This window comes from Rhodoblastus acidophilus (assembly GCF_009720655.1).
Lineage (GTDB): Bacteria > Pseudomonadota > Alphaproteobacteria > Rhizobiales > Beijerinckiaceae > Rhodoblastus > Rhodoblastus acidophilus_A.
This window is the reverse complement of the sequence record NZ_WNKS01000011.1, coordinates 1-115,343: the sequence shown is the minus strand read 5'-3', so window position 1 is coordinate 115,343 and position 115,343 is coordinate 1. Positions and strand designations below refer to the sequence as shown.

Genomic DNA, 115,343 nt, shown 5'->3' with positions numbered 1-115,343 from the left:
GCGCTACGCGTTCGCCATAGAGGCGGTCAAATGACCGCCTCGAACTTCTTGCCATAGCCCCCCTCATGGTGAGGAGGCCGCGAAAGCGGTCGTCTCGAACCATGGCCACCGAAACGGGACTTTGTCATCAAACTGGGGGCGGTCGAATGACCGCCTCGTGAGACTCGGATGTCATACGATTTCCGAAGGATCCGTTCGGAAATCGTATTCCGCACGCGCGGAAATCCGCCCTTCGCCTGAAGGATTTCCGTGCGATTTCGTTTTCGCGGATCGCGAAGCGATCTTGCGGAAACCTTATCAGCGGTCAGGACTTGCCGCCTTCGGTCTCCTCCCCCTCGATGAACCGCTTGAGCTCCTCGATGCTGCCGAAGCGATAGACCCCGTGCTGCGTCTCGGCCTCGATCGAGCCGTCCGCATACAGGGTGTAATGGGCGCCATGGGCCTCGTAATTGCCGATGACCTCCAGCTTGGAGGCCGGAGCGGGCTCGGACGCCTTCGGCGCTTCATCGTCGCGCAGGCCGAATTCCCGCATGATCACCTGCTGCACCTCGCGCACGGGCGAGGCCTCCGGTTCGTCCTGGGGCTTCTCGTCTTCCGTCCCGGGGCGCTTGGCGTTGTCGGCCTCCGCGGTGATCGCCTTGTCGAGCCAATCGTCCTCTTCCGCCTTGGCGGCCGGCTTTTCGGCGGGATTGGGCTTGAGCATCCAGGAGAAAGCCGAGGACGACTCCAGAGACTTGGCGGCCGGCTCCGGTCGCGGCGCGAGCGCCGGCGGCAGAGAGGGGCGGCGCAGCTTTTCAGCGGCGGGCGGCGCGGGCGGCTCGGCTTCCGCGGCCTTGGCCGGCGGCGGCTCCGGCTCGCTGGCGAGGGGCGCGGCGGCGGGCGGTTCGAACGGCGAGAGCGGCGGCAAAGGCTTGGCGGCGGCGGGCGGTTCGGCCGCGATCCCGTTCCGGGCCTTGGCGAGCAGCAAGGCGGCCTTGGACGCGTCGGCGGAAATCTTTTGCAGCTCGCGCAAGATGAAACCCAGCGCGGCGAGGGTAAGGCCGATTCCGAGGAGCAGCGTCCCCGAGACCATCAAGGGCGGCCCCCGATCGACATTTACGTAAACATAGCCGTTGACGGCGACCACGATCCCTGTGACGGCCAAAACCAGCCCCAGGGCGACCAACGTGCGTTCCACTTTCACCGGCGCGACGCCTCTCTTGATGCCTCAAACACCACGTATTGAGCACAAAGCCGCAAATTTGTTAAGCTCGGCGCGCCATGAGGCCCCTTCTTTCGGCGCCCGCATTCTTGCCTCAATCGCACCCGCTCCCTACCTTGAGACGTCCGCTTTCTCGTTCAGGAGCAATACATGTCCTTCGCGCTCGATCCCCTTCCCTACGCCTACGACGCGCTGGCGCCGTACATGTCCTCGGAAACACTGGAGTTTCACCACGACAAGCACCATGCCGCCTATGTGACCAACGCCAACAACCTCATCAAGGGGACGGAATGGGAAGGGAAGTCCATCGAGGAGGTGATCAAGGGGTCGCACGGCAAGAGCGCGCCGGTGTTCAACAATGTCGCGCAAATCTACAACCACGCCGAATTCTGGAAATATCTGAAGCCCGCGGGCGGCGGCAAGGTCCCGGGCAAGGTGGAAAAGGCGCTGGTGGAAGCGTTCGGCTCGGTCGAAAAGGCGCTCGAGGATCTCGCGCAGGCCGGCGTGACGCAATTCGGCTCGGGCTGGGCCTGGCTTGAGGTCAAGGACGGCAAAGTCGCGGTTTCGAAAACCCCCAACGCCGAAAACCCGCTGATCCACGGCGCGAGCCCGATTCTTACCGTCGACGTCTGGGAACACGCCTATTACATCGACTACCGCAACCGCCGCCCCGACTTCATCAAGACCGTGCTCGGCAATCTCGTGAACTGGGAATACGTGGAAGCTCAGTACGAAAAGGCCATGGGCTAGGCTTTAACGACACGGGCCGCCCCAAAAGGGCGGCCCCAAATTTTGGTCTGCAAAAGTCAAATCTTCGCCGACGCCTGCGGGCGGGGCGTCGCGGCGACGACGGGCGGCTCGTTGATCGCCGGATCGGCGCTGCGGGCCTTGAAGGCCGAGGCCTGTTTCTTCGCCGAGGCCAGCTCGTCGGCCGACAGCCGCCCCCCGACCTCGTCGCGCTTTTTCGCCGCATCGGAATCGCCCTGGTTCGCCGCCGCCGCGAACCAGACATAGGATTGCGTCATGTTCTGCGTCAGCCCCATGCCCCGCGCATAGAGAATGGCGAGGTTGAACTGGCTATCGCGAACCCCGTATTCGGCGGCGCGGCGGAACCATTGCGCCGCTGCGCCATAATTGGGCTTGCCGTCCACCCCTTCCGCTTCGATCACCGCGAGATTGTGCATGGCGCGCACATGGCCCTGGGTCGCGGCCTTTTCATAGTAGTCGCGCGCCTTTTTCGCGTCACGGGCGACCCCGATCGCCTTTTCGTAGATCACGCCCAGGCGGTATTCGGCCTGGGCCTGGCCCTGCGCGGCGGCCTTTTCGAACCACTGGATCGCGGCGGCGGGGTCGCGATCGAGCCCCCGGCCATCGGCATAGCGGGCGCCGAGATCGAACTGCGCGGCGACGTCGCCCTTCTCGGCCTGCTCCTGAAGGCTGGCGGCCTGGGCGCCGGCCTGGATCGCCCCCATGTTGGCGCGCGGCCCGATCGAGCCGACCGCGAGGGGATCCGGCAGGCTGGTGCGGGCCCCCGGCGCCGGCTTGCCCGTGGCGGGAGCCAAGGGCGCGACCGTCGCCGGCGCCGCCGGGGCGGCGGGCGCGGTGATCGGCGCGGCCGCCGAGGACGGATCGACAGCCGGCGCGGCAACGGCGGCGGGCGCCGAGGCCGGCGCCGCTTCGACCGCCGCAGGGGTCGCCGGCGCCAGGGCGTCGGACGGCGACAGAGCGATGCGGTAAAGCTGGACCGCGCCAAGGGCGAGCACGGAAGCGCCGGCCGCGAGCAGCATGCCGGTGCGCGCCCCGGCGCGTTTCTCGCCGGAGAGGAGCGGACGCGCGAATTTTTCCTTGGCGCGTTCGGCGGCGGCGCCGACGCCGCGGGGCGCGCGCTGGGCCTCGGCCCGCGCCTGGGCGTCGGCGGCGGCGCGGGCCGCGAGCGCGCGACGCGCCACTTCGATGTAATTGGCGCCGCGCGGCGCGTCGGAAGACAGGGCTTCCTCGTCCTCGCGCGACAGTCTTAGCATCGCCGCTTCGGCCGCGCCGCGGCCCGCCGGGGAGGCCATGGGACGTCCGGCGCCGGGCTCGACCAGCAGGGAATCGGGATCGTCGAGGTCGTAGGCGTTGACACGCGGCGCCGAATCGACGTCTCGCGAACCCTGCGGCGTGCCATTTTCGGCTTCCGCCCTGGCGGCGGGAACGGCCGCGCGCGTTTCCTGAACATCCTCCTCCAGCATGGCGAGCCGGTCGACGACTTTTTCCAGGGTCTCGTGCACAGCCGAAAGCGTCTGCTGGGCGCGCCGGTCGGAATGTTCGTGCTTTTCGCGCAATTCGGCGATTTCGCGCGCGGCCTGCTCGCCGAGGCCATCGGCGCCCGGCAGATGGGCCAGCGCCTCGCGCAGGGTTTCGCGCGCCACTTCGCGAGCGACCTCGCGGTCGCTCTCGCGCCCCTGCTCCAGCCGCGCCGCCAGATCCGCCAGCGCCTGCTGCAACTGCATGTTTCCGCGCGCGGCGCCGCGCTCGAGGCGTTCGGTGACCTCCGCCATCTGGCGCTCCAAAGCCTCGATGGCGCGCCCGTCCGCCTGCGGCGCCATGGCGGTTTCCAGCCGGTCGGCGAGCGCGCGCAGCAGCGGCTCCAGCCCCGGCTGCCCCTGCGGGGCGCCGCCGGAGGCGCCGTCGATGCGCTCGGCGAGCGCCTGATGCATGAAGTCCAGCCGGCGCGAGATTTCATCGAAGCGGCGCTCCTCGCCCGGATGCGCGTCGTGGCGCTGGTCGGCGGCGCGGTCGATGCGGATGGCGAGATCGTCGAGGCGCGAGCCGATCTCGCGCCAATTGGCTTCGTTGCGCGCCAGCCCGCTTTCCTGGGCGCTGCGCGCCTCGTTCGACTGGCGCGAGAGGAGTTCGAGGCGATCGGTCAGGCTGGCGACCTGCCGCTCCATGCGCTCCAGCGGCTCCATGCGCTCCAGCGCGGCGGCGATGCTGGCGCGCAGCGCGTCCGACTGATCGCAGGCGTTGAGGAATTCGCCGCGCTCGGCGCCATTCTGGCGGAGCCCCTCGATCTTTTCCTCCAGGGCATGGATCTGCCGGCCGACCGCGTCCAGATTGGCGGAGGCGCCGATGTCGGCGACCGCGCGCCGCATGTCGGCGGCCAGCGTCTCGATGGGCGCGAGCACGGCGTCGCGCAGGCCCTCGTCGCGCGAACGCTCGAGCCGGGCGCCCAGTTCGCGCACGGCCAGTTCAAGCGCGGCGATCTGGCTGCGCGGCGCGACATCGTTCAGCGCGCGGCTCATCGCCGAAACCTGCTGCCCGAGCGCCTCGATTTCGGCGGCGCTGGCGCCGGCGGGGGCGCGCTCGATGAAGGCGCGGGTGGAATCGAAGCGCACGCTCAGGTCGCGCATGGCGTCTTCAAGCCCGGCGACGGCGCCGCGCGGCGCGACCTCGCTCAAGCCGCTGGCGATTTCGGCCAGCCGCCGGTTCAGCGCGTCGAAATCGGGCGCGGCGTCGAGATGGCGTTCGCTGGCGAGCGCCATGATCTCGCGGGCGGTGTCGATGCGAACGCCCAGATCGCGCACCGCCTCCTCAAGGGCGGCGACGGCGCCGCGCGGCGCGACCTCGCTCAAGCCGCCGCCGATTTCGGCCAGCCGCCGATTCAGCGCATCGAAAGCCGGCGCGAAGTCGGGCTGCCGTTCGCTGGCGCGCGCCATGAGTTCGCGCGCAGCCTCGATTCGGCTGGAAAGATCGCGCAAGGCGTCTTCGACGCCGGCCACGGCGCCGCGCGGGGCGACGTCGTGCAAGCCCTTTGTGATTTCCGCAAGCTGGCGGCCGAGTTCCTCCGTCTCGGGCCCGCCCCGGGTCTGCGCGACGCGCTCGACGGTGGAGCGGGTGTTTTCGACGCGATTCGCCAGCTCGCGCATGGCGCTTTCCAGCGAGGCCACCGCGCCGCGCGGGGCGAGATCGCCCAGCGAGCGGGAGAGGCCCGACAATTCGCCGCGCAAGCCCGCGACATCCTTGATCGCGCTCGGCGCGGCCGCGACCGTCGCCAGCGTCTCGATCCGCGCGGACAGGTCGCGCAGAGCCTTTTCGACCGGCGGCGAAACCTGGTCGCGCGCGCCGCCGCTGAGCGCCGAGAATTCGCCGCGCATGTCCTCAATGCGCTTGGACAGGCCCTCGATGCCGCTCTGCAGCCGGTCGATGCGGCGATCCTCGTGCGGCGCGGCGCCGAGCTGGACGATGCGTTCGAGTTTTTGCGCGAGAACGTCGAAGCGCTCGTCGAAAACGTTGGTTTTTTCGGGCGCTGGCTGCGGGCGCGCCGCCGGGCGCGGCGCGGCGTCCAGCGCGCGCTGGTGCGCCGAAATCTCGGCGATGGCCTGCTCGACGTCGGGCCGCCTGCCGCTTGCGCGCGCAGACTCCGCGCGAACTGGCGCGGGCCGGTCGAGACGCGCGAGCAGCGCGTCGAACCTTTTTTCGAGCCGGGCGAAATGTTCGTCACGCTCGGTGGCGGGGGCGGTTTCGGCGCGTTCGACGCGGGAAATGAGATTGGACAATTTACGATCCAGTTTGCGCAGGGTTTCGTCGTCGCGCGGCTCGGGCTCGCGGCGCGCCAGCTCCTCGATGCGGGTTTCGAGACGGCCGAGGGCGCCGCGCAGCGGCTCCACATCCGGCTTCTTGCGAAGGTGCGTCTCCAGCTCGGCGAGGCGGTTGTCGACCTGCGCCAGCATTTCGACGCGCTCGGTCTCGGCGCTGTCGATGCGCTCGGCGACCTGCGCCAGGGCGCGGGCCGCGCGGGCCTCGGCGCGCTCAGTGCGGCTCTCGAAGGCGGCGACGGCCTTTTCCAGCAGCGCCTCGGCGTCGACGGTTTCACGCGCGCCGCCGCGGGGCTCCCGCGGCTCCTGCCGCTGCGGCGCTTTTTCGCGCGCCGGGCGCTTGCGCGGTTCGAGCTCCCCACCGAACGGGTCGTCCCATTCGTCGGACGCGCGCTGAGGGGGCGCTGGACGCTCTTTGGCTTGTTCGTCGCGGCTCTCGCGGCCCTTGCCTCGCCCGCGCGCGCCCGTCTCGGCTTCCAGGCTCAGGCGCGCGAGCTGCGCCGCCACCGCCTCCAGCCGCTCGTCGGCGTCGAAATCCTGACCGTCGGCTCCGGTCTCGGCGGCGCGTTCCGCAATGGCGCGATTCATCCATTGGCCGAGCGAGAGCCCGTCGCGGCGGGCCGCCTCCTTCGCCGCTTCGCGGGCGTCGAAATCGACGCCCTTTATGCTCCAGGGTAACGCTCTGCTCATCGCCAAAAACTCAGGTTTTCCGGACTGAATCCGGCGCGCCGCTTGAGGACTCGCGCGGGCCTGCGCGCTTTACCCAGCGGCGCCGGTCCACGAGCCTTCAGCGCAACTTTCTCCGTTTACGGTAAACAAGCCGTTAACCCAGGTTTTCCCGGCTCCTTGCGAAAATGCTTACCAAAGGGGATTGCAACCGGAATTTACGTGCGATACAACCTTTACGTGTAGCGCGTATCGATTCGACAACCATGAGGATCACGTCAATGAACGCCAGCGCCCTGCTTCACAGCCCGACATTCGAGGCTGACGCCAACAGTCCGGAAATGCTCACGATTGGCGAAGTTTCCCGCCTTTACGGCGTCACGCTTCGCGCCCTGCGCTTTTACGAGCAGCGGGGCCTGCTGAAGCCGATTCGTCGCGGCGGCGCGCGCTTCTATGACGGCGCGCAGAAAGTGCGTCTTCAGATGATTCTGAAGGGCAAGCATCTCGGCTTCACCCTCACCGAGATCGCCGACCTGCTCGAAGCCGAACAGGAACGCGGACCCAAGGCCGGCGATTTCGCCCTGGACGAAAAAATGGTGCTTTCGCAGCTGCGTCATCTGGAAGAACGCCGCGCCGATCTCGACCAGGCCATCGCCGAACTGCGGGCCGTCCATCAGAAACTGGTGACCAACGCCGCTTGAGAGCGATTGGAATGCGCGCGCAATGCGCCCGCCCGAGGCCGTAGCCCTCCGGCGGGCTTTTTCTTGCTCCGGTCCATGGCGTAAAGTGATAGAGTGACGTCCCTCAAGGGGGTGTTGCAATGGGACGCCGTCTGACCGTCTATTTCTCGCTGCTGTCGCCCTGGGCCTATATCGGCCACGCCGAACTGCTGCGGCTGGCGGCCAAACACGCGCTCGCGCTCGACTACCGCCCCGTGAACCTCATGGACGTGTTTCCGGAATCCGGCGGCCTGCCCCTGCCCAAGCGCCACCCGTCTCGCCAAGCCTACCGCATGATCGAGCTGCAACGCTGGCGTGACAAGCGCGGGCTGAATTTTCACCTGCGGCCGCGCTTCTGGCCCTTCGATCCCGCGCACGCCGACAGCGTGATCTGCGCCATGGCGCAGGCGAAGGACGCGAGCGCCTTCATCACCCTCGCCTTCGCCGCGATTTTCGAGCAGAACCGCGACATGGCGGACGAAGAGGACATCGCGGCCGTGCTTCGCGAAAGCGGCGACGATCCGTCCTGGAGTCTTCGCGCGAGGACTTCGGAGGTTGCGGCGATTTACGACGAGAACCGGGCGCATGCGCTGGCATCCGGTGTTTTCGGCTCGCCGAGCTATGTGCTCGACGGCGAGATTTTTTGGGGGCAGGACCGTCTCGACCTGCTCGACGACGCCCTGACCAGCGGCCGCGCGCCGTTTGTCGTTCCCGACTGAAGCGCGCCGAACCTGCGGACACGTCCGGCGGAAGCAGAATAAGACGACCGCGGGCGCGTCGCCGTGATGACGACCAGCTCCGGAACGTTCTGCGCAGTCTTGACGATGGTCCTCGCGCCTCGAAGCCCTCACGATTTGATGACTCCGATCGGTCAACCCTCATCTTGGCGGGCCATCGCGACCGTGCAAGGATATCGGCGAATGGAAGGTGTGCCGCTCGATCCATCGACCCAAATTCCGGCTCGGTCGCTCCGTCTGCTCGTGACGGTCGGAGCAGCGGCCTTGTTCGCCTTCGGCGTTTTCTGCTGGATCGCCGCCAACTGGGCGGACTTCCACCGGTTGACGAAAATCGGCGTCGTCGGCGGTCTGCTGCTGGGTTCTTGCGTCATAGCGGCGGGTGCGCCGCGCGCGCGTCCGCCATTTCTCCTCCTCGCCAACGGCGCGACGGGCGGAGTGCTGGCGCTGATCGGCCAGATCTATCCGAGCGGCGCGGACGCCTGGCAGTTGTTCGCGCTGTGGTCGGCGCTCGCCTTGCCCTTCGCGCTGGCCGCGAGGCATGACGCCGTCTGGGTTTTATGGACGCTGGTCGCGGCGGCGGCGATCGGGCTTTGGCGCCTGCAGGAGCATCCCGAACTCGCCTTTGGCGAAGTCCTGCCGTCCTGGGGGCTGGCTCTGGCGCTCGCGGCCTTTCTGTGTCCCCAGTCGCCGACGCGTCGCCTGGTCGGGCGCGCCAACTGGTCGTTCCGCCTCGCCAGCGTCTCCGCCATCGGCCTGTTCGCGTTCGTCGGCCTCGACGGCGCGATCAACGGCGCGGCGCGCGGCGACGCCGCGCTGTTGGCCTCCTTGCTGGTCCTGGTCTTCGCGAGCGGCGCGCTCATCCTGCTCAAACCTCTCGACCTCGGCCTGCTGACCTGCGCTTTCGCGGCCATCGACACTCTGCTGATCGCCCGCATCCTCATCGTGCTCGACAAATCCTTCACGATTCCCGCTGTCATGCTGGTGGCGATCGCCGCGTCGGCGATCGTCGTGGGCAGCGTCTGGGTGTTGCGGATCATCCACCTGCGAACCGCCGCTTCGGCCGACGAAGGGGGGCGGTCCTGGCCGCTCGCCGCCCTCAGCGGCCTGGGCGCGCTGCTGGCGGCGTTCCCGCTGATGATGCTTTACACGCTTGTTTTCGATGCGCTGGCGAAAGAGCCACCGTTCGCGGCCCTGATCGGCGGCGCAACGCTGGCCATCGCCGTCTTCATCCTGCGCGGCGGCGTGGCGTTCGGCTTCCGCCAGATGTTCGGCCTGATCGCGGCTGGCGTCGGCATGGCGCTGGTCGGCTACGCCGCCCTCGAATGGTTCGACCGCGACGCCGGTTTCGCGCTGGCGCTGCTTTCCGCCTTGGTCGCGTTCGCGGTCCCCGCGTCTTGGATGCGCGCGCTGTTCGGCTTCGGCGCGATGGGCGCGACCGTGGTCGGCATCCTCGCGCATCTCCTTGGCGGTCCTCACATCGACGGACGCACGGAAGCGGCCGTGGCGCTGGCCTCGCTCGCCGCGGCGGCCGGCGGCGGCGCCCTCGCGGCCGGCAAGCCCGGCGCGTCCCGGGCGCGCCCGTTTTTCGTCGGCTGGACCACCGCCGGACTGTTGGCGCTGATGCTGCTCGCCGGGCGCCCCTTCCTCGCCAGCGCCGGCGCCGGCGAATTCGGCGCGTTGGCTGATTTTTTCCAATCGCCCTGGAGCGGCCCCGCCCAGATCGCATCGATCCTGCTCGGGCTCGCCGGCGTGAGCGTCCTGCTCGGGCGACGCGCCGACCTGCGCACGCCGCTTGGCTTCGCCGCCGCGGCCTGCGCCGTCGCCCTGACCTTCCGGTCTCCGACGCTCGGCGCCGCCCTCGCGATCTTCGCCTGCGCCATTCTGGCGGATTTGCGCGCCTTGGCGAGCGCCGCCGCCATCGCGGCGATCTGGATCGTCAGCGCGTTTTATTACGCGCTCGACTGGCCGCTGACGCAAAAAGCGTACGTGCTCATGGCGCTGGGCGCGGCGCTCGGCGGCGTCGCATTTTTCACGCGCTTGCGAGACGCCTCCACGCCGACCGCGCCGATCGGAGGCGCGGCGGTCGCGCTGATCGCGCTCGGAGCGGCGGCGACCGCAGGACTCGCCGGCGTGACGGTGCGCGAGGCCGAAACGGTTTTGCGCGAAGGCCGCATCATCTTCATCGCTCTGCGGCCGGTCGATCCGCGCTCGTTGGTGCAAGGCGACTACATGGCCATCGCCTTCGACACGGACCATCTCCCGGCGTCGAACACGGGAGGCGAAACCCGCGCCATCGCCGACGTGGATTCGCGAGGGGTGGCGACCCTGCAAAGGATTTCTGCGCCCGGCGAAACCGTTAGCCCGGAACAGGTCATTGTGAAACTGCGCCGCAAGTCAGGGCGCTGGTTCGTCGGCTCGGACGCGTGGTTCTTCGAGGAAGGTCACGGCAAGGATTTTGTAGGCGCCAAATTCGGCCAGTTCCGCGTTGGCGCCGATGGCACGTTGTTCTTGACCGGGCTTGCCGACCAGAACCTGAGAGTCCTGCCATGAGCGTCGCGACGTTTGCGAAATCAAAATGGTGAGCGTTGTCTTCACGCGAGCCGGCATCCACTTCGCTTGAAAACGCTCTCGTCTTTTGTTTCCACGCGTTGTCTTCACGCGAACCAGCGTCCACTTCGCTTGAAAACGCTCTTGTCTTTTGTTTCCACGCGTTGTCTTCACGCGAACCGCCATTCACTTCGCTTGAAAACGCTCTTGTCTTTTGTTTCTACGCGTTGTCTTCACGCGAACCGGCATCCACTTCGCTTGAAAACGCTCTTGCCGTCCGCAGGCGAAGCCGGGAATGTCCGGAGCCGCCCGCCCCGGCGCCCAAACGTTACGAACGGCTCCCCGACTCCAGCGCGCCCAGCGCCTCCAGCCGGGCGCGGTAGCGGACGCCAACCGTCGCGGGATCGAACGCCGGCCCAGGGGGCGGCGCCAGGCGCGCGCCACGGACCGCGGCCAGCAGCGCGTCGACCGCCGCCTTCGAATCGGGCTCGGCCCAGACCTGTCCCTCGCCCCAGGCATAGCCGCCAGCGGGGGGCGGGCGCAGGTCGGCGTCAACCAGATATTGCAGACCCTCGTCGCGAAAATCGAGATTGCCCGACCATTTGGTCGCCACCACGGGACGGCGCAACAAAATGGCCTCGGCGATCGGCCGTCCAAAACCCTCGGCGCGATGCAGCGACACCAGGCAATCGCAACTGGCGATCAGGCCCAGCGTCTCGTCCCGGCGCCATTCCTCGTCAACAAAGGCGATCCTGGGGTCGTCGCAGGCGGAGGCCTGGAGATCCCGCCACGCGTCCGGGGACGCCCCGGCCCGCATCGCCTTGACCACCAGACGGACCGAAAAATCCGGAAGCGGAAAGGCGGTGCGAAAGGCGGCGATCGCCCCCGCCGGATTCTTTCGCGCAAAGGACGAGTTGCCGTCGAAGAAGCTGACAAACACGAAGGCGTCGTCCGGAAGCCCATAGGCGGCGCGATCCGCCGTCGCCGTCGCCACCACCGCCGAAGGCATCGAAATCACCGGAACCGGCGAGCGCAGTTCAAAGGCGTTGCGCACGAAACCGCTGATCGCCCAGATTTCATCGGCCAGCAGCGTGCAAAACGCCAGGGGCTCCGGCCATTGCGGCAACTCCCAGGGCCAGACGCAGATGGTCTTGCGTCCGCGCCACAGCGATGAGCCATGAACGCAAAAATATCGGAACGTCTCCCAGGCCGACAGGAACAGCAGATTGGTCGCATGGACCGGCGCCGCGACGATTTCGGCGCCAAAAACGTGCGGCTCGGCGCCGATGTCGGCGCCGGCCGGCGCGTCGATCAGCACATGTGGGACGCCGGCGGCGGTCAGGGCGGCGGCCGCGCAACGCGCGTCCTCGCCAATGCCGAGCCGCGCGCGAAGATGGCCGACCAGATTGACGCCGCCGGAGGCCGGAACAGCGGACGCCAGCGGCGGCGCCTCGGCCGGCGTCTTCAGATAGAGACCGCGCACGTCCGGCCGGGCGAAGGCTTCGCGCAACACGGCATACTCGTTGACGCCATAATCCACCTGCCACGCCAGGAAGCGCGTCTGGCCCTCCACGCTTTCAAGATCGAACGCGGCCTGGAGGTCGGGCCGCATCAGCCAAATGCCGACGCTCACGAGGAGGAGCGGGCTTTCGGCCGACCGGAAGGGCTGAAAAAAGATTTCGCGCGGGTCCGCGCCGCCGCGCAACGCGTCGCGCGCCTGGCGGCTCAACGCCAGACCGATCCGCCAGGGAGCCGAGGAGCCGGCGTTTCTCGACATATCGCTCGCCATGCTAGCCGAGGCTTGAGACGACGCCGAGCGCAGGCCTGCCCTTGACGGGCGCCTCCGCGGGCCCGGGTTTGTCCGCGGCGGCCGGCTTGGCGAGCGCGCCTTCCGCCTCGGCGCGCCGCATCATCTCCGCGCCCTTCTCGACATCGGCCTCGACCCCGAGCCCTTTCGCCACCATCACGCCGAGATTGTAGAGGGCGACCGTGTGGCCCTGCTGCGCCGCCCGTTCGTACCAGCGCACCCCTTCCGAAAGATTCTTCTCCACCACCTGTCCCTGGCAGAAAATGACCCCCATCTGGAACATCGCCGGGGGGAAACCCGCGTCAGCCGCCCTGTGCAGCCATCGCACCCCCTCCTTCGCCGCCTCGGGGTCGTTGCGCGACAGCAGCTGGTTGGCGACCAGATGCTGGGCGATGGCGTTGCCGGCCTGGGCCGCGACCAGGTAATGGCCGAGCGCGTCCTCGGGCTGCGCCCGGGCGGGATCGTAATGTCCGGCGTAGAGATGGCCAAGTTGCAGGGAGGCGGCGACATAACCGGAGCCGGCCGCGTCCTGAAGCAATTGTTCCGCCTTGCGCGAATCCTTGAAGACGTCGCGTCCCTCCAGATAGATCATCGCCAGTTGCGTCTTGGCGTGGCCGTCGCCCGCATCGGACGCCTCCTTCAGGAGTTCGACGGCGCGGGGCGCGTCGCGCGTCCCCCCGGCGCCGGCGAGATGCAGCTCCGCCAGCTTGACCTTGGCGTCGCGCAGACCTTTTTCCGCGGCAAATTCGCACCAACGCAGCGCCTCTTTCAGGTCCTGCCCCACGCCCTTGCCATGCTGATAGCAGACCGCCAGATTGTACGCCGCCGTCTCGTGGCCCTGTTCCGCCGCCTTCAGGAACCAGCGCGCCGCCTCCTCGAGATTGGGGGGAACGCCAAGGCCGTTGGCCGCATGACGGGCGTAGAGGAACATGGCGTTGAGGTCGCCAAGCTCCGCCGCCCGCAGCCGCCAGCGCGCGGCCTCGCGCCAGTCGGGCTCCACCGCGCCGCCCTGGCTATAGTAATCCGCCAGGGCGATGATCGCGGGACGATAGTCGCGCTTGGCCGACTTGCGCAAAAAGGTCTCGGCGCGGCTCAGATCGGCTTCGACCCCCTGCCCGCGCTGCAGCATGACCGCGAATTCGAATTGCGCGAAGGCGTCGCCGCTTTCGGCGGCCAGACCCATGTAATGCGCGAAGCGTTCAGGGTCGGCGTCGCGTCCGACGCCGTCGCGGTAAATCGTCGCCATCGCCAGCTGAGCGGTGCGATGGCCCTGGTCGGCGGCCTTTTCGTACCAGTCGGCGCCCGCGGCATGATCGGGCGCGCCGCCGACCATGCCGCGGTAGAGAATGTCACCGAGTCCGAATTGCGCCGAGGCGTCGCCCCGCCGCGCGCCGCGCTCGAAATGGAAGCGCCCCTTTTCGAGGTTCTGGGGCGCGTGTCTGCCCAGCAGATGGATCATGCCGAGCAGCGCATCCGCCTGCGCCACGCCGCTTTCGGCCGCCTTTTCCAGCCAGCCGATCGCCTGTTCGGGATCGGCCGCATGCCGGCCGCCGCCGGCGTAAAGCGCCTCGGCGACGCGGGCCGCCGTGTCGGCGTCGCGGGTCGTGTGCTTCCAGTATTCGGGAACGGGCGCTTCGCCGCCGTGCAGCAGCGCGCGCCCGAGACGGAATTGCGCCTCGGCATGGCCGCCTTCCGCCGCGCGCCTGTGCCAGTTGATGACGTCGGCGGGACTCCCGCGCACGCCGCGGCCCCGCTCGTAGCATTCCGCGAGATGGAAGGCGCTTTCCGCGTCGCCCGCCTCATAAGCGCGCAACCACAAGTGGATCGCCTCATGGTGTTGCTCCTCTTGGAGCGCGCTCTCGGCGCGGCTCTTCAGCCACCCGACCGTGCGCCGATCGGCGATACGGCGCAGCGCCCGCACCGCTGTTCGCAGGCGCTGTCTCATGGCTCGCGCATCGCCTTGGTGATGCGTCTGGCGAGACCTTCGAGAAGGTACACGCCCGCCGAGCGCGAGCCCACCTTGATGTCGGCCGTCAGAGTCATGCCCGGCATGAGCCTGAAGTTTTCGGGCACGTTGAAGAACTTGAAGGAGTCGATCGAAACGCCGACGCGATAGTAGGGATCGACCGGCTGGTTGGTGTCATCCTTGAGCGTGAACGCGCCTTCGCTGATCCATTTCACCCGGCCCTCGGCGTAACCGTGCTCGACGTAGTCGAAGGCGTCCACCCTCAGCGAGGTCGGGTCGCCGACGCGAATGAAACCAATGTCGCGCGTGGGGACGGTGACCTCGGCTTGCACGGGAACGCCGACCGGCATGGCGGTGATGAATTCCGCGCCCTGGTTCAACACAGAACCCACCGAAAGCTTGGCGACGGTCAGGATGATCGAATCCTCGCCGGCGACGATCTGAACGAGGTCCTGATGTCGCTGCGCCTTGTCGAGCTGCGCGCGCGCGGAGTCGCGGTTGTTGCGCGCGGTGACGAGATCCTGGCTGATCTGGCCCGACCATTGCTGAATGAAGGCCTCGCGGTCGGCGCGCACCGAAGAAAGCTGCGCCTCCGCCTCCTTGAGGCTGTTGGTGAGGTTTTCGAGGGTGCGCATTTGTTCAACGCGCTGGTCCTTGGACGTCAACTGGTTGAGCAACGAACCGGCGCCGGACGCCAGCAGCTTGCTGCGCATGTCCTCGATCTTGCCGGCGATCTCGACGCGCTCCTTGATGCGCGTCATGTCTCCCCGCGTCTTGGCGATGGTCGCCTGAATCTGGTTGTCTTTTTCCTTGAAGCTGTTGATCTGCGCCGTGTATTGCGCCATGCGCTGCGTGTAGAGCGACTTTTGCAGCTCGTTGTACTTGGCTTCGGTCGGGTCGGAGGTCGGCGGAAACACCGGAACCTTGCCGGCGAGTTCGGCCTCTGTGCGCAGGATCAGCGGATTGAGGCTCGCGATCTGCTGGCTCAGTTGCGTGACGTCGGCGGCGGCGAAGGTGGGGTCGAGCGTCGCCAGCACCTGCCCCTTCTTCACCAGATCGCCGGCGCGGACATTGATCGACTTGATGATCGCGGTGTCCAGCGCCTGAAACACGTTGAGCGTCGAACTGACGGTCACCTTGCCGTCGGTGCTGCTGACGACGCGGTCGATCCTGAAAAGGAAAAGGACGGCGACGAAGGCGACGATCATCGCGGCCAGCATATGCACCGTCATGCGCGCGGCCAACGGCTCCGGCGCCTCCCGGATCGCCGCGATCTCGGACTGGAACGACCGGACGGTCGCGAGAGCGTTCTTAGACAAGGCTCGCTCCTCTTGCGGCGGCGCGATTGGTGGCCGCGGCCTCGATATGGCCATTCTGCTGCAGCCACAGGCCGCGATAGATTTCGCAGCGCTCCAGCAGCACCCGATGCGGCGCCACGTCGAGGACCTTGCCCCGCTCCAACACCAGGATGGCGTCGGAATTGACCAGCGACGACAGGCGGTGGGAGATCACGATCACCGTGCGACCCTTGGCGATCTTGCGGATGTTGTCGTTGACGATGCTCTCTGAATCCGGATCGAGCGCGCTGGTCGCCTCGTCGAAGATCAGGATCTTCGGATCGAGGATCATGCAGCGCGCGATCGCCAGCCGCTGGCGCTGGCCGCCCGAAAGATTGGGCGAGCCCTCGTAGATGTAGGTGTCGTAACCGCGCGGCAGGCGGTCGATGAATTCCTCGGCGCCGGAGAGCCGCGCCGCGCGCACCACGTCGTCGAATGTGGCGTTGGGCTTGGCGGCCATGATGTTCTCGCGGATCGTGCCGCGGAACAGGAAGTTTTCCTGAAGCACCACGCCGAGGTTGCGGCGCAGATGCGCGACATTGTATTCGCGCACGTCGACGCCGTCGATCTTGATCAAACCTTCATATTCGGAGTGCAGGCGCTGCAGCAGGCGCGTCAGCGTGGTCTTGCCCGAACCGGAGCGCCCGACGACGCCCAGCGTCATGCCGACGGGAATCTCGAAGGAGACGTCGTCGATGGCCGGGCTGAGCGCGCCCTTGTAGGTGAAGCGCACCTGGGAGAATTCCACGTGCCCGACCAGCGGCTTGCGCACGCCGCCGTCGCCGATGCCCTCCTCGCGCGGTTGGTTGAGAAATTTGCTCACCACGCCGACGGCCGCGCGCGCCTCGTCGCCCTGGGTGATCAGTTGCGCCATCTGCATCAGCGGACCGGCGACGCGCTGCGACAGCAGCAAGAAGGCGAACAGCGAGCCGGTATAAGCCGGATCGTTGGTGACAAGGGCCATGTAGACGCCGACGCCATAGCTGCCGACGACCGCCAGGCGCTCGAGCGGCCGGACGCCGGTCTGCACGATGGCGGCGATCTTCGCCTGACGGTCAAGCGTCTTGGCGACGCGCGCCACGAGAATGTCCCATTCGCGCCGCTGCCGGCTTTCAAGCGCCAGCGACTTCACCGTGCGCATGCCCGCCACGGTCTGGTAGAGGAATGAACCCCGCGCGGTCTGCGCCTCGATCACCCTGCCCGTCGCCTCGCGGAACGTCGGCAGCATGGCGACGAGCCAAACCACGATCAGGCCGCAGAACCCCAGCACGATGAAGGTCAGCAGCGGGCTGAAGGCGAACATCACCGGCAGGAAAAACAGCAGCGTCATCGAGTCCAGCACGGTGCCGAACAATTGCCCGGTCAGAAAGCTGCGGATCTTCCACATCTCGTTGACCTGGAACATGACGCCGCCGACTTCCGTCCGTTCGTAGAAGTCGATCGGCAGGGCCAACATGCGGTCGAACATGTATTCGGACAGCCGGACGTCCACCCGTGAGGTGAGGATTTGCAGCATATACGAGCGCAGAAAACCAAAGATGGTTTCGAAAACGATAAAAACCAGCAAGCCCACGGACAACACGGTGAACGTGTCCATGGCGCGGTAGGTGATCACCTTCGACATCATCAACTGGTAGTACAGGATCGGCGCCAGCGCGATCAGGCTGAGAATCAGGGCGCAGATCGCGATGTCGCGCGCCAGCCGCCGTTCGCGGAAGATCAGAGCGGCGATGAGGCTTAAACTGAACGGCTGCTCTTCATCCTTCAGGTCGTAATTGCGCCTGACAAGAACGAGTTCGCCGGTCCAGATTTCCTGGAAGCGCAGCCAGTCGACGAAAAGCTCGGCGCCTTCTGCGGCGTTGGGATCATGCAGCAACACGCCGAGCGGCGCGCCATTATCGGCGGCCACGCGCGCCAGCACCAGGCTCGCGCCGGTCTTGAGACGGACGATGGCTGGAACGGCCTTGCCGATCTGGGTCAGACCTTCCCAGTCGAGATGAACGAGTCTGGCCTTGAATCCGGCCTTGCGGGCGCAATGAACCAGCCCATCATAATCCACAGCCTGATCGGACAAGGCATTGTCGCGGACGATCTCGTCCACGGTGATGGCGTGAGCGTGGTGCGCCGCGACCAGGCACAGGCATTCGAGGGCTGATTTGTGCTTTTGCCCTGCGTCGTGATGGAAGCCTTTGTCGTCGGACCCTTTTGAGCGCCCTGCCGCGTTCGCGGGCAAAATCTCTGTGCTGGCCATAAGCTTCCCAAATTCCCTTGGATAACATTCTATTTATAGCGAACAGAAAGTTGACGCGCAAGGCGACCAGTTTGACACGAAAACTGCAGATAGAACAAGCGCGAACGGATTACGTTAATATTAATGATGAAAATATCGCGGCTGCGCCGCCCGATTTCAGCAGCGCACGTCGGCGATCCCATTCGAATGTTTCAGTTCCGCACCGGCGCCCCGAGCGTCGCCGCTATGGCGTCGGCGCATTTGTCCCAGGAATACTTGGCGACGACCTCGATGAAACCGGCGCGACCCATGCGCCGCCGCGTTTCGGCGTCGTCGGCGAGCCGCGCCATCGCGCCGGCGAGTTCGTCCACGCCATCGGCCAGAACCCCGGTCTCCTCGGGACGCACCAAATCGCGAAAGGCGGAACAGCGGGCGTTGGCGATCACCGGCTTGCCAAACAGCCAGGCCTCGCACAGCACGATCCCAAAACTTTCGCTGCGGCTCATGCTGATCAGGCCGAGGCAGACGGCGAGCGCGCCGCGAACGACCTCGCGGCTCTGCCGTCCCAGGACATGGAGGCCCGGCGCGGCCAAGGCCAGGCCGTCGTCGTCGGGCCCGATCATCACCAGATCGATGTCCGAGCGGACGCCGCGCAATTTGAGATGGGCTTCGATCACATCGAAATACCCCTTGGACCCCGTCTTCCGCCCCAGCACCAGAAAAAAGGGGTTCTGAACCGGGCAGGCCTCGCGAAACACGCGCCCGACGCCGGGGCCGCCGAGGTCGCCAAAGCTGACGCCGCCGCCTGGAACGACGGCGAATTTTTCCGTGTCTCCCATCACGCGCGCCAAAGAGTCCGAGAACAACAGCGTCCGATCGGCGCTTGCAAAGGCGTCGTAATAGCTCCGCCAGTGGTAAAAGCGGTCGTCGCCGTGGAAATGCGGCAGGGCGACGATGCGCGGCCGGCTGTTCAGGCCCGCCAGCGTCGCCACGGAGCTGGGGACGACGTCGAAGGGAACGCCCTGGACCAGAACGCAATCGTAATCGCCGCCATGCGCCTCCAGCCATTGCTGCATCGCCGGGGCGTGGGGGCCGCGCATGGAGGAGAAAGCGGCGTCGGTCTCCGGTTCGCGCCGCAGGGCGGCCTGACGCAGCGCCGCCACCCAGCCCTCGAAATCGCCTCTTAAAACCTCATCCGGCTGGAAAGCGAGATCGGCCGGATGCGTTCGCAACGCGGAAAAATCCTCGACATCGCCAGAGGAAACGCCGGCCGCCTCGACCATCACGCCGAACGGACGATGATCGGGCGGCGTCTCGTGCTCGTCCGCCCGGCACAGCAGAATGCGCACACAGTCGTCCGGCGCTTCCGGCAAGGCGAAATGCACATCGAAATGCGCCGCTATCCGGGTCTCGCAATTCAGGCTGACGATCGGCGACCCGTCGCGCGGCGCCTGCACCAGGACCAGCGACAAGCTCTTTTCCACCGTCGCCACGCCGCGCAGGTGAAAAAACCGCGCGTCGCGCGGGATCAGGAAGGAGAAATCCGGCGCCGTCCAGCGGCGCACGCGCCCGTCCAAAATTTCGATCCCATAGAAGCCGGACAGCGGCCGCGGCGCCTGCGCGTCTTCGAGCGTCTTGGCGAAGGGGGCGAGAAGATGAAACTCCTCCTGAGCCCAGACGCGCTCCAGATCTTTCGCGCGCAAGCGCAACTCGGCCTCTTCGAGCTCCTCGTTGGGAAAATAGCGGGCGCTGTCAAAAATTTCGCCAATCCGGCCCGCAGCGCCCGGACCACTCGAAAAATCGCAGCCGAAATGATGGCGGTTCTCGATGCGCTCGACATCCACCGCCGCGAGATCGATGCGCGCGAACCGGCCGCGCAGTCGCTTGAGCGTCTCGATCAGATATTCCTCGGCCCCGCCGCGCGAAGGCTCCGTGTAGCGATAGGTCACGACCAGAAGGTTTTTCCGCGGAGGCGGCGCGGGCGCGCGCAAGAAAAACGGTCGCAACGCCTCGCGATAGGCCTGCGCGGTCGCCGCCCAGGACAAGTCCTGTTCCGCATAGGCGCGCGCGCGCGCCCCCTGCGCCACGAGACCGGCGGGGTCGGACAGCATTTGCCCCAGCGCGCGCGGAAATTCCGCAAGTTCGACCACCCGCCCCGCGCCGCGCTCGGCGACAGCGAACCCGCGCGCGCCTTGCGAGGTGTTCAGCGTCGGCAGGCCATGCGCCATGTAATCCGGCAATTTCAGACTGGAGCCGCCGCCAACCGTCACCGGATTCAGCGCCAGATCCCATTGCGACATGACGAAATTTTTGACCCGCTCCGCCGCGACGCCGTGCAAAACCACATTTGGCGGGACAATTTTGAGCGCCGAGCAGACCGAGCCGATCAACTCGAAGCGCAACTGGGGAAACGCCGGCGCCAGCGTGCGGACGATATAGTCGGCGGCGTCCACGTTGGGGCCGTGGCTGGACCCCAAAAAACCGATCCGCCCGGACATCCCCGCCGCGCGGGCCGCCTTTTCGAACGGCGCGACCGTACAGCCGTTGCCGGCGAGAACGACCGGGGCCTGGCTCATTGTGGCGAAATGGGCGCGATCGCCCTCCGTGCAGCAAACGATCAGGTCGGCCTCCGCCACCAGACGGCGCTCCAACTCGGCGATGAAGCCGACCAGAGTGCGCGCCAGCGGATGGCCGCGCAGCAGCTTGCACTTCAGCTCCGCTTCGACATTGTGGGCGCTATAAACGATGGGCGCATCGGGCCGCAGCCGGCGCAAGTCGTCGAGCGCCGACGCCATATAGGGATGCTCGAAAATGAAGGCGCGCGCGGAAAAGGCCAGCGAGGCCGCGATCTCCCGCAGGGTGCGATTGCCCGCGACGAACAGGGCGGCGACGCCGTCGTTCACCGAAACGGACTGGCCCAGGTTCACCTCCGCCTCGAAGGCGGCGTGATCGGCGGTTTTGGGAACGCCGACGTGCAGCACGCCATCGGCGAGCAGGCTGATCTGGGCGTGTTCGGAAAAGGTCAGCAGAACGACATCGCAATCGAGCGCGCCGAGCAGGTTGGCGACCCGCGCCGCGCCGCCCGAGGGCGCGCCGGTGAGGGGGTAATCATTGAAGGCCAACACCATCGGGCGCGGGTCCGGCGGCGCGGCGGCGGCGTCCGGACGCAAGTCGGCGGCCAATCGATCGGCGATCGCGCCCCAGCCGAAACGCGCCTTGGCCAATTCCCGGCCCCGCGCGGCGATGCGCGCCCGCAGCGCGCCGTCGGCCAGCACGCGCCGGATCGCCAGCACAAAATCCTCGCGCAGCACGACGACGGCGTGCTCGCCCGGCGTCAGCCCCAGACCGCGCACCCCTTCCGGCGTCGACACCATCGGCACACCGGCGGCGAGCGCCTCGACCGCCTTGAGGCTGGAGCCGGAGCCGCGCACGACCGGATTGATGTAGAGGTCGGCGTCGCGCAAAAGCTCCTTCTTCTGCGCGGGCGAAAAAATCCCGAACAGTTCGACATTGTCCGGCCGCGGCTTGTGCGCGATCGCGGCGCAGACGCCGCCGGCGAGGACAAACCGGCAGTCCGGCAGGTGGCGGGCGAGAACCAGAATATTCTCCGCCGCGTCGACATTGGGCATGTGCGCCGAGCCGGTGAACAGCAGGCGCGCGCCGGCCTCACGAGGGGACGCCGCCCGCGCCGCCGCGATCTCGCCGATTTCCGGCTCGGAATAGCCGTTCGGACACGCAAGCACGTTCGTCGCGCCATAGAGCAGGCGAAAAACCTCGGCGTCGCCCGCGCTGGCGGCGAATGTTTTGGCCCGGCGGACGAGGTTGCCCTCCATGCGCAGCAGCTTTAGCCAGACGGCCTCAAAACCCGGCCCGGCGACGATCGAGGACAGCAGGCTCGCCTCGACATTGTGCGCATTATAAACTTCAGGCGCGGGCGCGCCCGCGGCGAAAATGGGCTCCGAAAACGGAAAGTCGTGGACGATGACGTCCACGCCCTCGGCCAGTTCGCGGGCGACGCGCCGCAGTTCGCAGGCCGGGTCGCTCACCGCCAACGCGAACATCAGCCCCCAGAGATCGCCGACGACGCCTGACTCCAGCAGCGTGGTTTGCGCCTTGCGCCAATGGTCGTCCTTGGGGAAGCGCAATTCGCGGAAGTCGGGGCTATGCCGGATGTCCTCGAAGCGCGCGCCGAAATCGGTCGAGGTCAGCAGGGTGATGTCATAATGGCGCGACAGCTCGCGATAGAGCCCGCCGAGCCGCATCTCGCCGCCGCTCGATGGCGGCGAAAACGCCGGAAAGAAACACAGCACCAGGGCTTTTGGCTTGCGCGCGGTCATGTCAGTCCTCGACAATGAACCGGGGCGGGTTCAGCTCATCAAACCCCTCGGGCCCGAATACGGCGCTGAGTTCGCCGTCGAGCGGCAGCAGGGCGAAACGCCAGCGCCGCGCCAAAATCTCGGGCGCGGACAGCGCGGCGCTGAAAAAATCCTCGCGGGTCATCGCGCCAAAGTTTTCCGGCGCCGGCGCCTCGCCCCAAAACAGCGCGCAGGCGCGCCGGGCGAATTCGGTTGGGTCCGCCGCGCCCGCAAGACGCGCGGCCAGTCCGAAAACGGCGCCTTCCTTCCCCGTGGCCGCGCGCGTTTCGCACAGGACCAGCCAGTCCGGAGCGGCAATCGCCGCATCGGCTTGAAAAATCAGGTGCTTGCCAACTTTGCGGCCGGCGCCGGCGGACAGAACGATTTCCGGTCCGTCCTTGGCGGCGAAAGGATCGTCCTCCGCCTCCGCGCAGGAGTCCTGCATGACGTCGAGCAAGCGGCGCAAGGTGGACGCCGTGAGCAATTGAAAAATGCCTTCCGGCTTGCCGGCGCTCATCGCTGTCCTCGCCTTCAAACCGGGCGGAATAAAACGCTTTCCGGGTTAGTGGAGGCGTCCGGCGCCGTCAAGCACGGCCCTTCCGCGAATTTACGGAGAAGCCCTTGACCGTTGCGCCCGCCTGTCATAGTAAATCTCCTCTATTCAGGAGAATGGAACGCGTGAACCTCCTTGTCGTAAACAAAGCGCCAGAAACAGGCCGGGTGTGACCCGGTATCCTGAAGCTGGCGCTTGATCCGGGTCCCGAAAGGGGCCTTTTTTATTTTCTGCGACGATGGGCCAAGGCGACGGGCAGCGGGCCAAGAGAAAAAGGTGGAACGGAAGATGTCGAAGATCATGACCGGCGCCGAAATGGTGGTGCAAGCCCTGCAAGACCAGGGGGTGACGCATTTGTTCGGTTACCCCGGCGGCGCGGTCCTTCCGATCTATGACGCTTTGTTCCATCAGGACAAGGTCCAGCACGTGCTGGTGCGCCACGAGCAGGGCGCGGCCCATGCGGCGGAAGGTTTTGCGCGATCGACCGGAAAAGTCGGCGCCGTGCTGGTGACCTCCGGCCCCGGCGCCACCAACGCCATCACCGGCCTCACCGACGCGCTGATGGACTCCATTCCCGTGGTCTGCATCACCGGCCAGGTGCCGACGCATTTGATCGGCTCCGACGCGTTCCAGGAATGCGACACGGTGGGTCTGACCCGCCACTGCACCAAGCACAATTACCTGGTGCGCCGCATCGAGGATTTGCCGCGCATCCTGCACGAAGCCTTTTATATCGCCCGTTCCGGCCGTCCCGGCCCGGTCGTGATCGACATCCCCAAGGACGTGCAATTCGCCAGCGGCCCCTATGCGCCGCCCAAGAACGCCCAGCACAAGACCTATCATCCGCGCGTGAAAGCCGACATCGGCAAGATCAAGCAGGCCGTGGCGATGATGGCCAAGGCGAAGAAGCCGATCCTTTACACCGGCGGCGGCGTGGTCAACGCCGGCCCCACGGCCTCGACCTTGTTGCGCGAACTGGTGCAGCTGACCAATTTCCCCATCACCTCAACGCTGATGGGCTTGGGCGCCTATCCCGGCTCCGGCCCGAACTGGCTGGGCATGCTCGGCATGCACGGCTCCTACGAGGCCAACAACGCCATGCATGACTGCGACCTGATGGTCTGCGTCGGCGCGCGCTTTGACGACCGCATCACCGGCCGCCTCGACGCCTTTTCCCCGGGCTCGAAAAAGATCCACATCGACATCGACCCCTCCTCGATCAACAAGAACGTGATGGTGGACCTCGCCGTCGTCGGCGACTGCGCCCATGTGCTCGAGGACATCGTGCGCCTGTGGCGCGCGGAAGCGCACCAGACCGACCCGAAGGCCCTCAAGGCGTGGTGGGCGCAGATCGACAAGTGGCGCGCGCGGAAAAGCTTTGGCTACAAGAAATCCGACACGACCATCAAGCCGCAATATGCGGTGGAGCGGCTCTACGAGCTGACCAAGGATCGCAAGACCTACATCACCACGGAAGTCGGCCAGCACCAGATGTGGGCGGCGCAGCACTACAAGTTCGAGGAGCCGAACCGCTGGATGACCTCTGGCGGCCTGGGCACCATGGGCTATGGCCTGCCCGCCGCGATCGGCACGCAGCTCGCCCATCCCGACGCGCTGGTGATCGACATCGCTGGCGAAGCCTCGATCCTGATGAACATCCAGGAGCTTTCGACCGCCAAGCAGTTTTTGGCGCCGGTCAAAATCTTCATCCTCAACAACGAATACATGGGGATGGTGCGCCAGTGGCAGGAACTGCTGCACGGCGGGCGCTATTCCTCGTCCTATTCGGAGGCCCTGCCCGACTTCGTCAAGCTGGCGGAAGCCTACGGCATGAAGGGCATTCGCTGCTCCGACCCGAAAAACCTCGACGCGGCGATCCAGGAGATGATCGACCATCCCGGCGCGGTGATCTTCGATTGCCTGGTGGACAAGGCGGAAAACTGCCTGCCGATGATCCCGTCGGGCAAGGCCCACAACGACATGATCCTGCCCGATTTCGAGGAAGACCTCGGCAAGGTCATCGACGACAAGGGCAAGATGCTGGTGTGATTTGTTTTTGCAACGCGACCGGTCTCCGGTCGCGCTCCCGCCATCCCGCCGTCCTTGCGAGCGGAGCGAAGCAATCCAGACAACGCCCGTCGCAAGCTGGATTGCTTCGGAGCTCACGCTCCTCGCAATGACGGAGACTGCAACAACGGACCTCTCCCATGAACGCCCAGGCCGCCCTTTCACCCTACTCCTCCTCCGCCGGCAAGACCGCGCGCCATGAAACCCACGTCCTGTCCGTCCTCGTCGACAACGAACCCGGCGTTCTCGCCCGCGTCGTCGGCCTGTTTTCCGGACGCGGCTACAACATCGAAAGCCTGACGGTGGCCGAGGTCGCCCACCTTCAGGGCCTTTCGCGGATCACGGTCGTCACCTCCGGCGCGCCCGAGACCATCGAGCAAATCTCCCACCAGCTCGAACGCATCGTTCCCATCCACAAGGTGACGGACCTCAGCCTCGACAACGCCTTCGTTCAGCGCGAACTGGCGATGATCAAGGTGCGCGGCAAGGGCGAAAGCCGCACGGAAGCGCTACGCCTCGCCGAAGCGTTTCGCGCCCGCGTGATCGACGCCACCACCGAAAGCTTTATCTTCGAACTGACCGGCGCGCCGAAGAAGATCGACGATTTCGTCGAGCTGATGCGGCCGATCGGTCTGGTGGAGGTGTCACGCACCGGCGTCGCCGCGATCACCCGCGGCCCCCTGACGATGTGAGAAAGGCGTTGACTCTATCTCGGGTCAACACCGAACCGGCCGCCCACGCGGCCGGTTTTTTACGAGCCCGTTTCGGAATCGATCCAGGGGTTCAGCAGACGGCATCCGCTCGTTTCGAAATCACGAGTGTTGCGCGTGACAACCGTGAGGCCGTGAACCAGCGCCGTCGCCGCGATCAGGGCGTCACGTTCGGATTGCCGATCAGGAACATGCAGCCGCGCGCAGGCGCGGGCGACGGCGAGATCGACCGGGAGCACGCGCCCGACGAAACGCGGCAGCACCCGCTCTTCGAGCCAGGAGCGCAAGACCTTTCCCTGCTCGGCGTCCCGGCGCTCCACGGACAGCACGCCCATTTCCAGTTCCAAAACGCTGACCGCGGACAGGAAAACCTCGGCCGAGGCGACGGACGCCGCCCAGGCCAAGACCTTTGGATCAGCGCGCTCGGGGCGACGCAACTCTGACACCACATTGGTGTCGAGCACATACATCAGCTCAAATCCGCGTCGCGGGTGATCCGGTCCAGTTTCGGCGGCGTGAAGTCGAAATCGGCCACGCCGGGCTGCGCCAAAGCCTCCGCCAGGGTTTCCGCGCCACCCGTCAGGCGGCGATATTCCTCGATCGACAGCAGGACATGCGCGGGCCGTCCGCGATCGGTGATGAGCACGGGACCGTCTTGCGCGGCCTTTTTGGCGCGGCCGACATCCTGGTTGAATTCACGGCTGGTGATCGTGGTGACGCTCATGCGGTCTCCATGTAGCAACATTACTACATGAGCCCGCCCCCAGCAAGCCGCCCTACCCCCGCTTCAAATCGGGATGCACGGTCTTGTCGATGATGTGCATGTCCCGGCCGATGACATGCTCCGTCGATCCCACGATCAGCGGGTCCGGGGCGTGGATGATCGACAAATCCTTGTTCGGATAGGGCAAGGACCACAGGAAATGGGTCATGCAATTGAGCCGCGCCCGCTTCTTGTCGTCGGACTTGACGATGGTCCAGGGGGCGTCCGCCGTGTCCGTGTAGAAGAACATGGCTTCCTTGGCTTCGGTATAGTCGTCCCACTTGCCGAGCGAGGCGAGATCGATGGGCGACAGTTTCCACTGCTTCAGCGGATCATCCTTGCGGGCCTCGAAACGCCGGCGCTGCTCCTCGCGCGACACCGAAAACCAATATTTGAACAGCCGGACGCCGGAACGCGCCAGCATGCGCTCGACTTCAGGGCATTGCCGCATGAATTCGAGATATTCGGTGGGGGTGCAAAAGCCCATGACGCGCTCGACGCCGGCGCGGTTGTACCAGGAGCGGTCGAACAGGCAGATTTCGCCGCCCGAAGGCAATTGCGAAATATAGCGCTGGAAGAACCATTGCGTGCGCTCGCGCTCGGTCGGCTTTTGCAGGGCGACGACGCGCGCGGTGCGCGGGTTCATATGCTCCATGAAGCGTTTGATCGTGCCGCCCTTGCCGGCGGCGTCGCGGCCCTCAAACAGCATGACGATCTTTTCGCCGCTGCTCTCGACCCAGCGCTGCGCCTTGAGCAATTCCTGCTGCAATTTCAGCATGTGCTCTTCGTAAGGCGCGGTGCGCATGTGCTGCGCGTAAGGATATTCGCCGCTCTCGAACACGCGGCGGATCGCGGCGGGATCATGGCGCATCTGCGCGAGGCGATGATGCGGTTCGTCGGCGGCCGGCGTGTGCGTCTTGAAGGTCGGCGGCGCGGGGGGCGTGAAGGCCGGCGGCGCGGTTTTGGCGGCGGCGCCGGCGGCCGGGGCGGCCTGCTTCTTATCGGTGGCGGGTTTGGGAGCGGCGGGCGGCGGCGGGACGGTTTCGTTCACGCGCAAATCCTCTTTATGCGCCGGGCGGGCCGCCCGAGCCTGTCAACGCGTCACATTACCGCAATAAACTTGCGCGGGCTATGATCCCCGCGCAACCTCATGCCATGAAATGTCAGGCGGCCCCGGCCTTCAGCAATTTATAGTCAATGGCGTCGAGCAGGGCCTGGAACGAGGCGTCGATCAGGTTGGCGGAGACCCCGACCGTCGACCAGACCTCGCCATCCCTGTCGCCGAACTCGACGAGCACGCGAGTGACGGCGTCGGCGCCGCCCTGAAACACGCGCACGCGGAAATCACGCAGTTCGATATCCTCGATGAACTGCTGGTATTTGCCCAGGTCCTTGCACAAGGCGAGGTAAAGCGCGTGGACGGGGCCATTGCCCTCGGCGGCGGAAATCAGGCTCTGGCCATCGACATTGACCCGCACAGTGGCTTCGGAAAACGTTTCCAGCTCGCCTTGCGCATTGTGGCGGCGCTCGACATCGACACGAAAACGCTCGACCTCGAAATAGTTCGGAACGTGCCCCAGAATGCGGCGCGCCAACAATTCGAAGGAGGCGTCGGCGCCCTCATAGGCATAGCCCTGCGCCTCCTTTTCCTTCACCGTGTTGAGCAGCCGGTTTACGCGGGGGTCGTCCTTGCCGACGGTCACGCCCAGACGCTCCAGCTCCGCCAGAATATTGGACTTGCCGGCCTGATCCGACACCAGCACGCGGCGCTGGTTGCCGGTGCTTTCCGGCGTGACGTGCTCGTAGGTGCGCGGGTCCTTTAGAACGGCCGAGGCGTGGATGCCGGCCTTGGTGGCGAAGGCGGAGGCGCCGACATAGGGGGCGTGGCGATCCGGCGCGCGGTTCAGCAGTTCGTCCAGCGTATGCGAAAGCTTGGTCAGACCGCGCAACGAGTCCAGCGACACGCCGATCTCATAGGCGTCGGCCATTTCCTTCTTCAAGAGCAGGGTCGGGATGATCGAGCAGAGATTGGCGTTGCCGCAGCGTTCGCCCAAACCGTTGAGCGCGCCGTGAATCTGCCGCGCGCCGCCGCGCAGCGCGGCAAACGAGTTCGCCACCGCCTGCTCGGTGTCGTTGTGGGCGTGGATGCCGAGGTTCGCCCCTGGCACTTTTTCCGACACTTTTCGAACAATCGCCTCGACCTCGTGCGGCAGCGTGCCGCCATTGGTGTCGCACAGCACGACCCAGCGCGCGCCGGCTTTATACGCAACCTCGGCGCATTGCAGGGCATAGTCGGGATTGTCTTTAAAACCGTCGAAAAAATGCTCGCAGTCGATGATCACTTCGCGGCCGGCCTTCACCGCCGCCTTGACGCTGTCCTCAATCCCTTCGAGATTTTCCTCTAAGGTGCAGCCGAGCGCGACATGGACCTGATAGTCCCAAGCTTTGGCGACAAAGGTGATGGCGCCAGCGGCGGAATCGAGCAGCGCGGCGACGCCGGGATCGTTGGCGACCGAGCGCCCTGCCCTTTTGGTCATGCCGAAGGCGGTGAACTGGGCTTTTCGCGTCTGCTTCGTCTTGAAGAACTCGGTGTCGAGCGGATTGGCGCCGGGGTAGCCGCCTTCGACATAATCAAGGCCGAGGGCGTCGAGCAGGCCGGCGATCTGCTTCTTGTCGTCGAGCGAAAAATCGACGCCCGTGGTCTGGGCGCCATCGCGCAGGGTGGTGTCGAACAGATAGACGCGCTCGCGGCTCATTGTGTCGGTCCCGTCATGGCAGGCAGTTCTTTGGTCATGGTGGTGTTGCCCAAGACCTCCTCGCCGAGGAAGGTCATGTTGCGTCGCTGCGCCACATAGCCGCGACGCGAAAAAAATTTTTCGGCGCTGTCGCTGGCGTCCACGGTCAGCTTTTTGGCGTGGCGCGCGAGGCTGAGTTTTTCGAGAGCGTCGCACAAGGCGCTGGCGACGCCGCGCCGCGAAAAATTCGGGTGCACATAGAGCATGTCCAAAAAGTCCGTCCCTTTGAGCGCGCCAAATCCGGCGAGCGCGCCGTCCGCGAGCGCGACGATGGTGAGTTTTGTCGCGAGTTTTTTGGCGAACTCGGCCTCGTCGTCGGCGAGCGCGCTCCAGGCCTCGACCTGGGCCTCGGAATAGTCCTCGGCTCCTAAAACTTCGACGCTGGCGCGAAACAGCGCGGCGAGCGCGGGCGCGTCAGCCGGCAGCGCGGGCCGCAAGGCGATGGCCATCAGACAAACCCCTTCCAGCGCAGGACGAGATAGACCGCCAGCGCCAGCACGATGATTTTGATGACGATGTAGCCCAGCCAATGCGCGGGGAAAGGCAGGGAGTCGCGCCAGGATTTTTGAGGTTCGGTCATGACGTTCTCAAGCCCATGTGATGGGGGAATTCCTTCTCCCCTTGCGGGAGAAGGTGGCTCGCGCGCAGCGCGAGACGGATGAGGGGGGCTGCGGGGAACGAACCCCTCATCCGGCGCTTCGCACCCCTTCTCCCGCAAGGGGAGAAGGGGCGCCCGTCAGGACGATGGGGTCAGCCCACCTCCCATGTCGTCTCCAACTCGCCGGTCTGCTTGTTCCTCGCGTCCATCAGCTTGATCCCCATGCCGACGAGCACGTCCCGCAGGCGGTCGGATTCGGCGAAATTTTTGGCGCGACGTGCAGCCAAACGTTCCCCGATCAGCTTTTCCACCTCGGCCGCGTCGATGTCGGCCGAAGCCTTCCCGTCCCAGGCGGCAGGATCGTCGTGCAGCAATCCCAAAAGGTTCGCGGCGCGCAACAGCGCGTCGGCGTCGCCCGCCTTCGCCAACTGGTGCAGTTCCGAAATGGCGCCGGGCGTGTTGAGGTCGTCGCAAAGCGCCTCGACAAACGGCTCGGCCAGCGCGCCCGGCGCCGGCTTTTTGTCGCGCAGCAGCGCATACCAGCGTTGCAGGGTTTTTTCCGCCTCCTCCAGCGCCTTCACGGTCCAGTCGATCGGCTGGCGATAATGGCTGCGCAGCATGGCGAGCCGCAAAACGTCGCCCTTCCACGCCCTGCCGCCAAATTTGTCTTCATGCAGCAGTTCATGGATGGTGACGAAATTGCCCAGGCTCTTGGACATTTTCTCGCCTTCGACCTGCAAAAACCCGTTGTGCATCCAGACATTGGCCATCACGTCGTGGCCAAAGGCGCAGCGGGTCTGGGCGATTTCGTTCTCGTGGTGGGGAAAGACGAGGTCGATGCCGCCGCCGTGAATATCAAAGACCTCGCCCAGATGCTTGTGCGACATGGCCGAGCATTCCAAATGCCAACCGGGCCGGCCAAAACCCCAGGGGCTGTCCCAGCCGGGCTCGCCTTCCTTCGACGGCTTCCACAGCACAAAATCCATCTCGCCCTTCTTGTAGGGCGCGACCTCGACGCGGGCGCCGGCGACCATGTCGTCCAGCGAACGGCGCGACAGTTTTCCATAATCCGCCATCGAGGGCACGTCGAACAGCACATGGCCGTCGCTCGCATAGGCATGGCCGTTGTCGATCAGCTTCTGCACGATCGCGATCATCTCGAAAATATGCTCGGTGGCGCGCGGCTGCACGTCCGGCGGCAGGCAGTTCAGATCCGAAACGTCCTGCTGGAAGACGGCGTTGGTCCCCTCGGTCAGCTCGCGGATGGAAACGCCCCGCTCGGCGGCGCGGGCGTTGATCTTGTCGTCGACGTCGGTGATGTTGCGAACATATTTGACATGCTTGCGGCCATAAATCTCGCGCAACAGGCGGTAGAGCACGTCGAAAACGATCAGCGGGCGCGCATTGCCGATATGGGCGAAGTCATAAACCGTGGGGCCGCAGACATAGAGCCGCACCCGCGACGGATCGATCGGCGCGAAATTTTCGCGCTCGCGGGTCAACGTATTGTAAAGTTTCAGAACCGCGGCCATAGGTCTCCCCTGCTCTGGCCGGGCGTCGATCTCGCAAGTTTTGAGGAGACATGACGGCGCCAGCCAGCTTTGCAGCTAGCTGATAATCGAAATCCGGCAAAGAATTTTCGACGGCGTCATCCCGCGACCATGCGGTTTTACACGCGCCGCGTCAAGGGCGTGGGCTTGCTTCCGGTCAAGCGAGGTTTAGATTCGACGCAACGCCGGAGCCCTCATGCACGACCACGCCCATGACCACGACGACCACCACCACCACCATGATCACGACCACCACCATGGCCACGTCCACGCTCCCAAAAATTTCGGCAAAGCCTTTGCCATCGGCATCGGTCTGAACAGCGCCTTCGTGCTCATCGAGGCCGGTTTCGGCTTTTTCGCCAATTCCATGTCGCTGCTCGCCGACGCCGGGCACAATCTCGGCGACGTGCTCGGCCTCGCCGTCGCCTGGGTGGCGAGCGAACTGGTGAAGAAAGCGCCAAGCCCCCGCTTCACCTATGGTTTTCGCGGCTCGTCCATCCTCGCCGCCCTGTTCAACGCCGTGTTCCTGCTGGTCGCCGTCGGCGCCATCGCCTGGGAGGCCGTCTGGCGGCTCGGCGCGCCCCAACCGGTCGCCGGCGGTGTGGTGATGGCGGTGGCCGCCGCCGGCATTGTCGTCAACGGTTTTACCGCATGGCTGTTCGCCTCGGGCGGCAAGGACGACATCAACCTGCGCGGCGCCTTCCTGCACATGGCGTCGGACGCGCTGGTCTCCGCCGGCGTGGTGGCGGTCGGCCTGGCCATCGCGCTGACCGGGGCCCTGTGGCTCGACCCGGTGGTAAGCCTTGTGATCAGTGGCCTGATCATCTGGGGAACCTGGCGGCTGCTGACGGAATCCTTGAGCATGTCGCTCGCCGCGGTGCCACCGCGCATCGATCCGTCACAGGTGCGCGAATTTCTGGCGGCGAAGCCGGGCGTGACCGCGCTGCACGACCTGCACATCTGGCCGATGAGCACGACCCATGTCGCCCTCACCTGCCATCTGGTGATGCCGACGGGCCATCCCGGCGACGTCTTCCTGCACGATCTCGCGGAAGAGCTGGCGAAAAAATTCGGGATCGACCATCCGACCGTGCAGATCGAGGTCGACCCGTCGCGCGCCTGCGCCCTGGCGCCCGACGAAGTGGTTTAGCGCGACATGCTGACTTCAACGCGGGCGACATCGCCGCCGCTGGGGGCGAGGCTCAAGGACAGGCCGCGACCCGTGGCGCGAAGCGCCACCGAGGCGACAAAAGTTCCGCCGTCGACCCGGCCGCTGAACGTGCCGTCGCTGACGCGTCCGCTGATGGCGCCGGTCACGCCCCGCGTGGCTTCCGACCAGCTGCCGCTCACCGCGCCCCCGTCGGCGCGCACGCTCGACGTGATGCTGAACTTGTAGCTGTCGCTGGCGCAGGTGATGGTCTGCGACATCGCCCGGCCGCCCTCGCCGACGCCGGCGCGGGCGCGGCAGGAAATGCGCTCGCGGTGGCCGTCGGACCCGATCACCTGGCCGCCGCCGTGGAAACTCCCGGCAAAAGCCCCGAATGGCCCGGCGCCTTTCGCCTCCGCGGGCTCCGCCTGCGCCGGGGCCGCGCAGGCGAGCGCGAGCGCCGCGGCCGCAAATGTCCTGGCCAGATGCATCTTGAGTGGCATATCGCTCTCTCCCTTGCAAAAACGGGTCAAATGGCGAGGCGCCGACGACGCCCCAGCCGCATCAGCGCGGCGACCGTCGGACGCAGGATCAGCAGGTCGGCGACCAGGGCCGCGATCATGGCGAAGGCGCTCAGCCAGCCAAACAATCGTAACAGCGGAAGGTTGGAGAAGGCCAGAGCCTCCAGGCCGCAAGCCAGCACGAAGGCGGTCAGAATCAGCGCCGGACCGATCAGGACGGTGGAGCGGGCCACCGCGCGCGTCGGGTCCGCATTGGGCTCGTCCTCGCGCTGCATGCGGTTGATGAAATGAATGGTCGCGGAGAGCCCCAGGCCGAAGGACACGATCAGGGCGATCACGCTGGCGAATTGCAGGCCGTCGCCCAAATAGCGCAACAGCGCGCCGGCGACGAAGACCGGAAACACGCCGGCCGGCACGCAGGCGAGCGCCACGGGCAGCGAGCGGAAGGCGAGCCCGATGAAGGCCGCGACAAAGGCGAATTCGATGGTCAGCCCGCGATTGAGTTTGCCGATCATCTCGGCGCTGTTGCGCGCGGCGATCACCGAAAGGCCGGTGGGCTGGATCGTGTAGCCGGGATTTTTGGCGCGCACCGCGTCGAGCCTTGCGTTCAATTGCTCGACAATGGGCAGCAGGTTGCCGGCGTCCTTGTCGGGCACGCGCCCGGAAATCAGCGCGGATTGACGATCCGGGGTGACGAAACGCCCGACCAGGAAAGCCGGGAGCATGTCGACATATTGTTCGAGCGTGGCGACATCGCTCTGCCCGAGTTTTTCCGCCAGCCAGCGGCGCAGGGTTTCGACCGACCAGACGTTGGCGACGCCCTCCTGAGACTCCATGGCGCTGTGGACCTCGCCCAGCACGGCCAGCGTTTCCGGCGTGTAAAGGCCGGCGCCCCTGGGGAATTCGACGAAAACGTCAATCGGATTGGCGCCGTTCAGCTTGGCGTCGAGGCGCTGGCTGGCCTCGACCACATGCTCCTGATCGGGGGTCAGGTCGGCGAGGCGGTAGCGCGGCGACAGGCCGGCATAGACAAAGCCCAGCGCGACCACGACGACAAGGCCGATCAGCGCATAGGCGCCGGGCCGGCGCAGCATGCGCTCGGCGACGAAGCCGCAAAAACTCCGCAAAGCCTGGACGCCGAAGTCGCGGCCGGCCGCCGGCAACACGTCGCGGCGCGGGGCGATCAGCACGCCGAGCGCCGGAATCAGCGTGAGCACGACGATGAGCGCGATCAGGATCGACAGCGCGCCGGCATGGCCGAAGGCGCGAATCATGTCAGAATCCGAGAAGAACAGCCCGACCATGGAGAGCCCGGCCGCCGCATGGGTGAGCACGCAGGCCGGCCCGACGATGCGCAGGGCGGCGGCGAAAGCTTCCTGGCGCGTCTCCCCCGCGATGATCCGGTCGCGGGCCGCAAAGGTCATCTGCATGCTGTCGGAAAAACTGATGACCATGATCAGCGGGGTCATCACGTTCAGGAACATGTTGAGCTGGAAGCCAAGCCAGCCCAGCGCGCCGAGGGAAAACAGAATGGCGGCGAGCGGCGGCGCCGCCGCGATGATCATGAAGGAGACGCGGCGGAAGAACAGGATGGCGATCAGGCATCCGGCGGCCAGGCCCAGCGCATTGTAAACGATGCGGTCGCGCTCCAGCGCCTTGCGGATTTCGAGCTGCATCACCGGCACGCCGGACAATTGCGCGGAGACCGGCGCGCCCGAAAGGTCCTCATCCAGCGTTCGCCTGATCTCGTCGATGACGGGCCCGAGCCGCCGGCCATCGACGATTTCGGGCTCCAGCGACAGCACGACCAGGGCGAAGTCGCCGTTTTCGGAGAGCAGACGCCCGCGAATGAGTTCGTTTTGCAGAACCTGTTTGACGAGGGCCTGATAAGCCTCGCCCTCGGGCAGCGGATCGGGGAACAGCGGCGTGGGCAAGCCGCCATTCAGCGCCGGCTGGCGCGCCGAAAACATCGAGATCACCCCGCGCGCGCCTTCGACCAATTGCATGTCGGTGACCGCCGCACGCAATTTTTCGACGACGCCGCGCGCCAGGACATCGCCCTCGACCACGACGAGAACGTCATATTCGGACGAGGGGAATTTTTTCGAAATCTGCTCGAACTGGCGGAACTCGGCGGAATCGTTACGAAACAGCTGGCTCAGGGAATCGTCGATGGCGATGCGCATGACGCCAAACACGGCGACAATGGCAAGCAAGGCGGCGACGATGACGGTGATGATGGGCGCGCGCAATCCGAGCAGCCCGATTCGTTCAAGTCCGAGCGCGATCGCCCGCTGTTTGTCATCGGAATTCGGCACGACGGCAGTCCATTGAACAATTCATGTCCGGCTGAGCAGGAACGCGCGGCTCACCGCAGGGTTGCTAAAAACTGAACCGACGCACTCAAACCGCGAAACGTGAAATCATCATTAACGCTTGGCAGTAGAAGAAAATCACCGGCTTTTGTCAACGGACCGCTTGAGCGCGGCATTGGCGAAAACGCGGCATTGACCTAACGTCATTCAACCATTTTTGTTGCGTCCGTCGCATCGTCAAGACAAGTTTCAGCGGCGATCACGGCAGCCGAGCGGGGCGCCGCCAAGTTTAACGGAACATCAACCATGAGCCGCATCGTCTATTTGCTGAACGGCCCCAATCTCAACCTGCTCGGCAAGCGCCAGCCGGAGATCTACGGCCACGAGACGCTCGCAGACGTCGAACGCGACTGCCGCGCGCTCTGCGCCGAACTGAAGCTCGACCTGCGTTTTTTCCAGAGCAATCGCGAATATGAGCTGATCGACTGGATTCACGAGGCGCGCGGCGCAGCCGGCGGCATTGTCATCAATCCCGCGGCCTTCACCCACACCTCTGTCGCCCTGCTCGACGCGCTCAACGCCTTTGACGGCCCGGTGATCGAGGTCCATATTTCGAATGTCCACAAGCGCGAGTCGTTTCGCCATCACTCCTATGTGTCGCTGCGCGCCGAAGGCGTGATCGCCGGCTGCGGCGTGCAGGGCTACCAGCTCGCGCTGCGCCGCATCGCCGCGCTCATCGACAAGCCTTAACCGTTCTCGACCGTCACCGGCGCGTGATAGAAGGAAATATCAGGCGCGACGCCATAGACCTGCGTCACCGTCTCGCGCCAGGCGTCGGTATAAAGCCGGTCGGCGGCGGCGCGGTCGGCCCAGAAATAGACCGCGCCGGCCGTCAGCCCGTCCTCGGACAGCAGATAGGTTTTGCGCAGCAAACCCTCGCGCCCCCGGTATTTTGGCGCCGTGCCCTCGAACTTGGCCTTGGCCTCGTCGAGCGTCATTGGTTTGGACAGCGCGAATTTCACATGCGTTACGATCACGGTCTGCTCCTCAAAACGCGCCCTTGGCCCCATCGCTCAACAGGCTCCGCATCACCGTTTTCACCCGCAAGGCCTCGTCGCGCAAAGGGGCCGGCAAAGGTTTGCCGCCGTGGATCAGGAGGTCCATGTTGAGCGTGTAGATCCACAATTTGCCTGAACCGTCCTCCAGCAAGGCGACGCGGCAGGGCAGAAAGGCGGAAAACGCCTCGGAATAATCGATCATGTGCGCGGCGGTGAGCGGATTGCAATAGAGATAGATCTTCAGCTTGCGCCAGGGCTTGCCGTCCATGGCGGCGACCTGGTCGCCGAGCGGCAGGGCGCCGACATCCCTGATGTTCGCCGAGGCGGCCAGCGAGCCGATCGCCTGGTCGACATCGTCAAAACTCAAGCCCTCCTTGACCTGGGCTTTCCACACGGCGGCCTCGGCGGGATTGCCGGTCTCCAGAAAAATCCTCGCGGCGGCCGACCAGGTTTTCCCCGCGCCGGGATCAAGCTCGGCAAGCAACGCGCGCGCCTTGATGAAAGCCGCCAGGCCGGCGGCCAGGGCCAGGGCGCCGACCAGCGCCAACGCATTGGTGATGACCCGCATGTCCGCTCCCATTTGATGCGCTCTTTGCGGCGCGGCCGGCTTCAACGCCTGACCCAAGATACATTCATTCATCACGATACTGCAATACACGCGCCTCATCCGGCTGGCCGCCGGAGCTCGGGCTCCCTACATGTCCAGGGCCGCCACGCTGAAGGAGCTGTCATGCCGCATCGCCCGTTCGAGAGGAAAGCCGTGGCTGTGCCGAGTTCGCGGCTGTCGCGGCTGTCCAGGCTCGGCGGCCTCGCCTCCTCCATCGCCGGCGCCGTCGCCGCCGATGCGGCGCGCCGTCTCGCCCGCGGCGAGCGTCCGCGCATGGAGGATTTGCTGCTCACGCCCGCCAATGCGCGCAAGCTCGCCGACGAACTGGCGCGGATGCGCGGCGCGGCGATGAAGGTAGGGCAGCTCATTTCCATGGACGCGGGCGACCTGCTGCCGCCGGAGATGGCGGATATCCTCGCCCGCCTGCGCGCCGAGGCCCATCACATGCCCTGGGTGCAATTGCGCCGCGTGCTGAACCAGGCCTGGGGCGCCGGCTGGCGCGAAAAATTCGCCGAATTCGACATACACCCGATCGCCGCCGCCTCGATCGGCCAGGTCCACCGGGCGCGCGACCATGACGGCCGCGCCCTCGCGATCAAGGTGCAATATCCCGGCGTGCGCGCCAGCATTGATTCGGACGTCAACAATGTCGCCACGCTGATCCGCATCGCCGGGCTGGTCCCGAAAACGGTGGAGATCGCGCCGATGATCGCCGAGGCCAAGCGCCAGCTGCACGAAGAGGCGGATTACCAATGCGAGGGCGCCCGCCTCAAGGAATTCGGCGCGCTGCTCGCCGACAGCCCCGACTTTTGCGTCCCCGCGCTCCACCAGGATTTGACGCGCCACAACGTGCTGGCGATGGACTTTGTCGCGGGCGGTCCGATCGACGATCTCGAAATGGCGCCCCAAGCCGAACGCGACCGGGCGATGACGCTGCTGATTGGCCTGCTGTTCCGCGAGCTGTTCGAATTCCGGCTGATGCAGACCGACCCCAATTTCGCCAATTACCGCTATGCGCCGGAAAATGGCCGGATCGTCCTGCTCGATTTCGGCGCCACGCGCGCGTTCGACGAAGATTTCGTCGCGCTCTACCGGCGCCTGTTGCGCTCGGGCGTGGAGGGCGACCGCGCCGGCATGCGCGACGCCGCGCGCACCATCGGTTTTCTCGCGCCCGATGCGCCCGAGGGGCTGGAGCGGGCCCTGCTCGACATGTTCGACCTGTCGATCGAACCCCTGCGGCAGGACGCGCCGTTCGACTTCGGCGCGTCGGACCTGGCGGCGCGGCTGCGCGACGCTGGCATGGCGCTGGCGGCGCATCGCGAGCACTTCACCCTGCCGCCAATGGATGCCTTGTTCCTGCAACGCAAGTTCGGCGGCATCTATTTGCTGGCGACGCGGATGCGGGCGCGCGTCGCCTTGCGCGGGCTGCTCGTCCCCCACCTGTGACCGCGCGCTTGCGAAGGGATAGGGGCGCGCGGAGCCTCGATCCGAGACCCCGACATGGCCTGCATTTGCGCGCCATCAGTGCGCGCGTCTGGTCCGTCGTCAGACCGGACAAGGACCGGTCCGTGAACATATTCAGCGCCGCCGCCGTCTGGTCGGCGCGAGAGGCGACATCCGTCAGGGTCCGCGCCGTCGCGTTCATCTTGCTCGTCTCGCACCCACGGCGGCGACGACCTCGCCGATCAGGCCCTCCTCACCGACGGGCGACGGCGTTCGTGCTGGCGCTTGCAGCGCGCCTCCTCCCCGAAGACGCGGGCGATGCAATCCATGATTGCGCCGGCTAAGCAGGATTTCCGAAAAGTGGCCACCGGTTTTCGGATGAAAATCCTGCGAAAACAAAGGAACCTAAGCAAACATTCGTTGGGCGACCAACGAATGTTTGCTTAGACGACAGCCAGCGGTTTTTCCATCACCGCCAGCACCCTGTGCAAATCCGGCCCGCGCTTGAGGATCAGCCCGGTCTGCGCCACCACCGAATAGGCCCCCTGCTTGCGCGCGAGCTTCGGCTCCTTGACGACGCGGTAATAAGCCGCCTCGCCGGTTCGCCGGAAAATCGAGAAAATCGCCCGCTGCGGGGAAAAATCCATGGCGTAATCGCGCCAGATCCCCTGCGCCACCATGCGGCCGTAAAGGTTCAGGATCGCCTGCAACTCGCGCCGATCAAACCCGACCGTCGCGGCCTCGGGCGGCGACAGCCGGACAAACTGGCAAATGGGCTCGGTCTGCTCCTGATCCACTCGGCCGCCTGAACTTTCGACGACAAAAGGATGAACCGCTTTGGCCCGTCATGCAAGGGTTGAAATCCGCCAGCAAAGCCCGATATGTGCGGCCGGAGAACTCCAGTCCAAGCATACGAGGAGAAGATGACGGACGAGACCTTAGCCCCCGCCGAAAAGCACGTCTTTCAGGCCGATGTCGCCCGCCTGCTGCACCTGATGGTGCATTCGATCTATTCCGAACGCGACATCTTTTTGCGCGAACTGATTTCGAATGCGGCCGACGCCTGCGAAAAACTGCGCTACGAAGCCAACACGACCCCGTCGCTCACCGAGGACGGCGCCGCCTTCTCCATCCAGGTCGCGCTCGACCCCGATGCCGGAACGCTCAGCGTCATCGACAACGGCGTGGGCATGAACCACGACGAACTCAATTCGGCGCTCGGAACCATCGCCAATTCGGGCACCCGCGCCTTCCTTGAAAAGATGAAGGCCGCCGAAAATTCCCCCGGCGCCGCCGAGCTGATCGGCCAGTTCGGCATCGGTTTTTACTCCGCCTTCATGGTCGCCGATCGCGTCGTCGTCGACACCCGCCGGGCCGGCGAAGCTCATGCCTGGCGCTGGACCTCCGACGGCAAGGGGGATTACGAGATTTCGCCCCTGGCGCTCGAAGAGGCGCCCGCGCGCGGCTCCCGCGTCGTCTTGCACCTGAATGCGGACTCAAAGGAAGAGTATTTAAGACCCTATAAGATCGAGCGGCTGATTGCCGAACATTCCAGCGCCGTGGCGACGCCGATCGACCTGATCGAAAAACCCGGCGAGGAGCCGCGCCGCATCGGCGAGGGCGCCGCGCTCTGGGCGAAAAACAAGTCGGAGATCACCCCCGAACAATACAAGGATTTCTATCAAAACCTTTCGGGGCAGTTCGACGACCCCGCCCTGACCATCCATTGGCGGGCGGAAGGCCGCGCCGAATATACGGTTCTGGCCTTCGTTCCGGGCTCGCGTCCTTTCGACCTGTTCGACCCCTCTCGAAAAGGCAAGGCCAAGCTCTATTCGCGGCGCGTGCTGATTTCCAAGGACGCCGACCTGCTGCCGGGCTACCTGCGCTTCATCCGCCTTGTCGTGGATTCCCCCGACCTGCCGCTGAACGTGTCGCGCGAACTGGTGCAGCAGAACCAGGTTTACGCGGCGATTAAAAAAGGCGTGGCCAACCGCCTGTTGCAGGAACTGACGAAACTCGCGGACAACGAGCCGGAAAAATTCGCCGACGTCTGGAAGCATTTCGGCCCGGTCCTGAAGGAGGGCCTGTACGAAGACCCCGAGCGCCGCGATCCCCTGCTCAAAATGGCCCGGTTCGTCACCACCGCCAACCCGGAAGGCGGCCGCTCGCTCGCCGATTATGTCGCCAACCTGCGCCCCAACCAGACCGCGATTTACTACATCGCCGGCGACGGCGCCGAACGCGTCGCCGCCAGCCCGCAACTCGAAGGTTTTCGCGCACGCGGCGTGGAAGTCCTGCTGCTCAGCGATCCCGTGGACGCCTTCTGGGTGCAGAACGCGGTCGGCTTCGACGGAAAGCCGTTCAAGTCGATCACGCAAGGGTCAGCCGACATCAAGAACATCGATCTTGTCGACGAGACCCAGAAAAAGGACGAGAATCCGGCGGCCACGGCCAAATTCGTCGCCGCCGCCAAGGGGGTTTTGGAGAGCGTGGTCGAGGACGTCCGCGTCTCCGACCGCCTTTCGGAAAGCCCCGCCTGCCTGATCGCGCCCGATTTCGGCCTCGATCTGCGCTTGCAGCAGATTTTGGCTTCGGCCGGCCAGGCGCCGGAAAAGGCCAAGCCGGTGCTGGAGATCAATCCGACCCACCCGCTGGTGGTGGCGCTTGAGGAAAAGACCGGCGACAAGGCCCTGTTCGAGGATGCGGTCTGGCTGCTGTTCGACGAGGCGCGGCTGATGGACGGCGAGCAGCCGCATGACGCCAGCGCTTTCGCGGCGCGCCTGATCCGCGTGCTCGGCAAAGCGGCGGGGGCGTGACGCGCCCGCCCCCGCCCTCGGCCCACTGACGTCATGCCCGGGCTTGTCCCGGGCATCCACGCCGGCCCGCCAGGGAAAATTTTGTAACCGTTCGCAAGGCGGCGCCGCGTGGAAGGCCGACCAGATCAAATGACCGCAAATTTCGCGCCCGCCTTCGCCGCCGATGACACCGTTTCGACCGCCCGCCGCCGGCTCGCGCGCGCGCTGGCGACGGCCGGCAAGGAGCCGGCGGATTTGGAGGCGCGCATCCTTCTGGAGACGGCGACCGGCCTCGCCGCGCTCGCCCTGCTCACCCGCGGCGACGAAACGCTGGGCGCCGCCGCCGAAACGCTCGAAAAATTCGCCGCGCGTCGCCTCGCGGGCGAACCGGTCAACCGAATCACCGGAACAACCAATTTCTTCGGCCTCGATCTCACGGTCGCGCCAAATGTGCTCGACCCGCGCGCCGACACCGAAATTCTGGTTGAAACCGCGCTGGAGCTGATGGCCCGCAAGGGATTTCAAAACCCGCGCATCCTCGACCTCGGCGTCGGCTCCGGCGCCATTTTATGCGCGCTGCTGGATTCGCGCCCCGACGCCTTCGGAATCGGCGTCGACCTGTCGCCCCACGCTTGCGCGGCCACGCAAGCCAATCTGGCGCGGTGCGGCCTAACGTCGCGTGGGACAGTGATTCGCGGCGACTGGACGGCCGCGCTGTCGGGCCGGTTCGACCTGATCGTCTCCAATCCTCCGTATATCCGCCATGCGGAAATCGCAGAGCTGGACCCCGAGGTGCGCGACCACGATCCGCGACTGGCGCTCGACGGCGGGCCGGACGGCCTCGCCCCCTATCGCCTGCTTTCTGTGGAGCTCGCACGCCTTTTGCGTCCCGGCGGCGTCGCCTGTCTCGAAATCGGCTGGCTCCAGGGCGCCGAAGTCTCCGCGCTGTTTCGCGCCAAAAGTCTTGCGCAGGTTTCCTGCCGGCGGGATCACGGCGGACGCGACCGCGTCATTGCGATCGAAAGTTGAGGCGTGAACCTGTCCGGCGGAACCATCGCGCGGTCTACGGATTTATCGCTTCGTCAATTGAAATTGCACTTTGCGCTTGGCTTGACGAGAGAAAACGTCTAGTCTGCCTTCAAGCAAATACCAAGTTGCGTTGACGTATCGCGACGACCTCGACCCCGGCAAGGCGTTGGTTCCCAACCATCCGGGTGTCGCTCAGCGTTAAAAGCGCGATCCGAGCAACGTGGTGTTTTCTGCTGGCTCCCTCAAAGGAAATACTTGTAGGAAAGCGGCTTGCGGCATCGTCCGCAACCATTGCCGATCAGGCGGAAGCTGAATTGCAATCTCGACCCTCCGCCTGGAGCAGCGCGCGAGCAGAAGCCGCTGTGAGATCATGGAGTCCCGAATCGACAAAGCGATTCGCCTGGCTTCAGCCCATTCGCAACGGCGCGGCTCCCGCACGTCGCGGATTTACTCAGGGACTGTAGATGAGACCTGGTCAGAACAAGCGTATGCGTGGACGCAACAACCGCAAGGGTCCGAATCCGCTGACGCGGACTTACGAGTCGAACGGACCGGACGTGAAGATCCGCGGCACCGCCCAGCATATCACCGAAAAATACCTTCAACTCGCCCGTGACGCGCAATCGTCCGGCGACATCGTCGTCGCGGAGAATTACCTCCAGCACGCGGAGCATTATTATCGGATCATCGCGACCGCCCAGGCGGCGCAGGCCCAGAGCCAGCTGGGCTTCGGTCGCGCCGATGAGGTCGACGAGTCCGAGGACGACGACGATTTCGTCGCCATGCATGATCGTTTCGCCTCGCCGTTCGAGCGCAACCCGCCGGCCGTCATTCCGGGACAGAATGGGAATGGCCCGCAGATGGGCATGGGCCAGCAGCCTTACCTGGAGCGTCCCGCCTTCAGCGGCGAATTTATGGACAGGCCGCAGAACGCCGAGCGCCAGGATCGCGGAGAACGCCAAGATCGCGGCGAGAGGCAGGATCGCGGCGAGAGGCAGGATCGCGGCGAGAGGCAGGACCGCCCGGAGAGGCAGGATCGCCCGGAGCGGCAGGACCGCCCGCATCGCAACGACCGCCGTTTCGGCGCCCAGGGCGAACGCCAGAACGATCGCGGGGACCGCAACACCCAGCCGGGTCGCAACCGTTTCCGTGACCAGCCCCGTTTCGAGCCGGCGCCCGAAAATCGCGAACAGCCCGATGTCGACTTCAGCGCCATGAGCGCGCTGCCGGCCTTCATCACCGCTCCGATGCGGCCCGTGGCCCCCGCGCCGGTCGTGAGCGAGGAGCAGCCGAGGACGGAGCCGGCCTTCCCGCCGCGCGCCGAACCCGCGCCGCAACCCGTCGCGGAGGCTCCGCCGCCGCCGCCCGCCGAGGCTCCTCAAGCCGCCGCCGAAGCGCCGCAGGATGAAGAAGGACGTTTCCATTTGCGTCCACGCCGCCGCCGCCGCACCCGCGCCGATGAAGCGGCCGAGGCGGCCGAGGCGCCCCCCGCCACCGAAACGCCCGAGCCCAGCTCGGCGGAATGATCTGACGGCGCCCCGCGGGGCGCCGTTGTTTTTTGCAACTTTGCTTCAGCGCCCCTTCCCGGCGCCGCTTTGGCCTCCCATATCAGCTTCGAGGATGCCCGACGGGGTCCGAATCTGACGCCGCCTTTCCGCCAAGAGGGGTTTTGCGGCGAGCAAGGAGGTTGTGATGAATCTTGAGAAATATACGGATCGCGCACGCGGTTTCGTGCAATCGGCCCAGTCTCTCGCCGTGCGCGAGGGCCACCAGCAATTTTCCCCGCTGCATGTCTTGAAGGTGCTGCTCGATGACGAGCAGGGCCTGTCCGCCGGACTGATCGACCGCTCCGGCGGCCGTTCGCGCGACGCGTTGCAGCAAACCGAACTGGGCCTGTCCAAAATGCCGCGCGTCGAAGGCGCCGGCGCCGGGCAGCTTTATCTCGCCCCAGCCACGGCGCGCCTGTTCGACAGCGCCGAAAAGATCGCGCAAAAGGCCGGCGATTCCTTCGTCACCGTCGAGCGTCTGCTGCTCGCGCTCACCATGGATTCCTCCAGCGACGCCGGCAAGATTCTGGCCGCCGCCGGTGTGACCGCCCAGGCGCTCAACAAGGCGATCGAAGACCTGCGCAAGGGACGCACGGCCGATTCCGCCTCCGCCGAAAACGCCTATGACGCCCTGAAGAAATACGCCCGCGACCTCACCGAAGCCGCGCGCGAAGGCAAGCTCGACCCGGTGATCGGCCGTGACGAGGAGATTCGCCGCACGATTCAGGTCCTGTCGCGCCGCACCAAGAACAACCCCGTCCTCATTGGCGAGCCCGGCGTCGGCAAGACGGCCATCGTCGAAGGCCTCGCTTTGCGCATCGTCAACGGCGACGTGCCGGAATCGCTGCGCGACAAGGCCCTGCTGGCGCTGGACATGGGCGCGCTGATCGCCGGCGCGAAATATCGCGGCGAGTTCGAGGAGCGGCTCAAGGCCGTGCTCAACGAGGTCACGGCGGCCGAGGGCGGCATCATCCTGTTCATCGACGAAATGCACACGCTGGTCGGCGCGGGCAAGGCGGATGGCGCCATGGACGCCTCCAACCTGCTGAAACCCGCGCTCGCGCGCGGCGAACTGCATTGCGTCGGCGCGACCACGCTCGATGAATATCGCAAGCATGTCGAGAAGGACGCGGCTCTGGCGCGGCGCTTCCAGCCGGTGTTCGTCAGCGAGCCCACGGTCGAGGACACCGTGTCGATCCTGCGCGGCTTGAAGGAGAAATACGAAGTTCATCACGGCGTGCGCATCGCCGACGCCGCGCTGGTCGCGGCCGCGACCCTGTCGAACCGCTACATCGCCGACCGTTTTTTGCCGGACAAGGCCATCGACCTCGTCGACGAAGCGGCGTCGCGCCTGCGCATGCAGGTAGACTCGAAGCCCGAAGAACTCGATGAACTCGACCGCCGCATCATCCAGTTGAAGATCGAGCAGGAGGCCCTGAAAAAGGAGACTGACCAGGCCTCGCGCGACCGTCTCGGAAAACTGGAGGCGGAGCTTGCCGATCTCGAAGAAAAATCCTCGGCGCTGACCACCCGCTGGCGGGCGGAAAAGGACAAGCTCGGCGCGGCGCAAAAACTCAAGGAGCAGCTTGACGCCGCCCGCAACGATCTGGCGACGGCGCAGAGGCGCGGCGATTATTCCGAGGCCGGACGCCTGACCTATGGCGTGATCCCGGACCTGGAGCACAAACTCGCCGAGACCGAAGAGAAGGGCGCGGCGCTGGTCAACGAGGCCGTAACCCCCGACGCGATCGCGCAGGTGGTGTCGCGCTGGACCGGCGTGCCCGTCGACAAGATGCTGGAGGGCGAGCGGGCGAAACTCCTCAAGATGGAGGAGGCGCTGGCCAAGCGCGTGGTCGGCCAGCACGAGGCCGTGGTCGCGGTGGCGACCGCCGTCCGGCGCGCCCGCGCAGGCTTGCAGGATCCTCACCGCCCCATCGGCTCCTTCATGTTCCTGGGGCCGACCGGCGTCGGCAAGACCGAGCTGACCAAAGCCTTGGCGAACTTCCTGTTCGACGATGATACCGCCATGGTGCGCCTCGACATGTCGGAATATATGGAGAAGCACTCCGTCAGCCGGCTGATCGGCGCGCCTCCCGGCTATGTCGGCTATGAGGAGGGCGGCGCGCTGACCGAAGCCGTGCGCCGTCGTCCCTATCAGGTCGTCCTGTTCGACGAGATCGAAAAGGCGCATCCGGACGTGTTCAACGTCCTGCTGCAGGTCCTCGACGACGGTCGCCTCACCGACGGCCAGGGCCGCACCGTGGATTTTCGAAATGTGGTGGTCATCATGACCTCCAACCTCGGCTCGGAATTCTTGGTGATGCAGAAGGAGGGCGAGGATTCCAACGTCGTCCACGACGAGGTGATGTCGGTGGTGCGCGGCCATTTCCGCCCCGAATTCCTCAACCGCGTCGACGAGATCATCCTGTTCCACCGCCTGCGGCGTCAGGACATGGGGGCCATTGTCGACATCCAGTTCGGCCGTCTCGGCCGGCTGCTTGAGGATCGCAAGCTCACGCTGAAACTCGCGGACGCCGGCCGCGACTGGCTGGCGGAGAAGGGTTACGATCCCGCCTATGGCGCGCGCCCGCTCAAGCGCGTGATCCAGAAATATGTGCAGGACCCGCTCGCGGAAAAAATCCTCGCGGGCGAGATCGCCGACGGCGAAACCGTGGAGGTTTCCGTGCGCGACGGCCATTTGACGCTGGGCGGGGAGATCGTCCCCTTCCCCGGCGGCGGTTTGGCAAGGCCGCCGTCCGCGGCGCTGAACTGATCCGGAAACATCTGGCGGCGCCCTCGGGCGCCGCTGACTGGCGCCGGCCCTGGTAACCTGGAATTAAGCGCAATCATCGGCGTTTCTCGCAAAAACGTCTCTCTTAACGCTCGGCATGCGATCCTCTTGCTCGATTTCGAACGAGAGGCTGCAAATGCCCGCGTCCATGGCCAGGATTAAGACCGAAGAGCTTACGGCGCGGCTGGCCGTTTTGATCGACGCCGACAACGCCCAGGCTTCCGTCATTGAGGGGGTGCTGGCGGACGTCGCCCAGTTCGGCGACCCGAGCGTGAAGCGCATTTACGGAGATTTCTCCTCCGCCAACCTCTCGTCCTGGAAGACCGTTCTGCACAAGCACGCCATCAAGCCCGTGCAGCAATTCGCCTACTGCGCCGGCAAGAACGCCACGGACAGCGCGCTGATCATCGATGCGATGGATTTGCTCTATACGCAAGAATTCGATGGATTCTGCCTCGTCACCAGCGACAGCGATTTTGCCGGGCTCGCCACCCGCCTCAAGGAAGGCGGAAAAAAGGTCTATGGCTTCGGGAAAAGGCAAACCCCGGAAGCCTTTCGCAACGCCTGCCACACATTCATCTTCACGGACGCTCGGACGCCCAATGGTTCGGAGCTCCCCCATGTCATCAAGACCCAGCCAACCGCAGGCCGAAAAGCAGAAGTCGCGCCCAATAAGCCGCCGCCCCCTGGAAAGGCTCCGGACTTTCCGATGAGACTCATGCTGGATGCGCTGGAGCAGTCCTTCGACGAAACCGGGTGGGTGTCCCTGGCAACGCTCGGAAGCGTCTTGCGCAAGCTTCAGCCGGGCTTCGATTCGCGCGACTACGGCTTCAAGAAACTTTCCGATCTGGTGAAAGGGCGAAATGACCTGTTCGTGATCGCGGAGCGGGCGACGCCGGGACAAGCTGCGAAGATGATGTCTCTTCGCCTGAGATAGAGCATTTTCAAGCGAAGCGGATGCCGGTTCGCGTGAAAACAATACGTCAAAACAAGAATCTAGAGCTTTTCCATGTTTCCATGAAACGTGAAAAAGCTCTAGCCCCGACGCAAAAAACCCCAGGACGCGAGGTCCTGGGGCTTGTTGTTCGCCCAGTGGGACGAAGATCCGCTCACCCCTCGTCGTCGGTCTCGATATCGCCGTCGATGAGGTCGCTGACGTCGTCGTTGTCTTCTTCTTCTTCTTCCAAGAAAGTGTCGTCGGCGTCGTCGTCGCCGAGATCGACGTCGTCGTCCACAACAACCGCGGCCTTTTCATCGGAGGCGTCGGCGTCCTCCAACGGCACCAGCTCGGCGCCGGTCTCGGGCGTCTCCGGCTCCTCGTCTTCGGCGGCGGCGGGACGCTGCGGCGCGCGCGCGAGCATCGGCGGGACGAAAGTGGCCCCGCACTTCGGGCAAAGAATCGGATCCCGGTTCAAGTCAAAAAATTTCGTGCCGCAATTCTGGCATTGGCGTTTGCCGCCGAGTTCAGGTTTGGCCACGTGACATCCTTTGTCTGCCGGCGGGCGCCGGAAAGCTCCATCGGACGGTCGGGTTATTCGCGCCGCGCGCCGCTGTCAATCCGGTATCGCGCGGATTTGCCCGGTGTCTGCGAAAAGCTTCGGACAAGCGGATACGCCGAGGATCGGGCCGACCCAGTCTCGAACGGGAGCATGACATGCACGCCGCCTCGCACCAAGCGGAGAAAGCGCAGGCGCAAGCGCATGAAGCCCGCGAACGCCGGCCCTGATGGTTAGGGCTCTGTTCAGGCGTCAATTTTTTATGGTACGGACACGATGTCGCGCGGCGGCCGCGGATAGTGCGGCGCTTCGCCGGCAATGGCGCATCCAGCAGCAGGTCGTCGCCGACACCGTGAATATCATAGGACGCGCGCGTTGGGCGGCCTCAACTCACCCAGCGATGCCGGCGGCCCCATTCGGTGATCGGCTCCTCCAAAACCTTGGTCATGATCCAGGACAGCAGCACCGTCACCGGGAAGGCCGCCGTGGTGACCGCGATCTGCGCCGGCGTGGAAATGTCCGGCAGGCTTCCCAGGATCAGGCCATGCATCAGGCCGAGCACGGCGAGATGGGTGAGGTAGACGCTGTAAGAGATTTGGCCGAAGAACCGGAGCACGCGGCCCTCGAAACGCGGCGCCTCGGGCGCGCCCTTGACCAGCGTGAGGATGAAGGCCGCCGCGCCGATCGACATCAGGAACGGCCCGAGGATCTCGAAACGCGGCCCCACCACGCCGCCGTCGAACCTTTGCGCGACAAAGGTCAAGAGCATGCAGATGATCGGCGTCATCCGCACATGCAGCGAATATTTGTTCCAGTCGATCACGTCATCCTTGACCAGCACCGCCAGGATCATGCCGGCGAGCAGCACGTCGGCGGAGGTCGGCAGCAGAGCGACCGGCGCCAGGGACAGGTCGCCGCGCAAGACGCCCCCGCAGCGCAAGCCGAGACCGAGCAGGCTCAGACCGATCATCAGCGGCAGCCAGGCGCGGCGCGGAGTCAGCATCAGCAGGAATGGCGCGACGAGGTAAAATTGCTCTTCCAGCGCCAGTGTCCAGGTCGGCGACAGCCAATGCGCGCCCGGACTCTCCATCTGCACCAGAAAATAGTTCTGGACGAAGATCAGATAGGACCAGACCGGGAATTTCGGGTCGCGATCCAGCCATTTGACATCGCCGATCACCCAGAGCAGGCCGAGAATGACCAGCGTGGCGGCGAAATAGGTTGGAAAGGTGCGGCACACCCGGCGCAGATAGAAGACGCTGAGGAAGTTGCTCGAATCCATCTTCTCGATAATCAGCCGCCCCACGAGATAGCCGCTGAGCACGAAGAACACCAATACCGCCGTCCAGCCGACGCAGGCATAGCCAAAGCCGTGCGGCACCTCGCCATAGAAATGCGAGAGGATGACGAACAGCGTCATCAAACCGCGCAGGCCGTCGAGCGCGGGAATGCGGATGTCCGACTTGGCGGACGTTTTTGGCCTCGGAGCGAGGCCTTCATCGGCAACAAAATCTTCGGCGCCAACGCCGACGGATGTCTGCAAGGTCATGGATGAAACCCTGGTTCACCCGCAATGTAGCGTTATCAAGTGAACCCAGCGTAAACGCCCATGGGGGACTGGATCGCATTGCGCTCCCAGTCTTTCCCGGCTTCATGGGGACAGTGACCGCAATGCGTTCCTGTCCCCGCCTCGACGTGCGTGTCAGCCAGGGAACCGCCAAACGCTCGAGCGCTTGATCTCGCAATCCTCCAGCGCGCGGGAGACGGGCACGCGATATTCCGCGACCTGCTCGAGCCGGTCGCGGGCCAGATAGGTCCGGCCGGGATCGCCGATCAGGACACGCGCGCCACGCCGGTGCAGCGCCTCCAGCCAGTCGGTGACGGCCTGCGCCATGTCCTGTTCGTAGGAGACGTCGCCGGCCAGCGCCACATCCCAGCCCTCGTCGGCGCCAATAGCGAGATCGTCGCGCGGAAAAATCCGCACGCCATTGGCGGCGGCGTTGAGCCGCATCGACTCAAGCGCGAAAGCGTCGATGTCGCAGGCCTCGACCCTGGCCGCTCCCGCCTTTGCGGCGGCGATCGCCACGAGACCCGACCCCGAGGCGAAATCCAGCACGTTTTTGCCGGCCACGGTTTCGGGGTTATCAAGAATGTAGCGCGCCAAAGCTTGCCCGCCGGCCCAGGCGAAAGCCCAGAACGGCGGCGGCAGGCCGATCTCGCCCAGTTCATCCTCGGTCTTTTGCCAAAGCTCGGTCGCCTCGTCGGCAAGATGCAGACAAATCTCCGGCGCGTGCGGGGTCGGCGCCAACCGGGTTTCCGCGACGATGAAGGCGGCGCGATCCCCTGGCGACAGCCGCAGGCCATCGCCGCTCCGCAATGTCGGCAGGCCATCGTCCGACCTTGTTATCAAAGCATCTCCTTCAGGCTGCGCCGCAAGACTTTTCCGACGTTGGTTTTCGGCAGTTCATCGCGGAAAATGAAGCTGCGGGGCGTCTTATAACCGGTCAGCCGTTCGCGGCAAAAGGCGCGCAAAACCTCCTCCGTGAGCCCCGCCCCGCGCGCCACGACAAAGGCGACCACCTCCTCGCCGCTCGCCGTGCTGGCCCGTCCGACCACCGCGACCTCGCGCACCTCGGGATGCTCGATCAGCACGTCTTCAACCTCATTGGGATAGACGTTGAACCCGGAGACGATGATCAGGTCCTTGAGGCGATCGACAATCTTGATCTGGCCGTTGGGCAGGATCATGCCGACGTCACCGGTGCGGAAGAAACCGTCCGGGGTCATGGCGTCCGCCGTCGCCATCGGACGGTCCCAATAGCCCGCCATCAGCTGCGGTCCGCGCGCGCAGATTTCGCCGGTTTCGCCTTGCGGGACGTCCTCGCCCTGCGCGTTGCGGATGGAAATTTCGGTGGAGGGCACGGGATAGCCGACCGTTCCCGTGAATTCCTCGATGTCGGGCCGGTTGACGCACAGGACGGGCGAGGTCTCGGACAGCCCATAGCCCTCCAGGACCGGCTTGCCCGTGAGATCGCGCCATTTGCGCGCCACCGCCGCCTGCATGGCCATGCCGCCGGCGATGCACAGCGCCACGCCGCTGAAATCGACCTTTTTGATGTCGGGATGGTCGGCGAGCGCGTTGTAGAGCGTGTTCACGCCAGCAAAAATGTGGAAGCGGCGCTTTTGCAGCGTCTTCACGAACCCGGCGATGTCCCTGGGATTGACGATCAGCAGGCTGGAGCCGCCCTGGAGGACCTGGAACCAGAAGCAGGCGGTGAAAGCGAAAATGTGGTAGAGCGGCAGCGCCGCGACCATCACCAGAGGTCCCTCGGGCAGGTCGGGCCCGGCCCAGTCCTGGACCTGCTGGATATTGGCGATGATATTGCGATGCAGCAACATCGCGCCCTTGGCCTTGCCCGTCGTGCCCCCGGTATATTGGAGCACGGCGAGATCGTCCTTCGACACGGAAACGGGCGTGGGCCGGAGATTGCGAGCTTCCGCGAGAACCTGCGAGAACGCAATGGCGCCGGCCATCGGCGCCTCGGGAACGTTCTTCTTCACATGGCGCGAGATGAAATTGACCAGATGGCCCTTCAGGCCGATCAGGTCGCCGGGCGCCAGCAGGACGATTGTCTCCAACGGCAATTTCTCGCGCACGGCGGCGACGGTCTCACCAAAATTTTCCAGCACGAACAGGACGCGCGGCGTGGAGTCGGTGAGCTGGCTCTCCAGCTCCCGCGAGGTATAGAGCGGGTTGACGTTCACCACGACCCCGCCGGCCAGCAGAATGCCGAGCATGACCGCCGGATAGGCCATGACATTGGGCGCCATGATCGCGGCGCGCTCGCCTTTTCGAAACCCTTGCGACTGAAGCCAGGCGGCGACCTTGTCGGCGGCCTGCCCAAGTTTTTCGTAGGTCAGTGTCGCGCCAAAGCTCTCGGCGACGATGCGGTCGCCGTACTTCTCCCGCGCGCCGCGCCAGAGATCGACCAGCGTCGGATAGGGCGGCTCCGACATCTCCGCCGGGCGCCCCGGCGGATAATGCGCGAGCCAGGGCCGCGCGACGACCGTTCCTGCGGTTGCATTCATGGTTCTCCCCCCGATTGTCTTATTAGTTTATGTATGAACGTTTTGGCGACGCCTGACAAGTCTCGCCGCGCTTGACGCTGCCGGCGCAAAAGCCCAAGCTCGCGCAAGGCAAGGGTTTTGCAGTATTGTAAGATTGGCGCTTCGCGAGGTCGAGACATGTTCTACCTGACAGCCCTGACCACTTTGGCGACCGTGCAGTTCTATGGTTGGCTCGGCTATCGCGTGGGACGCGCGCGCATGATTTATGGCGTGCCGGCGCCCGCGACCACGGGCGACCCGACCTTCGAGCGGCACTACCGCATCCAGATGAACACCCTGGAATGGCTGCCGATCCAGCTTGTCGGCCTCTGGATGTTCGCGATCTATGTCAGCGATCTCGGCGCGGCCCTGTTGGGCGTCGTCTGGATCGTCGGACGCGCGCTCTACGCCCGCGCCTATCTGGCCGACCCGAAAACCCGCACCACCGGTTTCGTCATCCAGTTCGCGGCGAGCACCCTGCTGTGCCTGGGCGCAATCGGCGACATTTTTATGCGCATCCTGCTCGGCGACTGACGAGTCGGGACATCACGCCCGGGCTTGTCCGACGGCTGTCCGGCCATGACGACACGGGATTGCGTGGCTTTAAGAGATCATTCGCGTTTGGAGAACCGGTCTCGGCGGGCTTCGCCGCCGGGGGGCCCTCCGGGCGCTCACTTCACCCCGAGCAGCGCCAGCATGATGGCGCCTGATATCGCCGTGCCGAACACGCCGGCCAAATTCGGCCCCATGGCGTGATAGATGAGATAATTCTCCTTGTCGTATTCCAGCGCGACATTGTGGCTGACCCGCGCCGCGATCGGCACCGAGGCGATGCCCGCCGAGCCAAGCAGCGGATTGATCTTTTCCTTCAGGAACAGATTCATGATCTTGGCGCCGACCACGCCCGAACCGGTGCCGAAGACGAAGGCGACAAGCCCGAGACCGACGATCTCGATGGTTTCGAGGGTCAAAAAACGATCCGCCGCCATGGTCGAACCGATCGCCAACGTCAGGATGATGATGATGATGTTCATGAGGTCGTTGGCGGCGGTTTTCGCCAGCCGACTGACCACCAGCACCTCGCGAAACAGATTGCCGAGCATCAGCATGGTGATCAGCGGCGCGACCGGCGGGAAGAACAGGTTGACGATGATGCCGATCACAATGGGAAAGGCGATCCTTTCGAGACGCGTCACGTGCCGCGACTGCTTCATGCGGATAAGACGCTCCTCGCGGGTGGTGAGCAGTTTCATCACCGGCGGCTGGATCAGCGGCATCAGCGCCATGTAGGAATAGGCGGCCACCGAAATCTGCGGCAGCAGGTGCGGCGCGAGTTTTATGGTCATGAAGATCGCCATGGGCCCATCGGCGCCGCCGATGATGCCGATCGCCCCGGCCTCGTTGAGGGTAAAACCGAGCAGCTTGGCGCCGATCAGGGCGACGAAAATCCCCAAATGCGCGGCGGCGCCCAAAATGACCAGTTTTGGATTGGCGATCATCGGCGCGAAATCGGTCATGGCGCCGACGCCGAAGAAAATCAGAGGCGGCACGATGAGCAATTGCACGCCCTGGTAGGCGTAATGGAACAGGCCGCCGGGCTGGGTGAGGTCGGACCCCGGCACATTGGCGATCACGCAGGCGAAGCCGATGCCGACCAGCAGCAGCGGTTCGTAGCCCTTGGCGACCGCAAGATAGATCATCGTGCAGCCCACGGCGATCATCACCGCATTGCCCCACCAGAAATGGGCGAGGCCGGTCTGGTCCATCAGGGCGCCGAGAAACGCCAGAAACTGTTCAAACACGCGGCGCCCCTTTCATACGGTTTCCGCAAGATCGCTTCGCGATCCGCGTCAACGGACCGCGCGGAAATCCTTCAGGTGAAGCGGATTTCCGCGCGAGCGGACTACGATTTCCACTAGAAAATCGCATCAATGCTGGCGCTTGCGCAGCGCGTCCTCATCCACCTTGCCGATGCGGTTGAGCAGCGGAAACAAGGCCAGGACCACGCCGATGCCGGTGATCATCACCATGGAGGCGAAGAAATCGATCAGGCTGAGCATCACGGCGCCGTAAAGCGAGTCGGGCATGGTCATGGCGGACAAACCTCAGGCGAGGGTGAGCAGGACGGCGCCGGTGTCGACGGATTCGCCGACATTGACCGCGATGGAAACCACCTTGCCGGCGCCCTTGGCGTGGACCTCGGTCTTCATCTTCATGGCCTCGAGAACGGCGATTTTTTCCCCCGCCTGCACCACCTGCCCGACCGTGACGTCGATAGATTGCACCGTGCCGGCGAGTGGAGCGACTTCGTCGCCGGCGCCCGCGGCGGCGCGAGAAACCGGCGCGTGCGCCGGAGCTGCCGCCACGGCCGCCGAAGCCGCCGCCACCGAGGCCGGCCAGGAAACGCTCCCTCCTGCGGGCGCGCCGCCCTCGCTTACGATTTCCTCGACCAAGACCTCATAGGGGTGGCCGTCGACGGTGATTTTGAATTTGCGATGCATGGCGAACTCCAGCCCGAGGCGGGTCAATGCGGGTTATGAGACGTCTGCTGCAACCAGCGGCCTTCCGCCGCCCAGGCGCCGCCCGTGCGCGGGTCGGCGATATGGGCGACCCGGTAGCCGCAGGCGGCGACGGCGGCGGCGATGGCGGCGACATGATGGGGGGGAATCCCCTGGGGCTCGACGACAGGCGCGGCGGCGGAGCGCGCCGCCTTCTTGCGCTCGGCCGCTTCAGCCGCCTCCGCCGCCTGGCGGGCGATTTCGGATTTTTCCACCCAGCCGAGGAAGCGTAACACCTGCTTCAGCGCGAACCACAGGGCAAAGGCGGCGACAATCCCGCCCAGCGCAAGTTTGAGAGACTCCGTGTCCATCCGCTCCTCCTGCGCTAAAGCGGGATGTTGCCGTGTTTTTTTGGAGGCCTGATGTCGCGCTTCGACAAGGCTTTTCGTAGAGCCAGCGCCACGGTCGAGCGGGTCAGCGCGGGATCGATGACGTCGGTGATGTAGCCATGCGCCGCCGCCTGGTAGGGCGAGGCGAATTCGGCGCGATAGGCGGCGGCGAATTCCTTCGCCTTGGCCTTGGGGTCCGCCGCCGCCTTCAGCTCCTTGGCGTAAAGCACGGTGACCGCGCCCTCCGCGCCCATCACGGCGATTTCGGCGGTCGGCCAGGCGAACACGAAATCCGCGCCCATTTCGCGCGCGCACATCGCCAGATAAGAGCCGCCATAGGCTTTTCGCAGAATCACCGTCACCTTTGGCGTCGTGCAAGAGGCATAGGCGAACAGCATTTTGGCGCCGTGGCGGATGATGCCGCCGCGCTCCTGCTCCACGCCGGGCAAAAAGCCGGGCACGTCGACCAGCGTGACCAGCGGGATGTTGAAACAATTGCAGAAACGGATGAAGCGCGCCGCCTTGTCGGAGGCGTCCATGTCCAGCGCCCCCGCCCGGACCGTCGGCTCGTTGGCGACGATCCCAACCACAATGCCTTCGACCCGACCGAAGCCGACGATAATGTTTTCGGCGAAGGAGCGGTGCACCTCCAGGAACTCGCCGGGATCGACGATATGTTCGATGACCCGGCGCACATCCATCGGCAGCTGCGGATCGTCGGGAATGAGGGTACGGACGCCATCGTCCTCGGCCAGCGCAATGTCGGCGCTCGGCCGGTGCGGCGGGTCCTCGGAATTGTTCTGCGGCAGGAAGGAGAGCAGCTTTTTCACGATGCGGATGGCGTCGGCATCGTCCTCGGCAAGGAAATGCACATTTCCTGAGACGGCGGCGTGCATGTCGGCGCCGCCGACCTCTTGCATGGTGACCGCGCGTCCGGTCACCGCCTTGATCACCTCGGGCCCGGTGATGAACATATAGGCGTTGGACCGGGTCATGATGACAAAATCCATCAGCGCCGGCGAATAGGACGCACCGCCCGCGCAGGGGCCGCAAACCACGGCGATCTGCGGCACGACCCCGGACAAAAGCACGTTCTGGTAGAACACGCAGCCATAGCCCGACAGCGCGTCCACCCCCTCCTGGATGCGGGCGCCGGCGGAATCCTTGAAGGCGACGACGGGCGAACCGAATTTCGCGGCTTCCTCCATCATCGTCACGATTTTCTTCGCGTGCATCTTGCCGAGCGAGCCGCCGAGCACGGTAAAATCCTGGGCGAAGGCGGAGACCATGCGACCATTGACATAGCCGGTGCCGACCACCACGCCGTCCGCGGGCAGATTTTTCGATTCCATGCCGAAATGGCGGGCGGAATGGCGCACATGCGCGCCCATTTCCTGAAAGGTAGCCTCGTCGAACAGGGTGTCGAGCCGGTCCCGGGCCGTTAAAAGCCCCTTCGCGCGGCGCTGGGCCAGTTTGTCGGCGCCGCCGCCGTTGAGAATCGCCTCCTGACGGCGGCGCATATCCTCAAGGAGATCGGAGAACTTGGTCATTCGGTCACCTCGCATGCGCCGCCCGCACCGGCGGTCGAGCCGAATCGCGGCTTGCTGTCAGTTGCGTCTGGCCGTGGACGATCTCTAGGCGGTCGATCCGTCGCTTCCAATTAATTTTAAAAGCGATTCTCCGACGGAAGCATCGGATACGGTGAAGATAGCGTCCTTCCGAGCCATTGCGCAAGACGAATTCGCCGCGCGACCGCCACGGCGTGATCGACGCTCCTGACCCGGTTGTCGATATTGTCGCGGCGTGCGCCGCTCAAGGCGACGCGCTGGCGCGCCAGACGCCAGATCGAGCAAGAGAAATCCAGCCGGAATGCGGACTCTTCGAACACCCTCATCTCAAGCCGCTGAGCGCGCCCGCGCTGCGCCAAAGGGGAAATGACAAAATCCCTCCCGCAAGCGCCCCTCCGCGCGCGCCGCGCACGGAGGGGAGGTCAAGCAAGCGCATTCAACCCTACTTGGCGACGCGCGCTTCGAAACGCGAAAACTGGGCCCCTGTGGTGCAATCGTCCATCAGAATCGCTTCGAATTCCTGTATCGCGTCGTTGATTTCTTCGCGACGGACACGCAACCGACTGATCATGCCTTCTATGTCGGTCCTGTTCAAAGCGACTTCTTTGACCCATCCCAAATCGTCATCGAGAACGTTTCTGATTTGCGCCAACGTCATCCCAGCCTGCTGATACTTCATGATATCAGCAATTCTCTTTATGTCAGCGGCCGAATAATACCTGATTCCGTTCTTTCTGACTGGAGTGACCAAGCCGATCTGATCATAGAAACGAAGCGTTCTGTTCGAGACCTTAAACTCTTCCGCAACTTGTCCGATCATCTTGAGCGGCCCCTCGTTGCTTTCGGATCTCTCAGGTCTCACAGAGACTTCAATATTCATGACCAAACTTCCGTATGCAGGCGGAGAACGTCCACACGTTCTGTGATGAGCAGGGCGTTGCGCGACAGATTGACACAATCTAACGCGCGAACAAGACTACATGGCTCAACGTCAGGTTGCCAGCAACCGGGCGGTTGAATCTGGCAAAAAATGCGCTACTGCATAAAGTTGCCTGCGGAAGCGCGAGCGACGGCGGGGGCAAATCGCTCGACACGCCGGCGCTCCGGAGACGCCCCTCGGTCGCCGCCCACGAACAGCGGACACCGCCACTCCGCGAACACGACAGAGCCAGACAATCAGACCAAATCGGCATTTTTACTTGAATTGCACATTCCGACTGCCGACTCATTTCACATTCTCGGTCGAGCAATTTATTGCGCAGCCTGAATCCGATTCAGACATGTCCTTCAGCATGAGCTTCATGCAAGCGTTCGCATCTTCCGAATGACGAATCGCTCGCGTTAACGCCTCACGATCACCGACGAGGTCGAGGTCCAGAAAGGCGTACCGAAGGTTTATGAGTGCAATTTCTCTCAGCCTTTCAGTGGAGTAACCCACGAGAACCTCCCAACACCCATTTTTTGGGATGCTAACGCTACGGTTGTGGCTGAGCAATTGATCTACATCAAAGTGTTTGATCTTGCTCAAAAATAACGAATCTGCGAACAACCGGAGGGATGCGTGGGCCAGGATTGCAGGATTTTTTGTGCAATCCCGCTGTTTACGGTTTGTTTACCTTTCCCTACACTGCAATCAGAAGCTGTAATGCGTCAAATAAACAACCTGAGATAACGAGATGAAGCATGATGACGACAACACCATCCATTGACCTGGTGATGGGCTCGCGACTCCGCAACAGACGAATGACGCGCGGAATTGACAAGGCGACGCTTGCAAAGGCTGTTGGAGATACGGAAACCCATATCAACGCCTTTGAATTGGGTATTGAACGCATTGACCCGAGATCAATGCTTGCATTATGCGGCGCCTTACATGTGAATATCGGATATTTCTTCGAACCATGGGCAGAACAGCTGCGGTCGCATCGGACCCAGACCCAGGCGGCGGCTAAGTTCAAACTCCAGCATAGCGAAGATGACACGTCTGGCTCTGAAGCAATGCGCGACACTCTGATCTCCGAGGCTCCTGCGCGGACCAGGGAGCACCGCGCGCGCTGAGGGCCGCCGGGACATCGGTTATGATGAGTGGCTGAACTCCGCCGGCCAAGGTCGGTCGACATCACGGTCGAGCCGCGACGCCGCAGATGGCAAGCGCCGCCGCGGCAAATTGACTTTCTCGCCCGCCAAAGCTATTGAAGCCGACCTCGCAAGAGACGACATGACAGCCAACCCACCCGCGCCCGACGCGGGAGGTCACCGCCCGGCAGCGCGATGCGCCCCCGGGCGCGTTCCGCGTTGAACATTCGTCTGGCGCGAGCCCAAAGGGAATGACACATGTTTGAAGGCCTGTCGGAAAAGCTCTCGGGCATATTCGATCAACTGACGCGGCGCGGCGCCCTCTCCGAGGAGGACGTCAATCTCGCCATGCGCGAAGTGCGCCGCGCGCTGCTCGAAGCCGACGTGGCGCTCGATGTCGCCCGCACTTTTATCGACAAGGCCAAGGAGCGGGCCGTCGGGGCCGATGTGCTGAAAAGCATCAAGCCCGGCCAGATGGTCGTCAAGATCGTCAATGACGTCCTGATCGAGACCTTAGGATCAGACGCCGATCCCATCGACCTCAACGCCGCCCCGCCCGTCGCCATCATGATGGTGGGTCTGCAAGGCGCGGGCAAGACCACGACGACCGCCAAGATCGCCAAGCGCCTCAGCGAGCGTTTCAAGAAGCGCGTCCTGATGGCCTCGCTCGACGTCAAGCGCCCGGCCGCGCAGGAACAGCTCGCCGTGCTCGGCCGCCAGGTCAATGTCGACACGCTGCCGATCATCGCGGGCCAGACGCCGGTGCAGATCGCCCGTCGCGCGGAAGAGGCCGCGCGCCTGCAAGGCTACGATGTCGTCATGTTCGACACGGCGGGCCGCACGCATATCGACGAGCCGCTGATGGTGGAAATGGCCGAGATCAAGGCCGCCGCCAAGCCCCACGAAATCCTGCTCGTCGCCGACGCCCTCACCGGCCAGGACGCGGTGAATCTGGCCAAGAATTTCGACGACCGCGTCGGCATCACCGGCATCGTCCTGACCCGCGTCGACGGCGACGGACGCGGCGGCGCGGCGCTGTCGATGCGCGCTGTCACCGGAAAACCGATCAAGCTGATCGGCATCGGCGAAAAGATGGACGCGCTGGATGATTTCCATCCGCAGCGCATCGCCAACCGCATTTTGGGCATGGGCGACATTGTCGCGCTGGTCGAGAAGGCCGCGGAGACGATTGACGCCGAAAAGGCGATGCAAGTCGCCGAGAAAATGCGCAAGGGCAAGTTCGACTTGCAGGACATGTGCGACCAGCTCGCCATGGCGGAAAAAATGGGCGGCCTCGGCGGCATCATGGGCATGCTGCCCGGCGTGGCGAAACTCAAGGACGCCATGGCCAACGCCAAGGTCGACGACAACATGATCAAGCGCCAGCGCGCCATCATCCTGTCGATGACTCCGGCGGAGCGCCGCAACCCCGACATTTTGAAGGCGTCGCGGAAAAAGCGCATCGCGGCGGGCGCGGGGACAACGGTGGAGCTGGTCAACCGCCTACTCAAGCAGCACCGCGCCACCGCCGACATGATGAAGGCGATGGGCGGCGGACCCAAGCGCGGGCCGATGGCGCAAATGGCGCAGATGTTCGGCATGGGCAAGGGCATGGACATGCCGTCGCCCGAGCAGATGGCGGAGCTCCAGAAGAAATACGGCGCCGGCATGGGCGGCGTCCTGCCCAAGGAGCCGCCGGCGGAGCTGAAGGCGCCGCCCCCTGCCCCGGCCAAACCGGGCCTGCCGGGATTGGGCGGCGGCAAGTCGCTGCTGCCGGGCCTGGGCGGCCTGAGCACACTGAATCCGTTCAAGAAGAAGTGAGTTTTCCGTACGCTTCGCGTACGGGCCGGAACTGCCGGGAGAGGGGCCGGCGGTTTGCACAAAATGGAAATCGCCTGCCCCTCGGCGAACCAAGAGAGCAAGGAAGAAGATATGTCCCTTAAGATTCGTCTGTCGCGCGGCGGCGCCAAGAAGCGCCCGTTCTATCGCGTGGTGGTCGCCGATTCCCGTTCGCCGCGCGACGGCCGCTTCATCGAGAAGCTCGGCACGTTCGACCCGCTCGCCCCCAAGGACTCCGCCAACCGCCTCGTTCTCGACGTCGAGAAGGCCAAGGAATGGCTGGCCAAGGGCGCGCAGGCGACCGACCGCGTCGCCCGCCTGCTGGACGGCGCCGGCGCGTTGACGCGCGAGCCGCGCAACAACCCGCAAAAGGCCCAGCCGAAGAAGAAGGCGCAGGAGCGCGCGGCGGCCGCCGCCGCTGCGGCCGAAAAGGCTGCCGCCGCGGAGTAATTCCGCCGACACGATCAACACTAGCCCTCACCCTGAGGAGCCGCCGTCAGGCGGTGTCTCGAAGGGCGAGGGCGACCCACGGCTCGGAGCCCACATTTGAACGACGAAGTCCTGGTCGGCGTTTTCGGCGCGCCACACGGCGTGCGCGGCGAGATTCGCGTGAAATCTTACACCCAGGACCCGCTGAGCCTCGCCGATTACGACGGTCTGCATGACGGCTCCGGTCGCGCCATCGAAATCGTCTCCGTCCGCCTGCTCAAGGACGACCTGCTGGTCGTGCGCGTTAAAAACGTGAGCGACCGCGATGCGGCGCAAGCCCTCACCCACACCAAACTGTTCATCCCCCGCGAAAAACTCCCTCCCACCGAGGAAGACGAGTTTTATACGCGAGACCTGATCGGCCTGCGCGCGGAAACCTCCGAGGGCGAACTGATCGGCGCGATCGTCGCGGTGCCCAACTACGGCGCCGGCGACATTTTGGAGATCGCCCCGCCGGCCGGCGAAACGCTGCTCTATCCTTTTACGCGCGCGGTAGTCCCCACCGTGGACATCAAGGGCGGCCGCGTCATCGTCATCCCACCCGCCGAGACGGAGTGACCACGCAGTGATGTGGCAGGCGAGCGTCTTCACGCTCTACCCCGACATGTTTCCGGGACCGCTGGGACAGTCGATGTCGGGAACCGCGCTGTCGAAAAACCTTTGGTCCCTTGAAGCCATCGACATTCGCGACCACGGCCTGGGACGCCACCGCGCCGTGGACGACACTCCCGCTGGCGGCGGCCCCGGCATGGTTTTGCGCGCCGACGTGCTGGCGAACAGCCTGGATTCGCGGCTGACGCCCGACGACCCCCGCCCCCGCCTGCTGCTGTCGCCTCGCGGCAAACCGCTGACCCAGGCGCTGGCGCGACAATGGGCCGATGGCCCCGGCGTGATCCTGGTGTGCGGCCGGTTCGAGGGCGTGGACGAGCGCGTGATCGAGGGCCGCGCCCTCGAGGAAATCTCGATCGGCGACTACATCCTGTCCGGCGGCGAGATCGCGGCGCTCACTCTGCTCGACGCCTGCGTCCGGCTGCTGCCGGGGGTGATGGGCAAGCAGGAATCGGGCGAAGACGAGAGCTTTGAAGGCGGCCTCCTGGAATATCCGCATTACACGCGCCCGCGCGGGTGGGAGGGCCGCCCGATTCCCGAGATCCTTCTCTCGGGCGACCACGCGAAGATCGCGGCCTGGCGCCGCGCGCAGTCCGAGGCGTTGACCAAGGCGCGGCGGCCGGATCTTTTGCGCGAGCGGAATTGAAAATCCGCGCCCCCCAAGCCTTGCCAAGCGCCGCCAATCTGGCTAAGAGGACGCTGCCGCTTAGCGGAAGCCGCAATAGCTCAGCTGGTAGAGCACCTCATTCGTAATGAGGGGGTCGGGGGTTCGAATCCCTCTTGCGGCACCATCAAAATCAACAACTTAGCACATCAGACTCGCTGAAAGCTGGAGCCGGGGCACCCCCAGGGCACCCCGCGAAAAGGAATCGCATGCCCACATTTTGCGCGTGACGCAGAATATTGGGCATAGCAGTGCTGCTACCTTCTCAGCAATGCTCTCGTTAGGACATGCAGCAGGCCACCAAGGAGCGCGTGCTACTGTGGCTGAAGCATGATGAGGACGGAGCCAAACGGGACTTGGAGGGCGTCCGCGACCTGATCCGCGGCACCTACAGGCTCGACCTGAATTCCGGCAATTTCGCGCGCTTGTCGCGCAGCCTCTTGGCGTTCAACTACATGCGCCTGATGGGAAATTTCGTCGCGGCGAACTTCACCGAAATCTATCGCCCCGCGATGGTCCACGGCCTGCTTCCTTACCTGCAAGACGGCCTGCGCCCGCTCATAAAGAACGTGACCCGCGTGTTCTCGGATGAACGAGATCATCGCGGCACGATGCGTCGCGCTCGCAAACGAACGCGACACCATCAAAAGCCGAGCTGGATTTCACTGGTGGCCCGAAATCGTATCAGAAGGGACGAAATTTCATCAAAGCCCTGCGATGCGAATGAACGTGTCATACGGTTTCCGCAAGATCGCTTCGCGATCCGCGAAAACGAAATCGCGCGGAAATCCTTCAGGCGAAGGGCGGATTTCCGCGCGAGCGGAATACGATTTCCGAACTGATCCTTCGGAAATCGTATTCCGCTCGCATTGCAGAAGCAGCGGCCATTCAGCATACGACGACAGTGGCCTTGTATGGCGTCATGGCCATCGGGTCGTTCGCACTCGCATGGTATTTTTATCAGCAGCAGGAGCAAGGTTGAGCGCGCCTGGACGGACGCGCCTATGGACGAGATGGAGCAATCGACGATCCTTGGGATCGAAAAGGAGTTTCGAGCGCTCGAAGAGGACGAGAAAACCCTGCACAACACGGAGTTGCACGCCCGGATCAAGAAGGCGTGGCAGATGGACAGCCCCAGAATGTGGGGCCGTCTGGAGCGGGCCGGGATGACGGACAAGCTGGCGTTCGTGGTTCAGCAGAGAATGTGGGCGGAGCAGGATCGGTTGATTGAGGCTGGAATGCCCTACACGGACGCCCGAGAAATCGCCGAACGGGAAAACCTGATGATGGAGCCAGAGGAGGATGCTGGCCCTGATCAGGACCGCGCCCATCCGGTTGTGGCATACACCCACCAAATGCAAAGGGGCGGCGAGCAAGATTGAGGCGGCATGATCGACCGAGTCCGGCTCGAAGCGGCCTTAGAACTCGTACACTGGAAGCCCGCAGACCTATGCGAAGCGGTCACTGCTGCACATGGTTTCGACGATTCTCAGTGTTTTCTCAACGCCGCTATGCTCGCCTTTAGGGCTGCGGCGCCGACCGCGCCGGCGATGACGCGGTCGCCGAGGACGTAGCCGGGCGTGCCGTGGATGCCGAGCGCCGCGGCCAGGCGGCTGTTTTGGCTCAGCGCCTCGCTCACCTCGGGGCCGGCGGCGTCGCTTTCGACTTGCGCCGCGTCGAAACCGAGTTCGCCGGCGACCGCGAGCGCCGCCGCGCGGTCGATCTTGCCCGGCGCGCTCAGCAGCCGGCGATGGAACTCCAGCGACTTCGAGGCGTCCGGCCGCCGCACCTGCACGGCGAGCGCCACCTTCGCCGCTTCCATCGAATCAGGCCCGAGGATCGGATAATCCTTGAGGACGATGCGCAGGGCGGGGTCCTCGGCGATCAAGGCCAGAGTGTCCTTGAGCGCCTTGCGGCAATAGCCGCAATTGAAGTCGAAGAACTCGACCAGCGTCGTCGCGCCTTCGGGCGCGCCCAGAGCGGTCTGCAACGGCGCGGAATAAAGCGCGCCGGCGTTTTCGGCGATGACCTGCCTGTTGTCGACGCCGGAGGCGCCGGTGGGGCCGCGCTTGACCAGCGCCCGCAGCGCCTTCGCCAGGGCCTCCGGGTGATCGGCGAGATATTTGTCGATGGCGGGGCCCAGGGCCTCGGGATGCGTCTCCAGATAGAGGCGGATCGCCTCCTCGACCTGCGGCGTCGCCGGCCCCGCGCGGACCATGGTCGTGGCGCAGAACAGGGCGAGCGTGGCCGCGCTGATGAAGGCGAAGGCGGGCTTGGCGACCATTGTATTCTCCTGTGACGGTCAGCGGGGGCGCATCGGCATGCACCTGCCCATGGGACCGGGCGCCATGCCCGGCGGGCAGGCGAATCGGCGACCGCCGCTGTGGAAGGCTGGACCGGCCGGACCGGGGCCTATGTAGACCGGTCCGGGGCCCATGTAGACCGGCGCAGCCCGGCCGCGGCTCAGCGGCCAGCAGCGCTTGCCGTACGGGCCGAGAACCCACCCGGGCGGGCAGACGATCGGGCGGCGGATCGCAGGCGGGGGCGTCCATGGGACGACGATCTCCTCGTCGGGTTCGCGAATCTGGCGGGGGCGGCGCGGGACGCAGACGCCCGCCCTGTTGCGCCGTTCATCGAGGGCGCACGCATTTGGCGCGCGCGGCTTGAGCGGGACCAGAGCGGGCGGCGGCGGGCTCCGCGTCCGGCTGACGCAGGCGCCCTTGGCGTCGCGCAAGCTTCCGCGCGCGCAGGGCTTGGGCGGCGTGAATGTCTTTTCAAATTGTTTCGGGCATTGGCTGCGATCCTTCGGATTGACGGCGCTGGCGCAGCAGGAACCGATCGAGGTCAGATTGGCCACGGCGCAGCACGTCCCGCCATGTGTGGGGACATAGCCTGCGGCACAGCATTGTGTGATCTTCGGAATCTTGCCGGACTTCCGGCACGAGCCGTCGGTCTGTGGCTTCTGGCCCGTGGGACAGCAGACGCCGGAGTTGGTGACCTGGGCCACCAGGCAGCAGGCGCCGTTCACCGACGTGTAGCCCTTGGCGCAGCAGGTGGGGCAGAGGTTGTCGGGCTGGTTGGGCGTGGAATCGCACTTGCCGTTGGTGAGAGCGCCGAAGCAGCAGGCCTGCTGGCCGCCCGCGCCCGTGTAGATATGGTCGTTCTCGCAGCATTCGTTATTGGGGCCGATGGGCGTCTGCGTGGTTCCGCAATGCGCCTTGACGACCTCGCCGGACGGCCCGCCGCTGGCGCAGGCGCCGCCGGGTTGCAGGTCGGTCTTGGCGCAGCACTTGCCGTTGACCAGCACGTCCGGCGGGGCGCAGCCGGAGCCGCAGGCGTTCTTGGAGAGAATCCAGACCTGATTGGTCGGACAGGGCTGATGGCCCAGCGGGCAGACGCGGATGTCGCAGGCGCGCCGTCCCGGCGGCCTGAATGGCGGCGGTGACGCGCCTTCCGCGAGCCCGCCCCTTGGAGGCGTGGCGCCTTCGGCGAGCGTGGGCCGGCCGGTGACGACCGCGGCCTGTTGGACGCAGGCGCGCAGAATGGCGATATCGCCCATATGCCCGCGCGCGGACGCATCGGGGGGCGCGTCGGCGTAATCGATGAAATAGCTGTGCAGCGGCGGCTCGTCGCCCCGGCGGATCAGCCAGACCGCGCCGCCCTGCAATCCGTCGATCGCCGTCGCATCGGGTTGGCCGATCCGGGCGGCGAGCTTGGGGTCCTTTGTCTCGCGCAGCCGCTCGCCCGTCGTCCACAGGAAGCCGCCGCAGGAGGCGGGGTCGAGATTGCCGCGCATGTCATAGCTGTAGCCGATGGCGAGGCCGCCATTGTCGTTGCGGAGATTTCCGGGGAAGCCCACGGAATATTCGTCCGGCGCGGGCTGCCAGATCGGCTGCTTGCTCTCGGTGATGCCGATCACCGCATAGCGCAACGCGCGGCCGATGGCGGGAACGGACAAGGCTGCGAAATCCTGCGCGCCGGTCGGCGCCGGCCGCTCCGCCAGGAACATCCGCCCCTCGTCGTCGAAGGCGATCTTCGAAATTTCGGTAGGTCCGCCGGCGGGTGGGACCGCAATTTCGATCCGCGCGTCGGCGCCGAAGCCGCCGTCCCCATTGAGGCCGACCGACCAGATGCGCAAGCCCTCGGCGACCGCGTAATAGAGCCGGCCGTCATGGATGGCGAGGCCGAAGACGCGTCGCTCCGGCGGGGGGTAGCCCCAGGTCGCCGGCTGGGCGCTGTCGAATTGCGGGCTGCCGATGCCGGCGGGGGGCCCGGCGGGCGGGGCCGGCGCAAGACCGATGACCGGAAGCCCGGCGAGACGGTGGTCGTAGCTGCCGAGATCGGCGCCGTTCAGGCCGATGCGATGGATGAGCCCGCTTTCGCGGTCGGCGACGAACAGCGATTTCGTCGTCTTGTCATAGGCGAGGCCGCCCAGCGCGGCGCCCGAGTTGCTCCCGATGTTGGCGAGCAGCGAGACGCCGCCATTGGCGCCGTCGATCTTCCACAGGGAGCCCGGCCCGCCGCCTTCGCCCCATTGCCCCGGCATGAAGCGCGCGTCGGACCTGCCCTGGCTGACGCGTTCGCTCTGTCCGTCCTTCCCCGGCGCGACGATCGACAGTCCGTAAGCCGAACTCGCGGCGACATAGATGTTCGGCGGCGCGGAATCGTCGAGCGCGACGCCGAATACCTGCCCGACCGCTTTGGCGTTGATGGAAAACGTCTTCGGCGCGCCGACCAGCTGGGCTTCCGGGGGACCCTCCATGCGGCGCAGGTCGATGACGCGCAGCGACGGGCCTACGGCGTCGATGAAGGTCATCGCGTCGGGGTCCTGACCCGGCTGGATCTGCGCCGGGCGGAGCGCGCCGGAGAAGCCGGTGACGGCGGCCTGGCCGGGAACGTAAACGCCTTCGGCCGCCTGGGCCGGGGCGGTGCGCCACAGCGCGCCGATCAGGGCCAGCGCGACGGCGCAGCCGCGCAGGGCTTGACGGGCGTGGATCAGGACCGTGCGAGGCCTCGCCATGACGGACCCCCTCATTTCGGTTGCTCCGGCCGCTTTTCGCAGGCGCCTGTCTTGGCGTTGGGGATCATGTTGACCGGGCAGCATTTGCCGCAGGAGGTCATCTGGTTGGGATCGCAGCAGCTTCCGTCGAAGGCCATGCCCTGCTTCGGATCGGCGCAGGGGGTGACGCAGTCGCCGTCGCCGCCCAGGCGCGTTTGTCCCGGCGGACAGGCCGGCGGCGGGCATATTCCCAGCAGCGAATTGAACTGCGCGGGCTCGTTGGTGTTGTCGCAAAGGCAGGAGGAGATGCCATTCGGCATTTTCGCCCCGGGATGCGTGCCCTCCGGGCAATTGCAGGCGAATTTGTAAGCCTTGTCGCTGGAATCCGGATTGGCGACCTCCGGCCATGCGGGAATCATCCCGGCCGGACAGAAGCAATAATAGACGGGGGCGCAACCCGTGCCTTCGCCAGACGGCGGCAAAGCCTGCACCAGCGTGCCCTCGGGTCCCGTCGTGCATGAAAAGGTGGTCTGGTTCGCCGTCCAATAGGAGTAGTTCTTGCAATCCGGGTTGGAGTTGCGGATCGAGTTGCGTGCCCCGCAGGCCGGGTCGCCCAGCGAATGCGGATAGCCCAGCGCCTTGCACTTCTCGGCGTCGACCGAGGAGCAATTGGCGATTTGTGGAGGCGGCCGCGTGCATTCGCAGGCGCCCAGTCCGATCTCCTCCTGGAGCCAGCACATGAAATCGGTCATGCAGGCGCCGAGGTCGGACATGAGCGCACCCAGGCCCTGCTGCATGTCGCAGGCGCAGTCCGCGATTTTCGCAGCGCCGGTCACGGATCCCAGCTTGTCGGAGACCTCCTTCAACTGGTCCGGCGAAAGCGCCGAGCCCGCCGCCGAGCCCAATGCGCCGGCGACCTGCTTGCCGGTGTCGATCTTGCTTTCGGTGTTCCGCACGTCGGCGCAGAACGAATTGACCATCCCCTGACCGCCTTCGGTGGCGACTCCGGCGAGCACGGCCAGCAGCCAGATCGCCAGGGCGCAGCTGGCTTCGTCCTTGCAGGCCGAGTCGCAGGTGGAGACGGCGCCGACGGTGTTCTTGGCGGCGTTGAAAATGTCGCTGGCGTCGCAGCCCGCTTTAGCGGGCGGCGATAGTAAGATCATTGCGCTAATAAAACCTGCTGCAATCGTTTTCCAGCTTCTGGAATGCGCCATGTTCGGCCTCCGTCAGCCGTTCTGGGCTCAGTCCGAGACTAGGACGTGGCGGCGTTCGCGCATTGATGGCGGTCAATCGAGGCGTGCGGTTGTTGTGAGCGGCATAGGTCCTGTCCGCTCATCGGAAGTGAAGTCCGTATCGAAAGGCGGATTCGACGCGCCAGCATCGATAGCTTCGAGCCGATTTCGCAAGGTTCGCAAGGCTTCGAGGAATTAACACCCTCTACGTTCAGCCATCGGCAGGATATTTCTCCAGACCGGACCTTCGCGCTATGCTCGCTATCCGCCGATCGCGTCAGATGCAGCTCGGCCGTGGCTGAATTCCTGAGGCGTTCAAGGTCTTCGGCACTGATCGGCTTAATCCCATCATTCCCAGCGCCACAGCAGGACGTCTCGTATCGAACCTGTTCTAGCCTTTCGCAACATCATTCGCTATCGACCCGTGACGTTGGAAGGCGTTGTCGCCGATGCCATCAACCAGCGATCGGCCCGAGGACCGGCGTAAGGGTTTTCCCCATGCCTTGTCGGGCGCCTCCCCGCTTTCCTCATGTGAGCTTTCATCATATGTTTCGGATAAAGCAGCACGGATTACGCACGTTCGCGTATCGGAAGCCCTGTGTGAACAGGCCGAACGTGCAAAACGTCGTCGAGGCTGAGTGATGATTTCGACGCTCAAAGCGGCCCACCATGAGCGGCGAGCAGACCCCCGTGGCGGACGACCACGATCTCGTTTCCGCGGCCGGCCTAAGTAGCTGTGAACGGAGCAGATCTGCATTCCGGCTTCCCTGCAGCTGCGGCTTGATGTGACTCGGCTGGCGTGGAAAATCCGGTCCATAGCGCTCGACGACTTCGGCTTGCAGACCGCGATCCATCACCTCTTGCAGAAATGGAGCGAGCGGCTGAATTTTCGGGCGGACCCGCGTCGGGCGCTCATGGACCGCCGGCTAGATCCTGCCGTGGAGACAACGTTTTTACCGGTTTTTGCGGGAAGCGATCACCAAATGTAGGGCGTAATTCGGCGAGACGCCTGCAGGTGAGAGACAAGGAGGTCCGCATGACCAGAGGGGAGGACGACCGAGGTTTGCCGCCTGACAGTCCGCGGGCTGGCGCGCCGACAAGACGCCTGCTCGGCGTAAGAGAGCGCCTGCCGCAGGTCCGCTGGAGGTCGAAACGGCGCCGGGGTGCGCTTGCATGCTTTTCGTGAGGGTTCCGACATGAGCTTGGACACTGGACCGAGGTTGCGCGTCTTGCTGGCCGATGACCATCCGTTGGTGCTCGAGGGCATCCGAGCGCTGTTGAACGGTGATCCCAGTCTGGAGATCGTCGGCGAGGCGCGCGACGGGCGCACCGCCCTACGCCTGTCGATCGAACTCAAGCCCGATGTCGTTGTTCTCGACCTCTCCATGCCGGGCCTGAACGGGGTCGAGGTCACGCGTCAATTGCTGCGCGAATGTCCGCTCTGCAAGGTCATTGTCCTTACGGTGCACGAGGATCGTTCCTATTTTCGCAAGCTGATCGAGGTGGGAGCGGCGGGCTACGTGCTGAAGCGATCGGTGTCAGAAGATCTGCGACGCGCCATCCATTCGGTCTCCGCAGGCGGAGTCTACCTTGATCCGTCCATCGCCAGCAAGGCGATCGACGGAATCGTTCACAAAACCGGGGAATCCGCCGACCGTTGGGTTGACTTGAGCGAGCGCGAAATCGAGATCCTGCGCCTCGCCGCGCTTGGCCACAGCAACAAGGAACTCGCCAGCCTGCTCAATCTCAGCGTGAAGAGCGTCGAAACCTACAAGGCGCGCGGCATGGAAAAGTTAGGTTTTCACAGTCGTGTGCAACTTGTGGGTTACGCCGTCTCCGAGGGGTGGCTGAAAAATGTCTAGTCCCGTGGCGGGGGACGAACCCGCGCCTGCGCCATCGGCCATGGAAAACCTCAAGGCGGCGACTTGGCCGATTCATCTTCGCCTGGAGAAGCGGCTTGCGGTCAAGCGCCTGTTTTCCGACCTCGCCGCCTACCGCGACCTCATCGCCCGGCTCGAGGCGTTCCATCGTGTTGCAGAAATGGAATGGGCCGCCTTGCTTGAACAAACTCTGTGCGACTTTCCCGCCCGTCGGAAAGCGCCGCTGCTTGCAAATGATCTCGCGGTCCTTGGTGGCGCGCCCCTCGAAGGCGTGGCGGTTCCTGTTGTCACTGACCGCGCTTCCGCCCTGGGCGGGTTCTACGTCCTGGAGGGCCAGACGCAGGGCGGTCGGCATTTGCTTCCGATCGTCGAAGCGCGGCTCGGCCTGTCTGCGTCGCGTGGCGCATCTTTCTTCGCGAGTTACGGACCTGATGTGGACGCGAGGTGGCGGATGTTCGCAGCCGTGATCGAAACCCATTGCGCCGCTTCCAAGGCGAAACGACGGGCAATCGCCACTGCCGAGTCCGTTTTCCTCGCCATGGAAGCTTGGCTTTGCGGAGGCAGATGAGCAGGGGCGTTTGGCCTGATATCGAGAACCCGCCTCCGACGCAGCGCGGCGCGGCCGACGGGCGCGACCATTTTGTCGCGCGCGCCTCTCCCTCGTCCAATTGTAATCTCTTGCTTCTTGAGGCCTCTATTGAGCAAGCAAGCGGGGACAAAAGGCAGTTTCAGATTGGCCCTGCTCTTCCAACCGCGAGAAAGCAATGAACGACAGGCCTGTTCCTGCAATCTTGGATCCGACCGATTGCGACCGCGAGCCCATCCATGTTCCGGGAGCTATTCAGCCGCACGGCCTCTTGTTTGCCTTTACGGAATCGAACTTCCAGATCGTCGCCGTAAGCTCCAATCTTTCGCAATTCGTTGCGCTTGATCCCGATGACGTGCTCGGGAGGTCGCTGGCGGACGTGTTCGACGCCCAGAGCGCCGCAACCTTACGCGCCGCGCTCGACGAGACCGGCGCGACCGTGGGTTCGCTCGTCCCAATCCGTCTGGCGCAGATCCGCGGCGCCGAATTTAGCGGCTCCATCCACCGCCACGCCGGTCTGACTTTCGTCGAGCTGGAGCCCCCCGAGCACGGCCTCGCCGACGCGCACGCTTTTTTCAGCCGCACCAGCGGCGCCATCAAACGGCTCCAGGCCGCGACGACGCTGGAAAGCGCCTGCGCGGCGGCGGCGCAGGAGGTGCGTGGGATCACGGGCTTCGACCGTGTGAAGGTCTACCGGTTCGCCGACGATTTCAGCGGCCAGGTGATCGCCGAGGACCGTGCGGAAGGGGTCGAATCCTTCCTGGGGCTACACTTTCCCTCCTCGGACATTCCGGCCCAGGCGCGCAAGCTTTATGCGCTCAACCCCTTGCGCATCATTCCCGACATCGACTACCGCCCGGCGCGCCTCGTTCCGGATATCAACCCCCTGAGCGGCCAGCCCATCGATCTCAGTCTGTCGGTCTTGCGCAGCGTGTCGCCCATTCATCTCGAATACATGCGCAACATTGGCATGCACGGAACCATGTCGATCTCGATCATGCGCGGCGAACGGCTTTGGGGCTTGATCGCCTGCCACAATCGCGCGCCACAACACGTCGGCCCCGATGCCCGTCAGGCTTCAGAAATGGTGGCGCAGGTCCTCGCCTGGCAAATCGGCGTGATGGAGGAGGAGGCGGTCACGCGCCAAACCCTGAAGGGCAAGACGATCCAGCGCAGCCTGATCAGCGACATCGAGCAATTGCGCGACCATCGCGCGGGTTTGGCGCGCAACAGCGCCGCTCTGCTGGAACTGATGGGCGCTTCGGGCCTCTGCCTCTACAGCCGCGAAGGCGTCACCACGCTGGGCGCGACGCCGCCCGAATCCGCCATTGAAAACCTTGTGAACTTTCTGGGGCGCGCCGAGGGCGCCGAACTCTTCCAGACCGACCGGCTGTCCGCGCTGTTGCCGGAAGCCGCCGCCTATGCCGACGTCGCCAGCGGCGTTCTCGCGGTGCCGCTGTCGCGCGCGCCGCCGAGGCGCGTGATGCTCTGGTTTCGTCCCGAAGTCGCGCAGACGGTCCGGTGGGCTGGCAATCCTGACAAGCCCGTCACCGTGGTGGACGGAGAATTGCGTCTCAGCCCCCGCCAATCCTTCGCGGCATGGACCGAGCAAACCCGCGGCCGAGCAATCCCCTGGCAAAACCATGAGATCGCGGCGGCCGTTGAGATCCGCGACCTCGTGACCGGCGTGATCTTGCGCAACACCGAAAAACTCGAGCGCGTGAACGCCCAGCTTGCGCGCAGCAACGAGGAGCTGGAGGCCTTCGCCCATGTCGCTTCCCACGACATCAAGGAGCCGCTGCGCCACATCGAGGCTTTCGCGGGGATGCTGGGCGAATCCATCCGTCCGATCGGCGACGGGCGGTTGCACAATCTGGTCGGCGGCATCGAAAGTTCTTCGCGGCGCCTGCGCAACCTGATCAAGGATCTCGCCGAATTCTCCCAGGTCGGGCGGCGGGCGAAGCCTCTTGCGCCGGCCTCGCTGCGGAACATCGCCGAGGACGTGGTCGCCGACCTGCGCCAGCGGATCGATGAAGCCGGGGCGACCGTGGACATCGATGCGCTGCCGGTCGCGCACTGCGATCACAACCAGATGCGGCAGGTATTGCAGAATCTGCTGTCGAACGCCGTCAAATATCGCCATTCCGACCGTCCTTGCCATATCCGCATCTTCGCGACGGTCCTGCCCGAGGAGGAGCGGCGCGGCGATGCGCGGACGCTTTCGACCCGCATTTGCGTCAGCGACAACGGCATCGGTTTCGATCCAAAATACGCCGAGCAGATTTTTGAACCTTTTCAACGCCTGCATGGCCCCGACGCTTACGAAGGGAGCGGAATAGGGCTGGCGATCTGTCGCAAGATCGTGCAGCGACATGGCGGATCGGTGGGCGTGGAGACGTCGCCCGGCCTTGGCTCGACGTTCTGGTTCACGCTCGGGACCCCGCTGGAGAATAAGACGCTGGCGCCGGAGCGGCCGCAATCATGACTAGATCAATAAAAACGCCCACGCCGGCGAACCTGATGGACGCCTATGGCAATCACGCCGCACTCGATCTGACGGATTGCGACCGCGAGCCGATCCATATTCCTGGCAACATCCAGCCGCACGGCGTCCTGTTGGCGTTTGTCGAACCCGAATTGCGGCCGGTGTCGGTCAGCGCCAATATTGAAACGCTCGTCGGCCTGTCGCCCGAGGCGGTCCTGCGCGAACCGCTGTCGGCGCGCATGACCGGCCAGAGTTTCGCCGATCTGACCGCGATCCTGGCCACCCCTGACGTCGCCGCGTTCAATCCCCAGCGCATGGACGTGCTCACGACCGCCGGACCGCAACCGTTCAACGGCATACTCCACCGCCACGACGGCTTGACCTTTCTCGAGCTCGAGCCGCGGCGCGGCGGCGAACAGGAGCCCGAATTCTTCCGCAGCATCCGCGCGGCGATCCGTCGGTTGCAGAAGGCGACCGACCTCAAGACGGTCTGTGACATCGCGGCCCGAGAGGTGCGCCGCCTCACCGGCTTTGACCGGGTCAAGATCTACCGCTTCGCCAAGGACTGGAGCGGCCAGGTCATCGCCGAAGACCGCGTCGAAACCATTCCATCCCTGTACGACTTCTGTTTTCCGGCGTCGGACATCCCGGCGCAGTCCCGCGCGCTCTACACCAGCAACGTGATCCGCATCATTCCTGATATCGGATATCGCCCGGCGCCGCTTGTGCCGGATTTCAACCCCGTCACCGGCGGACCGATCGACCTCAGCTACGCGGTTCTGCGCAGCGTCTCGCCGGTCCACCTGGAATACATGGTCAACATGGCTGTCTACGGCGCCATGTCGGTTTCGATCGTCCGCGATGGCCGGTTGTGGGGCATGATTTCCTGCCACAACACCCTGCCACATTTCGTGTCTTACGAGGTCCGGCAGGCGTGCGAACTGATCGCGCAGGTTCTGACCTGGCAGATCACGGTCGCCGAAGAGACCGAGATCGTGAACCACAACGTTCAGGTTCGCGCCATGCAGAACCGGATGCTGCATGAACTCGGCGACGAGCGCGACCTCAGGCAATGGCTGGTCCGAAGCGGCGCCGACATGCTCGCCCTGATGAGCGCGTCGGGGTTCGCGCTTTGCGGCTTTGACGGCGTCACGACCTTCGGCGCGACGCCGTCCGACAAGGAAATCCTCGACCTGGTGGAGTGGCTGGCGCGTCATGAGCCGCGCGACCTGTTCGAGACCGACAGCCTGTCCGCCCGCCATGCCGAGGCCGAGCACTACACGCATCTGGCGAGCGGCGTCCTCGCCGTCCCGCTCGGCCGGGTGTCGTCGACCCTGATGCTCTGGTTCCGTCCGGAACAGGCGCAGACCATTACCTGGGGCGGCGATCCGCATAAGCCGGTGCGGATCGGTCCCCACGGTGGCCGGTTGCAGACCCGGGCGTCCTTCGACGCCTGGCGCGAGGACGTCCGTGGCCGCTCCAAGCCTTGGCGCAGCCACGAGGTCGCGGCGGCGATCGAAATCCGCGATCTCGTCGTCGACGTCATTCTGGGCAACGCCGATGCGCTGGAGCGGGCCAACCGCGAGCTGTCGCGCAGCAACGACGAGCTGGAATCTTTCGCCTATGTCGCCGCCCACGACCTCAAGGAGCCGTTGCGCCACATCGAAGCCTTCGCCGGATTGCTCAAGGATTCGCTGTCGCCGGAGGCGAAGTCCCGGGTGAGCGCCATGGTCGACGGCATTGAGGCGTCTTCGCGGCGCTTGCGCGCCCTGATCAACGATCTCGCCGAATATTCGCGCGTGGGGCGGGACACTCGGCCGTTCGCCCCGGTCTCGATGGACGATCTGCTCGCTGAGGTGCTGGCCGATCTCAAGCCGGTGTTGAACGACACGCAAACGGTCATAACCTCCGAGTCGCTGCCGCTCGCGCTGTGCGATGGCGGGCAGGTCCGCCAGCTGTTTCAGAATCTGATTTCCAATGCGGTGAAATACCGCGACGCCGCGCGGCCTCCACGGATCGCGATCAGCGGCGGGTGGGAAGCCGGACCGCGCGCCGAGTCCGCGCGCGCAGGCGACCAGCCTCCCCGCGTTTGGATCGCCGTTCGCGACAATGGCATCGGCTTCGATGAAAAATATTGCGAACAGATCTTCGAGCCGTTCCAACGGCTGCACGGACAGGACGAATACGAGGGGACCGGCATCGGACTGGCGATCTGCCGCAAGATCGTGCAGAGACATGGGGGAAGCATCATCGCGCAAAGCCGGCCCGGCATGGGGTCCGTCTTCACTTTCACCCTGCCGGCCTTCAGCCCGGACCGACGGAACCCCCAGACATGACTTCGCACCGTGAGAGCGCCGCCCCCCTCGTGCTGGTCGCTGAGGACCATAACTACGACAAGATGATCCTCGAGGAGGTTTTCGCGCGCGCCGGCATAACGGCCGATCTGCGTTTCGTCTGCGACGGCGAACAGATGCTGGACTATCTGAACCGGCGCGGGCGCTATGCTGAAGAGTTGTCTGCGCCGACTCCGGCCTTGATCCTCCTCGATCTCAACATGCCGCGCCTGGATGGACGCAAGGTGATTCGCATCATGCGCGCCGATGAAAATCTCCGTCATCTGCCGGTGATCGCACTGTCGACGTCCGAAAGCCGGAAACACATCACCGAAGCCTATTCAATCGGAATCAACGCGTACATGGTCAAGCCGGCCAACATCCCGGACTACGTGGCGAAGATCAAATCGCTTTGGCATTTCTGGATGGTGACGGCGTCGTTGCCGGCCGTAGAGACTTCCCCGCCATGAGCGCGGGAAAGATCAAGGTTCTGCTCGTCGACGACGCGGAGATCGAGTTCCGTTCGCTGCAACGCATTCTGCACAAATTTTCAAAGCCGCTTTATCGTCTAGATTGGGCGTCGAGCTACGCGGAAGGGCTCGCCGCGATCCGGCTCAACCAGCACGATGTCTATCTGATCGACTTCAAGCTTGGTCCCGACAGCGGCCTTGATCTCATCCGCTGCGCACGCGAGCAGGGCCTGGTGAAGCCGATCATTCTGCTGACGGCGTATGGCAACGCCGCGGTCGACGCTGCGGCGACCGAAATCGGCGCCAACGACTATCTCGCGAAAGGCGAATTCGACGCAGTCGTTCTCGATCGCGCGGTGCGCTATGCTACGCGGCAGGCGCGCAACATGGTCGAAATGGAACGACGATTAGCGGAGACCCAGGCCGTCATCGCCAAACTGCAGCTTGAAACCGAACGGCGGACCCTCGCTGAAGTCGAACTGTCGAACGTCCTGGGCCGCATGGTGTCCGAGCAGGAGGCGGAACGCCGGCGCATCACCCGCGAATTGCACGACAATATCGGACAATCCCTGACCCTGCTTCAACTCGGTCTCGGATCGATCAAGGGCTGCCCGACGGCGGGATGCGGGGCGGCGGAGAACGCTGCCGCCATGCTCAACATCACCAGGCACATGAGCGTCGAGTTGCACCGGCTGGCGTGGGAAATCCGGCCGGCGGCGCTCGATGATCTCGGACTTGAATCCGCGATCAGCCAGCTCGCCGCGGAATGGGGCAAGCACTGCGAACTGACCTTCAGCTTGCATCTGGCCCTGGGCGCCCGCCGTTTGCCGTCCGATGTCGAGAGCGCGATTTATCGCGTGGTGCAGGAAGCCATAACCAACGTGGTGCGACACTCCCAGGCGAGCCAAGTCGGAATCATTCTCAAACTCAGGAACAATGAAGTCACGTGCATCATCGAAGACAACGGATGCGGCATCGGGCGCGATCACGTGAAAGAGCCCGACCCCACGAGGAAACGGCTGGGATTGCTCGGGATGAGGGAACGGCTTGCGCTCATTCACGGCACGCTTGAACTTGAATTCACACGCGGACGCGGCGCCACAGTATTCGTGCGCGTGCCGCTTCAAGACCCGTCGGTGACGCCTAAGGACGATTCATGACGCGTTCTTCGTCCCGAAAGTCTGTTTGTGGGCCGTAATCCGCCTTGCCGGCAATTTCGGCGTTGGTCCGCTTGCCGCCGTTCTCTGCCTTCGACCAAGCGCGCGGCCCCTCTGCATGTAGTGGGTGTATACGTCAACCGCATAGGCCCGATCAGGACTAAGAATAGCCTGCGGGCGCAGGCCCCGCCCGCCCTCTGGCCCTGTGATACGCCGTCGCCATACTTGCCTGCCTTCGCCGCTTCGACTTTGCGGCTGGTGAGCTTGCCCATTTCAAATACGTCCACAAAATGATCCACAACTACGCATGAAATTACGACGACCATTGTGATACGATTTCCGAAGGATCAGTTCGGAAATCGTATTCCGCTCGCGCGGAGATTCGCCCTTCGCCCGAAGGATTTCCGCGCGATTTCGTTTTCGCGGATCGCGAAGCGATCTTCGCGGAAACCGTATGAGACGTGCAAGGACATTTCCAACCATAACCTCCTGTTATTAAATATATTACTGAGCCGCAATGAGATCGCCTGGACCATTAGGTTTGCGCCCTCTTGCGGCACCACCATTTCAACGGGTTAAGCCAAAAACTCCCAAAAGCGAAAGCTGATGACCGATCCAGGGTAACTCTGGGGGTTAACAATTGGCGCCAGGCTTGGGCTTTATCATCACGGCTGCGGGCGGGGTGTTCCGCATGTGATTCGCATTCTGTGGTGGCGCGATGGACGCACCGGACCTTTGCGGCAAAGCGACGCGACGATAACGCACTGGATCAGTCATGCTTGATTTGTTCATCATCTCCGCGCGCTCAACGACCCGATGCGCGGCTTCGATCATGTTGATGGCGGGGTTGTTCGACAGGCTTGTGCGGCCCAAGAATCTGCCTCCGGGCGCCATGCGCACGGAGGCGCCGATCGAATAGCTTTCGCGAACGCGATGCGGGCGCATGGCTTCATGAGCGTCATCAGGACCCCAGACCGGCGTGAGATCGCCCGCACGGAACAAGGAAGCCTGAGTTACGGCGTCGCGGCGGTCCGTCTTAACGCGATCGCCTGGCCGTGTCGAAATCAAGGAAGGCGCGACCACCATGGACGCATGAGCCGAGCGAGCGGCTTCGCCGACGATTCGCTGGAACGCAATGGCCTGCGCGTGGCGCGCCTCTCCACGCCAATGGAGCGGCCAATGCCCAGTTTGATCTGGATCAGCAACCAGCGGCTGTAGAATCGCGATAATATGAACCTCTTCAAGAGATTCGCGGACATGCCTTCGATGAAAGCCTTTTTTATGGAGCGGGGGGCGTCGGTTTCTCTCGCCGCTGTCTGCGCCGTATTGACGGTCCTGAGCGGCTGTCAGAAGAAGAACAATTATGTGGCGCCGCCCCCGGCGAAGGTCGCGGTCGCGCAACCCGTCCAGTCGCCCGTAACCCTCTACGCAGAGTTCACCGGCAATACGGCGCCCTCCGCGAAGGTCGACGTCGAAGCCCGAGTGCAAGGTTTTTTGCAATCAATCGGCTACCGGGACGGCGCGCCTGTGAAAAAGGGGCAGGTTCTTTTCGAGATCGAGAAGGATCAATACCAGGCGCAGGTCGACTTGCAGAAGGCGACGCTCGCGAGCGCGCAGGCCACGGAAGCCAACGCCAAGAGCCAATATGGCCGCCAATCGACCCTGGGGCAGAAGAGTTTCGCCAGCCAGAGCGTGGTCGACGACACCAAGACGAAACTGGATGCGGCGACGGCCGATGTGGCGGTGGCGCAAGCCAAACTCAAAACGGCCGAGACCTCCCTCTCCTACACCACCGTGAAGGCGCCGTTCGATGGCGTGGCGACGCGGCATCTGGCCGATGTCGGCGCGCTGGTCGGATCGTCCGGCGTCACCAAGCTCGCGACGATCCTGCAGGTCGATCCGATCCTGGTTTATTTCACGATTTCCGAAAAGCAGCAGCTCGACATGCGCGACGCCCTCGCCAAACAGGGCAAGACGCTGAAAGACATGCGCGAAGGCGCGCGCGACCTGCCCTTCGAAATCGCGTTGGGGCCGGACCTCGCCTTCGGCCGCCAGGGCAAGATCGACTATATCGCTCCGGACGTTGAAAGCGCCACAGGCACGCTGCAGCTGCGCGGCGTACTGGAGAACCCGAACGTCGATCTGGTGCCTGGGCTGTTCGTTCGGGTGCGCGTGCCCATCGGCAAGATCGACGCGGCCCTGCTAGTCAATGATGTCGCTGTCCAGTCCAACCAGACCGGCAGCTATGTCATGGTGGTCGGCAAGGACGATATCGTCGAGCAGCGTCAGGTGACGACCGGTCCGGTGGAGGGCCAGCTTCGCGTCATCACCAGCGGGCTCCAAGCCGGCGACAGGGTCGTCATCGGCTCCATTCAGCGCGCGATCCCCGGCAACAAAGTGGCTCCGGAAAACGCGACCATGGCGGCCGCGCCCAACGGACCGAAGCCCGCGCCCGCCGCCCTCGAGGGCGCCGAAAGCGGCAAGACCAAACCCTGATCCCGATCCCGCGCATTTGAGACGGACATCATGTTCTCGCGCTTTTTCATCGAACGGCCGGTCCTGTCCAATACGCTGGCGCTCGTCATCGTTCTGATCGGGGCGCTTTCGCTGCGAAGCCTGCCGGTTTCGCAATATCCGAATGTCGTTCCGCCCACCGTCTCGGTGACGGCGACCTATCCCGGCGCCAGCGCGCGCACCGTGATGGACAGCGTCGCCCTGCCGATCGAGCAGCAGGTCAACGGCGTCAAGGGCATGATCTACATGCAATCGACGAGCGCGAGCGACGGCAGCTACAGCCTGACCGTGACCTTCGACATCGGCACGGACCCGGATATGGCGCAGGTCCTGGTGCAGAACCGCGTCGCCCTGGCAAGCGCCCAATTGCCGACGGCCGTTTCGGCCCAGGGCCTAAACGTGCAGATGAAATCCACCTCGATTCTGCAATTCATCAGCCTCTATTCATCGGACGGTCGATACGACACCCTGTTTCTCTCCAACTATGCCAAGATCAATCTCGAGAATGAACTGGCGCGCGTTCCGGGCGTCGGCAATGTCTCGGTGCTGGGCGCGGGCTCCTACGCCATGCGCATCTGGCTCGACCCGGACCGCTTGCAGGCTTACGGGCTGACGCCGAGCGACGTGATCACGGCGATCCAGCAGCAGAGCAATCAGGTGACGGTGGGGCTCGTGGGCGGGCCGCCGGCCCCAGCCATGGCGAATTTCCAATATGTGCTGAATGTTACCGGCCGTTTCGATGACCCCGGCGATTTCGAGACCATCGTCGTCAAGGCGGTCGACCAGGGCGGCGGCAAGATTGTTCGCGTGCGGGATCTTGCTCGAGTTGAGCTGGGCGCCGCGTCCTATGGCCAGACCGCGACCATCGACGGCAAGCCCTCGGCGGCGATCGCCATCTCGCAACTCACGGGCGCCAATGCTTTGACGGTCGCGGAGAGCGTCAACGCCAAAATGCAGGAGCTGGCGAAATCCTTCCCCACCGGACTCGCGTATAAAATTTCGTTCGACAGCACCAAATTCATCACCGCCTCGATCGAAGAGGTCTATGAAACCCTGTTCATCGCGGCCGGCCTGGTGCTGATCGTCATCTTGCTGTTCCTGCAAGACTGGCGGGCGATGCTGGTGCCGGCGACCACGGTCCCGGTGACCATTGTCGGCGCTTTCGCAATCATGGCCCTGATGGGATTCAGCGTCAACACGACGACGCTTTTCGCTTTGGTGCTGGCGATTGGCATTGTCGTCGACGACGCCATCGTCATCGTCGAGGGCGTCGTGACCCACATCGACGCGGGCCTGTCGAGTCGCGACGCGGCGGTCAAGGCCATGTCGCAGCTGCTTGGCCCGATCATCGGCATCACACTGGTGCTCATGGCGGTGTTTCTCCCGGCGGCGACGCTCTCGGGCCTGACCGGCAAGATGTATCAGCAATTCGCGCTCGTCATCGCCGCCACCGCGCTCATTTCGGCGGTGAACGCCCTGACGCTCAAGCCAACCCAATGCGCCCTGTGGCTGCGGAAATCGACGCCCCCCGAAAAACGGAACATCGTCTATCGCGCCTTCAACACGGTCTATGCGCATGCAGAGACCGTCTATGCCAACCTCATCAGGCGATTGGTGGCGCGCGATCTCTTGACCGCAACGGTCGGCGTCGCGCTGGCCGGCCTCGCCTTCTACGGTCTGGCGCGCGTGCCGACCGGATTCCTGCCCGATGAGGATCAGGGCTATTTCATCGTCAGCGTCAATCTTCCCGACGCCGCATCGGCCCAACGAACCGCCGCGACGGTCGCCGAGGCGGTCAAGCGGGTGGAGAAAACGCCCGGCGTGGAAAGCGTGATCGGCGTTTCCGGAATTTCACCGCTCGACAACAACGCCACGCTCTACAACGCGGGCATGCTCTATGTCGTCTTGAAGGACTGGGACCAGCGCAAAAGCTCGGAATTGAGCATTGGCGCGATCACAGCGAAAGCGCGCGGCGCTCTGGACGACATGGACACCGCGACCTCCCGGATACTTCTGCCGCCGCCGATCCAGGGCATCGGCAATAGCAGCGGCTTCACCATGATGGTCGAGGCGAAAGACGGGCAATCCGACTTCCTCGCGCTCCAGAACGCGGCCGACCAGATCGCCCAGAACGCGGCGACGCAGTCGGGCCTTTCGCATGTCGGCGCCAATTTCACCGGAAACGTGAAGAGCTTGCGGCTGGTGGTGGACCGCGCCAAAGCGGAGACGCGGGGCATTACAGTCGGACAGGTGTTCTCGGCGCTGGAAAGCTATCTCGGCTCCACTTACGTGAACCAGTTCAACAAGTTCAACAATGTGTTCCAGGTCTATGTGCAGGCCGACGCGCCATTCCGGCTCCAGCCGGACGATGTGCTCAAACTGAAGGTCAAGGCGGCCAATGGCCAGATGGTTCCGATCGGCGCCATGGCGAGCATCAAAGATGAAACGGCGCCGCCCCTGATCACGCTCTACAATCTCTACCCGTCCGCGACTGTCGTCGGCGCCCCGGCGACCGGGTTCAGCTCGGGCGAAGCCATGACGCTGATGGGCGAAATCGCCGAAAAGTCGCTGCCCCCCTCGATGGGTTTCGCCTGGACCGGCATGTCCTATCAGGAGCTGATCGTCGGCAACCAGATTTACGGCGTGTTCGCCATCGCCCTGCTCCTGGTCTATTTCGTACTCTCAGCCCAATATGAGAGCTGGCTTCAACCGCTGGCGGTCATCCTGTCCGTGCCGCTGTCGCTGCTGGGCTCCGTCGCGGCGCTGCTGGCGACCGGCATGTCCAATAATCTGTATACGCAGATCGGCGTGGTGCTCCTGATCGCGCTCTCGGCGAAAAACGCCATTCTGGTAGTGGAATATGCCCGGGAAAAACGCGCCGAGGGTTTCGCCATCGCCGAGGCCGCGGTGGAGGCGGCGCGCCTGCGCTTCCGCCCCATCCTTATGACTTCGTTTGCTTTCATTTTCGGCATGCTGCCGCTCGTCTTCGCCACGGGCGCGGGGTCCGGAGCGCGTGTCTCCATCGGCGTCGCTGTCGTCAGCGGCATGCTCGCCTCCACTTTTCTGGCGGTCTTGTTCGTGCCGGCTTTCTTCTCCGTACTCGAGCGACTGGCGCAGTGGCGCTCCAGAAGTCCCGCGACAGCCTGACGGCGCTCACGGCGCATTGGCTTTTCCGAGGTGAATTGCTGCTCGCGGGCGCCTTGCGGCCCTTCGACGGGCGGCTGTCACCTCGCACATCTAAAAAATTGATATAAAAGAGATTAATAACCACGGAACGTACACCGGACAACGTTGGCGCATATGAGTTCGGCGCCTTCTTGCGGCGCCACTTCTTTCAAGTCCGTCCGAAATCGTATGATGCAGATCTGAAAGCCGGCGTCTCAGCGCAGAACGTGCTTATCCGCCGCCCGCGTGCGGCCACAAAAAGTGCGAGCGCTTTTGGGGTTCATAGCGGCCATACCCGCAGCGCCGATAGACGCAAGGGGATAGCTGGCGCTCGCCAGTTTCGAATTCCAAGCCGCCAGGCGCCGCGAAAATCCCCACGATGTCCCGCCCGGCGAGCAGCCCGTTCGGCATGGTCAATTCCGACGCGACAAGCATCCGCCGCGCTATCCGCACAGCGCCGACACCCGATCGGCGCTGTGCGACTTTCTCACGACCCGACCGGCTCCGCAGCCGCGCCTTCCACGACTTTCTTTTTCTTGCCCTTGCGCTCCTCGAACGCCTGCAGCACGGCGAAGAACGACGGCACGAACAGCACGGCGAGGCAGGTCGAGGCGATCATACCGCTGAACACGCTGATGCCGAGCGATTTGCGCGCATTGGCGCCGGCGCCGGTGGCGAGCACCAGCGGCAGCACGCCGAGAATGAAGGCGAACGACGTCATCAGGATCGGACGGAAGCGGACCCGCGCCGCTTCGACCGCGGAATCCCAAATGGGCTTGCCGTGGATGACCCGATTCTCGCGCGCCACTTCGACGATCAGAATGCCGTTTTTCGCCGAAAGCGCGATCAGCAGCATCAGGCCGATCTGGGTATAAAGGTTGTTCGCCGCCCCCACGGCCGTCAGCGCGATCACCGGGCCGAGCAGGGCCAGCGGCACCGCCGACAACACCGCGAGCGGCAGGATCCAGCTCTCGTACTGACCGGCGAGCACCAGATAAACCAGCAGCAGCGACAGCGCGAACACCACGTAGAGCTGATTGCCGGTGAGCTTTTCCTGGTACGACATCGCCGTCCATTCGAAGGTCACATCGGGGGGCAAGATTTGCTTGGCGATGGCCTCCATGGCGTCCATGGCCTGCCCCGAACTGAAGCCGGGCGCCGGCCCGCCGATGATGGTCGAGGACGGAAAGAGATTGTACTGGGTGATCAGCGCCGGCGCGACGGTCGATCCCAGATGGGCGACCGAGCCGATCGGCACCATGGCGCCGTCCTGGCTGCGTACATAAAGGTTCAACAGATCCTCGGGGTGCAGGCGGAATTTCGAATCCGCCTGGACATAGATTTGCAGCGACAGCCCGAATTTGTTGAACTGGTTGACATAGGTCGAGCCGACATAATCGGTGAGCGCGGCGAACACGTCGCCGACGCTGACGCGCAGCGTCTGCGCGCGGTCGCGGTCGACGGTCAGCGCAATATGCGGCGCGTCATTGCGGAACGTGGTCAGCACGTTGCGCAAAGCCGGGTCCTTGTTGGCGGCGGCGACGATGGCTTCGGTGAGATTGCCGAGTTTTTCGAAATCCGTGCTGCCGCCGAGCAGTTCGAGCTGCATCTGGAAGCCGCCGGCGTTGCCGATGCCCTGGATCGCCGGCGGCGGCAGCACAAAGGCCTTGCCGTCCGGCAGCGAGGCCACCGCCGCCGACAGGTTCTTGTAGATCGAAAGAAGGTCCTGGTCCCTAGCCTTGAGCCGCTCGTCAAAAGGCTTGAGCATGACCCAGGCAGCGCCGGCGTTGAACATGTCGGCGCTGTTGTCGAGCAGCGACATGCCGGAAATCGCGATCACCTCGTCCACGCCGGGGATTTTGCGCGCCGCCTCGGTGACCGCCTTCAACGACGCCTTGGTCCGGCCGATCGCCGCGCCTTCGGGCAATTGCGTGGCGACGAGCAGATAGCCCTGGTCGTCGATGGGGATGAACGCCGTGGGCAGGCGCGCCAAGCCCCAGAAACCGAGGCCGGAGACGATCAGCGCGATCACCACCATCAGCTTACTGCGACGCACCATGCGGCCGATCAGCCCGGCATAGCGGCGCTCCATCGGATCATAGACGGCGTTGAAGGCGCGGAAGATGAAATTGCGTTTTTCCGGCGGCACGGGCTCGCGCAGCCACAGCGCGCATTGCGTCGGCTTCAGCGTCGCCGCGTTGATGGCGCTGATCAGGGCGGTCACGGCGATGACCAGCGCGAATTGCGCGAACATGTTGCCGGTGAGGCCGGGCACGAAGGCCGCCGGAATGAACACCGCCATCAACACCAGGGTGATGCCGATGATCGGGCCGAACAGTTCGTCCATCGCCTTGATCGCGGCGTCGTGGCCGGACAGCCCTCGTTCGATATATTTGGTCACGCCTTCGACGATGACGATGGCGTCATCGACGACGATGCCGATGGCCAGCACGATGCCGAACAGGGTCGACAGGTTGACCGTGTAGCCGAGCGCCGCCATGCCGGCGAAGGCGCCGATGATCGTGACCGGCACGGTCGTCGCCGGAACCAGCGTCGCGCGAAAATTCTGCAGGAAGGCCAGGATAACGATCAGCACCAGAATGCCGGCCTCGTAAAGCGTCCGATAGACTTCCGCGATCGAATCCTTGACGAAAACGGTGGTGTCATAGGGGACGGCGAATTGCAGCCCCTCCGGGAAGCGCTTGGCCATCTTCGCCATCAGCGCCTTGACCTCCTTGCCAACCTCCAGCGAATTGGCCTCAGGCGTCTGGTAGATGCCGATGCCGGCGGCGGGCCGGCCGTTGACAATAAAATCCTGGGCGTAGGTCTGCGATCCCAGTTCGATTCGCGCGACGTCGCTGAGATGGATCAGCCGGCCGCCCTGCGCGGTCTGGTCCTTGATGACGATGCTGGCGAATTCCTCGGGCTGGTCGAGCCGCGACTTCACGTCGATCGTAAACTGGAACGGCGTATCCGCCGGCGCCGGCGGCATGCCGACCTGGCCGGCGGCGATGTTCTGGTTCTGCTCGCGGACGGCGCGGATCACGTCCTTGGGATCGAGACCGAAGGATTGCAGCTTCTCCGGGTCCATCCAGATGCGCATGGAATAGGTGCCGGCGCCAAAAACTTTGACGCTGCCGACGCCCGGCAGACGCGCCAGTTCGTTGACCAGGTTGATGGTCGCGTAATTGCTCAGAAACAGGCTGTCGTAGCGGTCGTCGGGCGATTGCAGCGTCACGATCTGCAGAATCGCCGTGTTCTTCTTCTGCACGCTAACGCCCTGCGCCTGCACCGGCTGCGGCAGGGAGGCCAGGGCGAGCTGCACGCGATTCTGCACCAGCACCTGATCGATGTTGGGATCGGTGCCGATTTCAAAAGTGACGGTCAGGCTGTAAGTCCCGTCCGGCGCCGAGGTCGACTCCATGTAGAGCATGCGGTCGACGCCATTGACCTGCGTCTCGATCGGCAGGGCGATGGTGTTGATCACGGTCTGGGCGCTGGCGCCGGGATAGCTCGCGGTCACCTGCACGGTGGGCGGCACGACATTGGGATATTCCGACACCGGCAGCCGGTACAAGGAGACCGCGCCGATGAGCACGAGCACGATGGCCAGCACATTGGCCAGCACCGGGCGCTCGATGAAGAATTTTGACATCATCGGCCTTGGTCCTTGGTTCTGGCGGTCACGGGTTTTGCGAGCCGGCGCATGAAGAGGCTCATCTGTCGAGCGCTGCGGGCGTCGGCTTGATCTTCATGCCGGGCGAGACGCGCCAGAGTTCGCCGACGACGATCTGCTCGTTGCGCTCGACGCCGCTGGTGACGACCTGCCAGGAGCCAACGAGCGAACTCAGCTTGACGTAGCGCTTCTGCGCGACGTCGTCGGGGCCGACGACCAGCAGGAAGCGGCCGCCCTGGTCCTCCTGCAACGCGCGCTGGGGAACCAGCAGCGCGCTCTGAATGACCTTGCCCATGGGCAAACGCACCCGGACGAACACGCCGGGCAGCAGGGCGCGTTTCGGATTCGGGAGGATGCCGCGGACGAACAGCGTGCCGGTCGAGGGGTCGATCGACGGCGCCACATATTGCAGGGTCCCCTGATGCGGGAAGCCGGTCTCGTCCGAGAGCGCGGCCTCGACGGGAATGCGATGCAATTCGTCGAGGCTCAGGCGGCGCTGATCGAGATTGGCGCGGATTTGCAGGGCCTGCTGGCTGCTGATGTTGGCGACGACGTAGATCGGATCGAGCTGGGTGATTTGCGCGAGCGACGCGCTCTTGGGATCGGAGCCCACCATATTGCCGGGATCGACCAGATGCTTGGCCATCTGGCCGTCGAAGGGCGCGCGCACTTCGGTGTAGGACAGGTTGAGCGCGGCGATCTCGACCTGCGCCTGCGCCGCCAGAATGTTGGCTTCGGCGGTCTTCTCCTGGAACACCCAGTGGTCGACCTCGACCTGCGAGGTCGCATGCTGTTTCAACAGCCCGGTAAAACGCCCGACTTCGAGATGCGCATGATCGCGGGCGACCTTTTGCGCCTGGAGCTGGGCCTGCGCCTGTTGCAACTGCGCCTTGTACTGGTCCTGCTGGATGGTGAACAGCAGGTCGCCCTTCTTGACGAGCGCGCCGTCCTCGAAATGGATTTTTTCGAGATAGCCGGGCACGCGGGCGACGAGCATGACCTGGTTGACCGCGTCGGCGTTGCCGGTCACCTCCAGGCTCTCATTGACCGTCTGCACCCGGGGCGTCACCACCGGAATCGCCGGCGGCTCGGCCTGCGCGACCAGGGTCGCCGGCTCGGCGGCGCGGGCGGGCGCTGTTGCGACAGCGGCCAAAAGCGCTGCGCCGGCGAAAAATTTCAACGAAGTTTTGAATTTGGTCGAAGTTCTGAATTTGGTCATGGCGATCACCATTGCGGCGCCCTTACGGTCGGCCCGATGTCGGACGGAGAGGGAAGTCCCGGCGCCGCCGGTTGCGGCTGGTCGGCGGGCGGCAGGACATCGCCCCAATTGGTGCGCGCGCGCATTTCGGCGCGGGTCGGCTCGTTGACGAAATCATGGCCCTCCCGGATCTGCCAGCCGCCGCCCAGGGCGCGATAAGTCATGGTCAGGCCGACCGAGACATTGCCTTGCGCGACGGCGAGATTGTTCTGCGCCTGATAAAGATTCTGCTCGGCGGTCAGCACCGTGGTGAAGTCGCGCGAGCCCAGCTGATATTGCTGCAAGGCGATGACCAGCGCCTGGCTGGCGGCAGTGACGCTGCGCTTGAGATAGGCGACCTGCTGGCGCCCCTGCACCACGGCGCTGAGCCCGTCCTCGACCTCGCGCTGCGCCTTCAACACCGTGTTTTGGTAATTGATCAGGAGCGCCTGCAATTCGGCGTCCTGCACGCGGACATTGTTGGTGATCTGGCCGTAATTGAGGATCGGCCAGCTGAACGAGGGGCCGAAGGCGAAGGTGATGCTCTGCGGGCTGAACAATTGGTTCAGGCTGTGGCCGTTGGTCGAGCTGGCCAGCGTGCCGATCACGCCGCCCAGCGAAAAGGCCGGAAACAGATCGGCCTCGGCGACGCCGACCTGGGCGCTTTGCGCCGCCGCCTTCAGTTCGGCGGCGCGAATGTCGGGCCGGCGCCGCAGCAGTTCGGCGGGGATGCCGACCGCGACATTGGCCGAGGTCGAGGGAATGCCCTTCGAATGCGCCAGCAGGCCGTCGAGCGAGGCCGGCGTCATGCCGAGCAGGACGCGCAGCGCGTTTTCCTGCTTCTGCATTTGCGCGGTCAGTTGCGGGATCGCCGACTGGGTTTGCGCCAGCACGTTTTCCGCCTGGAGCGGGTCGAGCTCGGAGGTCGCGCCGCCCTTGTAGCGCGCCTGCGCGAGGGCCAGAGCCTGCTTCTGCTTGACGACGTTGTCCTTGGCGATGGCGATCTGCTGCTGCAGGGTGCGAATGGAGATATAGGTGCTGGCGACATCGCCGATCAACGTCACGAGCACGTCGTCATAGCTGGCGATCGTGGCGAGATAGGCGGCATCAGCCGATTCGACGCCGCGGCGGAACTTGCCCCAGAAATCCAGCTCCCAGGCCACCTGGCCGCCGAGATTGACGCGCCAAAACTGCCGGTCGAGCGTGTTGTACGGGTTCGAGGTGGCGTCGCTGCGGCTCGGCTGCATATAGTCGCCGGAGCCGTTCAACTGCTGCGTCTGCGGAAAGAACTCGCCGATGGCGATGCCGAGGCTCGCCCGCGCCTTGATGACCCGGGCGCCCGCCTCCATCAGGGTGAGATTCTGCTCATAGGCGAGGTCGACCAGCCGGTTGAGGGTGGGATCGCGGTAGACGGTCCACCAATTGCGATAATTTTGCCGGTTGGTCTTGATCGACGGAACATGCGCCTCCCGCCAACTCGCCGCCACGGGCGCAGGCGGCGTGACGAAATTCGGCCCGACGGCACAGCCCGCGAGCGGCGCAACCAGAGCCAGCGCCCCCCACCGAACGGACGCGCCCCTGCGCAAGCGCCGGGAGATGTCGTGATCTCGACTCATCGGACATCCCGCCCAGCGAAATTAACCATGGGTTAACCTGTTTCTGATCTGATCGAATAATATGCTTAGGGTTAGGCGCCGGCCGCCTGACGATCAAGCAATGGTTGGAATTGCGCGCCGTTTTCCCAGTCCTGTTGCAACTTGGCAACGCCGGCAATTGGCCGCATACGAAAATCACAACCACGCGATACGCATCGCGCCCGCGTTTTACGGGTGCTCGACCAGCCTATTCAAATCGCCGGCACAGTAGTTATGGGCGCCTCTGCTGCCCCAACGGCAACCTTCTAGCGACGCCATGTCGTCAACAGCGGCCACAAGACCTGCATCACCGTGAAGAGGAAGGCGGTGCTGATGCCAAACAGGATCATGCCGTCGGCGGCTTCCAGCGCGCCCAGCATCCGCCAGTCGTGTTCCAGGAAAAGCCCCGAGGCGCCGCGCGTCGTCATGGCGTCGATGGAATAGAGCATCGCCTTCGAGGGCGAATCCAGGGCGCCGACCCAGTAATAGGCTGCGGCCCAGATGGCATATTCGATTCCATGAAGAAGCGCCAAAAGGAGCCCGCACGATCCGATCGCCACCATGACGAACAGGACGCCCTTGTGCAAACCGAGCTTCCAGGTCGACACTCTGTCTTTGAGCCCCGATCCCGCAAAGGCGATCATGACGACGCCCATCGTGTGGACCGCCGTGGTCAACACAATGAGCAGCAAGCCCAGAGCCGTGTCTTTCAATCCCCAATACATTTCATCGATCCAGATTTTGAAAGACAACGTCCCGCCTCTCGCCCTTTCGAGCGACCGCGAGCCGCATCAAATCATTGCGAGACGATTTCGGTTGGTCAAGCTTACGTTTTGGACAGGTTGGGCGCGTTCTCGGCCTCGCTGACCACACGGATCGTTCGCAGCACGCTCGCCGGATTGACGCTGATCGAATCGATTCCCAAGCCGACAAGGAAACGGGCGATCTCGGGATAATTGGCCGGCGCCTCGCCGCAAATGCCAACATGGCGGTGATTGCGCTTGGCGCCGGTCACGGCGAGACGCAGCATTTCCAGCATGCCGGGGTCGCGCTCGTCGAAATCGAAGGCGACAATCTCCGAGTCGCGATCGACCCCGAGCGTCAACTGCGTCAAGTCGTTCGAGCCGATCGAAAATCCATCGAACAATTTTGAAAATGCGTCGATTGAGATCACATTGTTCGGGATTTCGCACATGACATAGATTTCGAGGCCGTTCTCGCCGCGCGCGAGCCCATGGCGCGCCATCTCGGCGATCACCCTTTCCGCCTCGACGACGCGACGGCAGAACGGGACCATGATGCGCAGATTGGTCAGCCCCATGTCGGCGCGCACGCGTTTCACCGCCGCGCATTCGAGCGCGAAGCCCTCGGCATAGGCGGGGTGGGCGTAGCGTGAGGCGCCACGGAAGCCCAGCATCGGATTTTCCTCGTGCGGCTCGAATCCGGCGCCGCCGATCAGGCTCGCGTATTCATTGGTCTTGAAGTCGGAAAGCCGCAGGATCACCGGCTTTGGATAAAAGGCGGCGGCGATGACGCCGACGCCTTCCGACAGGCGCTCGACAAAAAAATCGACGGGACGCTCATAGCCGCGGGTCAGGCGGCCGATCTGCGCCCGCGCCTTCGCTGAGGCCACTTTCTCGGGATGGACGAGGGCCATCGGGTGGACGCCGATGTGCTCGCTGACGATGAACTCCATGCGGGCGAGCCCGACGCCGTCGTTCGGCAGCATGGCGGTGTGAAAGGCGAGGTCCGGATTGCCGAGATTGACCATGATTTTTGTGCGCGTGCGCGGCAATCCCGTGAGCGGAACGCGCGTCGCCTCGAACGGCAGTTTCCCCTCAAAAACCTTTCCTGTCTCGCCCTCGGCGCAACTGACCGTCACCGCCGCGCCGGTGACCAGTTTTGTCGTGGCGCCCGCGGCGCCGACCACCGCGGGCACGCCGAGTTCGCGCGCGACAATCGCGGCATGGCAGGTGCGCCCGCCGCGCGCGGTGACGATGCCCCCGGCGGTTTTCATCACCGGCTCCCAGTCGGGGCTCGTCGATTCCGCGACCAGAACCTCGCCGGGTCGAAATTCCGCGAGATCCGCCTTGTCGCCGACGACCCGGACCGTTCCCGCAGCGATTTTTTCCCCGACCGCCCGCCCGCTCACCAAAACCCGTCCGTCGCCTTTGAGCGCAAAAGTCTCGAAACTGTCGGGCTGGCGCTGCGAGGCGACGGTTTCGGGACGCGCCTGCACGATGTAGAGCTTGCCGTCGCCGCCGTCCTTGGCCCATTCGATGTCCATCGGCATCGGATGGCCGACGCGCGCGGAATAATGGTCTTCGATGCTCAGCGCGTAACCGGCGAGTTCCAGGACTTCCGCGTTGGTCAGGCAGAATTTTTGGCGCAAGACCGAGGGCGTCGGCTCGTTGCGCGTGCTCGCCTCGCCGGCGCCGCGGGCGAAGACGAGGCGCATCTCCTTCCCGCCGACAGTCCTGCTCAGGACCGCCCGGCGCCCCTGTCGGAACGTCGGCTTATGCACATAGAATTCGTCGGGATCGACCTTGCCCTGCACGATATTTTCGCCAAGCCCATAAGCCCCCGTGATGAAGACCACGTCGCGAAAGCCGGATTCCGTGTCGAGCGTGAAGATCACGCCGCTCGACGCGCGATCGGAGCGGACCATTTTCATGACGCCGACCGAAAGCGCGACCATGAAGTGATCAAAACCGTTGTCGATCCGATAGACGATGGCCCGGTCGGTGAAGATCGACGCGAAGCATTTGCGACAGGCCTCGAAAACCGCTTCTTCGCCATGAACGTTCAAATAGCTTTCGTGCTGGCCGGCGAAACTGGCCGTCGGCAAATCCTCGGCGGTCGCCGAACTGCGCACCGCGACGGCGAGGTTTTTGCCGCTCTCGCGTTCGAGCGCGCCGTAGGCCTCCGCAATGGCTTCGCGCAGTCCTGGGCCGCCGGTCGCGCGATAGACGATGTCGCGCGCCTTCGCGGCGCGATCCGCGAGCGCGGCGAGATTGTGATGGTCGAGACCGTCCAGAAGCTTGTGGAGTTCGGTCCAGGCGTCCGCTTCGGTGAGCGCCACGCGAAAAGCTTCGGCGGTCAGCGCGAAGCCGTTGGGAACCCGCACTCCGGCTGCGGTCAGCGTCGCATAGAGTTCGCCGAGCGAGGCGTTCTTGCCGCCCACCAGCGGCACGTCCTCGATGCGGAGCGCGCCAAACCAGCGGATATAAGAAGGCGAGCCGGTCATGGACCCCTCCTCACAAAGAGATAGGTCTTCCCGGTGCGATCCGCCATGATCCGCGTCAGAAAGTCTTTCAGGCTCGACAGCGCAGGCGCGCCGAAAGAAGAGACCGGCGGTCGGCGCTGAGGCCGACGAGAATGTCGAAATCGCCGGGCTCAAGCCTCGGCGTCAAGGCTGCGTCGAGACAGGCCAAATCTTCGGCGTCGAGGGTGAAGGCGACCGTCGCGGTTTCGCCCGGAGCCAGTTCCACCTTGGCCCAATCCTTCAGCTCCAGCACTTGGGGCGCGAAAGACGCAACGCGGTCGCGTGAAAACAGAAAAACGGTTTCAACCGCCGGACGGCTGGAGAGGTTTTCCGCACGGACCGTGACGCGAATCCTTTCCCCCGACTTGAATTCGTTTCGGTCGAGCTGGAGCCCGTCCAGCCGGACCTTGGCGTAGGAAAGGCCGTGGCCGAAGGGAAACAGCGGGTCGTTGGACGTGTCGATATATTTGCTGGTGAAGGGATCGTCCGATTCCAGCGGCCGCGAGGCCGGCCGTTCCGAGAAATGGATGGGGATTTGCCCGACCGCGCGAGGCCAGGTCACGGGAAGTCGCCCGGCGGGATCGACGCGCCCGGCCAAAACTTCGGCGACCGCCCGGCCGGCGCCCGCGCCGAGGAACCAGGCGGCGACAAGCGCCCGCGCCTTCTCGGCGAGGAAAGGGACCATCAGCGGACGCCCCGAGAACAGGACCGCGACGACGGGCCGTCCGCTGGCGAGCACGGCCTCAGCGAGTTGCTGCTGGCGGCCGGGCAGACCGGGGTTGGCCCGGCTGGCGGCTTCGCCGCTCATGTTGGCGGCCTCGCCGACGCAGAGAATGACGAGGTCGGCGGCCTCGCACAAAGCTTGCGCCTCGATGATCCCGCCCACGTCTTGTCCGTCTATGAATACGCCCGGCGCAAAGCCGATGTCGCAATCGGGCAGCGCGGCGCGCAAACCCTCGAGAATGCTGGCACATTGCTGTGGATCGGCGGCGAGCGTCCAGGGGCCGACCATTTCCGCCTTCGCATCGGCCAGGGGACCGACCACGGCGATGCGTCGCACAGTGTCAGCGAACGGCAGGATGCCGTCATTCGTCAGCAGCGTGACGGCGCCGCGCGCCGCCTCCAAGGCTAAATCAATCGCCGGCAATGGTTTCGTCGCCCTGATTCTGCGAAAAGGGTCGTCGAACAGGCCGAGCTTCATCTTCAAAGCGAGGATTCGCCGCACGGCCGCGTCGATGTCCCGCATGTCGGCAATCCCGCGCGAAATGGCTTCGGGCAGCGCCGAAAGATAGACGCCGCTGACCATGTCGATGTCCACCCCCGCCTTCAGCGCCAAAGCGGCCGCCTCCACCCGGTCGGCGGCGACGCCGTGGTCGATCAGTTCCTCTATCGCCGCGTAGTCGCTCATGATCACGCCATCGAAACCCAGCTTTTCTCGCAAATAGCCGCGCAGAAGCGGGACGTTGGCGGTCATCGGGACGCCCGCCACCGAATTGAAGGCCGCCATGACAGCGGCGCAGCCGCTTTCGATCGCGACCCGAAACGGCGGCAGGTAGGTTTCATGCAGCGTGCGGTCCGACATGTCGGCTGCGGCATATTCGCGACCCGCCAGAGCCGCGCCGCCGCCAACAAAATGTTTGGCCGTGGCGGCGATGGCGGCCGGCGAGGACAGGTCGCCCCCCTGAAATCCTCTCACCTTGGCGGCGGCGAAGCGCATGCCGACCAGGGGATCCTCGCCAAATCCCTCGGCCATGCGGCCCCAGCGCGGGTCCCTGGCGGTGTCGAGCATGGGCGCGAAGGTCAGGTCCGCGCCGTCGGCCGCGGCCTCGGCCGCCGCAGCCCGCGCCGTTTTCTCCCAGAGGTCGGGATCGAAGGCGGAGGCTTCGGCGATGGGGATCGGGAAGACGGTGTCGTGGCCGTGCAGGACGTCGACTCCGAAAAACAAGGGTAAGCCGAGCCGCGTCTCCTCCACCGCGAGTTTCTGAAAACCTTCGGTCGCCGCCTTGCCCCAGATGTTCAGCAGCGAGCCGACTTCGCCGGCGCGAATGGCTTCGGTTGTCGCCTCGCCGCGAACCGGGCCCGTCTTCGCTCCGCCCGCCGGCGACATGGTCATCTGTCCGAGCTTCTCGGCGAGCGTCATGCGGGCGAGGAGGTCTTCGATCGCGTCCCGGTTCATTCGCCTCTTCCCGCTCATGCCGACTCGAGTCATGTTATGAGCTTGACCGGGCTTTGCGAAGGCCGGTCGCACGAGGGTGACAATGGCGGAAGGGGCAGGCGCCGCTTCCGGGACCGCCGACGGCGGGTCCGGTATCGACGACTTCGTCGCGCTGGCGAGGAGCCTGTTGCGGGCGCTTTGCGCCTCGCCGCAGGCCATGGCGCTGCTCGCCCTGGCCGCAGGGCTCTGCGCCGTCGTCGCCGCCACCACCTTCATGCAGCTGCGCTTAAACGCCTGGACCAAGGCGTTTTACGATACGCTCGCCGACAAGGATATTTCCGGCTTTGGCCGCCAGCTTGTCCTCTACCTGTTCATCGCGGGGACGCTGCTTGCCCTCAATGTCGCGCAGAAGCGGCTGAACCTCACGATGAAGATGAAGCTGCGCGAGGGGCTGACCCGAGACCTGATCGCGCAATGGTTGGCGCCCGGCCGCGTCTTCCTCATCGCCGGCGCCGGCCTGATCGGCGTCAATCCGGACCAGCGCGTCCACGAGGACGTCAACCATCTCGCGGAACTCTCGACCGATCTCGGCGTCGGCCTTCTGCAGTCGGCCTTGCTGCTCCTGAGTTTTATTGGCGTGCTCTGGAGCCTGTCGGAAGGCGTGCTCCTTTCGCTGGGAGGCCGCCCCTTCAGCATTCCCGGCTACATGGTCTGGGCGGCGCTGATCTACGCAGGCGCGGCTTCGCTGCTGTCCTGGCGCGCCGCGCGGCGGCTCGTGCCTATCAACGCCGAGCGCTACGCGCGCGAATCCAATCTCCGGTTCGCCCTCGTGCACGCCAGCGAGCACGGCGAGGGCATCGCCGTCCATCGCGGCGAGGCGGACGAAAAACTGCGGCTGAACGAAAAGTTCGACCGATTGCTCGACGTGCTGCGCGCGCATGTCGGCGTCACCACGCTCCTGACCTGGGTGACCGCCGGCTATGGCTGGATCACGCTGGTCGCGCCGATCATCGTCGTCTCGCCCGCCTATTTCTCCGGCAGCCTCACCTTCGGCGGGCTGCTGATGGCGGTGGGGGCTTTCGAGCAGGTGAACCTGTCGCTGCGCTGGTTTGTGGACAATGCCGGCGCGATCGCCGATTGGCGCGCCACCTTGCTGCGCGTCGCGGGCTTTCGCCGCGCTTTGGAGGCGCAGGACCGCGTCGACGGCGTGTCGCGCATAAGGCTGGCGGTTTCGCCAGACAACACGCTGCGCTTCGACGACCTCGTGGTCATCTCGCCCTCGGCCCGGATCGGGATCGACGCGGCCCAAGTCGAAATCGCGCCGGGAGAGCACACGCTGATCGTCGGCGCGCCGGGATCGGGAAAGACGACACTTTTTCGGGCTCTGGCCGGCCTTTGGTCCTGGGGCGCGGGCGGCATCCAGCTGCCGAGCGACGACCGCATCATGTTCATGCCCAAACGCGCTTACATGACCGATGGCTCGCTGCGGGAGAACCTGGCCTATCCGGCGCAGGCAGACCAGTTCGCGTCCACGCATTTCGAGGAGGCGCTGGCGCGGATGGGGCTCGATCATCTGGTCCGCCGTCTCGACGAACGCGAGCGCTGGGACCGGGAGCTCACCGAAGCGGAGCAGCAGAGCCTCGCTTTCGCTCGGTTGCTGCTGCACAAGCCGCTCTGGGTCATTGTCGACAGCGCCATGGACTCGCTGCCCGCCGCGGCGCGCAAAACCTTGTTCGAAATGTTCGGCAGGGAGCTGTCAGCCTCGACCCTGATCAATATTTCAGGGCCTCAGGGAGCGGACCCCTTCTTTCGCCGCGTCCTTCATCTGGTTGCGTTGCAGCCGCGCTCGACGGGCGCCAAACTTGGCCGTTAGCCCCCCACGGCGCGCAGCGCCTCCTTTCGACAAGCCAATGCGATGATGAACGAGGCGTAGCTCCAGGTCAGGTCGAGCGCCGACGTCGGCGCGCCGTCGATATGGGAAAATTGTTCCGCCAACACGCCGGATTCGGGCGCAAACCGGCGCACCGTGGCCATCACTGCATCGCCACGCCGGATCAGCGCGCGGGCCAGCGGCGCCCGGAACTCCGGTCGCAGCGTCTGCACGCCCAACGTCCGATCCTCCGCATTCAGCAGACGCGCGAGCAGGGTGCGGTTCGCGAGCGAAACGGCCAAGGGCTCGCCGGAGGCGGCGGCGGTCGCGGAACGATAATAAAATTCCGCCGCGCCGAGGGTGGAAAAATAGAACGCGCCGCCGGTGAAATAGACGTCGCCGTCATAGCGCCCGTGCGCGGTCCCGCAGTCCGCGGGCCGGTTGCGGTTGATGAGATAGGCGCGATCGAACAGGTCTTCGAGCTTGGCGAGAGTGGCGAAGGCGCGGGGATCGGCGGGGCTGTGCGGCCCATTGCGCCGGGCCGCCTGAACCACGCCCAAAATGACGGCGAAGTCGAGCCGTAGGGTCGGCGTCGGTTTCAGCGCGGGATCGGGCAGCGGCGTCCGATAGGCTCCGTCATAAAAATAGCCGTCGAGCGTCTTGGCCGCCTCTGCTGCGGCGCGGGCGTAATCCTCGGCGCGTTTTTCGTCGCCGAGGGCGCGCGCCCAGTCCGCGCCGTCGCTGAGGGCGGCGTATTGCGCGACTTGCGTGTGATAATGGCGACGAAAATGTTCTTCCCAGATGTCGTAGCAGGGCTCGCGCCAGTGTTTTAGGGTATAGTCGAGATCGCCTTCGATCAGCAGGCGCATGGCGGCGAGCGGCAGGCGATCATGGAGGTTTTCGTTGCGCCAGTAGCGCATCAGCGCGAGCGCCCGCAGCGCCGGGCCGTCGTTCTGGGGACGCGACCATTGCAGGATGTCCAGCCGGCCGTCGGCGGACAGGCGGGCCTCGCCGAGCACGGCTTCTCCACGAACAAAAGCCATTTCTTCAGGGGTGCGCACATATTGAACGAAATCCGGCAAGACGCCGGCGCGCTCTTCCGCGTCATGCGGATTGGCCCGCCCGTCGAGCCGGGTCAGGCCGAGGCTGAAGTCCACGAATTCGCCGAACAGTTTTAGGAGATCGTCGCGCCCGTCTTCGATCAGAATGCGCAGCCCGTCGATGACGATGGCGGAATCGCGCAGCCAGTGAAAGAAATAATCCGGGTTTTCCGCGGGATCGGTGGAGGCGAGCACCGCCCCCTTCGCCGCCCTGATGGTCTGGCCGTAATTGCGCCGATGTCGCGTCAGATGGGTCGCCGAAATGGCGCGCGGTAAAAATTCGGCGCAGCGTTCGTACTGGCGGATGAGCCAGTCGTCCAGGCTTTCCATCGGGCGCACGGGTGACGTGTTGCTCATCGCGAACCTTGCTCCGCACCGAGCCTCTGGCGCCATCATACGCCGGCGCGCGCCGAACCGCGAATCGCCGAGACCGCGCCCATCACGGCGGCCGGCGACTGCCGCCGGCTTAACTGCTCGGCCATGAAGCGCATGTAGGGCGCCATGTGCGCAAACATCGCCTCGTAGCCGGCGCACAGATGGTTGTGCCAATGTGTCCCGGCGCGGTGGATGCGATGTTTGGGACAGCCGCCGCGGCAGACGAAGCGCCATTCGCATTTCATGCATTTGGCGGAAAGATCCGCCTTGGCCAGTCCGAAGTCGCGCTGTTTCGCGCCCGAGACCATGGTCGCCAGATCGTCCCTGCGGATGTTGCCCAGACGATGCTGCGGATAGACATAGTGATCGCAGGAATAAACATCGCCGTTCATCTCGATGACCAGCGACTGGCCGCAGGTCGGGCGCATCACGCAGAGACTGGGCGTCTCGCCGGCGAAGGCGGCGAGCGTGTTCTCGAACAGCTGCACGAAGACGCGCCCGACATCGCGCTGAACCCATTCGTCGAACACGGCAATGGTGAAGCGGCCATAGGCCTCGCCCGACACCGACCAGTCCGTCAGCGCGGCGTCCGCTGCTTCGACCTGGGGATGAAGAAGCTCGCCGGCTTCCAGACCGGCCGGCCGGCGCTCGACCGCCGGAATGAATTGGAGGTGCTGCGCGCCAAGCTCCCGGGTCAGGTGCCGATAGACCTCAACCGGGTGCTCGGCGGTCGCGGCGTTGACGACGGCCAGAATATTGTGCTCGACGCCGTGTTTTTTGAACAGCGTGATCGCGCGCGCGACCTCGTCGTAGACGCCCCTGCCATTGCGCGCCCGGCGATAAAGGTCATGGATCGCCGGTGGCCCGTCCACGGAGATGCCGACCACAAAATTGTTGCTGGCGAGGAAACGCGCCCAGCGCTCGTCGATCAGCAGCCCGTTGGTCTGCATCGAATTTCGCACCAATTTTCCATGGGCGTGGCGGGCCTGGCTCGCCAGCGCCTTTTCGAAAAAATCCAGGCCCGCCAGCGTGGGCTCGCCGCCCTGCCAGGCGAACTCCACCTCATTGACGGGATTGGCTTCGATGGTGCTACGCACATAGGCGTCGAGCGTCGCATCATCCATATGAAGTTGCGGGCTCTGCGGTTTTAGCGCGCCCGCCTCTTTCTCAAGATAGAAGCAGTAGTCGCAAGCGATGTTGCAACGGAAGCCCGTAGGCTTTGCCATGAGGTGGAACGGCCGCCGTGCTTTTCTCTTTGACATCTAAGAACCTTCCTCGATCACGGCTGCGACCGACAGATCAACGGGATGGCCTCAACAACACGTGACTTGTCTTTTCCGTTCGGCGTCGTGCTATGCTCGCTCGAACATATTCTGAGATGGAGAGGGTTCGATCGTCCATTACGCTCCTGCTCGCCTGAACTTGCTGCACATGCTTCCAGAGTTTCTGGCAGGTCACGGCGTTTCCCCCGAAACCATTTTCAAGAGCGTTGGCGTCGGCAGCTTGAGCGATGTGGCCGAAGGCGCCGTGGTTTCGCGAAGCCAGGTGTTTGCCGCCCTTCACGCCTCGTCGCGGTCCGTCGGGCTGCCGCAGCTCGGCTTGCATCTCGGCGACAGGGCCGACCCGACCAAGCTCGGCTCTCCCGGATGGGCGCTGGTCGCCGGGCGCACCCTGCTGGACTGTCTGCGCGAACACGCCCGGCTCATTCCCCGGCTCGAGGGCGATTCCGAACTGTCCCTGGCGATTGTCGATGGCGTCGCCGTCTGGACCCACGCCATGAAACCTCCGTGGGGAGAGGGCGTCTATCTGCTCTATGAAGGCGCGGCGGCCTTCATGTGCCGCACCATACGCACGCTGATCGGCGACGGCTGGCGGCCGCTGCGTCTGAGTTTTCCTCATCCCTGTTACGGTCGTGCGTCGGTTTACGAGGAGTTTTTCGGAGCGCCGGTGGTGTTCGGTTCGGGTCAGCGCGCGGAAATCCGCTTCGATGCCGAGGCGCTGGCGCGCACGGTTTCCTCCGGCGCGAGCCTTCTCGACTTCGACGAGGGCGGCCTCCCCGAGGCGCGCCCGTCCGACGCCGGCGTGCTCGCGGCGGTCGAGACCATGGTGGAAAGCCATCTCGGGCACGGCGGCATCGGCTTGCCCGAGGTGGCGAAAATTTTGGGCATGCCGGGCCGCTCCCTTCAGCGCCGGCTGAAGGCGCAGGGCGCGACCTTCGAGGGCGTGCTCGACCGGCATCGCCGCACGCGCGCGCAAGCCATGGTGCGCGCGGGTCAGTCGAATCTGACCACGATCGCCATGGCGCTCGGCTACTCGGACTCGTCGCATTTCGTGCGCGCCTTCAGACGGTGGACGGGGCGAACCCCGTCGTCCTACGCGCGCGGCTTCTAGAGCTTTTTCACGTTTCATGGAAACATGAAAAAGCTCTAGATTATTGTTTTGACGCATTTTATTCACGCGAACCGGCATCCACTTCGCTTGAAAATGCTCTAGTCGTCGGCGCGCTCAAGATCGGACAGAAATCCCTTGCTGGCGGCTTTGGGTAAGGGCGAAGCTGGCTGATCCCCCTGCGGCGTCGAAGGCGGCGCGGAAAAAGTGGTCTTGACCATCTGTCCGAACAGCAGCGGCGGCATGGCCTCTTTGGCGAGTTGCTCGGCGCGGCGCTGGAGCTTTTCCACCTGCTGCGGGTTGGCGGCGGCGAGGTTTTTCGTTTCCGACGGGTCGTCCGCGAGATCGTAGAGCTCAAGTTTTCCGGGCAGGATCGGCGCCCAGATCAGTTTGAGGTCGCCCTGACGGACGCCGACCCGGTAGGGCTCGATATTGTAGACCACTTCGGTGCGCGGCGAGGCCTCGCCCTTGGCGACGGCGCTCCAGACGTTGATGCCGTCCATCGGCTTGGCCTTGTCCGTCTTCGCCCCGGCGAGCGCCGCAAGCGTCGGATACATATCAGCGATGTGGACCGGCCCCTTGACGTGGCCGGCCTGGATGGCGCCCGGCCAGTTGGCAAAACCGGCGACGCGGGTTCCGCCCTCGTAGAGCGTGCCCTTTCCGTCGCGATAGACGCCGTTGTTGGGCGGCAGGTCGCCCTTGACCGCGGATTCGCCGGCGAACATCGCCGACCGCGTGCCGCCATTGTCGGAATGGAAGACGATCAGCGTGTTCTGTCGCAGCCTGCTCTCGTCGAGCGCGGTCACCACCTTGCCGATGGCGTCGTCCATGGCCGAGATCTGGGCGGCATAGGCGCGTCTCAGATCGTCCGCGATATCCGCATATGTGTCGAGCCAGGCCTTGGGCGCCTGATAGGGCGTGTGCGGCGCGGTGAACGCCAGATAGAGGAACAGCGGCGTCGTCTTGTCGTGATTTCGAATAATCTTGACCGCTTCGGCGCCGAACAGGTCGGTGTCGTAGCCTTCCTCCTGCAGCAGCGTGTTGTCGCGGTACCAGTCGACCACGTCATGGGAAGTGTGGCGGAAGTGATCGATCTCACCCACCAGCGGGCCGTAAAAACTGTCGAAGCCTCGCTGCTTCGGCCAGAACTCCCGTCGGGCATGGCCGAGGTGCCACTTGCCGACCATGGCCGTACGATAGCCGGCGTCGTTGAGCGCCTGGGGCAACAGATATTCGTCGAGGGCCAGCCCATAGGCGCCGCCCGACGGAATGACGCCGGTCTGCAGGCCATAGCGGAACGGATAGCGGCCGGTCATCAGCGTGGCGCGGCTCGGCGTGCACATGGGCAGGGCATAAAACTGGTCGAACACCGCGCCGCCGCGGGCGAGCTTGTCGAGATGGGGGGTGCGGATATCAGGGGATCCGTTAAAGCCGGCGTCGCGCCAGCCCTGGTCGTCCGAGACGATATAGACGATGTTCGGACGCGACGGCGTTTCCGCGCGCGCGGAACAAGACGCGCCGAACCAGCCGGAGAGCGCGCCAACGGCGGCGACGGCGGTTCCGCCCTTCAAAATGGCCCGGCGATCGATCCGGACGGCTTTGTGTTGTTCGGACATGTTGCACCCGTGTCTTGAAGCCTGCGCGCCTATGATACGGTTTCCGCAAGATCGCTTCGCGATCCGCGAAAACGAAATCGCGCGGAAATCCTTCAGGCGAAGGGCGGATTTCCGCGCGAGCGGAATACGATTTCCGAATTGATCCTTCGGAAATCGTATGACTGAGCGGCGCACGGACGCGCCGTGACCCGGGACTTCAGCGCGTGTCAGCTCCTCGATTGATTTTGTCAGTTCCTCAATTGATGAGTCTGGCTAGGCTAGCGCATAAGCCGGGCCGCCGCATTGCCATTTCGCGCCAGAGCGAAACGTCAGATGAAAAATAAGGCTGCCGCTTCTCCCGCCGCGCCCGCGCACAACGCACGCTTTTGCCGAAAGGGATTTGCGCGGCCATGCATGGGTCATGCGATATTCAGCGATCGCGGACCGCTGACGAACGGACTGCCCCGGAGATAGAAGCGCAGGAGGCGATCCGCGTCCCGCGTGATTCCGATCCGCGCGCTCCGCCCGATTTCGTTAGGCTGAAAATCGTCGCATCCCAGCCACAAAGGGCCTTGCTGGCAAAGATCGATCCCGTCGAGCCCACGATCGATCCGCAAGGCGGCGGCAAGCCGCCCCGGTCCGCGCGCCAGATCGCGCAAGGGCGCATCGCCGCGATTTTGCGTCATGATCGAAATGCCTGCGAGCGGCTCGATCGCCCTGATCAGAACGGCGGCGCCGACGCCGGGCGTCTCGCTCGACACGTTCAGCATGTATGAGCTGCCATAGGCGAGATAGACATAGGCGCGCCCGCGCTCCAGAAACATCGCGCGATTCCGGGCGGTCATGCCGCGAAAGGCGTGGCTTGCGGCGTCGCCGACGACATAGGCCTCGGTCTCGACGATGCGGCCGCTGACCAGACCTTCAGGCAGAGCGCGCGCCACGATCTTCCCAAGGAGATAAGTGGCAAGGGCGATCGTATCGACCGGCAGGTCGGCCTGAGCGAGCGCGACACGCTCGTTCGCCGACCTGGCGAGCGTCGGAGGCCGCTCCCTGTTCATTCTGAACCTGTCGCACACTCCCGCGCGTTCCTGTCGCGCGTTTTCCTTCTGGAGAGGAATTGGCCGACGGCGACGACAATCGCGGCGCCGAGAACGGGCGCGATGTAGGCTTCGTAAGAGCCGTGCGCGGCGCTGCCGCCCTGCGTGAGCCCGATAACCAAGGGATCGCTGGCGATCATCTCGCCGGAAATCCAGCCAAGCAGCGCGCCGCCAAACCAGATGAGCGCGGGAAACCTCTGGATCAGCCCCGAAATCAGCGACGCCCCGCCCACGACGAAGGGAATGGAGATCAGGAGACCGATCACAAACAGCTGGATGTGTCCCTTGGACGCGGCGGCGACGGCGACCACATTGTCCAGGCTCATGACGAGATCGGCGAGGGCGATGGTGCGCACGGCGCCGAACAGGGTTTCATGGGCCGCGACATGGTTCTCATCCTCCTCCTCGGCCTTGACCAGCTTGATGGCGATCCAGAGCAGCAGCGCTCCGCCCGCAATGCGCAGATAGGGAACGGCGAGCAACTGGGTGATGATGGTCGCGAAGATGATGCGGAGGATGACGGCGGTGGCGGCGCCGAGCCCGATCCCGAGTTTCTGGCGATGCGCCGGCAAGGATCGACAGGCCATCGCGATGACGACGGCATTGTCGCCGGAGAGCAGAATGTCGATCCAGATGATTTCCAGCAGCGGAATAGAGAAAGCGGCGCTGAAATAGTCCATTGCGTTTCCATCAATTCTGCGCCCCGCAGCGGCGCCGTCAGTCTGAGTTGCGCCGCCGCAGCAGCCCGCGTCGTCTGGCCCAGACGAGGCCGGCGCGGACTTTCCGTTCGATCCAGCGATTGGCTTTCGCCGCCGCCGGGAAATCGAGCGCGAGCAGGGACAACCCAAGAGGGATCATCCAGAACCCGACGACCGGCAGGAAGCCGACGGTTCCTCCGAGAATCAGCGCAATCCCGATCGGCACACGCAGCCAGCGCCGCTCGGGATGACGCAATTTTTCGAACCACACGCGCAGCGATCTTTTATCCATGTTGCCCCTCGTGGGAAAGGCTTCGCCGAGGCGGGCGTTACCGCCCACCTCGGCCAAAGACCCGCCTCAGGCGGAAAGCTGCCGGCCCGCTTCGACGGCGGCGCGCTCGAATTCCGCCCGCACCTCGGCTTCGGAAGCTTTTCCGGCGAGGTCGCCCAAAACCTTGCCAATGACGTCCTCGTCGCCGGGCGCCTGGAAATCCGAGGCGATGACGACGAGGGCGTAGGCTTCCGCCGCTTCGCCTGACAGCCCGAGCTTGCCCGCCGCCCACAGCCCGAACAGCCGGTTGCGGCGCGCGGTGACCCGAAACGCCATTTCCTCCTTGTGCATGAACGCGGCCTCTTGCCCCTTGGCGCGGTCGCTGAGCGATTTATTCATGAGAACCTCCTGTGTTGTTTCAATGGATTTGCGGCGCGAGCCGGCGCGCTGTCGCCGGCGCCGCCACCGCGCCGCCGTCGAGACTGGCCCGGACCAAACGCAGAACCCGATCCTCGCGCGGATCGAGGCGGCAATCGGCGGCCGCGACTTCGTCGCAGACCCCGAGGATGAGCTCCGCCGCCCGGCTGTCCCGGTAGCGGCGCAGGCGCGAAAGGGTTGAGAGGTGTTCGTCCGGCGCGCTGGCGCAGCGCTCGAACTGGGCGAGAATTTCCTCGCTGTCGCGCATCCAGAGCAGGTCGCGCCGATCGAGAAAATCGAGCAACTGGGCGCGCTCGACCTCCTCCACCCGTCCATCGGCGCGCGCCGTCAGCGCCGCCGCCGCAACGATGAGGTCAAGCAGTTCGTCTTCGCGGTTTTCCTGGTATGCGGCGGTGAGTTCGGCGCGCCATTGCTGCGACCGCCACCTTGATCGATGCTTCGACATCACGGTTCCTTATGCTGGCGCCGTGTGCGTTGCGAAAGCTGACTGGCCTGGTCGGGAGTTTGCAGAACATGCAGGCCCACGACATCGACCGCTTCCGGCGCACAAGCGCGGGATCGGCGATCCGACATCGCGAGGTTGCCCGACTTGCGTCGGGGTCCTCGCCAGAGGGGCCCGGATTCAATTTATAGTTCTAGTCTAAAGGCTTTGAAGCCGCTCCACAAGTGGGCGGCCTCTGAAAATGAAGTTGGAGGCCAGCAGAACGCCGTCGCGGGCCTCAGGCCGCGCCGCGCAAGCCCTGCCTGCGTTCCGCGCTCCGGGGGAGCTCCATCTGCGGCAACGAGTTCATCACCCGCTCTGGCGGCAGGATCACCAAAACTTCCGTGCCTTCGCGCAGCTTCGAGCGCAGCGTGAACTTTCCGCCATGCAGCTCCACAAGACCCTTGACGATGGGCAGGCCCAGACCTGTCCCCTCGTCGGCGTTCTTCTGCGCCATAGAGCCGCGTCCGAACGAGGACATGATGATCGGGATTTCCTCCTGGGGAATGCCGGGGCCTGTGTCCTTGACGGAAAAATACTGGCCGCCGACCCTGGTCCAGCCCACCTTGACGGTGACCTGACCGCCGGGCGGCGTGAACTTGATCGCATTGGTGAGCAGGTTGAGCGCGATCTGGCGCAGCGCCCGCTCGTCCGCCCAGATGCGCGGCATGTTGGGCTCGACCACATCGGTCATGGTCACCTCGCGCTTGCGGGCGCGCAGAGTGAGCAGGCGCATGCAGTCCTCGATCACGCCCGGCAGAGAGACGGATTCCTCCTGCAGCTCATAGCGCCCCGCCTCGACCCGCGACAGGTCGAGGATTTCGTTGATGAGGGTCAGCAGATGCGCGCCGCTCGAATGGATGTCGTTGCTGTAGTCGCGGTAGGCCGCCACGGCATGGGCGCCGAACAGCTCGTTCTTCATCACCTCGGAAAAGCCGAGAATGGCGTTCAGCGGCGTGCGCAATTCATGCGACATGGTGGCGAGGAAGCGGGATTTCGCCAGACTGGCCTCCTCGGCGCGGCGGCGCGCCTCGTCGGAAATCGCCTTGGCCTGCTCCAGTTCGGCGATCAGCATGTCCTTCTCCGCCTGCAACGCAAGGGAGTCGACATGGCTGGCGTAAATACGCCGAGCGAGGATGGCGAAATAGAGCAGCGTCGAGCAGGCGAGCAAGGTCAGCGGCGCAACCGGCCCCTGCAGCGTGGTCGGCGCCATGTAGAACACCACGCCTGCGGCGAGCGGGGTGAGCACCGCGAAGACGGCGGCGGGCACGAAGGCCGCGACCACCGTGTGGATGCCAGCCGCCAGCATGAACACCACCATCACATAGGTGGTCGCCCAATGATCGTTGACGCCGGTCATGACCAGGGCGAGGCTGGCCCAGGCCACGCCGTTGACCGCTTCTGCGAAGGTGAAGCGCGCGTACCAGGCGCGGGCGTCGCGCTCGCTCCGGTCGAGTTTGAGAAAGCGCCGGGCGAGCAGGCAGGCGAGCGCCAGGGCGCTGAGGGTGAAGCAGAGCCAGACGAGCACGACCAGCGTCGGGACCCACAGGGTGGTCATCGCCCCGATGGCCTGGCAGAGCATGATCTGCGGCACGATGGCGGCGAGACGGCCCTCGGCGTAGAGGCGCAGCAGCTCGATGTCGAAATTGACGTTTCCGGCGCCGGCCGAACTCAGCCGCTCGCGGGCCTCGCGCAGGCGATTGGCCATGCGCCGACGCTCCGTCGAACGGCCGTCGGACCGGCCGCGCGCTATCATTTCGGCGGTGACATGCTCCATGCTGACGCAAACCGGACGAACAAAAGTGATCGCCGATCCTGGCGGAAAATGCTTAAGGATCGGCTGACGTTTTCTTTAAAATCATTCGCGCCTTTGCCGCGATATCTCGGAGACGCCTGTGAAACTCTTCGATTCCCCCTTTGCGCCCAATCCTCGGCGCGTCCGCATCTTCCTCGCCGAAAAGGGTCTTTCCATTCCCAAGGTCAGCATTGACCTCGGCAGACTGGAGCACAGGAGCGCCGAATTTTCCGCAGTGAATCCGTTGCAGCGCACGCCGGCGCTGGAGCTCGACTCCGGGGAAATTCTGACGGAATCCGTGGCCATCTGCCGCTACATCGAAGAGCTTTGGCCGGAGCCGACGCTGTTCGGCCGCGATGCGCTGGAGCGGGCGCGGGTGGACATGTGGAATCGACGGGTGGAGCTCGAGTTTTTTGCGCCCATCACCCACGCCTTCCGCCACAGCCACCCCCATATGGCGGAAATGGAAAAACCGCAGATCGCCGCATGGGCGGAGGTGAACAAGCCGCGCGCCCTCAGTTTTGCGAGATTTCTCGATGACGAACTGGCGAAGCAGCCCTATATCGCCGGCGAAAATTTCACCATCGCCGACATCACGGCGCTGGTGGCGGCGGATTTTTCGAAATCGGCGCGCATCGCCTTCCCGGACGATCTGAAGAATTTCGCGCGCTGGCGCGCCGAAGCATCGGCGCGGCCGAGCGCTGCGGCCTGAGGCGCCATGGACGATCTGGCTGCGCTGGTCGCGCGGATCGACGCCTGCCGCGTCTGCGTGGAAAACCCGATCGGCGCGCCCTTGCCGCATGCGCCCCGTCCGGTGGTGCGCGTGTCCGCCACGGCGCGGCTGCTGATCGCCGGGCAGGCGCCGGGCGCGCGGGTTCACGCCAGCGGCCTGCCCTTCGACGACGCCTCCGGCGACCGCCTGCGCCTCTGGCTGGGGCTCGACCGCGAAAAGTTCTACGATGCGTCCCGCGTCGCCGTCGCCGCCATGGGGTTTTGCTTTCCCGGCTATGACGCGCGCGGAGCCGATCTGCCGCCACGTCGCGAATGCCGCGCCCTCTGGCACGACCAATTGTTCGCCCGGATGGCGCAGGTGGAGCTTGTCGTGGCGGTGGGGCGCGCCGCGATCGCCTACCACGCGGAGCGTCTGGGCTACGCCTGCGACCGCAAGGCGCCGCTGGAGGAATGGGTGCGTCTGTTTGCGGCGCCGCAACAGGAACCGAGGCTGATCGCCCTGCCCCATCCCTCTTGGCGCAACACCGGATGGCTGCGGCGCAACAGCTGGTTTGAGGCGGACATCCTGTTTCCGCTACGAAAAGCCGTTGGAAAGCTGATTTAATCTCCAATTTGCTCCATCTTTGGGCTGGACATGCTGCATTGCGGCAATATCATGACATATGCGGCGTAACGTCGCGCCCCAGTGCAACGTGTTTTAGAGCGGCCGTCATGATCACCGGTGAAAAAGTCCGCCTGAAAACCGCCTCGCCCTTCGCAAGACGCCTCAATCTTCCCAATGGCGCCGAGGGGGCCGTGCTTTGCCGCTACCGGCTGTTGCGCGGCGCCGGCGCGCAAAGGCTTGACGTGCAATTCGGTCCCGAATTATTTGTATGGGGGGCGCCCGCCGAGGCCTTCGAGCCGGCGGCGAGCGAAAAGGCGTCGTCCTGACCTGAGGAGGCCTCGTGGACGCCCATTGGGGCCACGCGCAGTACTATCTCCCCCTGGCGTGGCCGTTGTTCGCGCTTCTGGCGCTCGCGCTGGCGCTGCTGCTGATTTTCGTTCAAGTCAAAATTCTTCGCTTCGCCTACATGCGGCTTGGCGTCTCCTCCGGCTGGGCCTTGCTTCTGCTCGCGGCCTCGCTGCTCGGCTCCTACATCAACATCCCCATTGCGGAACTGGGCGGCGGCGAGATCGTCCAGCCCGGAGAGATCACCTATTTCGGCATGCGCTACATCGTGCCCGAAGTGGTGAACGAACCGGGGATGATTTTGGCCATCAATGTCGGGGGCGGGCTGATCCCCACGCTTCTCTCGCTCTATCTGATCGTCCAGCGCAAATTTTTTGGACGCGCGCTGATCGCGACGGCCATTATCACCGTGATCTGCCACATGCTGGCGGAGCCGGTGCGCGGCGTCGGCATCGCCCTGCCGATCTTCGTGCCACCCATCGCCGCCGCGCTGGTCGCGGCCATCGTCTCGTGGGAGGAGATTGCGCCGCTGGCCTATGTCGGCGGCAGCCTCGGCGTGCTCCTGGGCGCCGACATCCTCAACCTCGGCCTGTTCCCCGCGCTCGGCGCGCCCGTCGCCTCCATCGGCGGCGCCGGGACGTTCGATGGCATTTTTGTCACCGGCTTGTTGGCGGTGCTGCTGGCGAGCGTTGCGCAGCGAGGACAGCCCGCTGGAGGTTCCTAGCAGCTATTCAGCGGCGGCAAGGCTGGCCTCGCCGTCGAGCAGCGGCTCCAGCAGGTTTTGCGCGAGGTGGCGGATCACCGGCGCGCACAAGCCGTCGCCGCAAAGCTTATAAGCCTGGGTGGCGTTGCGCGGCAGGATGTAGCTGTCGGGCAGGCCCATCAGCCGCGCCGACTCGCGCGGCGACAGCAGCCGCGAGCGGATGGACTCGCCCTGGACCTCCATCAGGATCTGGCGCGACGACCCCCCGCCAGGCGTGCGCAGGCAGCCGGCCATGCCGTCGAAGCGAACCTCCGCGCGTTGCGCCTTGCGTCCGCGCTCGTCGATGCGGGTGCGCCGGTAGACGGCCCCGACGACACGCAGGCCCGACGCCTGCGCCTCGCGGATTTTTTCCAGATGCGCCGGCGCCATCAGGTCGAGCAGTTTTTGCGTGGCGGCGGACGAGCGCCAGCACGCCTGCTCCGGTTCTTCCTCCAGGAGGTCGATCAGTTCGACATTGCGCAGCGCCGGCTTTGGCAGGCGCCACCACAGCCAGCGCGCGGCTTGTTCTGGCGGAAGACGGCTATGCGCCGCCAGGAGGGCTGGGGGGGTCCATAAATTTTCGGGCGCTGGCGCAGCGTAGGCGCGTGCGAAGGAATCGTCGCGGGCGGCGATGAAGAACACGCGGGGCCGCGATTGCGGCGTAAACAAGCGGGCGTCGAGAACAAAAGCGCCAACGCGATAGCCGAGATCGCCCAAGGCCGCGACGACGGCGCAAAAATCGCGTCCGCCACGTGAGGTGAGGACGCCGGAAACGTTTTCCAGCACGATCAGTTTTGGCGCGCGACGCTCCGCCCGCAGCGCGCGCATCTTGGCGTGGAACAGCCAGAAGGCCCCGGAGCGGGTCTTCACTTCATCCTGCGCGCCGCCCATGCCCCTGCCGTTTCCGGCGAGCGAAAGATCCTGGCAGGGGAACGAGGCCCAGGCCAAATCGACCGCGCCGGGCAATTGATCGACGCCGACCTCCGCAAGATCGCGGCAAACAAATTCCTCCCCCCCCCAATTGGCGCGATAGCTCTCGGCTTTTTCGGGGTCGAAATCATTGGCGAACAGGCAGGTCCAGCCAGGCCCGAGCCCAAGCCGCGCCATGCCGCCGCCGGCGAAGAATTCGTAATAGGTTCTGGTCATGTCTTGCGGGAGGAGCGAATCAGCCCGCTCATCAGGTCACAAGCGCGGTTCAGGCGCCAGCCCCGGCGGAAACTTGCGCACAGCAAGCGTCGCCGAAGGCTGCGGGGGCCTGCGAACGCCCCGCCTCCAGGCGCCGTCTCGCGCGTTCGTTGCGCCAGACGACGCATTCGAAGGCGCGGCGCTCGGCCGTGCGGCGTTTCTCGCCGCCGTCGAACTCGATCAGCGCCGCGCGCTCCTCATAGGCGTCGCGCAAGTCGTCAGGCAGCCTGTCGAGCCAGTCCCGCCAATCCGAGGGGAGTGGCCGGCCTCCGCCGGAATGCAGGGTCAGAGCGCTGCGGGCCATTTCCGCCTCCTCGTTGCGCCTTCGCTACAATGTTCATATTTTGTTCTAACCCGGAAAGCAAGGGAATTGTGAAAAATTCACCCCCGCTTATCCGGCAGCGTCGGCATGGGCATGATCGCCACCCCGTCCTCGAGCAGCGCCCGCGCCTCTTCCAGGGAAGCCTGGCCGCGAATCGCCCGATCCGGCGCCTCGCCCTCGTGAATGCGCCGGGCTTCGTCGGGAAATTTTTCACCCACGTCCACCGTGGCGGCGACGATCTTTTCGTGCAGCTCGCGCGCCAGCCGGCGCAATTCGCCGCTGGCGTCGTTCACCAGCGCCACGCTCTGCTTGACCTCTTCCGGCTTCTGGGCGCGCTCGCCGCGATCCTTGCGCGCCACCGCCGGCGCCATCACCGCCTTACTGATCTTGAGGCTGTTGCAATGCGGGCAGGCAACCAAATCGTTCTCGATCTGGAATTCGTAGGACTCGTTGCTGGCGAACCAGCTCTCGAACTCATGCGCATTGTCGCAGACGAGGGAGAAGCGGATCATGAGGTTCAGCCGGCGAGAAGAGAATCGAGGGCGCCGTCCGACTCCAGCGCGTAGAGATCGTCGCAGCCGCCCACATGCCGGTCGCCGATAAAAATCTGCGGCACGGTGGTTCGGCCCTGGGCGCGTTGCGTCATCGTCCCACGCAGAACCGGGTCGCCGTCGACGGAAATCTCGGTGAAGCTCACATTCTTCTCCGCGAGAAGCATTTTCGCGCGCATGCAATAAGGACAGGTCGCGGTGGTGTAAATCTCGACTTTCGGCATCGACGACAAAACTCTCCCGCTGTCCGCTGATTCAGGCCCCTGACGGAGCCGTTATATAGACGCGTTTCGCGGCTCTGTCACAACTCTTGCGAACACCAGGGCGTCCACTCGCTCCGCTCCGGCGCGCAGCAGCGCGCGCGCGGCGGCGTTCAAGGTGGCGCCGGAGGTGGCGACATCGTCCACCAGCACCAGCCGCCTGCCCGCCAGCTCGCCCTTTCGGCGCGGCGCCACGGCAAAAGCGCCCTGCATGTTGGCGGCGCGCAGCTTGCGGTTGAGCCCGACCTGCGGCGGCGTCGGTTTGACGCGGACGAGCAGCCCCGTATCGAGGGGAACGCCCGAAACCCGAGAAATTTGCCGCGCCAGGGCGACCGACTGGTTGAAGCGGCGGAGGGCCAGTCGCTGGCGGTGCAACGGCACGGGAATCAGCAGGTCGGCGTCATCGAGCAAGTCTTCCCCCGCCCGGGCCATCCATCGCCCCATCGGCGCGGCGAGTTCGTGGCGGTCGCCGTATTTCAGCCGATGGACCAGCGTGCGGGTCGGCCCCGCCTCGAAACAGGCGACGGCGCGCAGCCGATTGAAAACAGGCGGGTCGGCCTGCGCCTCGGGCGAGACGGCGCCGGCCAAAAACGCGCTCTCGAACGGCGTCCCCAGCCGCTCGCAATACGGCCTTTCGATAAACCGCATCGCGCGCCAGCAGTCCGGACACAGGCCGCCATGCGCGGCGATGGCGCGCCGGCAGGACAGGCAGGCCGGGGGATAGAGCAGGTCGAGCGCCAAAACGCCGGCGCGCCGGATCGCGCCGAGGCCGGAAGCGAGCAAAGACATGGCGCCATCCTAACCCGCTTCGGCGCGCAAGATTGTTGCGCCCGCAGCTTTTCACGCGCGGCCAGCAGGCGCATATAGGGGCCGTGTCCCATCCGCCGCACATTTTCGACCGCGCCCTGCTGCGCCGCCGCCTCGCCCGCGCCGCGCGCGGCCCCTGCGATTTCCTGGCGCATCGCGTCGCCGAGGATTTTGTCTATCGGCTGGCGGGCGTTTCCCGCGCTTTTCCGCGCGCCCTTGACTATGGCTCGCCGCATCCCGCGACCGCGAACGCCCTGTGCGCGCCGGGGCGCACGATTGTTCGCGCCGCGCCCAGCCTGGAAACCGCAACGGGCGCCGACCTGGTGATCGACGAGGAGTTCTTGCCGTTCGCGCCGGAAAAATTCGACCTCGTCTTCAGCGCGCTGTCGCTGCAATGGGTCAACGATTTACCCGGCGCCTTCGCCCAGTTGCGCCGCAGTCTCGCGCCGGACGGCCTTTTGCTCGCGGCCATGGTCGGCGGCCAGAGTTTTTTGGAATTGCGCCACTGCCTGACGCAAGCGCAGGAGGAGGTCGAGGGCGGCGCCAGCCCGCGCGTCTTTCCCTTCGTCGATCTGCGCGACCTCGGCGGCCTGCTGCAACGCGCCGGCTTCGGCCTGCCGGTGGCCGATTGCGATGCGTTCACCGTTCGTTACGACAATTTATTCTCGCTGCTGCGCGACCTGCGGGGCATGGGCGCGACCAATATTCTGGCGGCGGGCGCGCGGCGGCCGCTGAAACGCAGCGTGCTGTTGCGCGCCGCCGAACTCTATCAGCAGGATTTCGCGGACCCCGACGGCCGCATTCGCGCCAGCGTCGAGATTTTGTGGCTGTCCGGCTGGGCGCCGCATGAAAGCCAGCAAAAGCCGCTGCGACCGGGCTCGGCGCAGGTTCCGCTGTCCAGCGTGCTCGGCGACAAGAGCCAGTTTTAGAGCATTTTCAAGCGAAGTGGATGCCGGTTCGCTTGAAAATGCGTTAAAATAAGAATCTATAGCTTTTTCATGTTTCCATGAAACGTGAAAAAGCTCTAGCGCTTGGCGAAAGCGCCAAGGCCCGCGAGCGCGCTGAGCGCGGCGGAAAACAGAAAATTCCAGAACGCCAGCGACAATCCGAAAATTTTCAGCGCGGGTTCGTCGCAGCGCACCACATGAATGTTCTGCAACTGCCGCCGGAATTCCTCCATCGTCGCCGGCTTGACGAAATCGCCGGCGCACTCGGCGGGGCCCGCCCAAAGCTTCCACTCGACGCCGGTATGAAAAAACGCCAGCGCGGCGTTGGCGGCGAAAATGAGCGCGAGCAGCGCCAAGACGACCTTGGCGGCGGCCGGCGGCGCGTTGCGGGCGAGGAAAATCCCCGCCGTCGCCAAGGGCAAGGCGGCGTAGAATGCGTAGCGCTCCTTCAGGCACAGTTCGCAGGGCTCGTAGCCCAGGACCTCAAACGTCCAGGCGCCGATCAAGCCAAGGGCGGCGGCGGCGAGGATCAGCCCGGCCGTATGAACGGCTTTAAGCGTCATGCGATCTTCGCGGCGAGGTAGAAGCCCAGGACGACTATGGCGAGCAGGCCGATCACAAAAGTTCCAAAATGCTTTTCCATCCAGTAGCGGAACAGGTCGCCGAACTGGTTCATCGCCGCCGCCAGGATGAAGAAGCGCGCGCCGCGCGTGATCAGCGACAGCGCCATGAACAGGGCGAAATTGTAGGCGAGCAGACCGCTGACGATGGTGACGAGCTTGTAGGGGATGGGGGTGAGGCCCTTGACGAGGATGAAGGCCCAGCCCCATTGCGCATAGAACGCCTTGAGCGCGTCCATTTTGGCGGCATAGCCGTAGAGATTGATGATCCACTGCCCCAGGGTGTCGTACAGCAGCGCGCCGATGGCGTAGCCCGCTGCGCCGCCGAGCACGGAGGCGACTGTGCAGACCGCGGCGTAGAACCAGGCCTTTTTCGGCTGGGCGAGCGACATGGGCAGCAGCAGGAGGTCGGGCGGCAGCGGAAAGATCGAGCTTTCGGCGAAGGCGACGCCGGCGAGCGCCCAAGTGGCGTGGCGACTTTCGGCGAGGGAAATGGTCCAATTATACAGTTTTTCGAACATTCTGTTTCCGCCGCTTGTTGGTCGGCGCCCTCTTAGCATCGGCGCGCTGCGCTGACCACAGCGGGGGCGTGAACTTTGCGAGAGAGACGATTGACGGGCGAAGTTTGCGCGCTATAGTCCCGGCCGCTTCGGGTGATTTTCGCTCGAGAGCCCCTGTGGCGGAATTGGTAGACGCGCTCGACTCAAAATCGAGTTCCGCAAGGAGTGCTGGTTCGATCCCGGCCAGGGGCACCACAACGCCATCCCGAACCGTCCGAAATTGTTCTTAATGGTCTGAAAAGCCCAAGTAAATCGCGGGTTTTGGCCTTCTTCGCGTCCGCAACCGTTCTAGGTCGTGCGCTGGTATCCACGAAAATTGCTGGTACATTTGATGGTAGCGCAGCGATACCAGCGAGGGCGATACCAGCAATGCCGCTCACCGAATAGGAAATCAGGAACGCTAAGCCGAATCAGAACCCTTACAAGCTGACGGATGGCGGCTGGCTCTTTTTGCCCGTCACTCCCAACGGCTCGTAGCTCTGGCGGCTCTCCTAACGCTTCGCGGGGAAGCAAAATGACTTGGCGCAAGTTCTACTGAGTCACGTTTTTCTCAGATTGGTCGTCGCGTGAGCTTTGCTATCCTGCCGATTCGTCTCACTGGCGGAG

At 64.7% G+C, this 115,343-nt stretch carries 94 protein-coding genes, 2 tRNA genes and 1 pseudogene (1 of these 97 running past the window's edge); 40 read left to right on the top strand and 57 right to left on the bottom strand.

The features are described 5' to 3' along the window. Positions 1-34, top strand: partial view of a S9 family peptidase gene (locus tag GJ654_RS13010; RefSeq protein WP_155446581.1) — the 3' end only. 2,051 nt of this gene lie to the left of the window's left edge; only the last 34 of its 2,085 coding nucleotides appear in the window; its start codon lies off the left edge, out of view; its stop codon occupies positions 32-34. A gap of 270 nt (positions 35-304) precedes the next feature. Here GJ654_RS13010 and GJ654_RS13005 read toward each other — a convergent pair whose 3' ends face one another. Next, positions 305-1,183 (bottom strand): hypothetical protein, encoded by an 879-nt coding sequence (locus tag GJ654_RS13005; protein ID WP_155446580.1) that lies wholly within the window; start codon positions 1,181-1,183, stop codon positions 305-307. Between the two features lie 168 nt (positions 1,184-1,351). On the opposite strand from GJ654_RS13005, the gene GJ654_RS13000 reads away from it, so the two are divergent. Continuing rightward, positions 1,352-1,951 carry a superoxide dismutase gene (locus GJ654_RS13000; RefSeq protein WP_155446579.1) on the top strand — a complete coding sequence of 200 codons (600 nt, stop codon included), beginning with the start codon at positions 1,352-1,354 and terminating at the stop codon, positions 1,949-1,951. A gap of 56 nt (positions 1,952-2,007) precedes the next feature. Here the strand turns inward: GJ654_RS13000 and GJ654_RS12995 are convergent, their stop codons facing one another. Beyond that, positions 2,008-6,468: an SEL1-like repeat protein gene (locus GJ654_RS12995; RefSeq protein ID WP_155446578.1), complete on the bottom strand. Its 4,461-nt coding sequence runs from the start codon at positions 6,466-6,468 to the stop codon at positions 2,008-2,010. A 257-nt stretch (positions 6,469-6,725) separates the two neighbouring features. Here GJ654_RS12995 and GJ654_RS12990 point away from each other — a divergent pair, with 257 nt between their 5' ends. From GJ654_RS12990 to GJ654_RS12980, 3 genes are all read left to right on the top strand, one after another. Continuing rightward, on the top strand, positions 6,726-7,145 hold the full coding sequence (locus tag GJ654_RS12990; protein WP_196305547.1) for a MerR family transcriptional regulator: 420 nt from the start codon (positions 6,726-6,728) through the stop codon (positions 7,143-7,145). A 119-nt stretch (positions 7,146-7,264) separates the two neighbouring features. Beyond that, positions 7,265-7,882: a 2-hydroxychromene-2-carboxylate isomerase gene (locus tag GJ654_RS12985; protein ID WP_155446576.1), complete on the top strand. Its 618-nt coding sequence runs from the start codon at positions 7,265-7,267 to the stop codon at positions 7,880-7,882. A 201-nt stretch (positions 7,883-8,083) separates the two neighbouring features. Then, positions 8,084-10,450 (top strand): GDYXXLXY domain-containing protein, encoded by a 2,367-nt coding sequence (locus GJ654_RS12980; RefSeq protein WP_196305546.1) that lies wholly within the window; start codon positions 8,084-8,086, stop codon positions 10,448-10,450. Between the two features lie 325 nt (positions 10,451-10,775). On the opposite strand, the gene GJ654_RS12975 is transcribed toward GJ654_RS12980, so the two are convergent. The 6 genes from GJ654_RS12975 to GJ654_RS12950 all read right to left on the bottom strand — a co-directional run bounded on the left by GJ654_RS12975 (position 10,776) and on the right by GJ654_RS12950 (position 22,659). Further along, a complete protein-coding gene (locus tag GJ654_RS12975) occupies positions 10,776-12,224 on the bottom strand; it encodes a hypothetical protein (protein WP_155446574.1) in 1,449 nt (482 codons plus the stop codon). A gap of 13 nt (positions 12,225-12,237) precedes the next feature. Further along, positions 12,238-14,199, bottom strand: coding sequence for a tetratricopeptide repeat protein (locus tag GJ654_RS12970; RefSeq protein WP_155446573.1), 1,962 nt, complete (start codon positions 14,197-14,199; stop codon positions 12,238-12,240). Further along, a complete protein-coding gene (locus GJ654_RS12965; RefSeq protein ID WP_246664733.1) occupies positions 14,196-15,539 on the bottom strand; it encodes an HlyD family type I secretion periplasmic adaptor subunit in 1,344 nt (447 codons plus the stop codon). The genes GJ654_RS12970 and GJ654_RS12965 overlap by 4 nt, the downstream gene beginning before the upstream one ends. After that, positions 15,532-17,808 carry a peptidase domain-containing ABC transporter gene (locus GJ654_RS12960; RefSeq protein WP_155446571.1) on the bottom strand — a complete coding sequence of 759 codons (2,277 nt, stop codon included), beginning with the start codon at positions 17,806-17,808 and terminating at the stop codon, positions 15,532-15,534. The genes GJ654_RS12965 and GJ654_RS12960 overlap by 8 nt, the downstream gene beginning before the upstream one ends. 191 nt (positions 17,809-17,999) lie before the next feature. Then, positions 18,000-22,124: a glycosyltransferase gene (locus GJ654_RS12955; protein ID WP_155446570.1), complete on the bottom strand. Its 4,125-nt coding sequence runs from the start codon at positions 22,122-22,124 to the stop codon at positions 18,000-18,002. A gap of 1 nt (position 22,125) precedes the next feature. Continuing rightward, on the bottom strand, positions 22,126-22,659 hold the full coding sequence (locus GJ654_RS12950) for a hypothetical protein (protein ID WP_155446569.1): 534 nt from the start codon (positions 22,657-22,659) through the stop codon (positions 22,126-22,128). Positions 22,660-22,983: 324 nt separating this feature from the next. Between GJ654_RS12950 and GJ654_RS12945 the strand changes: the two genes are divergently transcribed. Next, entirely contained in the window at positions 22,984-24,744 is a 1,761-nt protein-coding gene (locus GJ654_RS12945) for an acetolactate synthase 3 large subunit (protein WP_155446568.1), read from the top strand. Positions 24,745-24,902: 158 nt separating this feature from the next. Then, positions 24,903-25,454 (top strand): acetolactate synthase small subunit, encoded by a 552-nt coding sequence (gene ilvN / locus GJ654_RS12940; RefSeq protein ID WP_155446567.1) that lies wholly within the window; start codon positions 24,903-24,905, stop codon positions 25,452-25,454. 59 nt (positions 25,455-25,513) lie between these two features. Here ilvN and GJ654_RS12935 read toward each other — a convergent pair whose 3' ends face one another. From GJ654_RS12935 to cysS, 7 genes are all read right to left on the bottom strand, one after another. After that, positions 25,514-25,942 (bottom strand): type II toxin-antitoxin system VapC family toxin, encoded by a 429-nt coding sequence (locus GJ654_RS12935; RefSeq protein WP_155446566.1) that lies wholly within the window; start codon positions 25,940-25,942, stop codon positions 25,514-25,516. Continuing rightward, a complete protein-coding gene (locus tag GJ654_RS12930) occupies positions 25,942-26,196 on the bottom strand; it encodes a type II toxin-antitoxin system Phd/YefM family antitoxin (protein WP_155446565.1) in 255 nt (84 codons plus the stop codon). Before GJ654_RS12930 ends, GJ654_RS12935 begins: the two co-directional genes overlap by 1 nt. A 52-nt stretch (positions 26,197-26,248) precedes the next feature. Then, complete coding sequence (gene ppk2 / locus GJ654_RS12925; protein WP_264586268.1) at positions 26,249-27,286, bottom strand: polyphosphate kinase 2; 1,038 nt, start codon at positions 27,284-27,286, stop codon at positions 26,249-26,251. A 112-nt stretch (positions 27,287-27,398) separates the two neighbouring features. After that, positions 27,399-28,991 (bottom strand): citramalate synthase, encoded by a 1,593-nt coding sequence (gene cimA, locus GJ654_RS12920; protein WP_155446564.1) that lies wholly within the window; start codon positions 28,989-28,991, stop codon positions 27,399-27,401. After that, the gene (locus GJ654_RS12915; RefSeq protein ID WP_155446563.1) at positions 28,988-29,479 is read right to left on the bottom strand and encodes a GNAT family N-acetyltransferase; all 492 of its coding nucleotides are present in this window, start codon (positions 29,477-29,479) and stop codon (positions 28,988-28,990) included. Before GJ654_RS12915 ends, cimA begins: the two co-directional genes overlap by 4 nt. Beyond that, complete coding sequence (locus GJ654_RS21490; protein ID WP_264586267.1) at positions 29,479-29,610, bottom strand: hypothetical protein; 132 nt, start codon at positions 29,608-29,610, stop codon at positions 29,479-29,481. Before GJ654_RS21490 ends, GJ654_RS12915 begins: the two co-directional genes overlap by 1 nt. Positions 29,611-29,780: 170 nt before the next feature. Next, a complete protein-coding gene (gene cysS / locus GJ654_RS12910) occupies positions 29,781-31,160 on the bottom strand; it encodes a cysteine--tRNA ligase (protein WP_155446562.1) in 1,380 nt (459 codons plus the stop codon). Positions 31,161-31,374: 214 nt separating this feature from the next. Between cysS and GJ654_RS12905 the strand changes: the two genes are divergently transcribed. Next, positions 31,375-32,328, top strand: a complete 954-nt coding sequence (locus GJ654_RS12905) for a cation diffusion facilitator family transporter (RefSeq protein ID WP_155446561.1) — start codon at positions 31,375-31,377, stop codon at positions 32,326-32,328. On the opposite strand, the gene GJ654_RS12900 is transcribed toward GJ654_RS12905, so the two are convergent. Next, a complete protein-coding gene (locus tag GJ654_RS12900) occupies positions 32,325-32,828 on the bottom strand; it encodes a hypothetical protein (protein ID WP_155446560.1) in 504 nt (167 codons plus the stop codon). The genes GJ654_RS12905 and GJ654_RS12900 overlap by 4 nt on opposite strands. Positions 32,829-32,854: 26 nt before the next feature. Then, entirely contained in the window at positions 32,855-35,164 is a 2,310-nt protein-coding gene (locus GJ654_RS12895; RefSeq protein ID WP_264586266.1) for an efflux RND transporter permease subunit, read from the bottom strand. A gap of 303 nt (positions 35,165-35,467) precedes the next feature. On the opposite strand from GJ654_RS12895, the gene aroQ reads away from it, so the two are divergent. Continuing rightward, positions 35,468-35,911: a type II 3-dehydroquinate dehydratase gene (aroQ, locus tag GJ654_RS12890; protein WP_155446559.1), complete on the top strand. Its 444-nt coding sequence runs from the start codon at positions 35,468-35,470 to the stop codon at positions 35,909-35,911. Here aroQ and GJ654_RS12885 read toward each other — a convergent pair. Both GJ654_RS12885 and GJ654_RS12880 read right to left on the bottom strand, forming a co-directional pair. Then, positions 35,908-36,198 (bottom strand): YdhR family protein, encoded by a 291-nt coding sequence (locus GJ654_RS12885; protein WP_264586265.1) that lies wholly within the window; start codon positions 36,196-36,198, stop codon positions 35,908-35,910. The two genes, aroQ and GJ654_RS12885, sit on opposite strands and share 4 nt — an antisense overlap. A gap of 10 nt (positions 36,199-36,208) precedes the next feature. Next, positions 36,209-36,787 (bottom strand): DUF302 domain-containing protein, encoded by a 579-nt coding sequence (locus GJ654_RS12880; RefSeq protein WP_155446557.1) that lies wholly within the window; start codon positions 36,785-36,787, stop codon positions 36,209-36,211. A gap of 162 nt (positions 36,788-36,949) precedes the next feature. Between GJ654_RS12880 and GJ654_RS12875 the strand changes: the two genes are divergently transcribed. Further along, positions 36,950-38,272, top strand: a complete 1,323-nt coding sequence (locus GJ654_RS12875) for an ABC1 kinase family protein (RefSeq protein ID WP_155446556.1) — start codon at positions 36,950-36,952, stop codon at positions 38,270-38,272. A gap of 440 nt (positions 38,273-38,712) precedes the next feature. Here the strand turns inward: GJ654_RS12875 and GJ654_RS12870 are convergent, their stop codons facing one another. Continuing rightward, positions 38,713-39,066 carry a DUF2794 domain-containing protein gene (locus GJ654_RS12870; protein WP_425540388.1) on the bottom strand — a complete coding sequence of 118 codons (354 nt, stop codon included), beginning with the start codon at positions 39,064-39,066 and terminating at the stop codon, positions 38,713-38,715. Positions 39,067-39,192: 126 nt separating this feature from the next. Between GJ654_RS12870 and htpG the strand changes: the two genes are divergently transcribed. The 5 genes from htpG to GJ654_RS12845 all read left to right on the top strand — a co-directional run bounded on the left by htpG (position 39,193) and on the right by GJ654_RS12845 (position 47,368). Next, positions 39,193-41,085, top strand: a complete 1,893-nt coding sequence (gene htpG, locus GJ654_RS12865) for a molecular chaperone HtpG (protein WP_155446555.1) — start codon at positions 39,193-39,195, stop codon at positions 41,083-41,085. Positions 41,086-41,214: 129 nt separating this feature from the next. After that, positions 41,215-42,093, top strand: coding sequence for a peptide chain release factor N(5)-glutamine methyltransferase (gene prmC / locus GJ654_RS12860; RefSeq protein WP_155446554.1), 879 nt, complete (start codon positions 41,215-41,217; stop codon positions 42,091-42,093). Positions 42,094-42,581: 488 nt separating this feature from the next. Beyond that, the gene (locus GJ654_RS12855; protein WP_155446553.1) at positions 42,582-43,619 is read left to right on the top strand and encodes a DUF4167 domain-containing protein; all 1,038 of its coding nucleotides are present in this window, start codon (positions 42,582-42,584) and stop codon (positions 43,617-43,619) included. Positions 43,620-43,785: 166 nt separating this feature from the next. Next, entirely contained in the window at positions 43,786-46,413 is a 2,628-nt protein-coding gene (gene clpB, locus GJ654_RS12850; RefSeq protein WP_155446552.1) for an ATP-dependent chaperone ClpB, read from the top strand. 154 nt (positions 46,414-46,567) lie between these two features. Further along, entirely contained in the window at positions 46,568-47,368 is an 801-nt protein-coding gene (locus GJ654_RS12845) for an NYN domain-containing protein (RefSeq protein ID WP_155446551.1), read from the top strand. Positions 47,369-47,540: 172 nt separating this feature from the next. Here GJ654_RS12845 and GJ654_RS12840 read toward each other — a convergent pair whose 3' ends face one another. The 4 genes from GJ654_RS12840 to GJ654_RS12825 form a co-directional block, all read right to left on the bottom strand. After that, on the bottom strand, positions 47,541-47,909 hold the full coding sequence (locus GJ654_RS12840) for a TIGR02300 family protein (protein WP_264586264.1): 369 nt from the start codon (positions 47,907-47,909) through the stop codon (positions 47,541-47,543). 403 nt (positions 47,910-48,312) lie between these two features. Next, positions 48,313-49,476, bottom strand: a complete 1,164-nt coding sequence (locus GJ654_RS12835) for an acyltransferase family protein (RefSeq protein ID WP_155446550.1) — start codon at positions 49,474-49,476, stop codon at positions 48,313-48,315. Positions 49,477-49,629: 153 nt separating this feature from the next. Beyond that, positions 49,630-50,286, bottom strand: coding sequence for a class I SAM-dependent methyltransferase (locus GJ654_RS12830; protein WP_425540389.1), 657 nt, complete (start codon positions 50,284-50,286; stop codon positions 49,630-49,632). 47 nt (positions 50,287-50,333) lie between these two features. Next, positions 50,334-52,016: an AMP-binding protein gene (locus GJ654_RS12825; protein WP_155446549.1), complete on the bottom strand. Its 1,683-nt coding sequence runs from the start codon at positions 52,014-52,016 to the stop codon at positions 50,334-50,336. Between the two features lie 156 nt (positions 52,017-52,172). Here GJ654_RS12825 and GJ654_RS12820 point away from each other — a divergent pair, with 156 nt between their 5' ends. Then, positions 52,173-52,568: an MAPEG family protein gene (locus GJ654_RS12820; RefSeq protein WP_155446548.1), complete on the top strand. Its 396-nt coding sequence runs from the start codon at positions 52,173-52,175 to the stop codon at positions 52,566-52,568. 137 nt (positions 52,569-52,705) lie between these two features. On the opposite strand, the gene GJ654_RS12815 is transcribed toward GJ654_RS12820, so the two are convergent. From GJ654_RS12815 to GJ654_RS12790, 7 genes are all read right to left on the bottom strand, one after another. Then, complete coding sequence (locus tag GJ654_RS12815) at positions 52,706-53,836, bottom strand: sodium ion-translocating decarboxylase subunit beta (RefSeq protein ID WP_210350833.1); 1,131 nt, start codon at positions 53,834-53,836, stop codon at positions 52,706-52,708. Positions 53,837-53,962: 126 nt separating this feature from the next. Further along, positions 53,963-54,127: a hypothetical protein gene (locus GJ654_RS20815; RefSeq protein ID WP_196305545.1), complete on the bottom strand. Its 165-nt coding sequence runs from the start codon at positions 54,125-54,127 to the stop codon at positions 53,963-53,965. Between the two features lie 12 nt (positions 54,128-54,139). Next, positions 54,140-54,535: a biotin/lipoyl-containing protein gene (locus GJ654_RS12810; protein ID WP_155446547.1), complete on the bottom strand. Its 396-nt coding sequence runs from the start codon at positions 54,533-54,535 to the stop codon at positions 54,140-54,142. A 23-nt stretch (positions 54,536-54,558) separates the two neighbouring features. Next, positions 54,559-54,903 (bottom strand): OadG family transporter subunit, encoded by a 345-nt coding sequence (locus GJ654_RS12805; RefSeq protein ID WP_155446546.1) that lies wholly within the window; start codon positions 54,901-54,903, stop codon positions 54,559-54,561. 14 nt (positions 54,904-54,917) lie between these two features. Next, on the bottom strand, positions 54,918-56,471 hold the full coding sequence (locus GJ654_RS12800; RefSeq protein WP_155446545.1) for an acyl-CoA carboxylase subunit beta: 1,554 nt from the start codon (positions 56,469-56,471) through the stop codon (positions 54,918-54,920). Positions 56,472-56,587: 116 nt separating this feature from the next. Continuing rightward, entirely contained in the window at positions 56,588-56,809 is a 222-nt protein-coding gene (locus tag GJ654_RS12795; RefSeq protein ID WP_155446544.1) for a hypothetical protein, read from the bottom strand. Positions 56,810-56,931: 122 nt separating this feature from the next. Beyond that, positions 56,932-57,369, bottom strand: a complete 438-nt coding sequence (locus GJ654_RS12790) for a MerR family transcriptional regulator (protein ID WP_155446543.1) — start codon at positions 57,367-57,369, stop codon at positions 56,932-56,934. A gap of 803 nt (positions 57,370-58,172) precedes the next feature. On the opposite strand from GJ654_RS12790, the gene GJ654_RS12785 reads away from it, so the two are divergent. The 8 genes from GJ654_RS12785 (at position 58,173) to GJ654_RS12750 (ending at position 63,548) form a co-directional block, all read left to right on the top strand. Further along, complete coding sequence (locus GJ654_RS12785) at positions 58,173-58,547, top strand: helix-turn-helix domain-containing protein (RefSeq protein WP_155446542.1); 375 nt, start codon at positions 58,173-58,175, stop codon at positions 58,545-58,547. Between the two features lie 276 nt (positions 58,548-58,823). Further along, on the top strand, positions 58,824-60,386 hold the full coding sequence (gene ffh / locus GJ654_RS12780) for a signal recognition particle protein (RefSeq protein WP_155446541.1): 1,563 nt from the start codon (positions 58,824-58,826) through the stop codon (positions 60,384-60,386). A gap of 111 nt (positions 60,387-60,497) precedes the next feature. Further along, complete coding sequence (rpsP, locus tag GJ654_RS12775; protein ID WP_155446540.1) at positions 60,498-60,854, top strand: 30S ribosomal protein S16; 357 nt, start codon at positions 60,498-60,500, stop codon at positions 60,852-60,854. A gap of 96 nt (positions 60,855-60,950) precedes the next feature. Continuing rightward, a complete protein-coding gene (gene rimM, locus GJ654_RS12770; RefSeq protein ID WP_155446539.1) occupies positions 60,951-61,451 on the top strand; it encodes a ribosome maturation factor RimM in 501 nt (166 codons plus the stop codon). A 10-nt stretch (positions 61,452-61,461) separates the two neighbouring features. Further along, positions 61,462-62,148 carry a tRNA (guanosine(37)-N1)-methyltransferase TrmD gene (trmD, locus tag GJ654_RS12765; protein ID WP_155446599.1) on the top strand — a complete coding sequence of 229 codons (687 nt, stop codon included), beginning with the start codon at positions 61,462-61,464 and terminating at the stop codon, positions 62,146-62,148. Between the two features lie 69 nt (positions 62,149-62,217). Further along, a tRNA-Thr gene (locus tag GJ654_RS12760) sits at positions 62,218-62,293 on the top strand. 160 nt (positions 62,294-62,453) lie between these two features. After that, entirely contained in the window at positions 62,454-63,008 is a 555-nt protein-coding gene (locus GJ654_RS12755) for a hypothetical protein (RefSeq protein ID WP_155446538.1), read from the top strand. Between the two features lie 162 nt (positions 63,009-63,170). Then, positions 63,171-63,548 carry a hypothetical protein gene (locus GJ654_RS12750; RefSeq protein WP_155446537.1) on the top strand — a complete coding sequence of 126 codons (378 nt, stop codon included), beginning with the start codon at positions 63,171-63,173 and terminating at the stop codon, positions 63,546-63,548. Between the two features lie 107 nt (positions 63,549-63,655). On the opposite strand, the gene GJ654_RS12745 is transcribed toward GJ654_RS12750, so the two are convergent. From GJ654_RS12745 to GJ654_RS12735, 3 genes are read right to left on the bottom strand one after another with little or no spacing between them, the layout of a single operon-like run. Beyond that, positions 63,656-64,450: a DsbA family protein gene (locus GJ654_RS12745; RefSeq protein ID WP_155446536.1), complete on the bottom strand. Its 795-nt coding sequence runs from the start codon at positions 64,448-64,450 to the stop codon at positions 63,656-63,658. Positions 64,451-64,468: 18 nt separating this feature from the next. Next, complete coding sequence (locus tag GJ654_RS12740; protein ID WP_155446535.1) at positions 64,469-67,186, bottom strand: hypothetical protein; 2,718 nt, start codon at positions 67,184-67,186, stop codon at positions 64,469-64,471. Between the two features lie 11 nt (positions 67,187-67,197). After that, complete coding sequence (locus GJ654_RS12735; RefSeq protein WP_155446534.1) at positions 67,198-68,328, bottom strand: hypothetical protein; 1,131 nt, start codon at positions 68,326-68,328, stop codon at positions 67,198-67,200. Between the two features lie 1,265 nt (positions 68,329-69,593). On the opposite strand from GJ654_RS12735, the gene GJ654_RS12730 reads away from it, so the two are divergent. The 6 genes from GJ654_RS12730 to GJ654_RS12705 all read left to right on the top strand — a co-directional run bounded on the left by GJ654_RS12730 (position 69,594) and on the right by GJ654_RS12705 (position 77,311). Then, positions 69,594-70,259 carry a response regulator gene (locus GJ654_RS12730; RefSeq protein WP_155446533.1) on the top strand — a complete coding sequence of 222 codons (666 nt, stop codon included), beginning with the start codon at positions 69,594-69,596 and terminating at the stop codon, positions 70,257-70,259. A gap of 40 nt (positions 70,260-70,299) precedes the next feature. Next, positions 70,300-70,845 (top strand): biliverdin-producing heme oxygenase, encoded by a 546-nt coding sequence (locus GJ654_RS12725; protein WP_155446532.1) that lies wholly within the window; start codon positions 70,300-70,302, stop codon positions 70,843-70,845. A 196-nt stretch (positions 70,846-71,041) separates the two neighbouring features. Next, complete coding sequence (locus tag GJ654_RS12720) at positions 71,042-73,348, top strand: ATP-binding protein (protein WP_155446531.1); 2,307 nt, start codon at positions 71,042-71,044, stop codon at positions 73,346-73,348. Between the two features lie 35 nt (positions 73,349-73,383). Further along, positions 73,384-75,684 (top strand): ATP-binding protein, encoded by a 2,301-nt coding sequence (locus GJ654_RS12715; RefSeq protein WP_246664735.1) that lies wholly within the window; start codon positions 73,384-73,386, stop codon positions 75,682-75,684. Then, complete coding sequence (locus tag GJ654_RS12710) at positions 75,681-76,151, top strand: response regulator (RefSeq protein ID WP_155446529.1); 471 nt, start codon at positions 75,681-75,683, stop codon at positions 76,149-76,151. The genes GJ654_RS12715 and GJ654_RS12710 overlap by 4 nt, the downstream gene beginning before the upstream one ends. After that, positions 76,148-77,311 (top strand): hybrid sensor histidine kinase/response regulator, encoded by a 1,164-nt coding sequence (locus GJ654_RS12705; RefSeq protein WP_155446528.1) that lies wholly within the window; start codon positions 76,148-76,150, stop codon positions 77,309-77,311. The genes GJ654_RS12710 and GJ654_RS12705 overlap by 4 nt, the downstream gene beginning before the upstream one ends. Positions 77,312-78,247: 936 nt before the next feature. Here the strand turns inward: GJ654_RS12705 and GJ654_RS21255 are convergent. Beyond that, positions 78,248-78,403 (bottom strand): annotated as a pseudogene (locus GJ654_RS21255) (IS110 family transposase); the annotation flags it as partial. A 171-nt stretch (positions 78,404-78,574) separates the two neighbouring features. Between GJ654_RS21255 and GJ654_RS12695 the strand changes: the two are divergent. Further along, complete coding sequence (locus GJ654_RS12695; RefSeq protein ID WP_246664732.1) at positions 78,575-79,804, top strand: efflux RND transporter periplasmic adaptor subunit; 1,230 nt, start codon at positions 78,575-78,577, stop codon at positions 79,802-79,804. A 30-nt stretch (positions 79,805-79,834) separates the two neighbouring features. Then, complete coding sequence (locus tag GJ654_RS12690) at positions 79,835-82,969, top strand: efflux RND transporter permease subunit (RefSeq protein WP_155446526.1); 3,135 nt, start codon at positions 79,835-79,837, stop codon at positions 82,967-82,969. 505 nt (positions 82,970-83,474) lie between these two features. On the opposite strand, the gene GJ654_RS12685 is transcribed toward GJ654_RS12690, so the two are convergent. The 6 genes from GJ654_RS12685 to GJ654_RS12660 all read right to left on the bottom strand — a co-directional run bounded on the left by GJ654_RS12685 (position 83,475) and on the right by GJ654_RS12660 (position 94,975). After that, positions 83,475-86,645 carry an efflux RND transporter permease subunit gene (locus tag GJ654_RS12685; RefSeq protein WP_155446525.1) on the bottom strand — a complete coding sequence of 1,057 codons (3,171 nt, stop codon included), beginning with the start codon at positions 86,643-86,645 and terminating at the stop codon, positions 83,475-83,477. Positions 86,646-86,703: 58 nt separating this feature from the next. Next, on the bottom strand, positions 86,704-87,882 hold the full coding sequence (locus GJ654_RS12680; protein ID WP_196305544.1) for an efflux RND transporter periplasmic adaptor subunit: 1,179 nt from the start codon (positions 87,880-87,882) through the stop codon (positions 86,704-86,706). A gap of 5 nt (positions 87,883-87,887) precedes the next feature. Next, on the bottom strand, positions 87,888-89,516 hold the full coding sequence (locus tag GJ654_RS12675; RefSeq protein ID WP_155446523.1) for an efflux transporter outer membrane subunit: 1,629 nt from the start codon (positions 89,514-89,516) through the stop codon (positions 87,888-87,890). Between the two features lie 284 nt (positions 89,517-89,800). Then, complete coding sequence (locus GJ654_RS12670) at positions 89,801-90,286, bottom strand: hypothetical protein (RefSeq protein WP_210350832.1); 486 nt, start codon at positions 90,284-90,286, stop codon at positions 89,801-89,803. 74 nt (positions 90,287-90,360) lie between these two features. Then, positions 90,361-92,781 (bottom strand): phosphoenolpyruvate synthase, encoded by a 2,421-nt coding sequence (gene ppsA / locus GJ654_RS12665; RefSeq protein WP_155446522.1) that lies wholly within the window; start codon positions 92,779-92,781, stop codon positions 90,361-90,363. A gap of 67 nt (positions 92,782-92,848) precedes the next feature. Further along, positions 92,849-94,975 carry a glycoside hydrolase family 3 N-terminal domain-containing protein gene (locus GJ654_RS12660; RefSeq protein ID WP_155446521.1) on the bottom strand — a complete coding sequence of 709 codons (2,127 nt, stop codon included), beginning with the start codon at positions 94,973-94,975 and terminating at the stop codon, positions 92,849-92,851. Between the two features lie 82 nt (positions 94,976-95,057). Here GJ654_RS12660 and GJ654_RS12655 point away from each other — a divergent pair, with 82 nt between their 5' ends. Beyond that, the gene (locus tag GJ654_RS12655) at positions 95,058-96,827 is read left to right on the top strand and encodes an ABC transporter ATP-binding protein/permease (RefSeq protein ID WP_155446520.1); all 1,770 of its coding nucleotides are present in this window, start codon (positions 95,058-95,060) and stop codon (positions 96,825-96,827) included. On the opposite strand, the gene GJ654_RS12650 is transcribed toward GJ654_RS12655, so the two are convergent. Together GJ654_RS12650 and GJ654_RS12645 are read right to left on the bottom strand one after the other, a co-directional pair. Next, positions 96,824-98,281, bottom strand: a complete 1,458-nt coding sequence (locus GJ654_RS12650) for a glycoside hydrolase family 15 protein (protein WP_196305543.1) — start codon at positions 98,279-98,281, stop codon at positions 96,824-96,826. The genes GJ654_RS12655 and GJ654_RS12650 overlap by 4 nt on opposite strands. Positions 98,282-98,316: 35 nt before the next feature. Beyond that, positions 98,317-99,525, bottom strand: coding sequence for an anaerobic sulfatase maturase (locus GJ654_RS12645; RefSeq protein ID WP_210350831.1), 1,209 nt, complete (start codon positions 99,523-99,525; stop codon positions 98,317-98,319). 205 nt (positions 99,526-99,730) lie between these two features. Between GJ654_RS12645 and GJ654_RS12640 the strand changes: the two genes are divergently transcribed. Further along, positions 99,731-100,690 (top strand): AraC family transcriptional regulator, encoded by a 960-nt coding sequence (locus tag GJ654_RS12640; protein WP_155446517.1) that lies wholly within the window; start codon positions 99,731-99,733, stop codon positions 100,688-100,690. A gap of 98 nt (positions 100,691-100,788) precedes the next feature. On the opposite strand, the gene GJ654_RS12635 is transcribed toward GJ654_RS12640, so the two are convergent. The 7 genes from GJ654_RS12635 to GJ654_RS12605 form a co-directional block, all read right to left on the bottom strand. Continuing rightward, positions 100,789-102,303, bottom strand: coding sequence for an arylsulfatase B (locus GJ654_RS12635; RefSeq protein ID WP_155446516.1), 1,515 nt, complete (start codon positions 102,301-102,303; stop codon positions 100,789-100,791). Between the two features lie 398 nt (positions 102,304-102,701). Continuing rightward, on the bottom strand, positions 102,702-103,340 hold the full coding sequence (locus GJ654_RS12630; protein WP_155446515.1) for a DNA-3-methyladenine glycosylase: 639 nt from the start codon (positions 103,338-103,340) through the stop codon (positions 102,702-102,704). Continuing rightward, complete coding sequence (locus GJ654_RS12625; protein WP_155446514.1) at positions 103,337-104,059, bottom strand: TerC family protein; 723 nt, start codon at positions 104,057-104,059, stop codon at positions 103,337-103,339. Before GJ654_RS12625 ends, GJ654_RS12630 begins: the two co-directional genes overlap by 4 nt. A gap of 37 nt (positions 104,060-104,096) precedes the next feature. Beyond that, positions 104,097-104,426: a hypothetical protein gene (locus GJ654_RS12620; RefSeq protein ID WP_196305542.1), complete on the bottom strand. Its 330-nt coding sequence runs from the start codon at positions 104,424-104,426 to the stop codon at positions 104,097-104,099. Positions 104,427-104,435: 9 nt separating this feature from the next. Continuing rightward, the gene (locus GJ654_RS12615; protein WP_155446513.1) at positions 104,436-104,747 is read right to left on the bottom strand and encodes a DUF1476 domain-containing protein; all 312 of its coding nucleotides are present in this window, start codon (positions 104,745-104,747) and stop codon (positions 104,436-104,438) included. 19 nt (positions 104,748-104,766) lie between these two features. After that, entirely contained in the window at positions 104,767-105,231 is a 465-nt protein-coding gene (locus tag GJ654_RS12610; protein ID WP_155446512.1) for a TerB family tellurite resistance protein, read from the bottom strand. A gap of 274 nt (positions 105,232-105,505) precedes the next feature. Continuing rightward, entirely contained in the window at positions 105,506-107,044 is a 1,539-nt protein-coding gene (locus GJ654_RS12605; protein ID WP_155446511.1) for a sensor histidine kinase, read from the bottom strand. Between the two features lie 118 nt (positions 107,045-107,162). Here GJ654_RS12605 and GJ654_RS12600 point away from each other — a divergent pair, with 118 nt between their 5' ends. From GJ654_RS12600 to GJ654_RS12585, 4 genes are all read left to right on the top strand, one after another. Then, entirely contained in the window at positions 107,163-107,774 is a 612-nt protein-coding gene (locus GJ654_RS12600; RefSeq protein WP_264586262.1) for a glutathione S-transferase family protein, read from the top strand. A gap of 6 nt (positions 107,775-107,780) precedes the next feature. Beyond that, positions 107,781-108,398: a uracil-DNA glycosylase family protein gene (locus GJ654_RS12595; protein WP_155446510.1), complete on the top strand. Its 618-nt coding sequence runs from the start codon at positions 107,781-107,783 to the stop codon at positions 108,396-108,398. A gap of 107 nt (positions 108,399-108,505) precedes the next feature. Continuing rightward, positions 108,506-108,724, top strand: coding sequence for a hypothetical protein (locus GJ654_RS12590; RefSeq protein WP_155446509.1), 219 nt, complete (start codon positions 108,506-108,508; stop codon positions 108,722-108,724). Positions 108,725-108,738: 14 nt separating this feature from the next. Next, positions 108,739-109,467: a DUF1614 domain-containing protein gene (locus GJ654_RS12585; RefSeq protein ID WP_264586261.1), complete on the top strand. Its 729-nt coding sequence runs from the start codon at positions 108,739-108,741 to the stop codon at positions 109,465-109,467. 3 nt (positions 109,468-109,470) lie between these two features. On the opposite strand, the gene GJ654_RS12580 is transcribed toward GJ654_RS12585, so the two are convergent. From GJ654_RS12580 to GJ654_RS12560, 5 genes are all read right to left on the bottom strand, one after another. Next, entirely contained in the window at positions 109,471-110,631 is a 1,161-nt protein-coding gene (locus GJ654_RS12580) for a DNA cytosine methyltransferase (RefSeq protein WP_155446508.1), read from the bottom strand. Positions 110,632-110,680: 49 nt separating this feature from the next. Continuing rightward, positions 110,681-110,974 carry a hypothetical protein gene (locus GJ654_RS12575; protein WP_155446507.1) on the bottom strand — a complete coding sequence of 98 codons (294 nt, stop codon included), beginning with the start codon at positions 110,972-110,974 and terminating at the stop codon, positions 110,681-110,683. Positions 110,975-111,051: 77 nt separating this feature from the next. Then, the gene (locus GJ654_RS12570) at positions 111,052-111,504 is read right to left on the bottom strand and encodes a DUF1178 family protein (protein ID WP_155446506.1); all 453 of its coding nucleotides are present in this window, start codon (positions 111,502-111,504) and stop codon (positions 111,052-111,054) included. Between the two features lie 5 nt (positions 111,505-111,509). Next, positions 111,510-111,767 (bottom strand): glutaredoxin 3, encoded by a 258-nt coding sequence (gene grxC, locus GJ654_RS12565; protein ID WP_155446505.1) that lies wholly within the window; start codon positions 111,765-111,767, stop codon positions 111,510-111,512. A 51-nt stretch (positions 111,768-111,818) separates the two neighbouring features. Next, on the bottom strand, positions 111,819-112,592 hold the full coding sequence (locus tag GJ654_RS12560) for a ComF family protein (RefSeq protein WP_155446504.1): 774 nt from the start codon (positions 112,590-112,592) through the stop codon (positions 111,819-111,821). A gap of 83 nt (positions 112,593-112,675) precedes the next feature. Here GJ654_RS12560 and GJ654_RS12555 point away from each other — a divergent pair, with 83 nt between their 5' ends. Next, the gene (locus GJ654_RS12555) at positions 112,676-113,539 is read left to right on the top strand and encodes a methyltransferase domain-containing protein (protein ID WP_264586260.1); all 864 of its coding nucleotides are present in this window, start codon (positions 112,676-112,678) and stop codon (positions 113,537-113,539) included. A gap of 95 nt (positions 113,540-113,634) precedes the next feature. Here the strand turns inward: GJ654_RS12555 and GJ654_RS12550 are convergent, their stop codons facing one another. Then, positions 113,635-114,120, bottom strand: a complete 486-nt coding sequence (locus tag GJ654_RS12550) for a disulfide bond formation protein B (protein WP_155446502.1) — start codon at positions 114,118-114,120, stop codon at positions 113,635-113,637. Beyond that, positions 114,117-114,698 (bottom strand): YqaA family protein, encoded by a 582-nt coding sequence (locus GJ654_RS12545; RefSeq protein WP_155446501.1) that lies wholly within the window; start codon positions 114,696-114,698, stop codon positions 114,117-114,119. Before GJ654_RS12545 ends, GJ654_RS12550 begins: the two co-directional genes overlap by 4 nt. Positions 114,699-114,847: 149 nt before the next feature. Here GJ654_RS12545 and GJ654_RS12540 point away from each other — a divergent pair. Then, positions 114,848-114,932: transfer RNA gene (locus GJ654_RS12540), tRNA-Leu, on the top strand. The last annotated feature ends 411 nt before the right edge of the window (positions 114,933-115,343 follow it).

Coding starts and splice junctions, on each gene's coding strand:
- GJ654_RS12785 (WP_155446542.1), top strand. CDS start 58,173: ATGATGACGACAACACCATCCATTGACCTGGTGATGGGCTCGCGACTC.
- GJ654_RS12955 (WP_155446570.1), bottom strand. CDS start 22,124: ATGACCGCGCGCAAGCCAAAAGCCCTGGTGCTGTGTTTCTTTCCGGCG.
- GJ654_RS12800 (WP_155446545.1), bottom strand. CDS start 56,471: ATGACCAAGTTCTCCGATCTCCTTGAGGATATGCGCCGCCGTCAGGAG.
- GJ654_RS12650 (WP_196305543.1), bottom strand. CDS start 98,281: ATGAGCAACACGTCACCCGTGCGCCCGATGGAAAGCCTGGACGACTGG.
- prmC (WP_155446554.1), top strand. CDS start 41,215: ATGACCGCAAATTTCGCGCCCGCCTTCGCCGCCGATGACACCGTTTCG.
- GJ654_RS12625 (WP_155446514.1), bottom strand. CDS start 104,059: ATGGACTATTTCAGCGCCGCTTTCTCTATTCCGCTGCTGGAAATCATC.
- GJ654_RS12975 (WP_155446574.1), bottom strand. CDS start 12,224: ATGTCGAGAAACGCCGGCTCCTCGGCTCCCTGGCGGATCGGTCTGGCG.
- GJ654_RS12720 (WP_155446531.1), top strand. CDS start 71,042: ATGAACGACAGGCCTGTTCCTGCAATCTTGGATCCGACCGATTGCGAC.
- GJ654_RS12690 (WP_155446526.1), top strand. CDS start 79,835: ATGTTCTCGCGCTTTTTCATCGAACGGCCGGTCCTGTCCAATACGCTG.
- GJ654_RS12580 (WP_155446508.1), bottom strand. CDS start 110,631: ATGACCAGAACCTATTACGAATTCTTCGCCGGCGGCGGCATGGCGCGG.
- grxC (WP_155446505.1), bottom strand. CDS start 111,767: ATGCCGAAAGTCGAGATTTACACCACCGCGACCTGTCCTTATTGCATG.
- GJ654_RS12935 (WP_155446566.1), bottom strand. CDS start 25,942: ATGTATGTGCTCGACACCAATGTGGTGTCAGAGTTGCGTCGCCCCGAG.
- GJ654_RS12575 (WP_155446507.1), bottom strand. CDS start 110,974: ATGGCCCGCAGCGCTCTGACCCTGCATTCCGGCGGAGGCCGGCCACTC.
- GJ654_RS12685 (WP_155446525.1), bottom strand. CDS start 86,645: ATGATGTCAAAATTCTTCATCGAGCGCCCGGTGCTGGCCAATGTGCTG.
- GJ654_RS12930 (WP_155446565.1), bottom strand. CDS start 26,196: ATGAGCGTCACCACGATCACCAGCCGTGAATTCAACCAGGATGTCGGC.
- GJ654_RS12950 (WP_155446569.1), bottom strand. CDS start 22,659: ATGAGCGCCGGCAAGCCGGAAGGCATTTTTCAATTGCTCACGGCGTCC.
- GJ654_RS12605 (WP_155446511.1), bottom strand. CDS start 107,044: ATGGAGCATGTCACCGCCGAAATGATAGCGCGCGGCCGGTCCGACGGC.
- GJ654_RS12705 (WP_155446528.1), top strand. CDS start 76,148: ATGAGCGCGGGAAAGATCAAGGTTCTGCTCGTCGACGACGCGGAGATC.
- rpsP (WP_155446540.1), top strand. CDS start 60,498: ATGTCCCTTAAGATTCGTCTGTCGCGCGGCGGCGCCAAGAAGCGCCCG.
- GJ654_RS13000 (WP_155446579.1), top strand. CDS start 1,352: ATGTCCTTCGCGCTCGATCCCCTTCCCTACGCCTACGACGCGCTGGCG.
- GJ654_RS12945 (WP_155446568.1), top strand. CDS start 22,984: ATGTCGAAGATCATGACCGGCGCCGAAATGGTGGTGCAAGCCCTGCAA.
- GJ654_RS12790 (WP_155446543.1), bottom strand. CDS start 57,369: ATGAATATTGAAGTCTCTGTGAGACCTGAGAGATCCGAAAGCAACGAG.
- ppsA (WP_155446522.1), bottom strand. CDS start 92,781: ATGACCGGCTCGCCTTCTTATATCCGCTGGTTTGGCGCGCTCCGCATC.
- GJ654_RS12855 (WP_155446553.1), top strand. CDS start 42,582: ATGCGTGGACGCAACAACCGCAAGGGTCCGAATCCGCTGACGCGGACT.
- GJ654_RS12805 (WP_155446546.1), bottom strand. CDS start 54,903: ATGGACACGGAGTCTCTCAAACTTGCGCTGGGCGGGATTGTCGCCGCC.
- GJ654_RS12550 (WP_155446502.1), bottom strand. CDS start 114,120: ATGACGCTTAAAGCCGTTCATACGGCCGGGCTGATCCTCGCCGCCGCC.
- GJ654_RS12710 (WP_155446529.1), top strand. CDS start 75,681: ATGACTTCGCACCGTGAGAGCGCCGCCCCCCTCGTGCTGGTCGCTGAG.
- GJ654_RS12980 (WP_196305546.1), top strand. CDS start 8,084: ATGGAAGGTGTGCCGCTCGATCCATCGACCCAAATTCCGGCTCGGTCG.
- trmD (WP_155446599.1), top strand. CDS start 61,462: ATGTGGCAGGCGAGCGTCTTCACGCTCTACCCCGACATGTTTCCGGGA.
- cimA (WP_155446564.1), bottom strand. CDS start 28,991: ATGAGCCGCGAGCGCGTCTATCTGTTCGACACCACCCTGCGCGATGGC.
- GJ654_RS12645 (WP_210350831.1), bottom strand. CDS start 99,525: ATGGCAAAGCCTACGGGCTTCCGTTGCAACATCGCTTGCGACTACTGC.
- GJ654_RS12560 (WP_155446504.1), bottom strand. CDS start 112,592: ATGTCTTTGCTCGCTTCCGGCCTCGGCGCGATCCGGCGCGCCGGCGTT.
- GJ654_RS12970 (WP_155446573.1), bottom strand. CDS start 14,199: ATGAGACAGCGCCTGCGAACAGCGGTGCGGGCGCTGCGCCGTATCGCC.
- ilvN (WP_155446567.1), top strand. CDS start 24,903: ATGAACGCCCAGGCCGCCCTTTCACCCTACTCCTCCTCCGCCGGCAAG.
- GJ654_RS12820 (WP_155446548.1), top strand. CDS start 52,173: ATGTTCTACCTGACAGCCCTGACCACTTTGGCGACCGTGCAGTTCTAT.
- GJ654_RS12630 (WP_155446515.1), bottom strand. CDS start 103,340: ATGAACAGGGAGCGGCCTCCGACGCTCGCCAGGTCGGCGAACGAGCGT.
- GJ654_RS12610 (WP_155446512.1), bottom strand. CDS start 105,231: ATGTCGAAGCATCGATCAAGGTGGCGGTCGCAGCAATGGCGCGCCGAA.
- GJ654_RS12730 (WP_155446533.1), top strand. CDS start 69,594: ATGAGCTTGGACACTGGACCGAGGTTGCGCGTCTTGCTGGCCGATGAC.
- GJ654_RS12825 (WP_155446549.1), bottom strand. CDS start 52,016: ATGAATGCAACCGCAGGAACGGTCGTCGCGCGGCCCTGGCTCGCGCAT.
- GJ654_RS12635 (WP_155446516.1), bottom strand. CDS start 102,303: ATGTCCGAACAACACAAAGCCGTCCGGATCGATCGCCGGGCCATTTTG.
- clpB (WP_155446552.1), top strand. CDS start 43,786: ATGAATCTTGAGAAATATACGGATCGCGCACGCGGTTTCGTGCAATCG.
- GJ654_RS12900 (WP_155446560.1), bottom strand. CDS start 32,828: ATGCCACTCAAGATGCATCTGGCCAGGACATTTGCGGCCGCGGCGCTC.
- GJ654_RS12570 (WP_155446506.1), bottom strand. CDS start 111,504: ATGATCCGCTTCTCCCTCGTCTGCGACAATGCGCATGAGTTCGAGAGC.
- GJ654_RS12545 (WP_155446501.1), bottom strand. CDS start 114,698: ATGTTCGAAAAACTGTATAATTGGACCATTTCCCTCGCCGAAAGTCGC.
- GJ654_RS12660 (WP_155446521.1), bottom strand. CDS start 94,975: ATGAACCGGGACGCGATCGAAGACCTCCTCGCCCGCATGACGCTCGCC.
- GJ654_RS12680 (WP_196305544.1), bottom strand. CDS start 87,882: ATGACCAAATTCAGAACTTCGACCAAATTCAAAACTTCGTTGAAATTT.
- GJ654_RS12725 (WP_155446532.1), top strand. CDS start 70,300: ATGGAAAACCTCAAGGCGGCGACTTGGCCGATTCATCTTCGCCTGGAG.
- GJ654_RS12835 (WP_155446550.1), bottom strand. CDS start 49,476: ATGACCTTGCAGACATCCGTCGGCGTTGGCGCCGAAGATTTTGTTGCC.
- aroQ (WP_155446559.1), top strand. CDS start 35,468: ATGAGCCGCATCGTCTATTTGCTGAACGGCCCCAATCTCAACCTGCTC.
- GJ654_RS12990 (WP_196305547.1), top strand. CDS start 6,726: ATGAACGCCAGCGCCCTGCTTCACAGCCCGACATTCGAGGCTGACGCC.
- GJ654_RS12640 (WP_155446517.1), top strand. CDS start 99,731: ATGCTTCCAGAGTTTCTGGCAGGTCACGGCGTTTCCCCCGAAACCATT.
- GJ654_RS12590 (WP_155446509.1), top strand. CDS start 108,506: ATGATCACCGGTGAAAAAGTCCGCCTGAAAACCGCCTCGCCCTTCGCA.
- GJ654_RS20815 (WP_196305545.1), bottom strand. CDS start 54,127: ATGACCATGCCCGACTCGCTTTACGGCGCCGTGATGCTCAGCCTGATC.
- GJ654_RS12615 (WP_155446513.1), bottom strand. CDS start 104,747: ATGAATAAATCGCTCAGCGACCGCGCCAAGGGGCAAGAGGCCGCGTTC.
- GJ654_RS12755 (WP_155446538.1), top strand. CDS start 62,454: ATGCAGCAGGCCACCAAGGAGCGCGTGCTACTGTGGCTGAAGCATGAT.
- GJ654_RS12715 (WP_246664735.1), top strand. CDS start 73,384: ATGGACGCCTATGGCAATCACGCCGCACTCGATCTGACGGATTGCGAC.
- GJ654_RS12960 (WP_155446571.1), bottom strand. CDS start 17,808: ATGGCCAGCACAGAGATTTTGCCCGCGAACGCGGCAGGGCGCTCAAAA.
- GJ654_RS12745 (WP_155446536.1), bottom strand. CDS start 64,450: ATGGTCGCCAAGCCCGCCTTCGCCTTCATCAGCGCGGCCACGCTCGCC.
- GJ654_RS21490 (WP_264586267.1), bottom strand. CDS start 29,610: ATGACCGAACCTCAAAAATCCTGGCGCGACTCCCTGCCTTTCCCCGCG.
- GJ654_RS12995 (WP_155446578.1), bottom strand. CDS start 6,468: ATGAGCAGAGCGTTACCCTGGAGCATAAAGGGCGTCGATTTCGACGCC.
- htpG (WP_155446555.1), top strand. CDS start 39,193: ATGACGGACGAGACCTTAGCCCCCGCCGAAAAGCACGTCTTTCAGGCC.
- GJ654_RS12655 (WP_155446520.1), top strand. CDS start 95,058: ATGGCGGAAGGGGCAGGCGCCGCTTCCGGGACCGCCGACGGCGGGTCC.
- GJ654_RS12735 (WP_155446534.1), bottom strand. CDS start 68,328: ATGATCTTACTATCGCCGCCCGCTAAAGCGGGCTGCGACGCCAGCGAC.
- GJ654_RS12905 (WP_155446561.1), top strand. CDS start 31,375: ATGCACGACCACGCCCATGACCACGACGACCACCACCACCACCATGAT.
- GJ654_RS12845 (WP_155446551.1), top strand. CDS start 46,568: ATGCCCGCGTCCATGGCCAGGATTAAGACCGAAGAGCTTACGGCGCGG.
- GJ654_RS12875 (WP_155446556.1), top strand. CDS start 36,950: ATGCCGCATCGCCCGTTCGAGAGGAAAGCCGTGGCTGTGCCGAGTTCG.
- GJ654_RS12880 (WP_155446557.1), bottom strand. CDS start 36,787: ATGCGGGTCATCACCAATGCGTTGGCGCTGGTCGGCGCCCTGGCCCTG.
- GJ654_RS12740 (WP_155446535.1), bottom strand. CDS start 67,186: ATGGCGAGGCCTCGCACGGTCCTGATCCACGCCCGTCAAGCCCTGCGC.
- GJ654_RS12595 (WP_155446510.1), top strand. CDS start 107,781: ATGGACGATCTGGCTGCGCTGGTCGCGCGGATCGACGCCTGCCGCGTC.
- GJ654_RS12695 (WP_246664732.1), top strand. CDS start 78,575: ATGAAAGCCTTTTTTATGGAGCGGGGGGCGTCGGTTTCTCTCGCCGCT.
- GJ654_RS12810 (WP_155446547.1), bottom strand. CDS start 54,535: ATGCATCGCAAATTCAAAATCACCGTCGACGGCCACCCCTATGAGGTC.
- ffh (WP_155446541.1), top strand. CDS start 58,824: ATGTTTGAAGGCCTGTCGGAAAAGCTCTCGGGCATATTCGATCAACTG.
- cysS (WP_155446562.1), bottom strand. CDS start 31,160: ATGGCCGCGGTTCTGAAACTTTACAATACGTTGACCCGCGAGCGCGAA.
- GJ654_RS12750 (WP_155446537.1), top strand. CDS start 63,171: ATGGACGAGATGGAGCAATCGACGATCCTTGGGATCGAAAAGGAGTTT.
- GJ654_RS12915 (WP_155446563.1), bottom strand. CDS start 29,479: ATGGCCATCGCCTTGCGGCCCGCGCTGCCGGCTGACGCGCCCGCGCTC.
- GJ654_RS12985 (WP_155446576.1), top strand. CDS start 7,265: ATGGGACGCCGTCTGACCGTCTATTTCTCGCTGCTGTCGCCCTGGGCC.
- GJ654_RS12675 (WP_155446523.1), bottom strand. CDS start 89,516: ATGAGTCGAGATCACGACATCTCCCGGCGCTTGCGCAGGGGCGCGTCC.